Origin of the sequence: Bradyrhizobium sp. CCBAU 53421 (assembly GCF_015291625.1) — a bacterium.
In the GTDB taxonomy this organism is placed as follows: Bacteria; Pseudomonadota; Alphaproteobacteria; order Rhizobiales; family Xanthobacteraceae; genus Bradyrhizobium.
Window position 1 is genome coordinate 3,632,281 of sequence record NZ_CP030047.1, and the last position, 115,343, is coordinate 3,747,623.

At 58.7% G+C, this 115,343-nt stretch carries 95 protein-coding genes and 2 pseudogenes (2 of these 97 only partly in view); 49 read left to right on the top strand and 48 right to left on the bottom strand.

Going from position 1 to position 115,343, the window contains the following annotated elements:
* Positions 1 to 61: the 5' end (the start) of a flagellar biosynthesis repressor FlbT gene (gene flbT / locus XH92_RS17115; protein WP_194460244.1), read on the bottom strand. The gene continues 359 nt to the left of window position 1, outside the view; 61 of the gene's 420 nt are visible here — the first part of the coding sequence; the start codon lies at positions 59 to 61; the stop codon falls past the left edge of the window.
* Positions 62 to 430: 369 nt separating this feature from the next.
* Between flbT and XH92_RS17120 the strand changes: the two genes are divergently transcribed.
* The 3 genes from XH92_RS17120 to XH92_RS17130 all read left to right on the top strand — a co-directional run bounded on the left by XH92_RS17120 (position 431) and on the right by XH92_RS17130 (position 2,564).
* Complete coding sequence (locus tag XH92_RS17120) at positions 431 to 1,600, top strand: flagellin (RefSeq protein ID WP_194460245.1); 1,170 nt, start codon at positions 431 to 433, stop codon at positions 1,598 to 1,600.
* 207 nt (positions 1,601 to 1,807) lie between these two features.
* Positions 1,808 to 2,173: a flagellar biosynthesis regulator FlaF gene (gene flaF, locus XH92_RS17125; RefSeq protein ID WP_050403500.1), complete on the top strand. Its 366-nt coding sequence runs from the start codon at positions 1,808 to 1,810 to the stop codon at positions 2,171 to 2,173.
* A gap of 28 nt (positions 2,174 to 2,201) precedes the next feature.
* Positions 2,202 to 2,564, top strand: a complete 363-nt coding sequence (locus tag XH92_RS17130) for a hypothetical protein (protein WP_194460246.1) — start codon at positions 2,202 to 2,204, stop codon at positions 2,562 to 2,564.
* Between the two features lie 17 nt (positions 2,565 to 2,581).
* Here the strand turns inward: XH92_RS17130 and XH92_RS17135 are convergent, their stop codons facing one another.
* The 4 genes from XH92_RS17135 to XH92_RS17150 all read right to left on the bottom strand — a co-directional run bounded on the left by XH92_RS17135 (position 2,582) and on the right by XH92_RS17150 (position 5,132).
* Positions 2,582 to 2,968: a hypothetical protein gene (locus XH92_RS17135; RefSeq protein ID WP_194460247.1), complete on the bottom strand. Its 387-nt coding sequence runs from the start codon at positions 2,966 to 2,968 to the stop codon at positions 2,582 to 2,584.
* A 163-nt stretch (positions 2,969 to 3,131) separates the two neighbouring features.
* Positions 3,132 to 3,629: a hypothetical protein gene (locus XH92_RS17140; protein WP_194460248.1), complete on the bottom strand. Its 498-nt coding sequence runs from the start codon at positions 3,627 to 3,629 to the stop codon at positions 3,132 to 3,134.
* A gap of 22 nt (positions 3,630 to 3,651) precedes the next feature.
* A complete protein-coding gene (gene flgJ, locus XH92_RS17145) occupies positions 3,652 to 4,008 on the bottom strand; it encodes a flagellar assembly peptidoglycan hydrolase FlgJ (RefSeq protein ID WP_194460249.1) in 357 nt (118 codons plus the stop codon).
* Positions 4,008 to 5,132 (bottom strand): flagellar basal body P-ring protein FlgI, encoded by a 1,125-nt coding sequence (locus XH92_RS17150; RefSeq protein WP_194460250.1) that lies wholly within the window; start codon positions 5,130 to 5,132, stop codon positions 4,008 to 4,010. Before XH92_RS17150 ends, flgJ begins: the two co-directional genes overlap by 1 nt.
* Before the next feature lie 262 nt (positions 5,133 to 5,394).
* Between XH92_RS17150 and XH92_RS17155 the strand changes: the two genes are divergently transcribed.
* Positions 5,395 to 5,808 (top strand): flagellar assembly protein FliX, encoded by a 414-nt coding sequence (locus XH92_RS17155; protein WP_018272569.1) that lies wholly within the window; start codon positions 5,395 to 5,397, stop codon positions 5,806 to 5,808.
* Between the two features lie 30 nt (positions 5,809 to 5,838).
* Here XH92_RS17155 and XH92_RS17160 read toward each other — a convergent pair whose 3' ends face one another.
* On the bottom strand, positions 5,839 to 6,084 hold the full coding sequence (locus tag XH92_RS17160) for a hypothetical protein (RefSeq protein ID WP_194460251.1): 246 nt from the start codon (positions 6,082 to 6,084) through the stop codon (positions 5,839 to 5,841).
* Between the two features lie 62 nt (positions 6,085 to 6,146).
* Entirely contained in the window at positions 6,147 to 6,533 is a 387-nt protein-coding gene (locus tag XH92_RS17165) for a helix-turn-helix domain-containing protein (RefSeq protein WP_038385494.1), read from the bottom strand.
* A 102-nt stretch (positions 6,534 to 6,635) separates the two neighbouring features.
* Between XH92_RS17165 and XH92_RS17170 the strand changes: the two genes are divergently transcribed.
* Both XH92_RS17170 and dksA read left to right on the top strand, forming a co-directional pair.
* Positions 6,636 to 7,247 (top strand): NAD(P)-dependent oxidoreductase, encoded by a 612-nt coding sequence (locus tag XH92_RS17170; protein ID WP_194460252.1) that lies wholly within the window; start codon positions 6,636 to 6,638, stop codon positions 7,245 to 7,247.
* 221 nt (positions 7,248 to 7,468) lie between these two features.
* Positions 7,469 to 7,834, top strand: coding sequence for an RNA polymerase-binding protein DksA (dksA, locus tag XH92_RS17175; RefSeq protein WP_021077973.1), 366 nt, complete (start codon positions 7,469 to 7,471; stop codon positions 7,832 to 7,834).
* Between the two features lie 369 nt (positions 7,835 to 8,203).
* Here the strand turns inward: dksA and XH92_RS17180 are convergent, their stop codons facing one another.
* A complete protein-coding gene (locus XH92_RS17180) occupies positions 8,204 to 9,022 on the bottom strand; it encodes a hypothetical protein (protein WP_194460253.1) in 819 nt (272 codons plus the stop codon).
* Positions 9,023 to 9,261: 239 nt separating this feature from the next.
* Between XH92_RS17180 and XH92_RS17185 the strand changes: the two genes are divergently transcribed.
* Genes XH92_RS17185 through XH92_RS17205 form a run of 5 tightly spaced genes read left to right on the top strand, consistent with a single transcriptional unit; the run spans position 9,262 to position 15,595 of the window.
* Positions 9,262 to 10,590 carry a metallophosphoesterase gene (locus tag XH92_RS17185; protein ID WP_194460254.1) on the top strand — a complete coding sequence of 443 codons (1,329 nt, stop codon included), beginning with the start codon at positions 9,262 to 9,264 and terminating at the stop codon, positions 10,588 to 10,590.
* Positions 10,590 to 11,654 (top strand): GTPase-associated system all-helical protein GASH, encoded by a 1,065-nt coding sequence (locus tag XH92_RS17190; RefSeq protein WP_194460255.1) that lies wholly within the window; start codon positions 10,590 to 10,592, stop codon positions 11,652 to 11,654. Before XH92_RS17185 ends, XH92_RS17190 begins: the two co-directional genes overlap by 1 nt.
* Positions 11,654 to 12,670: a hypothetical protein gene (locus XH92_RS17195; RefSeq protein ID WP_194460256.1), complete on the top strand. Its 1,017-nt coding sequence runs from the start codon at positions 11,654 to 11,656 to the stop codon at positions 12,668 to 12,670. The genes XH92_RS17190 and XH92_RS17195 overlap by 1 nt, the downstream gene beginning before the upstream one ends.
* Positions 12,671 to 12,674: 4 nt before the next feature.
* A complete protein-coding gene (locus tag XH92_RS17200) occupies positions 12,675 to 13,646 on the top strand; it encodes a hypothetical protein (protein ID WP_194460257.1) in 972 nt (323 codons plus the stop codon).
* Positions 13,643 to 15,595 carry a hypothetical protein gene (locus XH92_RS17205; protein ID WP_194460258.1) on the top strand — a complete coding sequence of 651 codons (1,953 nt, stop codon included), beginning with the start codon at positions 13,643 to 13,645 and terminating at the stop codon, positions 15,593 to 15,595. The genes XH92_RS17200 and XH92_RS17205 overlap by 4 nt, the downstream gene beginning before the upstream one ends.
* A gap of 146 nt (positions 15,596 to 15,741) precedes the next feature.
* On the opposite strand, the gene XH92_RS17210 is transcribed toward XH92_RS17205, so the two are convergent.
* The 10 genes from XH92_RS17210 to XH92_RS17255 all read right to left on the bottom strand — a co-directional run bounded on the left by XH92_RS17210 (position 15,742) and on the right by XH92_RS17255 (position 28,200).
* Entirely contained in the window at positions 15,742 to 18,087 is a 2,346-nt protein-coding gene (locus tag XH92_RS17210; protein WP_194460259.1) for a hypothetical protein, read from the bottom strand.
* Between the two features lie 17 nt (positions 18,088 to 18,104).
* A complete protein-coding gene (locus XH92_RS17215) occupies positions 18,105 to 19,157 on the bottom strand; it encodes a TniB family NTP-binding protein (protein WP_194460260.1) in 1,053 nt (350 codons plus the stop codon).
* A 2-nt stretch (positions 19,158 to 19,159) separates the two neighbouring features.
* The gene (locus tag XH92_RS17220) at positions 19,160 to 21,514 is read right to left on the bottom strand and encodes a DDE-type integrase/transposase/recombinase (RefSeq protein WP_194460261.1); all 2,355 of its coding nucleotides are present in this window, start codon (positions 21,512 to 21,514) and stop codon (positions 19,160 to 19,162) included.
* A 23-nt stretch (positions 21,515 to 21,537) separates the two neighbouring features.
* Complete coding sequence (locus XH92_RS17225; protein WP_194460262.1) at positions 21,538 to 22,287, bottom strand: TnsA endonuclease N-terminal domain-containing protein; 750 nt, start codon at positions 22,285 to 22,287, stop codon at positions 21,538 to 21,540.
* A 734-nt stretch (positions 22,288 to 23,021) separates the two neighbouring features.
* Positions 23,022 to 23,537: a hypothetical protein gene (locus tag XH92_RS17230; RefSeq protein ID WP_194460263.1), complete on the bottom strand. Its 516-nt coding sequence runs from the start codon at positions 23,535 to 23,537 to the stop codon at positions 23,022 to 23,024.
* 958 nt (positions 23,538 to 24,495) lie between these two features.
* Positions 24,496 to 24,681, bottom strand: coding sequence for a hypothetical protein (locus tag XH92_RS17235; RefSeq protein ID WP_194460264.1), 186 nt, complete (start codon positions 24,679 to 24,681; stop codon positions 24,496 to 24,498).
* A gap of 316 nt (positions 24,682 to 24,997) precedes the next feature.
* Entirely contained in the window at positions 24,998 to 25,348 is a 351-nt protein-coding gene (locus tag XH92_RS17240) for a DUF6634 family protein (RefSeq protein ID WP_194460265.1), read from the bottom strand.
* Positions 25,349 to 25,371: 23 nt separating this feature from the next.
* Positions 25,372 to 26,763, bottom strand: a complete 1,392-nt coding sequence (locus XH92_RS17245) for an AAA family ATPase (protein ID WP_194460266.1) — start codon at positions 26,761 to 26,763, stop codon at positions 25,372 to 25,374.
* A gap of 507 nt (positions 26,764 to 27,270) precedes the next feature.
* Positions 27,271 to 27,729 (bottom strand): hypothetical protein, encoded by a 459-nt coding sequence (locus tag XH92_RS17250; protein ID WP_194460267.1) that lies wholly within the window; start codon positions 27,727 to 27,729, stop codon positions 27,271 to 27,273.
* A 144-nt stretch (positions 27,730 to 27,873) separates the two neighbouring features.
* Positions 27,874 to 28,200 (bottom strand): DUF6634 family protein, encoded by a 327-nt coding sequence (locus tag XH92_RS17255; RefSeq protein WP_194460268.1) that lies wholly within the window; start codon positions 28,198 to 28,200, stop codon positions 27,874 to 27,876.
* Between the two features lie 484 nt (positions 28,201 to 28,684).
* Here XH92_RS17255 and XH92_RS43885 point away from each other — a divergent pair, with 484 nt between their 5' ends.
* Positions 28,685 to 28,873 carry a helix-turn-helix domain-containing protein gene (locus XH92_RS43885; protein WP_371818081.1) on the top strand — a complete coding sequence of 63 codons (189 nt, stop codon included), beginning with the start codon at positions 28,685 to 28,687 and terminating at the stop codon, positions 28,871 to 28,873.
* 212 nt (positions 28,874 to 29,085) lie between these two features.
* On the opposite strand, the gene XH92_RS17265 is transcribed toward XH92_RS43885, so the two are convergent.
* From XH92_RS17265 to XH92_RS17290, 6 genes are all read right to left on the bottom strand, one after another.
* Entirely contained in the window at positions 29,086 to 29,805 is a 720-nt protein-coding gene (locus XH92_RS17265) for a hypothetical protein (protein ID WP_194460270.1), read from the bottom strand.
* A 370-nt stretch (positions 29,806 to 30,175) separates the two neighbouring features.
* Complete coding sequence (locus XH92_RS17270; RefSeq protein WP_194460271.1) at positions 30,176 to 31,735, bottom strand: ABC transporter permease/substrate-binding protein; 1,560 nt, start codon at positions 31,733 to 31,735, stop codon at positions 30,176 to 30,178.
* On the bottom strand, positions 31,732 to 32,532 hold the full coding sequence (locus XH92_RS17275) for an ATP-binding cassette domain-containing protein (protein ID WP_194460272.1): 801 nt from the start codon (positions 32,530 to 32,532) through the stop codon (positions 31,732 to 31,734). The genes XH92_RS17270 and XH92_RS17275 overlap by 4 nt, the downstream gene beginning before the upstream one ends.
* 373 nt (positions 32,533 to 32,905) lie before the next feature.
* Positions 32,906 to 33,190, bottom strand: a complete 285-nt coding sequence (locus XH92_RS17280) for a DNA -binding domain-containing protein (protein ID WP_194460273.1) — start codon at positions 33,188 to 33,190, stop codon at positions 32,906 to 32,908.
* Positions 33,191 to 33,462: 272 nt separating this feature from the next.
* A complete protein-coding gene (locus XH92_RS17285) occupies positions 33,463 to 34,368 on the bottom strand; it encodes an AEC family transporter (protein ID WP_194460274.1) in 906 nt (301 codons plus the stop codon).
* A 47-nt stretch (positions 34,369 to 34,415) separates the two neighbouring features.
* Positions 34,416 to 35,225 carry a sulfite exporter TauE/SafE family protein gene (locus XH92_RS17290; RefSeq protein ID WP_194460275.1) on the bottom strand — a complete coding sequence of 270 codons (810 nt, stop codon included), beginning with the start codon at positions 35,223 to 35,225 and terminating at the stop codon, positions 34,416 to 34,418.
* Between the two features lie 22 nt (positions 35,226 to 35,247).
* Here XH92_RS17290 and XH92_RS17295 point away from each other — a divergent pair, with 22 nt between their 5' ends.
* The 12 genes from XH92_RS17295 (at position 35,248) to XH92_RS17350 (ending at position 57,571) form a co-directional block, all read left to right on the top strand.
* Complete coding sequence (locus XH92_RS17295; protein WP_194460276.1) at positions 35,248 to 35,466, top strand: hypothetical protein; 219 nt, start codon at positions 35,248 to 35,250, stop codon at positions 35,464 to 35,466.
* Positions 35,467 to 36,887: 1,421 nt separating this feature from the next.
* Positions 36,888 to 37,064: a hypothetical protein gene (locus XH92_RS17300; RefSeq protein ID WP_194460277.1), complete on the top strand. Its 177-nt coding sequence runs from the start codon at positions 36,888 to 36,890 to the stop codon at positions 37,062 to 37,064.
* A 1,068-nt stretch (positions 37,065 to 38,132) separates the two neighbouring features.
* Positions 38,133 to 39,239: a hypothetical protein gene (locus tag XH92_RS17305; RefSeq protein WP_210345560.1), complete on the top strand. Its 1,107-nt coding sequence runs from the start codon at positions 38,133 to 38,135 to the stop codon at positions 39,237 to 39,239.
* An 8-nt stretch (positions 39,240 to 39,247) separates the two neighbouring features.
* Positions 39,248 to 49,381, top strand: coding sequence for a hypothetical protein (locus XH92_RS17310; protein ID WP_194460279.1), 10,134 nt, complete (start codon positions 39,248 to 39,250; stop codon positions 49,379 to 49,381).
* A 283-nt stretch (positions 49,382 to 49,664) separates the two neighbouring features.
* Entirely contained in the window at positions 49,665 to 50,288 is a 624-nt protein-coding gene (locus XH92_RS17315; protein ID WP_194460280.1) for an FkbM family methyltransferase, read from the top strand.
* Between the two features lie 495 nt (positions 50,289 to 50,783).
* Positions 50,784 to 51,545 carry a hypothetical protein gene (locus tag XH92_RS17320; RefSeq protein ID WP_194460281.1) on the top strand — a complete coding sequence of 254 codons (762 nt, stop codon included), beginning with the start codon at positions 50,784 to 50,786 and terminating at the stop codon, positions 51,543 to 51,545.
* A 1,152-nt stretch (positions 51,546 to 52,697) separates the two neighbouring features.
* Positions 52,698 to 53,006 (top strand): transposase, encoded by a 309-nt coding sequence (locus XH92_RS43890; protein ID WP_371818045.1) that lies wholly within the window; start codon positions 52,698 to 52,700, stop codon positions 53,004 to 53,006.
* The gene (gene tnpB / locus XH92_RS17330; protein ID WP_194460283.1) at positions 53,003 to 53,359 is read left to right on the top strand and encodes an IS66 family insertion sequence element accessory protein TnpB; all 357 of its coding nucleotides are present in this window, start codon (positions 53,003 to 53,005) and stop codon (positions 53,357 to 53,359) included. Before XH92_RS43890 ends, tnpB begins: the two co-directional genes overlap by 4 nt.
* A gap of 50 nt (positions 53,360 to 53,409) precedes the next feature.
* The gene (locus tag XH92_RS17335; protein ID WP_194460284.1) at positions 53,410 to 54,960 is read left to right on the top strand and encodes an IS66 family transposase; all 1,551 of its coding nucleotides are present in this window, start codon (positions 53,410 to 53,412) and stop codon (positions 54,958 to 54,960) included.
* Positions 54,957 to 55,607: a UPF0149 family protein gene (locus tag XH92_RS17340; protein WP_246788465.1), complete on the top strand. Its 651-nt coding sequence runs from the start codon at positions 54,957 to 54,959 to the stop codon at positions 55,605 to 55,607. The genes XH92_RS17335 and XH92_RS17340 overlap by 4 nt, the downstream gene beginning before the upstream one ends.
* Before the next feature lie 159 nt (positions 55,608 to 55,766).
* Positions 55,767 to 56,846 (top strand): hypothetical protein, encoded by a 1,080-nt coding sequence (locus XH92_RS17345; protein WP_194460285.1) that lies wholly within the window; start codon positions 55,767 to 55,769, stop codon positions 56,844 to 56,846.
* A gap of 539 nt (positions 56,847 to 57,385) precedes the next feature.
* Positions 57,386 to 57,571: a hypothetical protein gene (locus tag XH92_RS17350; RefSeq protein ID WP_194460286.1), complete on the top strand. Its 186-nt coding sequence runs from the start codon at positions 57,386 to 57,388 to the stop codon at positions 57,569 to 57,571.
* Positions 57,572 to 57,678: 107 nt separating this feature from the next.
* Here XH92_RS17350 and XH92_RS17355 read toward each other — a convergent pair whose 3' ends face one another.
* The 4 genes from XH92_RS17355 to XH92_RS17370 form a co-directional block, all read right to left on the bottom strand.
* Entirely contained in the window at positions 57,679 to 58,002 is a 324-nt protein-coding gene (locus XH92_RS17355; protein ID WP_194460287.1) for a hypothetical protein, read from the bottom strand.
* A gap of 507 nt (positions 58,003 to 58,509) precedes the next feature.
* On the bottom strand, positions 58,510 to 58,932 hold the full coding sequence (locus XH92_RS17360; RefSeq protein WP_194460288.1) for a hypothetical protein: 423 nt from the start codon (positions 58,930 to 58,932) through the stop codon (positions 58,510 to 58,512).
* A 937-nt stretch (positions 58,933 to 59,869) separates the two neighbouring features.
* Positions 59,870 to 60,373 carry a hypothetical protein gene (locus tag XH92_RS17365; protein WP_194460289.1) on the bottom strand — a complete coding sequence of 168 codons (504 nt, stop codon included), beginning with the start codon at positions 60,371 to 60,373 and terminating at the stop codon, positions 59,870 to 59,872.
* Between the two features lie 163 nt (positions 60,374 to 60,536).
* On the bottom strand, positions 60,537 to 61,085 hold the full coding sequence (locus XH92_RS17370; RefSeq protein WP_371818046.1) for a RidA family protein: 549 nt from the start codon (positions 61,083 to 61,085) through the stop codon (positions 60,537 to 60,539).
* Between the two features lie 633 nt (positions 61,086 to 61,718).
* On the opposite strand from XH92_RS17370, the gene XH92_RS17375 reads away from it, so the two are divergent.
* The 3 genes from XH92_RS17375 (at position 61,719) to XH92_RS17385 (ending at position 69,340) form a co-directional block, all read left to right on the top strand.
* Positions 61,719 to 64,367: a PD-(D/E)XK nuclease family protein gene (locus XH92_RS17375; protein WP_194460291.1), complete on the top strand. Its 2,649-nt coding sequence runs from the start codon at positions 61,719 to 61,721 to the stop codon at positions 64,365 to 64,367.
* A complete protein-coding gene (locus XH92_RS17380) occupies positions 64,364 to 67,699 on the top strand; it encodes an exodeoxyribonuclease V subunit beta (RefSeq protein ID WP_194460292.1) in 3,336 nt (1,111 codons plus the stop codon). Before XH92_RS17375 ends, XH92_RS17380 begins: the two co-directional genes overlap by 4 nt.
* A 294-nt stretch (positions 67,700 to 67,993) precedes the next feature.
* On the top strand, positions 67,994 to 69,340 hold the full coding sequence (locus XH92_RS17385) for an IS5 family transposase (RefSeq protein ID WP_028343449.1): 1,347 nt from the start codon (positions 67,994 to 67,996) through the stop codon (positions 69,338 to 69,340).
* Between the two features lie 75 nt (positions 69,341 to 69,415).
* Here XH92_RS17385 and XH92_RS17390 read toward each other — a convergent pair whose 3' ends face one another.
* From XH92_RS17390 to XH92_RS17415, 6 genes are all read right to left on the bottom strand, one after another.
* Positions 69,416 to 70,159, bottom strand: a complete 744-nt coding sequence (locus XH92_RS17390) for a hypothetical protein (RefSeq protein WP_194460293.1) — start codon at positions 70,157 to 70,159, stop codon at positions 69,416 to 69,418.
* Positions 70,160 to 70,619: 460 nt separating this feature from the next.
* Complete coding sequence (locus tag XH92_RS17395) at positions 70,620 to 71,711, bottom strand: hypothetical protein (RefSeq protein WP_194460294.1); 1,092 nt, start codon at positions 71,709 to 71,711, stop codon at positions 70,620 to 70,622.
* A 568-nt stretch (positions 71,712 to 72,279) separates the two neighbouring features.
* Positions 72,280 to 73,002, bottom strand: coding sequence for a winged helix-turn-helix domain-containing protein (locus XH92_RS17400; protein ID WP_194460295.1), 723 nt, complete (start codon positions 73,000 to 73,002; stop codon positions 72,280 to 72,282).
* A 378-nt stretch (positions 73,003 to 73,380) separates the two neighbouring features.
* Positions 73,381 to 74,640, bottom strand: a complete 1,260-nt coding sequence (locus tag XH92_RS17405; protein ID WP_194460296.1) for an acetyl-CoA carboxylase biotin carboxylase subunit family protein — start codon at positions 74,638 to 74,640, stop codon at positions 73,381 to 73,383.
* Between the two features lie 5 nt (positions 74,641 to 74,645).
* Positions 74,646 to 75,128, bottom strand: coding sequence for a hypothetical protein (locus tag XH92_RS17410; RefSeq protein WP_246788468.1), 483 nt, complete (start codon positions 75,126 to 75,128; stop codon positions 74,646 to 74,648).
* A 1,267-nt stretch (positions 75,129 to 76,395) separates the two neighbouring features.
* On the bottom strand, positions 76,396 to 77,952 hold the full coding sequence (locus XH92_RS17415; RefSeq protein WP_194460297.1) for a carbohydrate porin: 1,557 nt from the start codon (positions 77,950 to 77,952) through the stop codon (positions 76,396 to 76,398).
* Between the two features lie 662 nt (positions 77,953 to 78,614).
* Between XH92_RS17415 and XH92_RS43895 the strand changes: the two genes are divergently transcribed.
* Positions 78,615 to 78,800: a hypothetical protein gene (locus tag XH92_RS43895; RefSeq protein WP_194460298.1), complete on the top strand. Its 186-nt coding sequence runs from the start codon at positions 78,615 to 78,617 to the stop codon at positions 78,798 to 78,800.
* Between the two features lie 258 nt (positions 78,801 to 79,058).
* Here the strand turns inward: XH92_RS43895 and XH92_RS17425 are convergent, their stop codons facing one another.
* Positions 79,059 to 79,946 carry a DMT family transporter gene (locus XH92_RS17425; RefSeq protein ID WP_194460299.1) on the bottom strand — a complete coding sequence of 296 codons (888 nt, stop codon included), beginning with the start codon at positions 79,944 to 79,946 and terminating at the stop codon, positions 79,059 to 79,061.
* Between the two features lie 605 nt (positions 79,947 to 80,551).
* On the opposite strand from XH92_RS17425, the gene XH92_RS17430 reads away from it, so the two are divergent.
* The 5 genes from XH92_RS17430 (at position 80,552) to XH92_RS17450 (ending at position 86,168) form a co-directional block, all read left to right on the top strand.
* The gene (locus XH92_RS17430) at positions 80,552 to 81,820 is read left to right on the top strand and encodes an ABC transporter substrate-binding protein (RefSeq protein ID WP_194460300.1); all 1,269 of its coding nucleotides are present in this window, start codon (positions 80,552 to 80,554) and stop codon (positions 81,818 to 81,820) included.
* A gap of 100 nt (positions 81,821 to 81,920) precedes the next feature.
* Positions 81,921 to 83,072 carry an alpha-D-ribose 1-methylphosphonate 5-triphosphate diphosphatase gene (locus XH92_RS17435; RefSeq protein ID WP_194460301.1) on the top strand — a complete coding sequence of 384 codons (1,152 nt, stop codon included), beginning with the start codon at positions 81,921 to 81,923 and terminating at the stop codon, positions 83,070 to 83,072.
* A gap of 56 nt (positions 83,073 to 83,128) precedes the next feature.
* The gene (locus tag XH92_RS17440) at positions 83,129 to 84,313 is read left to right on the top strand and encodes an ABC transporter ATP-binding protein (protein ID WP_194460302.1); all 1,185 of its coding nucleotides are present in this window, start codon (positions 83,129 to 83,131) and stop codon (positions 84,311 to 84,313) included.
* 131 nt (positions 84,314 to 84,444) lie between these two features.
* Positions 84,445 to 85,329: a carbohydrate ABC transporter permease gene (locus XH92_RS17445; protein WP_194461301.1), complete on the top strand. Its 885-nt coding sequence runs from the start codon at positions 84,445 to 84,447 to the stop codon at positions 85,327 to 85,329.
* Positions 85,326 to 86,168 carry a carbohydrate ABC transporter permease gene (locus XH92_RS17450; protein ID WP_246788469.1) on the top strand — a complete coding sequence of 281 codons (843 nt, stop codon included), beginning with the start codon at positions 85,326 to 85,328 and terminating at the stop codon, positions 86,166 to 86,168. The genes XH92_RS17445 and XH92_RS17450 overlap by 4 nt, the downstream gene beginning before the upstream one ends.
* A 39-nt stretch (positions 86,169 to 86,207) precedes the next feature.
* Here XH92_RS17450 and phnF read toward each other — a convergent pair whose 3' ends face one another.
* Entirely contained in the window at positions 86,208 to 86,957 is a 750-nt protein-coding gene (gene phnF / locus XH92_RS17455; protein WP_194460303.1) for a phosphonate metabolism transcriptional regulator PhnF, read from the bottom strand.
* 169 nt (positions 86,958 to 87,126) lie between these two features.
* Between phnF and XH92_RS17460 the strand changes: the two genes are divergently transcribed.
* From XH92_RS17460 to phnN, 9 genes are read left to right on the top strand one after another with little or no spacing between them, the layout of a single operon-like run.
* Positions 87,127 to 87,987, top strand: a complete 861-nt coding sequence (locus XH92_RS17460) for an endonuclease/exonuclease/phosphatase family protein (RefSeq protein WP_194460304.1) — start codon at positions 87,127 to 87,129, stop codon at positions 87,985 to 87,987.
* Positions 87,988 to 88,034: 47 nt separating this feature from the next.
* Complete coding sequence (phnG, locus tag XH92_RS17465) at positions 88,035 to 88,523, top strand: phosphonate C-P lyase system protein PhnG (protein WP_194460305.1); 489 nt, start codon at positions 88,035 to 88,037, stop codon at positions 88,521 to 88,523.
* Positions 88,520 to 89,125: a phosphonate C-P lyase system protein PhnH gene (gene phnH, locus XH92_RS17470; RefSeq protein WP_194460306.1), complete on the top strand. Its 606-nt coding sequence runs from the start codon at positions 88,520 to 88,522 to the stop codon at positions 89,123 to 89,125. The genes phnG and phnH overlap by 4 nt, the downstream gene beginning before the upstream one ends.
* Entirely contained in the window at positions 89,126 to 90,244 is a 1,119-nt protein-coding gene (locus XH92_RS17475) for a carbon-phosphorus lyase complex subunit PhnI (protein WP_194460307.1), read from the top strand.
* Positions 90,231 to 91,136, top strand: coding sequence for an alpha-D-ribose 1-methylphosphonate 5-phosphate C-P-lyase PhnJ (locus XH92_RS17480; RefSeq protein WP_194460308.1), 906 nt, complete (start codon positions 90,231 to 90,233; stop codon positions 91,134 to 91,136). Before XH92_RS17475 ends, XH92_RS17480 begins: the two co-directional genes overlap by 14 nt.
* Positions 91,133 to 91,930 carry a phosphonate C-P lyase system protein PhnK gene (gene phnK / locus XH92_RS17485; protein WP_194460309.1) on the top strand — a complete coding sequence of 266 codons (798 nt, stop codon included), beginning with the start codon at positions 91,133 to 91,135 and terminating at the stop codon, positions 91,928 to 91,930. The genes XH92_RS17480 and phnK overlap by 4 nt, the downstream gene beginning before the upstream one ends.
* 11 nt (positions 91,931 to 91,941) lie before the next feature.
* Complete coding sequence (phnL, locus tag XH92_RS17490) at positions 91,942 to 92,694, top strand: phosphonate C-P lyase system protein PhnL (protein WP_194460310.1); 753 nt, start codon at positions 91,942 to 91,944, stop codon at positions 92,692 to 92,694.
* Positions 92,694 to 93,431, top strand: a complete 738-nt coding sequence (locus XH92_RS17495) for a DUF1045 domain-containing protein (protein WP_194460311.1) — start codon at positions 92,694 to 92,696, stop codon at positions 93,429 to 93,431. Before phnL ends, XH92_RS17495 begins: the two co-directional genes overlap by 1 nt.
* A gap of 25 nt (positions 93,432 to 93,456) precedes the next feature.
* A complete protein-coding gene (gene phnN, locus XH92_RS17500) occupies positions 93,457 to 93,984 on the top strand; it encodes a phosphonate metabolism protein/1,5-bisphosphokinase (PRPP-forming) PhnN (RefSeq protein ID WP_246788470.1) in 528 nt (175 codons plus the stop codon).
* Positions 93,985 to 94,415: 431 nt separating this feature from the next.
* On the opposite strand, the gene XH92_RS17505 is transcribed toward phnN, so the two are convergent.
* From XH92_RS17505 to XH92_RS17540, 8 genes are all read right to left on the bottom strand, one after another.
* Entirely contained in the window at positions 94,416 to 94,784 is a 369-nt protein-coding gene (locus XH92_RS17505; protein WP_194460312.1) for a Rid family hydrolase, read from the bottom strand.
* 267 nt (positions 94,785 to 95,051) lie between these two features.
* Positions 95,052 to 96,257: a PLP-dependent aminotransferase family protein gene (locus XH92_RS17510; RefSeq protein WP_194460313.1), complete on the bottom strand. Its 1,206-nt coding sequence runs from the start codon at positions 96,255 to 96,257 to the stop codon at positions 95,052 to 95,054.
* 53 nt (positions 96,258 to 96,310) lie between these two features.
* Positions 96,311 to 98,584, bottom strand: coding sequence for an FAD-dependent oxidoreductase (locus XH92_RS17515; RefSeq protein ID WP_194460314.1), 2,274 nt, complete (start codon positions 98,582 to 98,584; stop codon positions 96,311 to 96,313).
* 26 nt (positions 98,585 to 98,610) lie between these two features.
* Positions 98,611 to 99,411, bottom strand: coding sequence for an SDR family NAD(P)-dependent oxidoreductase (locus tag XH92_RS17520; RefSeq protein WP_194460315.1), 801 nt, complete (start codon positions 99,409 to 99,411; stop codon positions 98,611 to 98,613).
* Positions 99,392 to 101,005: a hypothetical protein gene (locus XH92_RS17525; RefSeq protein ID WP_194460316.1), complete on the bottom strand. Its 1,614-nt coding sequence runs from the start codon at positions 101,003 to 101,005 to the stop codon at positions 99,392 to 99,394. Before XH92_RS17525 ends, XH92_RS17520 begins: the two co-directional genes overlap by 20 nt.
* Positions 101,002 to 101,607 carry a phosphatidylcholine/phosphatidylserine synthase gene (locus tag XH92_RS17530; RefSeq protein ID WP_194460317.1) on the bottom strand — a complete coding sequence of 202 codons (606 nt, stop codon included), beginning with the start codon at positions 101,605 to 101,607 and terminating at the stop codon, positions 101,002 to 101,004. The genes XH92_RS17525 and XH92_RS17530 overlap by 4 nt, the downstream gene beginning before the upstream one ends.
* Positions 101,608 to 101,618: 11 nt before the next feature.
* Positions 101,619 to 102,428 carry a phosphocholine cytidylyltransferase family protein gene (locus tag XH92_RS17535; RefSeq protein WP_194460318.1) on the bottom strand — a complete coding sequence of 270 codons (810 nt, stop codon included), beginning with the start codon at positions 102,426 to 102,428 and terminating at the stop codon, positions 101,619 to 101,621.
* A 355-nt stretch (positions 102,429 to 102,783) separates the two neighbouring features.
* Positions 102,784 to 103,974 carry a pyridoxal phosphate-dependent aminotransferase gene (locus XH92_RS17540; protein WP_194460319.1) on the bottom strand — a complete coding sequence of 397 codons (1,191 nt, stop codon included), beginning with the start codon at positions 103,972 to 103,974 and terminating at the stop codon, positions 102,784 to 102,786.
* Positions 103,975 to 104,927: 953 nt separating this feature from the next.
* Between XH92_RS17540 and XH92_RS17545 the strand changes: the two genes are divergently transcribed.
* Positions 104,928 to 106,430: an alkaline phosphatase family protein gene (locus tag XH92_RS17545; protein WP_194460320.1), complete on the top strand. Its 1,503-nt coding sequence runs from the start codon at positions 104,928 to 104,930 to the stop codon at positions 106,428 to 106,430.
* 290 nt (positions 106,431 to 106,720) lie between these two features.
* On the opposite strand, the gene aepX is transcribed toward XH92_RS17545, so the two are convergent.
* On the bottom strand, positions 106,721 to 107,581 hold the full coding sequence (gene aepX / locus XH92_RS17550; RefSeq protein WP_194461304.1) for a phosphoenolpyruvate mutase: 861 nt from the start codon (positions 107,579 to 107,581) through the stop codon (positions 106,721 to 106,723).
* A 961-nt stretch (positions 107,582 to 108,542) separates the two neighbouring features.
* Here aepX and XH92_RS17555 point away from each other — a divergent pair.
* Both XH92_RS17555 and XH92_RS43070 read left to right on the top strand, forming a co-directional pair.
* Entirely contained in the window at positions 108,543 to 109,358 is an 816-nt protein-coding gene (locus tag XH92_RS17555) for a hypothetical protein (protein ID WP_194460321.1), read from the top strand.
* 26 nt (positions 109,359 to 109,384) lie between these two features.
* Positions 109,385 to 110,992, top strand: coding sequence for a hypothetical protein (locus XH92_RS43070; RefSeq protein ID WP_371818047.1), 1,608 nt, complete (start codon positions 109,385 to 109,387; stop codon positions 110,990 to 110,992).
* Positions 110,993 to 111,034: 42 nt separating this feature from the next.
* Here XH92_RS43070 and XH92_RS17565 read toward each other — a convergent pair whose 3' ends face one another.
* A complete protein-coding gene (locus tag XH92_RS17565) occupies positions 111,035 to 111,409 on the bottom strand; it encodes a hypothetical protein (protein ID WP_194460322.1) in 375 nt (124 codons plus the stop codon).
* A 507-nt stretch (positions 111,410 to 111,916) separates the two neighbouring features.
* On the bottom strand, positions 111,917 to 112,327 hold the full coding sequence (locus tag XH92_RS17570; RefSeq protein ID WP_194460323.1) for a hypothetical protein: 411 nt from the start codon (positions 112,325 to 112,327) through the stop codon (positions 111,917 to 111,919).
* Positions 112,328 to 112,799: 472 nt separating this feature from the next.
* Between XH92_RS17570 and XH92_RS17575 the strand changes: the two genes are divergently transcribed.
* A complete protein-coding gene (locus tag XH92_RS17575; RefSeq protein WP_194460324.1) occupies positions 112,800 to 113,237 on the top strand; it encodes a hypothetical protein in 438 nt (145 codons plus the stop codon).
* A 156-nt stretch (positions 113,238 to 113,393) separates the two neighbouring features.
* On the top strand, positions 113,394 to 113,669 hold the full coding sequence (locus XH92_RS17580) for a hypothetical protein (RefSeq protein WP_246788471.1): 276 nt from the start codon (positions 113,394 to 113,396) through the stop codon (positions 113,667 to 113,669).
* Positions 113,670 to 113,918: 249 nt separating this feature from the next.
* Here XH92_RS17580 and XH92_RS43075 read toward each other — a convergent pair.
* Positions 113,919 to 114,122 (bottom strand): annotated as a pseudogene (locus XH92_RS43075) (XRE family transcriptional regulator); the annotation flags it as partial.
* 39 nt (positions 114,123 to 114,161) lie between these two features.
* Between XH92_RS43075 and XH92_RS43080 the strand changes: the two are divergent.
* Positions 114,162 to 114,796: pseudogene (locus XH92_RS43080) on the top strand (FAD/NAD(P)-binding protein).
* A 209-nt stretch (positions 114,797 to 115,005) separates the two neighbouring features.
* A protein-coding gene (locus XH92_RS17590; RefSeq protein ID WP_194460325.1) for a dienelactone hydrolase family protein crosses the window boundary here: on the top strand, positions 115,006 to 115,343 show its 5' portion. It continues 640 nt past the right edge of the window; the window shows 338 of its 978 coding nt (coding positions 1-338); the start codon lies at positions 115,006 to 115,008; its stop codon lies off the right edge, out of view.

The window sequence follows — 115,343 nt, forward strand, 5'->3', positions numbered from 1 at the left end:
TGATCACGCAATTGCCGACGATGATGCGCTCGTTCGGTTTGAGTTCGACCTTCAGGGCCATGACCGTTCTCCTTTGCCGGGCAGTCGCGCGATATCGTTGCAGCGAACGAAGTTGAGTTCGGCAACTGCTTAGCAGCCGCCGTTGCGGCCCGGGGCCGATGCGACAGCGATCCTTTCCCATGATGGTTAACGCTTGGTGAACAGCGGCCGGACGTGAGCGCAGGCATTCGGCCGGAATCGGCAATCGCCTCAGTAGTTTTCACGGCGAACTTCGCCCAGTGGCGACAATTTTATTCTTCGGCATTTGAATCAAACGCCGCCCTGGAGATTTCTTTTTCCTTCGCGGGCTCGAACGCAGGATTGGCCATCCGCGCGGTCAGAAAGGACTGGCGCGGTTTTGTCCTCAGTTTCACACCAGAAAGGTATGAAAATGTCCGGTATCATTCTCTCCTCCTCCGTTCGCCAGAACCTCCTCTCCCTCCAGTCCACCGCCGATCTGCTCTCCACTACGCAGAACCGCCTTGCCACCGGCAAGAAGGTCAACACGGCGCTCGACAACCCGACCAACTTCTTCACCGCACAGTCGCTCGACAACCGCGCCAGCGACATCAACAACCTGCTCGATGGCATCGGCAACGGTGTGCAGGTGCTGCAGGCGGCCAACACCGGCATCACCTCGCTGCAGAAGCTGGTCGATACCGCGAAGTCGATCGCCAACCAGGTGCTGCAGAGCCCGACCGGCTACACCACGAGGTCGCAGGTCACCTCCACCGCGGCGCTCGGTGGCACGTCCGCCAACCTCGTCGACGGCACCACGATCAAGAGCGGCGACGTACTGGCCATTGCAGCTTCTGCCGGCCAGCCCGCCTTCAGCTTCACCTTCGGGGCCAGCAGCTCGCTGGCGCAGCTGAACACCGCGCTGTCGGCCAGCAATCTGACGGCGAGCCTCGACAGCTCCAACAAGCTCGTCATCACCACGACCAATGACGCGGCGTCCTCGACGATCGGTGCGGTGACCTTCACCAACACCGGCGGCGGCACCGCGACGTTCAGCGCTGCCGGCACGGCTCCGGTTGCCGATTCGGCCTCGCAGTCGGCGCGTGCGGCGTTGGTGACGCAGTACAACAACACAATCTCGCAGATCACGACCACGGCGCAGGACGCCTCGTTCAACGGCATCAACCTGTTGAGCGGCGACAGCCTGAAGCTGACCTTCAACGAGACCGGCAAGTCGACGCTGAGCATCACCGGCGTCAAGTTCGATGCCGCCGGCCTCGGCCTGAAATCGCTGGCCGCCGGCACCGACTTCCTCGACAACAACTCGGCGAACAGCGTGATCGCGTCGCTGAGCTCGGCGAGCTCCTCGCTCCGCAGCGAAGCCTCGACGCTGGGCTCCAACCTCTCGATCGTGCAGATCCGTCAGGACTTCTCGAAGAACCTGATCAACGTGCTGCAGACCGGTTCGTCCAACCTGACGCTGGCCGACACCAACGAGGAAGCGGCCAACAGCCAGGCGCTGTCGACCCGCCAGTCGATCGCAGTCTCTGCGCTCGCGCTCGCCAACCAGAGCCAGCAGAGCGTGCTGCAGCTGCTCCGCTAAGCGCGCCGAACAGCACTCCAGGAACGGCGGGGGAAACCCCGCCGTTTTTTCTTTGTCTCCGGGATATTACGGTATCTTGCTATGCCGTCAGAACGGCGCATTTCGTAACGTCTGCTAACCATATTTAAAGGCGGCGGATGCATAAATATCGGGCGCTAGAATTGCGTCTTCGCGGCTCCAGAAATCCGCATCCCATCGAGGTCATTAATGTCGAATGCAGCCCAGGCCTACGCCCGTACGTCAACGACGACGGCCTCCCCACGTGAAATCGAAGCGCAGGCGCTGTTGAAGGCCGCGCGGCAGCTGCAGGAAGTCCAGGCGAACTGGAACGGCCTCGACAAGGCGCTCGATCACGCATTGCTGTTCAACCGCCGCCTCTGGTCGATCTTCCTCAGTGCGGCAGAGGGCGCCGACAATCCGCAGCCGCTCGAGGTGCGTCAGAACATCGCCAACATCAGCGTGTTCGTGATGAAGCAGACCATCGACATCCAGATGAATCCGGACCCGGCCAAGCTGAAGTCGCTGATCGACATCAATTGCAACATCGCTGCCGGCCTTTCGGGCCGCGGCTGATCGGCCGGTTCACGACGGAGCCATCGGCATGGCCGACGTATTGAGCATCCTGTCGGCCAACTACAAGGCTGCCGGCCTGACGGTTCCGTCGAAGACGCCCTATGTGGCGGTCGATCCGAAGCTCTATGAGGGCAGCTGGAGCGGCAAGTACGCCAACAACAAGTCGTTCAACATCTCGGTGTCGAACGTCGACGGCTTCCGCGCCAAGGTCCATTATCAGAGCGACGGCACCAATAAGTATCAGGACGTCTTGATCAAGGACGGTGCGTTCCGGGTCGGCGATACCAAGTTCTCGCTGGTCCAGCAGGGCACCGCACTGATCGCCAATGTCGTCACCGATCCGGCCACCGGATCGACCTATCTCGACAAGGCCTACGCGACTCAGAAGTGAGGGCCCGCTCGATTGCGCTAGGCGCGGCGGTCGGTTGCACGCGCCCGCGTCGGCGCGTCCTTGCTGAGATCGAGCGCGTGGAAATAGGCGCGTCGGCGCAATACGGCTTCTTCCGGAAACTGCCTCACCACGAGATTGGTGCGATTGTCGACCACCTGATAGACCACGGCGCGCGCGTCGCGGTCGATGATGACCTGGTCGGTGACCGACGGCGCCTGATTTGAAATCGATGCGTTGACGACGTTGGGGTCGATCGTGACGCGCACGCTCGGCTCCGGAGCGGTGACGCTCTGGCTCGCGGGCAATTCGGTCTTCACCGCCTTCTGCGCCGTATCGCTCACGGGAGTGATCATCGGCGCTGCGACCGGTGCCCCCACCGGCTTGATGTTGAAATCTGTACTCATGGCAGCCTCGTAGTGCACAGGCACTAGTTCGCTTGAGTCAAATCCCAACCCCTCACGATCCGCAACTCTACGGGGAACCTCTCAACAGGCTGTTAGGGAACACGCTGAATGCCGCGCTGCCGGAGCTGCGTCGAATTGAGCTAAATTGTCGGCGTTGCGCGGGTCAGAGCGTGCGGCTGACCGCGATCGGCGTCATGTTGCGCGGGCCCGGCGTCGCGCGCTGTCCGTTCGCGGTATAGGTGTTCGGGATGTTGCGGCGCTGCACCTCGGCATTGACGCCGCGCACGATGCCCTCGGACACGGCATGTGCGGTCGCAAGCACCGTCAGGTTGACCTGCAGCATCGCGCGGAACGTCTCGTGATGACGCCGCAGCGTCGCGAGCAGTTCGGGATCGGTCTGCGTCAGCATCTTCTGCATCGATTTGAGGTGCTCCACCGCGAGCATGTAGCGCCGCGACAGCTCCGACTTCTGCGCCTCCAGCCGCATGCCCTCGCGGATCTTGCCGGCGCGGACGAACTCGGTCTCCTGTTCGACGACGACGAGCAGCGCGCTCATCACTTCAGTCAGCTCGTTGGCGAGACGTGCGACGTCGGGGGGCGTCGACGTCGCGGGCCGTGCGGCGGGGGCGGCTGGCCGATGCTGCTGTGGACGCTGGTTCATCGCACTGCTCCTTGAATCCGAATTAGCTCTTGTTCGCCTGCTGCAGGATCAGCGAGCGGAATACTTCGTTGGAAATGCCGACGCCGCCGGCCTTGGCGAAATTCTTCGAATATTCGTCGGTCAGCATCGAGCGCCACGCGCCGGTGCCGACCGTATCGCCGTAGGGACCTTCGCCCTTCAGGCCGGTGGTCATCTGCGAGAACATCGTATTGAGGAACATCGATTCGAAATCGGTCGCGGTCGCCTTCGCCTTGGTGATCTGCTGCGGCGTGACCTTCTTCATCGCATCCTGCAGCACGGGATCGGGGCGGCCGTTGAACATCGGCATCAGCGCCTTGTTCGGCATGCTGCCGGTGGTGCTGTTGATCAGGCTCGCCATCACATCACCTCGATATCGGCTTCGATCGCGCCGGCGGCCTTGATTGCCTGCAGGATGCTGATCAGGTCGCGCGGTCCGATGCCGAGGCCGTTGAGGCCGTCGACGAGCTGCTGCAGCGAGACACCGTTTCTGACGAGCGCAAATTTCTTGCCGTCCTCGCTGACGCCGACGCTGCTGCGAGGGGTCACGACCGTTCGGCCGCGCGACAGCGGATTGGGCTGGCTGACCTGCGGGGCTTCCGAGATCGTGACGGTGAGATTGCCCTGTGCCACTGCGACGGTCGCGACGCGCACGTCGCGGCCCATCACGATGATGCCGGAGCGCTCGTCGATCACAATCTTCGCGGTGAGGTCGGGATCGACCTGCAACTGCTCGATCTCGGTCAGGAAGGCGACGACGTTGCCCTTGAACTCCGACGGGACCGAGAGCTGCACCGTGGACGGATCGATCGGCTCGGCAGTCTTGACGCCGAGATAGTCGTTGACCGCTGCGGCAATCCGTTTCGCTGTCGTGAAGTCGGCGTTGCGCAGCGCGAGGCGCACGTTGGGCAGGCGGTTGAGCGCGAACTCGATCTCACGCTCGATGATGGCGCCGTTGGCGATCCGGCCGACCGTCGGCACGCCGCGCACGACGCTGGCGGCGGCCCCTTCGGCCGCGAAGCCGGCGACTGCCACGGATCCCTGCGCCACTGCGTAGACGTTGCCGTCGGCGCCGAGCAGGGGGGTGACGAGCAGGGTGCCGCCGCGCAGGTCCTTGGCGTCGCCGAGCGCGGAGACGGTGACGTCCATCCGCGTGCCCTGGGTTCCGAACGCCGGCAAATTGCCGGTCACCATCACGGCCGCGACGTTGCCGGTGCGGATGGTGGCGCCGCGGATGTTGACGCCCATGCGCTCGAGCATCGCCTGCAGCGACTGCTTGGTGAAGGGGATGTTGTTCAGCGTGTCGCCGGTGCCGTTGAGGCCGACCACGAGGCCGTAACCGATCAACTGGTTCTGGCGCACGCCTTCGATGTTGGCGAGATCCTTGATCCGCGACGTCGCGGCCGCGGGCATGGCGGACGCCGCCAGCGCCAGCAGCGCGGCGCAGGCCAACCCGAATAGATTTGCGATGCGGATGCCGGGCATCCCAAACTCCCCTCAGACCTAACGCGGATAGCGCGACACTCCCATGACGGCGATCCGCCATTAACCATGCGAGCCGCGTGCCACTTCGTTTCATTGGGGCAATGTGTTGATATATTTATCGAAATTGTCGGGCTGCCGTTCGGTTCCGGTTCGCCAGGGAGCGCGAAACTGCCGTGCGGCGGCAGAAATTGCCGGGTCGTTTACGCGCCGTTAACCATAAGGCGGCGATGCTCGCTTCATTCAGGCCTGCGGGATCATGACGATGCGCATCTACGGACCGAACGGCACCACGCTTGGCACGTCCACCGGCGCTACCCGGCGCACCTCGTCGAGCGGCTTCTCGCTGCCGGATGCGACCACCGCGCAGGAGGAGGTCCGCTCCACCGCCGCGCCGAAGGCCGCCGCCAGCCTCGATGCGCTACTCGCGCTGCAGGGCGTCGAAGACCCGACCGAACGCCGCAAGCGCTCGGTGGCGCGCGGCAAGGGCGCGCTCGACGTGCTCGACGCGCTCAAGCTCGGACTGCTGTCCGGCAATTTCGATTCCTCCACCGTGAACCGGCTGCGCGACGCTGCCGCAAGCCTGAAGGAATCTTCCGGCGACCCCGGCCTCGATGCCGTGCTGGGCGAGATCGAGCTGCGCGTCGAAGTCGAGCTTGCCAAGGCTGGACAGTATTAGATTAGGTCGTGAACCATACGGATCGTCAGGTTAAGACTGTAACCAGTTGAAGGTGACCGCGGCTTCGTGCGCGGCAAGATCTGGTGTCGCAAATAGGCCCGACTGTCGCTCGGTCGGTATCCATCCCTCGGCTACAATGCTGCCGTTCCATTCATTGCGGTACCAGCGTTCAGGTCGGATTGCGTAGTACCCATCTGCGCGCTTGATGATCAACACGCGCATCGATGGATCGCTGCCGGTAAGAACCCTTATGGTCTCTCCAAGATTGTCGGGCATCGATCTCTCCAGATGCGCCTATTAATTGTGTGGCGATTCAAGCCCTGCTATCCGGCAGTGCCTCAGGCCGCCAGCGCCTTGCGCTGCGCGTCGTAGCGGCGCTGCGCGGCCAGCACTTCCTTCAGATTCTGCTCGGCCCAGTCGCGCAGCGGATCGACCGCTTCGGCGAGCGTCGATCCGAGCGGCGTGATCGAATACTCCACCGTGACCGGAACGGTTGCGATCGCACGGCGGCGCAGCAGCCCGTCGCGCTCCAGGCTCTTCAACACCTGCGACAGCATCTTCTGCGAGATGCCTTCGATGGCGCGGCGGAGCTGGTTGAAGCGCATCGGCTCGCTGCGCAGCAGCAGCAGGATCAGCACCGCCCATTTGTCGCCGACCCGGTCGAGGATCTGGCGCGTCGGGCAATTGGCGGCATAGGCGTCCGGCTTGAGGCTCGTGGCTTTCATCGGGTTACTCCGGCGTAATCAGGTGAGACAAGAGTGCCTTCTTCACACCTACATCCATTTCGCTATCTAGTCACCATTGGAAACTACCAATCGGAGACTTTGATGAAGATCGCCATCGCCGGCGCGTCCGGCCAGGCCGGCTCGCGCCTCACCGCGGAACTCGCCCGCCGCGGCCACACCATCACCGCCGTCGCCCGCAACCCGGAGAAGATCGCAACCCTGCCGAACGTTAATGCCGTGAAGGGGGACGTGAACGACCAGGCCGCCCTGACCGCGCTGTGGGCCGGCCACGACGCCGCAATCAGTTCCGTCCATTTCACGGTCAGCGACCCGGTCAAGCTGATCGGGGCGGCCAAGGGATCCGGGGTCGGGCGCTATCTCGTGGTCGGGGGCGCCGGCAGCCTCGAAGTGGCCCCGGGCGTCCGCCTGGTGACCACGCCGAACTTCCCGGCCCAGTACAAGGCCGAGGCCTCGAAGGGGGCCGAATTCCTCGACCTGCTGCGCCAGGAAAGCGACCTGAACTGGACCTTTTTGTCGCCCTCGGCGCTGTTCGTGGCGGGCGAGCGGACCGGCAAGTTCCGGCTCGGGACCGACCAGCTTCTGACCGCAGCCGACGGGAAAAGTTCGATCTCGTTCGAGGATTTCGCAGTTGCACTCGCCGACGAAATCGAGCGCCCGGCCCATATCCGGCAGCGTTTCACGGTCGGTTATTGAGGGCGAGGCGAGGGGAAAGGCTGGCCCCAGGCAGGGCGGATAAGTTTGCCTGTGCAAGGCCTTGGGGGCAGCCCCGCTTTCGCAGTGGCAGATATTGTCTGTCACATGACGTGGCTATATAAGGCGCCGCGCGGAGGGGTCCTGTTCCCCTCCGCCTGACAGGGACATGGCTGCCTTTGGAAAAGCTGAAGAACTACCGGCCGACTGAAAAAGAGCCTTTCATGAACGAGCGGCAGCGCGACTATTTCCGCGCCAAGCTGCTGGCCTGGAAGGATGAGATCCTCCGCGAATCGAAGGTCACGCTGCAGACGTTGCAGGAAGAGAACGTCAACCACCCCGACCTCGCGGACCGAGCTTCCTCGGAAACCGACCGCGCGATCGAACTCCGTGCCCGCGACCGTCAGCGCAAGTTGATCTCCAAGATCGACGCGGCGCTCCAGCGCATCGAAGACAACACCTACGGCTATTGCGAAGAGACCGGTGATCCGATCTCGCTGAAGCGGCTCGAAGCCCGCCCGATCGCGACGCTGTCGGTGGAGGCGCAGGAACGCCACGAGAAGCGCGAGAAGGTCTATCGCGACGAGTAGTGGCGGCGGACCGCCCCCACTGATTGCTTCCGGCGCTATGCAGACACGCTTAGACCGGGTCGATGACGGTTTAAGAGTGGGGCGGTAGGCCTATTGTACTTTCTGCTACCGGGCGTTGCGGCCGGGTGAGAATCGATTTCTATTGTCGCCCCGGCGGCAGCCGATTGGATTGTGAGAACGAGTCGGAGGCGCAATAAGAACGGGTCGGTTAGCGCTTAGGTGCGTTTGAAAGCGCTGGTCGGCTTTCAATAGAAAAATGATGTCGAGTTAAGTTAGCCTATTTCGGGACGGTCAAGAGAATGATGTCCCATACGACTTAGACGGCGCGCGAGCGACAACTGCTCTGGTTGGGCGCTATTTCCGTTGGACTCATTCCCTCCACGACGAAGTGTCGACTTTTATAGTTGTGTCAGCGAGATCGAAGTCCTCCGGCGCCGTCGCAGGCGCTGAGGTCGTGCATTCGAAGGGAAAGCTTTCCTTGAAATCCACCGGGTCATGTTTGCCGCCGGCCATTAGCGTAGCGCTGATCGATCCGGTGAAGCGGCACCGGATCCTATCCGCCTCCACACTCAATATCTCAGGATCGTCGATCAGGACGCCTCCGGTCTCGTACCTACCCGAGATTTCGTCGAGTTCACCGATGGTTTGATTGATGAACGCGCTGGTCGCGGCGCCGCTCAGCGCCCGCGATAAGGCGGTGGCGACACGATCTTTCATCTCGTCGATCGTCTCGAACAAATCGTCAAGCGCGACCAACGCGTTCTCCGCGAATTCTTCGATTTCTTCCTCTGTCTTCAATTCAGTCTCTGGTCGGACGTGGGTCCGCTTGTTTAGCTCCTGGAAGGCGGGGCCCAGGGCAGAGTGAAGCATTTCGGGTTTGATGCCGAGCTTGCCTTTGAGGAATGCATCAGTCAGCCCTCCACGGCAAGTGTACAGCGCCCGCTGTCTGCGCGTAGGACCTTCAACGTTCTTATCCTGCTTGAACCACTGGCAACGCATCACGTCGGCATCGGGTGCCATTAGTTCGAGCACGTGTGCCGTCAATTCGCGAAACGAACTTGCGGATTGGTTGGCCCGCGCGGGATTGTTTTCCTGAGTGAGCACCGCCAGCGCTCCGTCAAGCTGGCGTCTGGAAAAATCGTCAGGAAGGCGGCTTCTGACCTTGTCGACCAGCTCTTGGCTTGGCAACGCTTCGCTCCATCGTGCTCTAGCTTGAGTTATTCACGCGAACATCGATTCGTGGCAATCGAGGTCAACCCCGCTAGGGCTTTACGCTTCGCCGGCTTTTGCTGCATTGCCGCATGCCCTCGCAGGGGCTGTAACGTCCGCGCTGGCATGATGACTCTGGAACATTTATATCGAATGTGAAGGTGGCGTGTTTCCCCGTGCCGCACCAGAGAGCCTGAGGGTCTTGTAACGACATGCTTATGCTGCACATTTCGGACGTCCACTTCAAACACGGAGAGATAGGGGAGCCGGACGACCCAAACCGCGGGTTGCGGGACGATCTTATACAGGATGTAAAGTACATGCGGGGCCGCCTCGGGCCTCCCGGTATCATCCTCCTGTCTGGCGACATCGCGTATGCGGGGCGGAAGGAAGAATACGATTTCGCCTACACTTGGTTGGAAAAGGAACTGTGCCCGGCTGCGCAATGCGCGATCGAAAATGTGCTCTCCATCCCGGGGAACCACGATGTCGATCTCAAAGCGGAGGCCGGCCCCGGTTTTAAGGCGGCGCGACGGGATCTCCGTGCGACGAAAGCGGGGGCAATCGACGATGAGCTCAGGACGTGGTTGCATGACCCGTCGTCCTCTCAGATCCTCTTTAGCCCGCTGGAAAACTACAATCGGCACTTTGCGGCGAAGCTGCTGTGCGCGGTCGGCCCCTACAACATCAAAGGTCGTGACGGCAAGGTCATCCCCAACGTCTCGAAGCCTTTCGTGACGCGCGACGTCGAACTGAACGACGGGTCGCTTCTGCGGCTCTGGGGCTTCAATTCGGTCCTCGTTTCTGATCTGAGCGATGCGGAGAACACGATGCTGGTTGATCCTGCCGCCGCGCAGATTACGCGCGCCGACAACGTGGCCCATCTCGTCATGTGCCACCATCCATTCAATTGGATCAAGAATAGGGGGCCGTTCGAAGATCGGATGAACGGCGTGGTCCAGTTGCAGCTGTTCGGACACGAACACACGGAGCGTGTCGAGGAGAACAAGTATTTCGTCCGAATTCGTGCTGGCGCACTGCAGCCCGAACGCGATGCACCTGGATGGAAACCCGGCTACAATTGGATCGACGCATCCACTGCCGACGTCAACGGACAGCGCAAACTGGTGGTCAAGGTCTGGGTAAGAGGTCACGAGGTTGATCATTTTATAGCGATACCCGATCGTCACCAGAACGAAGTGCGGGAGAACTTCTTCGACCTGCCGGCATGGCAGCGCCCCAAACAACCGGCGAAGGTCGAAGGGAACGAGGATATAGTCGTGGAAGCCATACCCCAGGCCCTGGAGTTGCCGATGGTCGAGCCCGCAAAGCCGGTGACCGTCAGAACGGTGGCGACCAAGATATTTCGGCTGAAGGAGCCGGAGCAACGGCGTCTGATCGCAAAAATGAAGCTCGACGAAACCGGCGACAACGAACTGAAGGACTACGAAGTCGCAGTCGCTGCGGTCCGTCGCGCCGCTCAGCGCGGACAATTGGGCGCACTGGATCGTGAGATCGATGCTATTTTGGCCGACGGGGGACGGTAATGGCGGAATTCAACTTCATCGAGGCCTACAAACTTCTGCAGCCGGCCGTGGATCGCGGCATCGTAGATGCGAGGAAGGCTGGCTTCGATCAGATTGTGAAAGGTCTTACTTGGAGCCAGATCGTCGATTTAAGTAGACTGGCATTCGGCCTCCCGTACGAAGCGGCCGTCTATACCGAATGGTTCCAAAAGCCCCTGCACGATGCCGACCCTCACTTTTTTGTCGCCCAAGACGCGGCTGAGGCGGGCCGTATCGCGGTGCTGATACTTCGTCACTTTGTGGCGCAAGGTAATACGTCCACGACAGCCGCGCTGCTCGCCCTCGCTTCGTCCTATGCAGGAAAGCGATCAGCGCTCGATAATGGCGAACTGGTGACGCGGTCTCGGGACGTGATCGCCGCGTCATCCAAGAAGGCGGCGATGACCGCACCGTCAACAAAAATAGCTATTCCGAAAGCGGCCGACCATTCGACGAAGAAGACCGAATTGGCGAATGGCTTCGACGCACCTCGGACGGCAGCATTCGCCGAAACTGTGGTGCAGGATTTGCGCGCCGGCTCCGAGGCGGCGATCACCGCTCTCAGCGACGCGTATCTCGCGTTGAGGCAAGATAACTTGCGCCTTGCAGAGGAAATCGACATGCTTTGGTGGCATGTGGGAGACTGGAGCAACGCTCTCGACGTCCCGAGGACCAGTATCTCGAGGGAGAGCGTAGGCCTTGTCTCGGGCGTGGATCTAGGGGCCATGGTCAAGTTCTCGCCGGGACCTTATGGGGCGTACGGTATCCTCAAGCAATCGCTCGGCAAGGAAGGCGAAAAGACAACGTCGTTGGTGGAAGCCGTGGCCGGCCTCGACGCCTCCCAACTCGCTCGACTTAAGTTGGATCGCGCTCCCGACGTGTTTCCAGTGCTTACCGCGCTGCGACTTGCTTCCGCCGACAGAGATTGGGCCGACCAGTTTGCAAAAATGGCTCCGGACGCTGCCGGTGAGAAGCTGACGCATCTCGAACTGGCCACACAGGCATTCCGCGAACGGGTATCCATGACGAACGTCGGATTGGTCTGATGAACGCCGTGCCAGTTCTGTGTCAACGCCCAGGTTGCAAGGTCACAGAAACCGGGGCCTGCGATCTCAAGCACGATCCGGTCGAACTGTGTCCCCATTTTGGGAAATCGGCCCAGCCCTCTCAAGTCGCTTCCGAGGCTCCACCGCCCAAGCCACAACGCGCCGTTCCCGCCGTTGGCATCTCGTCAGGCGAAACGATGGAGATGGAAGATCTGGAGGTCTTTTCCCGCGGACATCGCATCCGAACGGTGAGCGTCATCGGAGAGCCACGCAGCGGCAAGACCACGTTGATCGCCGCCATCTACGCTTCTCTTTGTAAAGGGCCGATCGGTGATCGCGACTTCGTCAGCAGTCGAACGCTGGTAGGGTTCGCGAGACGCCATCATCTGGCACTGCTAAATTCCGAACGCAAATCCCCGAAGACGCCCCGGACCAGCAGGAACGATCCGACAGCCTTCTTTCACTTGGCGCTTCGGCCCAACACCGGGCGAGCGGTGTCTCATCTCATCATCTCTGATAGATCGGGAGAGGCATACCAGGCCGCGAGGCAGGACACCGCACTCGTGAAGGAGCTCGCCGAACTGCGTTTGGCAGATCGGGCGTGCTTCGTGCTCAATGCGGCAAAGCTGACCAATCCGGAGCGGCACGCTGCCTACAGCCGTCAATTCAAACAGATGATCTACGCGCTCCGGGATAACGGTGCGTTCCGCGACGACGTCGCGATCGAAGTGCTGGCGACCAAGATCGACGCGACCAACCGGCCCGAACGGGCGGCGGAGAGCGCGACGATCCTTGCCGACTACGAAGCTCGCCTCGTCGAGGAGTTCAAATCCACCGGCATCGAATTCGGCTTCCATCGCGTATGCGCGCTGCCAAAATCCCATCTCGAAACCGGATATCTGGGTTTAGGTGAGACTTTGGAGCGATGGACGGCTCCCCCATCACTTCCGAGCGTGGTGCAGCCAGCAGTCCACGATGCGTCGAGACAGATAGACCGTCTGCTGGCGAAATGGTGACGGCATGAACGAGCGAGATTCCAAGAACTACTTGGTTTTCGGATTGTCCGAGGCAGGGAAATCGACTTTTGCGGCTGCCCTTTGGCATTTGGTTGACAGCCGCGAGGTCCCAACGGTACTGGCCAAAGGACTTCACTCTGGCAATTTCGCATACTTGGAGAAGATCGCGCAGCGTTGGAGCGATGGCTGGCGGCTAGAACGGACGAAATCCGAGGAGGTGGAGGATGTCAGAATAAATCTTCGCCATGAGGAGAGCGGCGCCGAATTTTCCCTGGAGTTCAGGGATATCGCGGGCGAGAGCCTTCAGACGGCGTTCGCGACACGGTATTGCGATCCGGATTTTGTCGAACTTGTCAAAAAAGCCGATGGCATGCTCCTTTTTGTGAGCGCGAACTATGAAATGGACGATGTCACCATCTTGGACGTGAAGGCTAAGCTGGGCGACGACGACGAGGAATTCGATGAAGACGACGATGACGAAGAGGGGGACGAGGATGAGAATGGAACGCAAGCCGCGGTAGGCGATGCTAAGACGGTTCCGGAGGGGCAGCAGCCTCTAAAGGCGGAAGACCCTCCATTTGAGCCCGCGAAGGCCCCAGTGCAGGTGCGCCTGGTCGATCTGCTCCAATCGCTCCGTTTAGATCCTTTCGCGAGAAGGCCGTTCCGGATCGCCGTCATCGTCTCGGCGTGGGATTTAGCCAAACACAAGTCTGCTGAAGGATGGTTGGCAAAATGCATGCCGCTGTTGGACCAGTTTCTACGGGGTGGTGAGATCGCTGATGAGGTGCGGATGTACGGCGTCTCGGCGCAAGGCGGTATGTATCCCAAGAAGGGAGAGAGGGACGACGAGGAGCGCAAGCGAATCATGGCCATCCGTCCGGCGAGCAAACGAATCCGAGTCGTCGGCCACGGTGCGGGCGAACATGACCTGACCCATCCGGTGAGATGGTTGAGCGGTTTGGAAAGCAACGATTGACGACAGGAATACCCAGAAAGATCGACCACGCGCTCTTCGGTTACGCTGAAGGCCATAGACAGCTTGCGTCTACGGTCCGCTTGCCGTCACAGGACATGTATCATCTGGGCGCGGCGAGCGACCTGGCCAGCGACGTGAAGCTAGACCCGGCAATGAGCTATGTAACCGGTTTGCCTCTCGTCGAGTCGCGGCGTTATGCGCTTATTCGAACTTGGGCCGCACCGGAGATGCCGCGACCGGGTTGCGTTTGGAGCCATGTTCTCTTGCTGGACGAGTCGATTTTGGCCACACAAGCGGACATGTCGGGTTTATTTTCATTCTTCCAGGACCCGCGGCACGTCAGCCGAAGTTTCTATTCGCAACCGCTGACGCCGGATTGGACGATCGAGGCAACTTCCCCGTCGCAGCGTGGATCCCGCACGGAACTGGTTTCGGAGATCATCGGCCAGTACTACTCGCACTTACCCACGTTTCTGACCGCCAGCGCCGGAGCAGAGGCGCTCGAAGCGGCCATCGCCGCCGTATGGTCGCAGCAATGGCCCCACTTGCGGATGGAGTTTTCGTTCCGAACCGCCCAGTTCGGCGCTCGTCCGCGACGCAGTGCAAGGTACGATGTCCAAGTGGCGTTTTCTGAAACTGGCGAGAGGGTTGCTAGATCCGAATGGGTCGACACCGCCACCGACGATGCGAGTGGTGGTGAGGTTACTCCTCTCCGGCGATTCCTGTGGCGCTACGGGCGCGATATGAAGAATCCGCGAGATCGGTTTCGGCTGCTCGTCGAGACCTTCCTGGTTTCGGAGAGGGCGCAGGCGCTTCCGATGGCGGCGGCGGTCAAGGTCTTCGATGAAGTGCCCGAAGAGGACGATGGAGCGATATTGAAGAACGACATCTTGGGGTTCGACACGAACTCCCTGTCGATCTGTCCGCCGCTATCATTCCTAGACGTGCTTCGCTTACTCGATATGAAGGGTGCGGATTCCGCGGTCGACGTCTCCGAAATGGCGCAACGCTTCGGACGGCTTTCGGCTGCCGAAGTGGTGGAGGTCGTCAACTTCGCCACGGCGGATGGCAATCGGCTCGATCGATTGCGCGATCCGATCGTCGAGTGGACCATTTCCCGCGCCGACGATGAGATCGTCAATTCCGTCGCCACAGCGCCTCTTCGGATGAGAATCCTGACCGCGCGTCCAGATCTGGTAACGGCGCGTGCCGTTGCCGATCTTGCTGGGCCAGACCTCTCTCGCTTGTTCGCTGTCAGCGAAACCTCCGAAGTGATGGCAACGATTATTGAGGTCGCCGTGCGCCGCGACCTCGGCGAGGGAGCCGTCGAGATGCTGAAGGTGGCTCCGGCGTTGACTGTACAATTTGTGATCGACGCTGCTCGCAAGGGCGAACTCCATCAGTCGTGGCGTCGACCAGTCGCGAATTCCCGCGACGTGCTTTTGGATATCGACCTGCTCAAAGACGCAACAGGCCTTGCCGACGTGCTGACAATTGTACGATTGATCAATCTCGAGCGGAGCATCTTCGCGCTTGGAAGATCATCGAAAAACTGGGCGACGCGATGGAATTCGCTGCGGCGGGACGTCTCGGAACAGGATGTTCTCGACATCGAATCCGACCTCCTCGTCCACGCGCTAGAGGAGGCGAGCCAGGCGAGTTGGGATCTAGTTGGTTTGATACTTCCCGAACTGCGCTCGACGGTTAACGCTAGGCCACTCGGTGGCAACGCGCGGCAGACTCTCGACAGGTCACTGCCGAGCATCGGCTACGACAACTGGGATCTCAATAGACGGATATTGCTTGCTCTCCACGCGCTTCAAAAGCGGACCATTGTCGACAGGCCGACGTTGTCGCGCGCGGGCCTCGCCGATATCGAAATAGATTTTGTCTTCGTAGGACCCGGGGAACCGAAACGCCGAATAGGCTTCTTCTGGTGGCTCGACTGATGGGAGCTGCCGTTAGTTCGTTACCAAGTTTACTGTCCGATCCAAGAAATCGTGAACATGCCGAATGAACGCGAAGCCGCGGATCGCCGGTGCCCATCACGTGAATGTCGACAGCAGACGCTCCTCGCACCGAACAGGGCATCGCTTCACTGTTTGAGGACGAGACGCCCCGCAGCGTCGCGCTGATATCCGAGATCAGCGACAAACTTGGACATGATGGTGTAGCTGACCTCGACCCGGTCCTTCTTGAAGGCTTGCCAAAAGGCGTGCACGCTTATGGAGGGATTGGCTTCGATCGCCGAACGGATGTAGTCCTCATGGCCTTCGAGCTTGCCGGCAGGCTGCACGTCCCCATACTCGTCGAAGTGCGCGACCCATTTGGTAACGGCTTTCGCGCTGACGCCGAGACGTCTCGAAACGAAGTACGGGCTCAGCCCCGTCTTGATCTGATCGACGGCCTTCCGCTTCACGTCCGTCGACACCCGCTTTAACGTCCTCCCCTGAAGGTTGATCTCTTTGAGCGCGGAAGGCATCGAGGGGAGAACGCGCTCGAAGCTGGCCCTGTCATAGATCGGGAAGACGCTCTTGCTCCACTCGGAGATCGGCTCGATGCCCACCGACCTTAGCCAGCGGCCGACTTCATGCGCGACATTAAAGGGCGAGCGCTCGAGCATTTCCGGAAGGAAGATGTACTTTCGAGCCGTGGTTGCCACATCGGAGCGCTTGTAGACTGTGTTGCGGCTCTCACGCTTGCTCAGCAGGAACCCCGCCCGGGCAACCTTCCAGACCGAACTTTCGGCAATGTTGAGCATCTCAGCTGCCTGGCTTCTGGTCATCCAGGCACTCGGCACGGCAGGACGCTTGGCCTGCTCCAGCCGAACAAGGGTCACGAAATCTTCGACGTCAACCGGCGCGACCCACTTCCGCCATTCGTTTCCGTCATCCCGAAGGAGTTCGACCCTAATGTTTCCAGACAAGATCAGCTCGATAATAGCCGGCCACGGCACCGGCGGACAGAGCCTGCGTGCCGCGTTCCACAAATGGTCCGCGATCGACCGTGACGGATCGGCTGGTAGCGCGCGCTCCTTGATAGCCATGATGATCGCGTTGACGGACGAGGCCCTATAGACGGTCTTGCTGTCCAACATGGACTTCACTGGCTCCTCGATCCTCTCGACGAGCCGACGGTCAGCGAGTTCGTGGAGTTCCGCGATCGACACCCGAAGGACTGCCTTGGCTCTGTTCTCATCCATCGCGTCCTTGTAGAGGGCAGCCAACGGCGCGATCTCGTCACGGTTCATCAGCACTGGTGACAGCTCGATATCCGCCCGTCTGGCTTCGACCATCCCGGTTGCGACCAAGCGCTGGAGCGCGTGCTTGGAAACTCCGAACAGTTCGTGGATTTCCTGTATGTTCAGCCAGGGGCCATGGGACTTCGGCTTGACAGTGCCCAAGCGTTTCCGGACGAGGCCCAGTTCGCTGGTGTCCGTCAAGTCCTTTTGAAGGCCTTCGACCAGGAATGCCCTTATGACCGGCGCTAGGCTTCGGTCGTTCACGGTCCCGGCGAGCGGACCGACTTCCGCAAAAAGCCCGTGAGTCTTCTTTCTTTCCGACATATGTGCCCGGAGCTTGGCCGTGCCGGCCGCGAAGCCGTCTCTGCCGCCAATGATCATTCGACCGGCGACTTCCAACAGGTCCGAAGTAAACCCGTCGAAGTGGCCGGCGCGCAACGGACGGCCGACAAAAACTGTCTTTCCGCTGATTTCCGGACGAAGGCAGCTCGCGATAGAAATGACGGCATCGAAGATGTCGGAATTCGACGCGTTGCCGAGTGCGGCCGGCAGCAGCCTCCGTACAGCTTCGCGCTTCCCGGAATCTGGATCTACGAGACCCACTACGAAGTCGATTGCCTCCTCATCGCCAAATTCCAGAATCGGCTGCGGATAGTCGCGCAAGTCCGTCTTGGGAAATCCACGGTCAGTCACGCAGACTTCGCAGTAGGTGGGGCCTCGGACGAACCACCATCGCAGCTTCTCTCCGCAGACGGGGCAAGTGACCAGCAGGCGTTCCCGCGTGGTGGGATCGAAGCACAACGGCCGCAAGTCCCAGATGGCCCTATGGTACGGCGAGAGAGCAAGCGCGCGCGGGGATACCCTTCTGAAGATAGTCTCCAGGTACTGGGTTCGGAGCTTCGTACCGAAGAAATCGATCGTCTCGGTGCTGTGATGGTCGAAACGCCCTCTGGGGTGAAGTCGTCGAACGATGTCCTCGCGGTCTACCTTGAAAAGTACTGCCAATGCGTCGGCTTGTTTTTCCGATATGCTTACTCCGCTAGGATTGCCGGCCGGCTGCACGCCGGCGAGCGCGAGCCCCCGCTTCAGCCTGTCGATGGCGGTTCTTTCCAGGGCGCGACCGAACAACCCGAGAAGGCTCTCGCCTTCTATCGGCTCAGGCATGTCGGCGGCGAAAGGGCGGATTTTGAGATCGGACATTGTTCGGCCCAGGGCGCCTAGCCGAGTCCCTTGACGGCGTCGAGAGTCTGAGCCTGCGGCCCTTCCGCGAACGGATCGTAGACCTCAACCTGCTGGCCATTATCGTCGACCTGCGAGGTCTTCCAAGCGTAAAACGCGGCCTCAATATCCTTCCATTCGATGCTCCGCCGCTTGTCACGATGGGCGAGACGAAGGGCGATGCGAAGTATTCGGACCACAGTTCCGACAACACCTCCTGACATGTCGTAAACCATGGCCCGGCTGCGGAGATCTTCGATCAGACCGATTCTTCTCTCGACAATGCCATCGCGCTCCATTTGTCGATCGACTTGTCCGACGAACTTGAAGAAGTATCGACGCTCGCTGGGAACGTTGAGGTCGACCGGATCGAGATTGATGTCTGCGATCTTCCGTGAATTGAGCTCTGGGTCTGCCTCGAAGAGACGGTGTGCCTTGGCGGTGCCCATGACGACTACGGAAAACACGCCTTCGTTCACGAGGCTCTTGATCGCCTTGGCCATTGGGCGTGCGGTTGCGATCTCGTCTTGTCCGATCATGTTGTTCGCCTCGTCTAGCACGACGATGAAGGTTCTCTTGGAGCGCGCGATATTCCGGATGGCCCTAATCGCCTGATCCGGCGAGTAGCCATGCGACGATCTACGCACGACGTCGGCCTGAGGATCCTGGAACGCTTCGAGTATTTGGACCTGAAGCTTCTTCTCGTTGCGGGTGGCCGAGCGAAGGGTCACAATGACTACGGGCATCTCGCCCGGGCGAGTCTTGTTCCACTTTTCGACAATCTTCTCGACCGAAGTGGTTTTGGTCGACCCCGTCGGACCAATGACGGAAATCACTTCCATTTCGCTGTACTTGATGGTCTGGCCGTTCTTCTCCGCCTCTACCTCGTTCTGGCGATCGATGGCGACGACCGCCTCCGTCTCCTCCATGAGATCGTTTATCTCGGCCTCGATCTTGTCGAGGCGCATGTTATCGACCTTCATGTCCTTGAACCGCGCACGGATCGAGACAAGAGTCTCGGGTTCGGTCGGCTTGACTTTCGCGTTACTCATTGTCATTTGTCCCCATCAAGAAACGTGTCGAGATCGATGTCCGGATCGTCCTTGGGCCCCGCGGCCTTCTTAGGGGCCGGCTTGTCCTTCGCTTTTCGGGCGCTGTTCGCAGCCTTCTGCGAGGCTGCCTCTCGAGCGCGCTCCTTGGCGTTCTCTGTGGCGGCCGCGGCGTGGGCCTCCGCTTCGGCCTTTTTCTTATCCCGCATGGTGCGGGCCCTCTTCTTTTTCTGCTCCTCGCTGGGCGACTTGCCCTTGGCGCGGCGCTCGTCTTCCTCGCGCTCGAAGGCGGCCACCTGCTGCGGGACGAGAGTCGCCTCGCCGTAGCCGTTGACCGTCGGTTCTGCCGTCGCGAACAGCACCTCGGACGCGGCGATCGGAGCGTCGTCGGAAGCGGTAGATCCGGCAGGTCGGTCGAACATCCCCTGCGACTGAGCAAGGCCGCGGATGGCTTCCTTAGTGTCACGCATGGGCAGGATGCCCGCGATCCGCTCCCATTTCTGACGGAGCTTGTTGCGCGCAACCCACTTCTGTTGGTCGGTCTTGAACGGAATTCCGGCTTCCTTCGCGAAGATGCGGACCTTCTCGGCGTTCCAGAACGAGATCGGTCGCGTGAACTCGCTCTTGGCGTCGCGCTGGCGATGTGCGCCGGGCGGCATCATGACGAACTGGCGGTCCCGGTTCGGCAGCGTGACGAAGCGCGGTGGCTTGACGCCGTCGTTCCAGACCTGGATGCAGCTTGCGTCGATGGGATCCCACTTGATGGTCACCCAGCAGCGCGCGCTGCCGACCGGCGAACTGGACTGATCGCGACGCTTGGCATTCCTGGATAGATCGTCGAGCAGCTTGGAGGTCTTTTGCTGATCGTGGAAATCCATGTGCTTGAACCGGATGCCACGGCGCGTCAGACGTACTCGTGCCATCCGCCCGAGCAGATGGTCGAGCGCGTTGATGTCGGAGATAACGTCTCTGCTCTTCAGCCTCCGCTTCCAAACCTCGGCCGGGATGTCGTCGATTCCTGTGTGGAATTCGTCGTGATAGCCGACGATGGCCTCATGGATGATTTCGTCGAGCGAGCCGAGGCTGATCACGGCGTCCTCGCGCGGCTTGACGTCGATGAGGCGCATCTCGGTCGGACCGGCCGGGACGCCGCCCGGCAGCTTGTGGAAGAGCCGGTCGTTGAGGTTCTTGAAGAAGCGTTCGCCGACCGCCTTGTACTGCGGCGTCCGAACGGGAGACCAGATGATTTCAGTGCCGAGATCGCGCAACGCGTCCTGCAGGCTCCGGCTTTTGAATTCCCACGCCGAGTCGACGAGCAGGGTCTTCGGCAAACCCCAGCCGTCCCACGTTCCTTCGATATCGGGGAACAGCTTCGCCATGTAGTACTTGTTGCGGTTGACGCGCTTGAGCGTCGTCAGAACCGAATGAAGGCTTGCCGGTTCGAACGAGAGGAGGTAGCCGAGGATCATCCGGGTCGCGACGTCGATGGCCACTGTCAGCGTCGGCCGGCCGAGCGGGAGGAGGAACTCGTTGTCGAATACGACGAAGGTATCGATCACTGTATGGTCCATGATGACCAGCTCGAGCGGCTCTTCCGCGGAGAGGCTGTCCTTCACGCCCTCGAACTTGAGCGTGGCCTCGCGCCGCGAATACTTGCGCGCCCAGTTCTCCTGGTTGATCGTGCGGTTGATCCGCCGGCGCAACGTCTCCATGCGGCGCGGAAATTCGCTCTCGGACACGCCCGCCTTCTGCATGAGGTCGCGGAAGAATCCGTACGCGTCGGTGTACGTTCTAGGTCGCAGGCTCCAATAAAAATCGACCGCCTGGTCGAGACCCTCTTCGACGGCCTTGCCGAAACGCTTCCTCTCCGTCTTCCCGCGCAACGACCGGAATACACGGAGCGGTCGATTGCCGGGTACGCCGCAATTGACGATCGCATTGTAAAGTGCAGTCGGATTCACAGCGTGGTTCAGCAGTTTCAAACGATCGTCGTGCTTAAAGCCGCGGATGAAATCCTTGAGGCCCTTGCGACCGAGCGTAGGACACTTCGCATCGTCCCATTGGCGAACGAAGAACTGCAGCGTGCGCGCGCGAATGGCTTCGGGCGAGAATTCCTCGCCCGGCGCGAGTTCACCGAGGTCGTTGACCGACTTGGGTCGACCGTCAGACCGTTTGAAGATGTCAATTTTCTTTGCCTCACCGGAACCCAACAAGTCGACGAGCTGGGTCTCGGAGAGCGGCAGCCGGGCGCCAGTGTTCTTGATGAACCAAAGCGTCTCGTCTTCCCATTCCTCGAGGAAACGGAAGCGCCCCTCCGGAAAATCGAAGATGTCGCCAGGCTTGAGATTGAGAGTGGTCATGAAACCTCCTTTCAGGACGGACCCTAGCGCCGCCCCCTGTGTTGCGGCTTCGTCACAGCGCTGTCGCGCGAAATCTTCCTGGTGATGTCGATACCTGCCGAACGCGTGCAGACCAGCGCGTGCAGCACCTTCCGAGCGCGGTCGTCCGCGAAACCTCCCGCGACCGCGATCGTCTCAATCGCCTCGGCGTATGCGATCGTGCCCTTCGCTTCGAATGTTTCCTCCATGGCCAGCCGCTCGCGCGTGCCGATGTAGGCGAATTTGTCGGCGAAGATCGACTGCGCGTTCGGGAGAAGCGGATTGATGTCCACGTCGTCGTCCGCGACCACGATCCGGAAGGTCCAGCCTACGGCTTCATAGACGCTCGCGGCCTTCGCAATCTTGAAGGCGTAATCGGGATCGGCGTCGATCTCGTCCTTTGACTTCTTGACCTCGATGATCTCGATCGTCCCGTCGGCCATCCTCCGCATCAGGTCGGGGAAGTAGTCCAGTCGACGGCGCGCTCCCTCCAGTCGGATCTCGAGGCGATGCGGCTGCGAGAGGAAACGCTCGACGGCGGTGTCTGCTTCAGAGATCATCATCAAGTGCCGCTCGCCAAAACCTTCCCATGGCATGGCGCGCTTCGACTTCCGCGAAACCAGACGTCCGACCGGCTTATTGTGGGCTCTTTCCACGAACGTCCGAATTGGATGCCAGTCGGGCGCTTCTACGATGGTAGCCTTAGACACGGCGATCATGGTCGCGCGAGTGTGACGATTCTCGGCACTATGCATGGTAGAAATCTCCTCAAGCGACATCCGCGCGTGGATCGGCCATCCATCCGCGGGCGGTCTCGACGGCGATCGACGACGTTCGGCGGGGACGCGGAGCGCTCTTCGTCCAGCGGCTGGCCGGACTGCGGCGCTCCGAAAAAGTGTGGTTGGCAGGTCGAGGTTGGAGGCCGAAGATCCTCGCCTGCACTGTGCGGCGACGGTGCGTGCGGTCCTAAGACCGTTCGACTAGGTTCGGTCTGTTGCCTCTACTTCGGCCCTAGGAAATGAACGCACTCGCCAGAGGCGTGCATTTCTATTTGGCGATCGTGATGGACATCAGAGAAACTCCATTCGGAATGGGCGCGTTAAGACGATCGAGACTGATCGGCTGGTGGAGTTCGACCACAAGTTAGGTGTCGATGGAATCGTGAGGTCAGTGGCGACGTCCAAGATGCCGGCGAAAATCGAGACGAGGACTGTCTCGTTTAGCGACAGGGGAAAGAAGAGATATGTCCTGAACAGGACTGCTGAACTGTCAAAGGCTGCAAGTCCGATTGTGCGGAACTCGCGTGATGAACGGGGCACCGAATGCCACGGTCCTACGTAGGACCGTGGCCTCACCAAACGTTCGCTCTAGGCGAGAGAGCTTAGGGACGTGCCTGTGGCTCCTTCGGGATGAGCGATACGACGACCCTGCTGTTTTCGAACGATTGCAACTCTCCGGAAACAGGGGGACGCTGCCGTTCGGCCGATTGTTATCGCCCGCGGGGAAGGCCGGCTTCGGACATGGCTGCTGAGCTTTCCCCGTTGCAACCATCGTTGTCAGGAGCCTCCGGTTCCGTGAGCTCGTCCTCGTCTTCTGCGGGTTCCTCGTCAGCTTCGGCTGGCAACCCGTTCTTGGCTTCATCCTCGTCACGCCGCCGTGCCTCGCGGAGTTCGATGCGCCGAAACCAATAGGACTCAGGTACTGCTACGAGCGCTCGAAGGAGCCGACGGACGGCCGACACGGTCGGCGGCAGAGGAGGGAAGCCGAAAAGCCTATTTAATGCCCAGTATCCATCGTTTTTGCTGAACGAGAACAGTTCGTCGTGGACGTGATGGAGTGCGGCCTTAAGCTCCGACTCGGACATGTCGAGCCAGAAATGTGCGGAGGCGAAGTCCAGGAGGGTATCCACGAATAGGCTGCAATACGCGTGTTCCAGGTGGGCAGGCAATTCAACCGGGCTTAGGACGAATGCCGTCGAGTCGTTCAATAGCGTTGGTAGTTGCATGGTAGTTGCTCCATTTTGGGGCGAGCGAAACCGTTTCCCCCCGCGAAGGAGGAACCGGAACCGCGGGTTTTCACCGAAATGACAGCAACGGCTGTTGCGCGGCGCATGGGCCCATGGCACCATTGTCGCGGTGACCCCCCAGCCTTTCCTGGTCGTAGGGTGGTTCCATATCGGCGGACTTTTCCGTACGACGCTCTGAGCGCGCCCCCGGTTCCAGCGGGGGTTGCGTCTCAGGGTGACTACCGTGCGGAGTGTCACCTTGATCTTTCCACAACGTGCTGCAAACGGTCAATAAGGGCAGTCCTATCGGCCGGTCGCGATTCCTTGCGCTTGTTCTGGCTGCTTTCCTGCCTCCTATCCTGCACCCAACGATTGCCCGCGCTCGCACCGGTGACTCCCCGCACAACCGCGTAGCAGCTTGTGACTAGATATCTCGAGTCCTTCACCCAGCGAGGCGGGCCTTTGATCGAACAGGCCGCAACGAATCCTTGAAGGCCATTTGCACGTTGCGGCAATGCCGTGTTTTGACTGAACCTCATTATTCAACGCGCCGGGGATCGTGAAACTGACGATCGTGCTTATCTGCCGAAGCGCCGAGCACTCTCCATGCGGACTCCGTTCTCGTGAAACGACGGTGCCGGAGGTCCTAATCCGAGACAGGCCTCCTTAGCGATTTCGCTCATAGCGTTTCCAGTCGTGTGCTCCTTAGAGTCCTGCTTCAAGGACTCGATAAAACACACGTAAGAATAGCATGCGAGCGCGTGCGCTACCTAAGTCGCAATCTTCGACTTCGCGTCGCCTAAAGCAGATTGCTCGGCTGCGAGCCCCTTCTTGGACTCAATCGAGGTGCGGTTCCCACTCGAAAAATTCCAAGGATTGCGAAAAAAATTGCGAACGCAAAGCGAATGCGGCGCGCGCCGTTCAGAATCCAGCGGTTCCTCGACGGCTGCAATCGTTCTCAACCCACAACCTGAAGGGCGCCTACAGAAGCTGCAAGAGCCAATTTGAAGCATTCCTTAATCCTATCGTCGTCGCCTTGCGGGTCTTGAAGCATCATTTGTGTGATCTGCTTGGGAACATAGACCTCGCTGAGCGAGGCAAAGCCAAAGAGGAACTCGATGTCGGCCTCGATTGCAGTGGTCATAGCAAAACGTTGTCGGCCCCGAGGCTGGCGTCTGCCGTCATTTCAGCTAGGCCTAAAATTTCGTCTTCGGCCACATCCGTGATGATGGGAAACGGGAACCATCGCGCCTAATGCCAGACCGAAAGCTTCGGGCTAGACGAACCCGAAGACGTGAATCTGAAAGCACTGGATGGATCCTTGCAAGGACCTGGAACTTTGATGGAAGATGCCAGGAAGGGCGTGATGGGAGGGCGCAAAGAGTATCTGACAGATCCGACCTCCGCCGCGGTTAACGGGTTCGCTCAAACTTTGATAGTCGATAGTTCCGGCTTGACCCTTACTCTTCATTGGCCTCGTCATTGTCGCGCGCACCAAGCCGATAGACCCGATTCCAGGTGCGCGCCCATTTGCGACTACGGTCTAGCCAGATCAGTTGTGAAGTATGGATCCTGGTGCAGTTTCGCAGCTCGGGGTGGCCGATAACGATGCCCTCCAGAACCAGCAACAGATTTCTCGGATCGTTTTCGCGGCCAAAGTACACGATGCCTGTGCACCAGTCCTCAAGCAATGGTGCGCGCTCCAGCTCGAGCGATGAGGGCTCCTCTCCTCTCAGATAACACCCGAAGTCATGCTGTCGTTGAGCCGTTGCATTCTTCTCTTCCATCGACATTTCTGGATTTCCGATCATGCTATGAAACTCGAGCTGTGCGCTCAGTGTCTTGCGGCAAGAGAATCGCGCGCCGCGAGGGTGGCCGTAACGATCTTCTGCAGCTTGCGGATACTGAATCCCGCTTTCTCCCAGGCTCGCCCCATGACCTCGATCTCGTCTTTCGCGAGTGGCCAAACGAATTCAGGTTCGCCATTCTCTGCCGCGAGTTCGCGCATGATGCCCGCCGCCAAGGCCGGGAGGTCCGCGAGTCTCGGTGCCGGTACTCTTATGATACGGTAGCGGTCCTTGAGCGGCGCTGGCAGGTTTTCAATGCTGTTTGCCGTCGCGATATGTGTGATCCAGGAGAGGTCTAACTCAGCATCTAGGGAGACGTCGCGATAGCAGCGCGCTGTTTCGCGCTCTAGGTGGGGAAGCAGGGCGTGCCATAAGCGACCATTTCGCGACGAGGTACCAGCCTTCTCAATTTCGTCGACGAGGACGACAGGATTCGCGACATGCATCTGGCTAATTGCTCGCACGGGTACCGATGGAGTCGTATTGCCCCAAGCCTTGGGGCTCCCGCCGAACATGTTGTCGCTCGCACCACCGCCATCGTAACAGTATACGCCGATGCCGAACAAATCACTGAAAAGTCTGCGGACCAGGCGCGTTTTGCCGGCGCCCGCGGGACCCATCAGCAAAATCGGCGACAGTCGTACTGGCTCACCTTCGCGGAAGTCGCGCAAAAGCAGGTCGATTGCGCCAACTGCGTGAGGGTATTCTGCGATCAATTTCGCGCGCACCATGCTGACGTCGCGAGCAAGTCGCAATGGCAGCTTAGCGCCGACCAGGTCATTGTAATCGGTTTGGTAGTGATTGAGCTTGGTTGCCTTTTCCTTTGGCATAACCACGATACTCAACTTATCTGACTCAGTCCCACCTTCGTTATGTACGCGCGTAGGCGGTAGACTCTCCGTGCGATCAATCAGGTCCAACTTCTGGAGCTCGGTAATCCGAAAGATGTTGTCATCAGTGCCGGCGAAATCCCCACGCGCCGAGCGCCGCCAGGCGCTAAGGCGTTGAAGAATGCAATCCTTGGAGGAGATTTCCGACGACCATCCCCATAGATGATCAATTGCATATACAAGCTGCGGCAAGACGATCTCGAATGTCTGCGGTTCGGTTGGATCGACCGCCAGCATCAACGCACTGAGCGCCTCCTCGCCGCGACCTCCGGCGAATAAGCGGTCCGCAAGTGTTCTACACGCCTTGTGGCTGGGCTCTTTCTTCCCCGACCAGAAATCCGTAGCAACGTCGTTCCGTCGCGCGCCGCTGATTTCCTTGATGCGCAACCAGAAAAAGCCCGCGGCGTACCGCCAATCGCGCTGCAACAAGAGCGATATCGGTAGGGGGATTGATGATAGAGTTTTGGGCGAGCGGTCGCGTGCAGTCATACCAACCTTTCTCAAATCTCAATGGCGGAGCTCGAATCGAAGCTCGGGTTGTCTCAGGTGCGCCGCGACGACAGCAGTGCTCGCAGCTTCTCGCCTTCAAGGTCGTTGCATTCTCGCTGCATGTCACAGAGTCGGCGAGCACATCCGGGTAGCGCGCGCGAGAGCGCGGGCGCGTGACGTTGGTTCATTCGTTAAATCCGTTGCTGTAGGTGCGAAGAAGTTCTGACGGACGGCAAGCCGGGAGCGCGCGTAAGGTCCCGGCTCGCACAGCGTGAGTCCAAAAGCGGCAATCTATCGTGCGCGGCCCCGAAGAGGTGGCCTCCGCAAAAGCTCAGCCAAGACGTGGAAACCTGACGATCGAGTAGAACTGGTGGCGCCCGGTATGTCTCGGCATCACCGGCCATGAGGTTCGGCAGATTGTGCCGTTACGTAATGGGAGATGAACCGGAGCAGTGAAGCGAGCGTCGGGGCCGAGGCCCGCCGGTTGTGAGCCTTGGAAGAGCACTCTCAAAATGGATCGTTGCGCCAGAGTAGCCAAAGGTCGTGGCATTGCGGATCGATTTTCTTGCGACGACGCAACGCGGAAGCGATCAGAGCCGTCGACGCACGATCATCTTCGAGGAAGCAGCACAGCACTGAGGACATCGCAACATCTGTCATAGGATCGACCATTCCATGAAACTTGAGAACACGAATAGCGACGCCTATGGCTGCTGCGGGATCTCCGGTCAGGGCCCGCAACCAATCGCAATCGTTGATTGGTTCTGTCCGCAATAGGACGGCGCGGATTCGCTTCACATCTCGTCGGTCGAGATCTTGAGGAAGCCGAGTTCGCCACCAGACGAGTGGAGAAAGCTCAATTGAGTTTTGGAACGTGCTTGATCGCGGTGAAACTTGCTCTAAGGCATCCAACCGAGAAAGGCTGCTTGGGGCGAGGCTGTGTGCAGGAGTGCTCTTTACAGGCATGCACGATTTTCCCTTGGAACGGGGTTGATCTAACTGAAACATGAATAGATGGGTTAGGCGGGACCGATTCGTTGATCGTGATGGGCGCCAAGATCTGGCACGCCGAGAGGGCCCAAGAGCGTTGCCACAGCTATGCAGTGGCCGTTACGTATTTGCGATTCCGGGGGTCAACTGCTTGCCTAGACGATAGAACCCTGACCACGTACGAGCCCATCGCTTGTCGGGGTCGATCAGCACCAATTCTGACGTATGGACGTTCGAGCAAGAGCCAAGCGTTGGATGTTGATGTACCGATCCCTTCAAGCAAGGTGCGGGCAGGAAGGCGAACGACCATCGGTCGAGCAGCGGAGAAGCCTGCAAATGCGCTTCGGAAGGCAGTGAGCCTTGGCTCGAATTGCGCAGATCGTTGACGAGCTTTTCCAGATCGCGGCAGAGGGGGGCGACGCTGTGAAAGGGAAGGGTTGCGGACATTGCACTCTCCGAGGTTAGAAACGCACATTGGTTCGCTTGCCGTCCAGATCGCGAGCACCCGGACGACAAGAGGTCAGACGACCAGCAGTCAGCCGGTCGAAGATTGGGAGGTTCCTTGGGCCACAGGTTGGAAGCCGCACCCTTGCGTTTCAGCGGCATGTGCGCTGAAGGGGTTCGGTCTGGGCTTTAGGGGAAACTTTCAAGCAATGAGGTCGAACGTTATCTCTCGCCGGGCCGCCGGGTCGTGGAGCCAGCAAACGGCACGATGCGATTGAACTTGGATTTCCTGAGTTCTAGTCTCGTTGCCCAAAGCAAGGATTCTATTGCTTCGGGAACGCTTGGGCGGGGCATCAACTGCTCGCCGGCAGTTCTTCCTCAGCGAGTGGATGTACCGTATATAACATGAAGACACTTATAGGACAATATGTCCGCTCAAATAATGGTTAACGCGGCTCAATTGCGTGCCGCACGGGTCTGGCTCTCGATGAGTCAGGACGAGGTCGCGGCCGCAGCGGGACTGACCAGGCAGACCATCGTCCGGCTGGAGCAAGACACATCTTCGGCCCAAGAGCGCACGCTCCGAGATGTGCGACGAGTTTTCGAGGCGAGGGGCGTCGAGTTCTTGTTTCGCGACGGCGTGGGAGTAGGCATCTGTGCAGAGCGCTCGGGCTGACCCGTCCGTCCATGAAGCGCGTCGCCAGGGCTACCACGCAGCCGCTGCGTTAGCCGCTCCTGTCCGCACATCGCCGAACGACATGGTTGCGGGGGCGATGCTAGCAGCTCACAAGGGCAGAAGCGGAAGTCGGCATCTGCTTTACTCGAAAGAGCCATCCGCGCGACGCTTCGGATCAAGACCAGATGCCGTGGCCGCGCGGTCCGTTCACGTTAACTCCTCGGTCGCAATTCATACTTTTCTTCCAAGTCGCTCGTTACAGCAATCACAAGGTCGGTCTTGATTCGCATTATCCAAATCCATCCCTCTTCGATTATCGTGAAGACGATGAAGAGACCAAGCGGCAGAATGGCTGAGAACTGCCCACTAGAAATTTTTGGATAAAGTTGCGTCAATGTGCTTGCGAGAAACACGCGCGCATTATCGAAGAATACGACCGCATTTAAAACTAAGAGAACTAGACCCATCGCCCCAAAGCGAAGCCATTGCCAATGTCCAGAAATGTACTCAACGAAAGCATCTAGTCTCTCAAGCGAGAAGAAGTCTTGTGGCGCCGTCCGATAGATCTCCTTCGATTCCACAATTGCTGGCCCAATTGCCGCCAGCAACCAGCGCCAAGCAAATACGTTGACTGCAATAAACATGGTCAAGATCGCAGCAAACCGCCGTTCACTTCCGATCGCCCATACTAAGGACAAGCTCACGAGAATGATGAGTACGATTACGCCTTTGTCTGACGGTCGAAGCTTTCCCTCGGCCGGAGCTGTAGCATACACAAGCTCCTGCAGGTCAGTGTCATGGTTGAGGCCCCAGACCCACAAAAAATAGTAGACGATCATCGTGAGTTTGAGGCCCTTCGTCGGATCGATCGCACTGATGACGTCGGGAATTGGAAAAGTGGCGAACGTGAGGAACGCGTAAACCGTTGCCAACGTCATGGCTCCCCACGAAACAGCACTTCTCGCTTGCCGTCGCCATTCAGTCACTCCGAGATGGCCTGACCTTAGCGACCGAGCTTTCTTGCTACGAATTCGGCGAAGCAACGCCCCCTCCCAATCCAACAGCTATAAATCAAACCTATAAACTGAACGTCATTCATGCAACCATACCGAGTGGCGGTTCGAGCGTCGCCTTGTCAAAACGCGACTAGCGTTCTACGTCCGCTTCTTGAGCGGGAGCGGACGTTCGCGGCGAACGGGCGGTGACGCCAGCGCCGCAACGTTAAGGCGGACTCGCTATTGGCTTAAACCGACTCGTTTCTGCTCTTAGGGCACAACCATTTTAAACACTCTGGGCCTGCACCTACTTTCCGCCGATCCTCTGCCACAGCCAACGCGTCACCGCGGCAGGCGAGGATTTCGCATTGCTGCCACTGGCGCGCAAATTGGCTTCGCGCATCGTCGCGATGTCGATCCGGCCAAGCAGCGGCTTTAGCGACTCCTGCAACGCCGCATCATGCGCGCGCCGTGGCGCCAGCAGCAGGACCGCATCATAGGGCGGGATCGCGTGCTTGGGATCGGGCAGCGTCACCAGGTCGTATTCCTTGATCCGCCCCTCGCTGGTATAGCCCGCGATGACGTCGACGTCGCCGCTAGCTACTGCCGCATACATGAAATCCGGCTGCATCTGTCGTTGCGTACGGAATGAGAGGTCGTAAGCCTTTTGCAGGGCGACCCATTCGGGGCGCGAAAAGAACTCGTAGTCGCCCGCAATCGACAGCGTCGGCGCGTGTGCCGCCAGGTCAGTGATCGAATGAATACCCAGTGCATCGGCGCGCTGCCGCGGCATCACCAGCGCATAGGCGTTCTCGAAACCGAGCGCGCCGAGCAGGGTGATGTCCTGCTTTGCCAGGATCTCCTTCAACTCGGCGAGCAATGCTTCGCGCGGCGGCAAATCGGTGCGGTGAAACTGGTTCACCCACAGCGTGCCGGAATAATCCACATAGACGTCGATGTTGTTGGCCGCGAGCGCTTGGAAAATCACGCTGGAGCCGAGGCCTTCGCGCGTCGAGGCCTGCAATCCTGCCGCCTGCATCCGCTGCTCGATCAGCGCGGAGAGCACATATTGCTCGGCAAACGTTTTGGCGCCGACGAGGTAGGTTGACGGTGCTCGTGCCATCGAAGGGATCAGCGTGGCCGCGACCAGTGCAGCGATTCCGACGCTGCCGAGCATGGTGTGGAGGCGCTTGCGCTCACGCAATCCGCGCTCGATGAGCGTTAAAAATTGATCGACCGCGAGCGCCAGCAGCGCCGAGGCGACGCAGCCGAACAGCACGAGCACCCAGTTCTGAGTCTGTAATCCGGCGAAGATATAATTGCCGAGGCTGGTCTGCCCGATCGGCGTCGACAATGTCGCGGTCCCGATCACCCACACCGCCGAGGTGCGGATCCCGGCCATGATTACCGGCAGCGCCAACGGCAATTCCACCGTGAACAGCGATTGCCGTGGCGTCATGCCTACTCCTTGCGCCGCCTCAAGCAACGCGGGATCGACGCCGTTCAGGCCGGTGATGGTGTTGCGCAGCACCGGTAGCATCGAATAGAGCGCGAGCGCCAGCATGGCGGGCAAAAATCCGAACGCGGAAAATTCGAAGCCGAGCCAGCGAAGCGTTAACGAGGCAATGGCGAGCAGAAGCGGGTAGAACAGCGCGAGCAGCGCCAGCCCCGGCACGGTCTGGACGACGCTGGCGAGACCCAGCAGGATGCCGCGGATCATTGCATGATTGCGGGTGAGGATCGCGAGCGGCAGGCTGATCACGAGCCCGAGCGCCAGCGCAGCCAGGCTGACGTGAACATGGCTGCCGAGATAGTCCGGCAGGTGCGCCGCCGCGTCGCGCCAGCGAGGGTCGGACAGGAAACTCATCCTGCGCTTGCTCCCGAGAGCAGGACGTTCAGGCGCTCGGCCTGGCGCCTGGGCGTGCGCAAGAGCTCCGCCACATACGGGTCACTGTTGTTTGACAGCTCAGCTGGCCGGCCTTGCGCCACAACCCGTCCGGCCCGCATCACCGCGATGCGATCGGCAAGCAGCAAGGCCGCCGTCATGTCGTGGGTGACCATTACCGTGGTCAGGTCGAGCCTGCGATGGAGGGCGCGGTACTCTTCACCGAGGGTGTCGCGGGTCAGCGGATCGAGCGCGCCGAAGGGTTCGTCCATCAGCATGATACGGGGACGCGCGGCGAGCGCCCGCGCCACGCCTACACGTTGCTGCTGCCCGCCGGACAGTTCATGCGGAAGGCGATCGCGATGGAGGGAGCGATCGAGCCGCATCAGGTCGAGGAGCTCATCGACCCGCGCGGCGATCTCGGTGGCGGGCCAGCCGAGTAGTCTCGGCGTGGCGGCGATGTTGTCGGCGACGCACATATGCGGAAATAGCCCGCCACTTTGGAACACGTAGCCGATGCGCCGGCGCAAGCGCACCGGATCGAGGTCGCGCACGTCCTCGCCCTCCACCATGACGCGGCCGCTGTCGGGGTCGAGCAGGCGGTTGGCGAGCCGCAGCAAGGTGGATTTTCCGGAGCCGGAGGCCCCGACGATCGCCAGGAATTCCGTCGCGGCAATATCGAGCGAGACATCGTCGACGGCCGTGACGCGTTCGGCGCCATGACCCGTGGCAAAGTTCTTCCCGACATGGGCGTAGGCGATCAGCGGTGCGAGTGCCATGGTTGGATACCAGTGCGCTGGTGGCTAGAATCCGAAGTTCGCTTCATTCTACGGTAGGCACGTTAGCGAACTTCGGATTGGAAGGACACTAGCGAGTCTCTGCGGCTCGCCGCGACGCGCGGCAAGACGGCTGGTGGTTTGAGACAACAAAATTGGCAATGCGTCACAGGCGCGCGCGTACGAAACGTACCGTCGTGACGCGATTAGAATGCTTGCCGAAGGTTCGTGCTTGCTCGTCCGTTCCGTACAAAGCTTGTTTGCGCGGCGATCGCGAACAATGCGACGCGGCAATCACCATAACGCAGCGGCACCACTTGCCCTGCTGTTGTTCGCCGCGGTCTTTCGCACCCAGATTGCCGCGCAATATACTCGCTCAGTTCCAACTTGGCCGGCCGCTCCGCAACAGCTGCTGATAGCCATGGCGAGCCGCCCACTTGGCACGATCGAGATGGCTCTCGTATGCGCCGCGCGCACGCTGCGGTTCATGTTCGGGATCGATGTGCAACACGATCTTCGCGACTTCTCTCCAGTCGGCGCCTGCAGCATCTGCGTCCAGAAGGCGCATATAGGTGACGGCGTGTTCTTGGTCGTAGGGCGTCAGGATCGAACTCGTCGGCGCTGCATCGTTGATATCGGGATCAAGCGGCGTATTTTGCATGGTGATCTTCCCAAGACGAGATCTATTCAGTGACGGGGCTTGGCTGACTGAGGGTGGGGGTGCGCAGGCGTCAGGTCAAGGTCTCATCTGCGCAGCGCATGGTGCTCCTGACCTGCCACTGAATTTTCATACAGCGGCAGTTAGAGTCTCGGGCCTCGTCGCCACCGCTAGCTGGATCACACGTCGTGGATCTTTGCAGGCCAGAGAGAAGCAAAAGTCCGCGCGGTTTGCGGGATTTCCCTGGTGGTCGAATGCGGATGGCCGTTCGTATGTCAAAGTTGGTGCAAAACGTACGACCATAGCGGCAAAGTCAAGAAAGAGAGGGATATGCCGAGACCGACCATCAGAGACACCAAAGGTGGGTTGAGGCCATGCTGCACGGCGACAATCGCGCCGCCAATTTGCGGACCCATTGCCGCCTCGAACAGTGTCACTCGCGTCGTTTCTTCCAGCGTGCCCAGAACGCCCAGATACACCAGCGCAAGGACGGCCGGCGCAAGAATCAGCTTGAAGCCAAGGCCAGTCGCCAATGCGGTCCTAAGTCCGCCAGCTTGGTCGAACCTGAGTTGCAGCCCGACCGAGACCAGCGCCAGCGGCGCGAGCGTGTCACCGAAACGCTTCAATGCGTCGCCAAGCCAGCTGGGAAACTCAAACGGCATAAGAGAAAAAGCGACGGTCAAAGCGATCAGCGGCGGGAAGCAGATAATCCGCTTGACGATCTCAGCCTTTGAATCCGAGCCCGTCGAATAGATCGTTGCGACCGAAATGCCCAGCGTGCTTAGCACCAGATATGTGCCGAGTTGGTCGATCAGAATGCCAGTTGCCATGTCGGAGGCGCCGAAGAACGCTTCGATCATCGGCAAGCCGACGAAAGACGTGTTGGCGAGCCCACCCGAAAGCATCAGCGCCCCTGTCGTCTCCCGCGAGAACTTCAAGCGGGTTGACAGCGCCCGGAAGAACCAAACGCCGAGGCCAAACATCAGCCATGGCATCGCGATGCTGAGCAGCAAAGACGCGTGCAGTCTGACGTTGTGGATCTGCAGAATGATTAGGGCCGGCAACGATATGTGAATGATGAATGCATTGAGAGCCAAATGGCCGTTCTCGGGGACTTTCTTGGCGGCGCGGAGGGCCACCCCGAGCAGCAGGCAAGAAAAGAGCAGAATGATGTTATTCATGCATCCCCCGAACATTTGCCTGTGGCTGTAGCCTCGAGCCGCGGCTCTCACCGCAAGGCCGAGTACAGGAGATGCATCCCGTTGAAGACCAGAAACAGCGCGAACAACGACGCCAGAGCGCGCGAAGGCAGCCAATGCGCAACCGCCACGCCAAGCCGGACTGTCAGCAGCGTTCCCGCAACGAGTGCCGCCAACGCGGGCAGATTGATGTAGCCGAGCATCCAGTGACCCAGCGGCACATTGCGACCCTCCCAGGCGTAGGTGAGGGCGCCGGCAAGACTGACAGGCAGTCCGATCGCAGCCGATGTACCGATCGCGAGTTTTGGCTCCATGCCGGCAGCCTTGAAATACGGGGTGAACAGCGTTCCACCCCCAATCCCCGCGAGAGCCGCAATGCCGCCGAAAGCTAGGCTAAACACCCTCAGTGAGGGCCCGCGCCTCGCCACCGTTTGCAGCGTGCTCAGCTTCGATACATCAGTCACCATCAAGGCCGCCGCAAACAGCTGGAAGCATGCCACGAATGTCAGCAGCGGAATGGCGGGGGCTTCGGCCGCGACGGCACTGCCGAGTGCGACGCCGACCATCACCCAAGGCGCGGCCCGTCGGATGGTATCGATAGAGGTGCTGCCGCGACAATAATGGCTGTACGCGCTTTGCGCCGCCGAAAACACGATCGCTGCCATCGACGTGCCGAGCGCCATTGCAACCGTGTGCTGCGGGCCTGCCCCCGTGGCCTTGAATGCGTACACCAGCACCGGCACCATGATCAGTCCACCGCCGATGCCGAACAATCCCGCAAAAAAACCTGCAGCGATCCCGCATAGCCCGAAGACCGCCAGGATTATCTCAAGTCGCATTTGGCCCTCTCTTGGCGGCGTGATGAGGAGCCCGCTCGGCCTTTGCAAGAAGCAGGCGCTTGATGCTACGCGCGAAGGTGCGGAGCTGAGTCCCGGCGTTGAGATGCCGCCGTGCTTTGAATGCGTTGGTGAACCAGACAGCGGCATCATCGGAGCGGCGGTGTTGCGCGTGCCGCCAGATCTCGGCCAAGTCATCGCCGTGAATATCATTTCGATCGGGCAACACGGCTGGGGTCCTTAAAACCGTCGGAGAGCGTCTAAAAATGCGTAGAAGAAGTACGAGTTGACTGCAAAAACGGCCCCCAGCGAGACTTCCCGAGGCCTTACAAACCGCGTCCCGTATTCTTGAACGCCTCGAAATCGCGATCCGTCGCATCGAACTGAAAATGGATTTGTGGACTGTTGATGTTCAATTCCGGATGAGTGCATCGTCGGCGTCCGTCAGCAGCACTCTGCTGCCAGCCGGGCTTCGTACGGAACGTACTATGGAAACACTGTCATCGTTGCGAGATCGGTAGATATCGTTCCCGGCGACAGAGCGTCAAGGTAAACTATGATCATGAGCATGATCGCGAAGGCCACGTAGCCGAGCACGATTGGTGCATCCTGGCGCGGGCCGTCACGTTGAGTTGTCGGGAACCTAACCTGCTGCGCGAGTGTCATTGCCCAATCTCCAATGTGATCCAGTGCAGTAGTTCAAATATATCCGGAGTCGAACAAGTGGATGTGACGTCGTTCACCCCGACGGAAAAAACGATCGAACTCTTCGTCAGTACTGCTCGATCTTAAGTTTGTTCATTGTTGATTCTGCGCCCGGAAGACCACGGCTGATTTCCGCGCAGCCATGTGAGTAATCATTTGCAACGGCCAGCCGTCACCCCTGGAATGTACACGCGGAGGAGGAAGGGACGGGTGACCTATGATCCCGTATTGAAATTGGGCAGCCCGGACGGGCAAGTGTCCTGAAAACGGGAGACAAATTCCAGGACGCAGCTGACGCAGCTAAAGCCATCCTCCATGCCTTCGTCTCATCTCGACAATTCGGTCAGCCGCTGACTGCCGGACTTCTTGGGTCAAGCCTATGTCGTCTCGCAACCAAGGCCGTAGCGGATAGCTCTCGAATTTGCGACGCCCGGCCAGGGCTCGGCTGTGCAACCAAGCGACAATCGATCCGGCGAGCCCGCGGCTAATTCCTGTGTGAGGCTGATTCACGTGAGCGCCGGTCCTTGCGACCGCTAAACAGTCCTGGGATACCACGCCGTCTTCAGAGTCAGCGGCCCTTCGCGGCCTGCCACCACCTTCCGTCATCAATGTCTCTCAATCATCCTGATGCGCGAACTCGCCATGCGGAATCAGCGTTCACGAGGATGCTGAACTTAACGAACGTTCTGATCTCGTTTTTTGCAATGACGGACGCTTCGACACATGAATCCTGCGTTCGGCCGCTCTTCTCCGGCGGATCTTGCGCACGCCAGGGTACCAGTCCGCAGGATACAACTATCGTTCTTTCGATCCGAAACGTCGCTCTTCTCGAGCTGCTCGATGCATCGGGTGAAGTCGTGGGCCCGGCGAGCTCGACCGGCACCCCCGCCATTCACGTTCTGAAATCGGGTAAGCCATGAGGATCTCCATTGCCGAAGATCATTGGATATCCCTCTCTGCGTGAGTGTGCCGCTGGAAGCGTTGGCAAAGCGTCGCAATGGCTACGAATACGGTTGGTCGCGATATGCGTGTCTTCTTGATCTTCCAGATGAAAACGTCCGCCGCGTCGACCTCAAATCGAATGCCGGCAAGTCGCCAATGTTTTCTTTCGCGAAGGCCCCGGCGGGTCTTGAATAGGGCCGTTCTAGGGCCATCGTCAACGTGAAGACCGTCAATCGCCTCAACGAAGAGGCGGTTGCGCCAATAGACGGAGGCCGCCCTTCGTTCCGCTCCACTCCAAGGCGGTTAACGCGCGCCGGTGCTGTCCCTACTCCGCTGTAGGGCTTGAAATAGAAAGGAATCGCCATGAGCCGCTTGCAACATCAGGAAGCGAGGCCAGAGCGGCTCTCTGGACCAAGATTGGGCGCAGAATGATGCAGCGGAACAACGGTGCCACGAGGCCTTGGCCATCTGGTTCGCTGCCAACTTTGCATGTGGTGTGCGGTCGGCGACATGGAAAAGTTCGTCGGCACCGGAGGGAGCCGCTGCATCAAAGCTCAGGTCGCTCGCGGCGAGTGGATTCATCCGCCAACGATGCAACTCAACTTGTTATGCAGTCGCTTCGCTGGGCTGCGTGTCTATCCGACGCAGAGTGCATGCTCGCTTCGAACGCGGTCCTCGCGCTTCCCGCGATCGTCTGGAATCTGGTTCTTGCGAACGCGCCAAGCCACACGCGATTGTTATCTGACTTACAACTTGTCAGCGTATGCTCTCCGTGACAATATGACGCGGTCAGGAGCAGAGGTTGGGGGAGCTTGGTTCAAATATTGACACTTTTGAAATGATCTGCGCCGGGGCGGGACTTCTCAAGAATATTCATATTCTCTCCTTCACATCGCTGATGTTGATGCGAGTCGCTTGCGGGCCGGTTATCGGCATCGCTGCGGCCAGCAAGCGAGTTTAATATGAAATTCTCGCATGAGCGTTCAATGGCCGCAGCTTCGTGCCGCGAACCATAGGCTGTAGTTGTGACGCTGTTGTAAGGGGCTATGACCCGGCAGCCCACCCCTTCGGCAGGCAATCGAAGGACATTCGTAGAACCCGGTTGTCCGGCGTGGCTGCTCTTCCTGCTCGATCTTTCGTCGCTTCGGAAGAAGTCGCCGCAGCAGCTGGATGGAAAGGTGAGGCGTCTTGATTAGTCTTTTCAAAATCTGCAGCGGTGCTGAGTTCGCAATACAGGCACCTTCTGTGCGATGGATCTTTCGCGTGCTTGTTGCTGTGCTGGCCCCGATACTCTTCGCATCCGCGTCGACGCGTGCGGGTTCGGCCGAGACTGGAGAGGTCCGTGCGACGGCTGTTGCCGCCGGAGGCTGGGTGATACTCCGGAATGACGGATCGGTAATTTCCTTCCGTGACGCCAACAATCTGGACCAGCCCGTGCTGGTGGAAGGGCTTCACGATATCATCGCGATTTCGGGAGCAAATCCTGGTTGGGCCCTACGAAAGGACGGAAGGGTCTTTTCATGGGAATATCGCTGTACTGTTGCAGAACAACCGATCTGCGATATCGCGCCTGCTGTGGAAATTGCCGGAGTCCAGGACGCCATCTCGATTTCGAAAGTAGCCAGTTATGGTCTGATTTTGCTCAGAGATGGATCGGTATGGGGACTAGGCGAAGATCTGGACGGTCAAATTACTGGTCGTCACTCGCCCAATCCCAGCGAACATAAGACCTTCAAGAGCCCGATCAAGCTGCTCCTCCCGGAGCCCATCGCTTCCATTTCAGCCGGACAGTTTCACTCAGTTGCGATTGATCGCAAGGGTCAGGTCTGGAGCTGGGGAGGCGTCAACCATCGATCTGTGTTGGGGGTTGGCGAATCCACGCAGGCTGCGGATGGGTCGAGTTTAACAAGAATCTCCAATATGCCTCCTGCCGTCGCCGTTTGGGCTGGTGTTCAAACTTATGTGTCGGACATCAACGGGGGAATCTGGAGTTGGGGCGAGATCAACCTATCAACCAAAAGCGGGAGAGCGCGCTTTGGAACACAAAATCCCTCTCTTGTTTCCGGTTTGAAAGACATAAGCAAAGCTAGCATCTCGACGTTCTATGACGCTTTTTTGGATACGAAGGGGCGCATCTCGATAATTGGCGTTGCTCCGGGTTCAACAATTTATGCGGCGAGTGATCAAAGAAACGGAACCTATGTTCGAGAGCCAACTCAGATTGAGGGCTTCGGTAGAATGCTGGATGTCTCAGGTGGGCTCGACGGATTAACGGTGATCGATGCGGCGGGCGAGGTGCTCCGCTTCTCTGCAAGCTCGAGAAATGGTCCGGCTTATCAACGCATCAATATCGAGATTAGGAAGCATTGAGGACAACTATGGCCGACGCAAACATATTGAGCGCAGCGCAATCCCAGTTTGGCGGTGGAAATTACGTGTATCTGTCCCCGCACGGGAATGGGACAGTCTATGTCAACGCCGCAAGCGGATATGGCCTTGGTATTGATTGCTCCAATCTGGTTCAGCAATCGCTCCAAGCGGCGGGCTATGACATCAAGTATCTGGCCACGTCTCAAATTATGACATCTCCCGGCACACTAAATCCGCCCGCTGCACCTTACTACTCGACGGTCAATCTCTCGGATCTCCAGACCGGAGATATCTTAATGTTCAAGGGGCACATGGGCATCGTCCAAGACTATGACCCCGACACTGGAGTAGGCCATTTCTTCGGTTCACAGACCTCAACCGGTCCTGCCGTCGCATCATTTTCCACGAATGGTACGACGGTGGACCCCTCAACCGGACGGCCGATTTACTGGGGAAATGGTGTACAAGTTCTCGGAGCAATCGAACCGAAGACTCCGAGCAATAATGTTCAAGGCGGAGATGTAGGAACTCAACCCGGTGGGCCGATCGGGTCGACACCATATTTCTCTCAAACGCTCGCCGCTGATCAGGTGTTGGGCATGCCTGCGTCAAATACCGCGGCTAACGTACTATCATCGGAAGTCGCGAACGGCCTTACTGATTCCAGCGGGCGATGGACTGCACCAGTTCCCTATCTTGATCAGTCGGTCGCGGCACAACAGCTGTCGCTAAATGAACTCCCGCCCTCCCTTTCGCCGACGGCACTCACCGACGACTTCCAGCAAAGCGCCCTGCGCGCGACGGATGTCAGCTTTTTGGAAAGCACGGTGAACCCGCCCTCCGCAAATGGTATCGATGGATCAAGCGCCGGCTCAGTGACGCTAGAGTCTGGCACGTCACCGGTCGCAGCTGACTTCAATGCTCTGGGCCAGAATTGGTCAGCCGATACTTCGGCGATGACTTATGGGATCAATCTTGCTCTGCCAGCTTCTCCAATACTGGCGACGGAGACGAATACGCAGTTGCTCTCCAATATCGGAGCGCGAGGGCTCGACAACCTAAGCACGACCCAGTCTTCAAACGCCACAACGCAAACCGCTGTAACAACAACCACTGCAAACGACTACGTCAGTCAGGATTTTAATGCCCTCCAGGAGTCCGTGAGCGTCACAACTGCGTCCAGCGATACTGGAAGTGTGGGCAGTCAGTCTGGCAGCACCGTCAGCGATGTTATCAATACATACAGCAACGCTTCGTTCAGTTACGGCGGCTTCGGTGATGATTTCAGCTTCGGCCCCGTTGTCCTTGACCTTTCAGGCAAGGGCGTCAACATCACCCAGCTATCGTCGTCGAACATGTTCTTCGACGTAACGGGAAGCGGGATTGAGAACCAGACGGCATGGGCCGGTGCTGGTAGCGGCGTTCTGTTCTACGATCCGACAGGCGCTGGGCAACTCACGCAGGCGAACCAGGTTATCTTTACGGATTGGGATCCGAGTGCCACGAGCGACATGCAGGCGCTGCTCGATGTGTTCGATACCAATCACGACGGCTCGTTGGATTCGGGCGATACGAACTTCGGCAAGTTCTTTGTGACAGTGACGAACGCTGATGGCACGCAGTCCGTGCAATCACTGGCAAGCCTGGGTATCACCTCGATCAACCTGAACGCAGATGCGTCCAGCGTCTCCCTCCCCGACGGTTCCGCTATCACCGGTGAGACCACGTACACGACGAGCAGCGGTACCACGCGGGCGGCTGCGACAGTGTCTCTTGCTGCCGACACCAGCGGCTATGTCGTCACCACGACAACGACCAGCAACGCCGATGGATCGACAACAATCGACAATAGCGCCAGCAATACCGACGGCAGCCTTGATCATCAGCGCATTCTCAATACGTTGATTTCGTCGAGCACGAGCAGCGGGGTCACGACAACGGCCACGGACAAGGTGTTGACAACCGTCAACAACGGCGGCGTGGTGGTAACGCTCCAAGTCGACAATACAGTCGCATCGACCAACGGCGTAACGACTGAAACCGTGACCAACTACTCGGCGGGCACGATTACGTCCACCGGCGAGTTGACCGGCGCCGGCACGTCCGGCTCCGAAAAGCTGAACTCGACCACCACGACGACGACGGTAACCTCGGGCGGCACCACCGTCACGATCTTGCGGGATCAATTGGGCGGCGGCTGGACGACCCAGCAGGAGGTCGATTCCACGACCAGCACTGGGGGACCCGCATCCTACGTCGTGTCCAACCTTAATCCCGACGGTTCGGTGAGCGACGTCACCTCGACGTCCGTCACCAACGGCGGATTCACTCGCACGGTCACCGACCTGATCGACGGCAATAGCGCTCTCTCAACCACCACCGTCGATTCGACTGTTGTCGGCTCCGGCGGCACCCGTACTGAAACCATCGTCGCCTCCGCCGGCACGACCGTCACGAGTTCCGTCCAGATCGTGACGGTCACGACGTCCAACACAGTGACCCGTACCACGGCGAGTGATCTCACTGACGGTGTCACACTCGATCGAACAAGCGTCGCGCAAACCGTGACGAGTTCCAGTGGTTCGACGATAACCCAGAGCGACAGTAGTGCGAATGGCGCTTTGCTCGATCAGACGATTACGACGGAGACGCCACAAAGCAGCGGCGGGCTCGTTACCTCTGCTACTTCGTCGATCCTTGACAATGGCGCCTTCGTGGTCAGTGGCACAGAGATCACGACAATTTCTAACGCCGGTCCGACGCAAACGACGACCGTCGTCAATAAGAGCGCCGATGGCACCCTGCAGTCCGAGAGCATTACGTCGACGGCACTCGGCAGCGCCGCCAAAACGGTCACCACTTATGCCACGGGTGACGGAAAAGTCTCTCAGTATGAAGCGGTAACCGTCAGCGGTGGGACGACCACGGATACTTTGGAGAGTCTGAACGGCGACGGCTCAATGAACACTGAGGCCGTTACGATAACGACCAGTGGTGGATTGGCCAAAACCAGCGAGAGCGACAACACGGGTCTGACCAGCGGCTCCGCTGCATTATTCGACCACATCACGACCGACAACACCGTAACGTCGGGCGGAACGTCCACAGAGACAATTACGGGCTACGGTGCTTCGACCAGCTACAAGATCGACGAGAAGCAGATCGTCGTCACGTCGGGTGGACTCGAGACCATCGTCCTGAGCGCCTTCACCAGCAATTCACTTGCTGGTTCTGGAACATGGGACCGGGTTACGACCGATCTGATCACGATCAACAATGGCGGCAGTGTCACGGAAACGACGACTACCACCGATGGCGCGGGCCACATCCTCCAAACGGTTCAGAAGAATTCTTCTGCAAACCGACAAAACACCACGACCACAACGACGCTCGGTACGACCGGTCTGGTCAAGCAGGTTGAGACCGTCACGATTGAGAGCAACGGCACTGTTCAGGACCAGACCGTCAGCTTTGACCAACAAGGGGATGTGCTCGGAGCGACAGTTACGACCACAACGGCTGATGGGCTCACCAGGACTGTCCAGCACGACGTTCAAGGACAGACGGCGACGGCTTACTCATCGAGTGGCCTGTCATTCGATGTCCAGACCACGGACACAACGGTGATCAACGGCGACGGCAGCCGAGCGGAGACCGTCAACAAGACCTCACGGAACGGGACGCTGCTGGCGACGACCACGACTTCTTCCAGCGCCAATGGTCTTTCGATTACGACCAATGCCAATCCCTACGCGACTGCTCACTACGCAACGAAAACGACGAACACGACGACGCTGAATGCGGATGGGAGCTCGACGGTCACTGCTGCTGAATATAATTACAATCAAGGGTTGATTGAGTCGTCGCAGACTGTCACGAGCGCGGGCGGCTTGGCTACGACGGTCAATCACGACCTGAATGGCGACGGCGTGATCGATCAAGCGACCACAGACGTCAAGACGATCAATGCCGACGGTAGCCGCACCGAGACGGTAACAGATTACACGGGAAGCGCAGGCGGCGTTGTTCGGGACGTAACGACCACCCAGTCCGGAATCATCGTCGCGGGAGCCGGTTTGGAAACGGTGGTTACGCGCCAGTCGAACGGATCAGTGTCGACCTACCAAGTCGAGACGATACTGCCTAACGCCCATGGCGTCATCTCAGATACCACCAATTATTATTCCAGTTTGGGCGGACCACTTCTGCTGAGTACCACGGTGACCTCCAGCGCAAACGGTCTCAGCAAGACCAAGGCAACCGCGGTCAACGGCGATACGACGACGGATTTCCAGACAAACGATACAATCGTCCTCAATGCGGATGGTAGCCAGACCGAGACCGTGATCACTGCCAACAGGAACGGCTTGATTGACGAGAGGGTCACCACCACTTCGGCGAACGGTCTTTCGAAGACGACGCAAGTGGATGCCAACGGTGCTCCGATCAATCTGGTTGGTCCGGCAAGCCCCGTCTTCAATCTCGTGACCACGGACAACACCGTGCTGAATGCGAGCGACGGAAGTCACACCGAAACGGTGACGGATACGAATACGAATGGCACGGTCTTCGAGCAGACCGTTACAACGACCAGCGCCGATCAGCAATCAGTCGTTACCAATCGCTATCTCAACGAGACCGGCGCAATTTCTGGTCTCGACCAAGTCGAGACAACTCAAACCCAGGCCGACGGTTCGACGATCGACGTGACATCAAGTTACGGTCCCACCGCCGCGTTGGTTGGCTCCGTTGTCAAGACGTCCAGCGGCAATGGACTCATTGGAACGACGACTTTCCGGAACGGTGTCGGAGCGACAGTCGACATCCAAAGCAATACGACGACCTACGACGCCAATGGCGACGGCGGCACGCTCAACGATCTTGAAGATGCAGATGCTGTCAATAGCACGACCACTCTGACAAGTTCCGTCGAGACCCAAACCTCTGGCAATGGCCAAGCGAAGACAACCATCATCGCGCTGACGGGCGCACTATCATCCAGCATCTCGTCGAATATAGTGGCTGTCGCGAACGCCAGCACGGCCATTTCTGACGCCGGAGTGACGACGCAAACGACGGCCGATGTCATTGAGGGGGTGACTACCGATACGATAACAACCGTGACATCGGCAAATCGCCTGTCGCAAACGACATCGACTATATTGGCAGGCGATCTCAGTGCCTTCATCGTTCAGCAGAGCACGACGGCGCTTGATGGGTCGCAGTCCCGGATAACTTCCTACTATGATCCGGCAGCGACATCCCTTCTGTTGGAGCAGACGGCCATCAATATCAGCTATGATGGGCGTACGACCACGACGACGCGGCAAACCGCTTATGACCAGCTGAACCAGTCGATCATCAACGACACCAGCAATGATCCTGGCGATACCGGCACCTACACGCCGACCTTCAGCACAGCCTACAACGTCGAGACAGATACTTATGTCGAAAATGCCGACGGCTCGACGACGGAAACCCTGAGCGGGACGGGCTCGTTCGGAGCACCGGCCTTCCAGCAGGTCGAGACCGTTGCGACGAACGCCGATGCGAGCAAAACCACGACAGTTCAGGACTATGACGGGGTGGGCGTGCTCGGCCGACAGGCTGCTGCGGAGATCTCGGCAAACGGATTGGTTCAGGGCTTTGCTTTCAGTACCACGGGGCAAGATTCGGCGGCCAATTTGAAGCTAGCCGCCGCGGAGCTCGTTAATGGCACGGCGGTGCTGCCCGCATTGGTTGGCGGCGACATCATTGGGGTTGATTCCACGACTCTGAACGCAGATGGCAGCAAGACCGAGCTCATCGAGACTGGGTATGGCAATAGCCTGGGCAACTTGCGCTCGAAAACCGTGATCACAACGAGCGCCAACGGCCTCGTCACGACAACGGACGTCGACAATGACGGCAACGGCATTTACGAGCAGATCGATACGACGACCAAGGCGCCCGACGGTTCTTCGGTGTCTGTTTACGACTATTACGGCGACACCTCGGCGACGTCCTCAACCCTGACGGGCTCGAATACTTATACCACGAGTGCAAATGGGCTTATCTCGACGCTAACAACATCGACGGGTATTACGGACACCAAGGTCGAATTCGCCAATTCAAATGGAAGCTATGAGTGGTCTCGAAACGTGACCGCTGGAAGCGCAGCAGCAACTTACGGCTGGGTAAATGGCAGCTCGATCCACAGCGTTGACGCCAACGGCATTGATACCTGGTCATTCCTCGACGGCTACGGCGATCCGCTGACGACGGTCAAGATCGATATCACGACTGAGAAGCAGGATATTGCGATCGCGAACGAACTGTTCCAGACGATTCTCGGTCATCCGATGGACGACTCTGAAACAGAGTTCTTCGGACAGTACATCAAGAACGGCGTCTTCGATCGCGAGCAGCAGGCTTACGATATCGTCGCCGACTCGCAGGAGTACTCAGACAATTACGGAGTAAAGTTCACAGTCAACGGCCAGGCCGGGGTCCTCTATCAGGGCTTCGATATCTCAGCCGCATTCGAGAATGCTCTCGGTCGCTTGCCCACGGCCGAGGAAATGGCGACGTTTGGTGCGTACTTGACTGTGCCGAACTCCGCCGGGAATCCGGAGAATTTCGATGATCTGGCGACGATGGTTGTCGCACTCGCACAGTATGCGACCGATCTCGGTGGCAACGATAATCGAACTCAGTCCGATCCCGACGCGCATCTGGTCTCAACCGCGCCTTCCTGGATTAGCCCCGCTTCCAGTGCCGTGCAGATCGGAACCGCTGGCACCTACAGCTATAGCAGCACGTTTATCATCGACCTGAACGCGACCACGGCGAAGGGCGTGGCAGCAACCATCAACGGCAGCAACGATATTATCATTGCTGGAATGAATAGCAGTCTCACGGTATCAGGATTCAATAACTCGATTGACGATTCCAATGGAACCGCAACGATCGCGACGTCTAACGCTTCGATTCTCATCGAATCCGGAGGCATTGCGACGATCTCCGGCAACAATAATCAGATTGCCCAGGTGGGCCCGACTCAGGTCACGTTAACGTCGGGTACGGGGGACGTCATCTATGTCGGTGCCGGTGACGCAGTACCAAATCCCAACTACGCAGCCTCCTACTCGAGTACGACTGCCTCGAATGCCTCAATCACGTTGGGCTCAGGCATCGGCACTAGTGCGGCTCACGACCAGGTCTCCGGAAGCGGCGACTCCGTCACGTTGACGGGAAGCGATATCATAGACATCTCTGGCAGTGGCGACGCCATCAATGTGCTCGGCAGCGGCGACACGATTTCCGTAAGTGGTGCCACCATTTCCGTGGCTGGCGGTCTCAGCGATGTGGTGATCAACGGCAACAACGATGTGGTCACGATAGCTGCCGGGTCAATTGTACAGCTGACAGGATCGAGTGATTCTGTCACCCTCGGGAATAGCGATACAGTGAGGCTGAGCACAAGCTCAGTGATTACATCGCGCGGGTCAAACGACACCGTTACGGTGTCGAACTCTCCCGCGGTTGGCGGACCTGTGGAGACCGTGGCCAACCTGACGGCAACTCACGGCCAGAGCTTTGCAGGCTCGTCACTGTTCAGCTACAGCGATCCGGTTGGCAGCGCTGCGACGCAATACAGCGTCTGGGATACTGGCGCCGGTGGCGGCTACTTCATGCTGAATGGCGTCGCGCTACCGATCAATCAGGGCAACATCATCACGGCCGCGCAGCTATCCCAGTTGACCTACCAGTCCGGCTCGGGAGCCGATACGTTGTGGGTGCGGGCCAACGACGGATGGGCTTGGGGCGCCTGGTCGAGCAGCTTCACGGTGACGGCGCCGACGGACACAGGGCCCGTGGAGACCGTAGGCAACCTCGGCGCAACGCACGGCCAGAGCTTTGCCGGCTCTTCACTCTTCACCTATAGTGATCCCTTTGGCAGTCCTGCGACGCAATACACCGTCTACAATAATGGCACTGGTGGCGGCTATTTCACTCTGAACGGCGTTGCGCTTCCCGTGGGGCAGGGCAATGTCATCACAGCCGCCCAGCTCTCGCAGCTGACCTACCAGTCCGGATCGGGGACCGATACGTTATGGGTGCGCGCAAATGACGGAACGGTCTTGGGAGCGTGGTCGAACAGCTTCACGGTGACGCCGCCAACGGATACCGGGCCTCAGGTGCTCGTTTCCAGCTACGCAGTAGCTCACGGCCAGATTATGACACCATCTTCGCTATTCACATACAGCGATCCATTTGGCAGCGCGGCTACTCTGTACGACGTGTGGGACACCGGCGGCGGTGGCGCCCATTTCGAGCTGGATGGGGTCGCGCTCCCCGTCAACCAGGAGAACATCATTACGGCCGCGCAACTTTCGCAGCTGACCTATCAAATTGGTTCAGGTGCAGACACCTTGCAGGTGCGGGCCAATGACGGAACGGTTTGGGGAGCGTGGTCGAGTAAAGGTACGATGACAGGACCGACCGACTCGGGGCCCGTGGAGACTGTCGCCAATGTCACCGCAACGCATGGTCAGAGCTTTGCGGGCTCGTCACTGTTCACCTACAGCGATCCATTCGGCAGCGCGGCCACTCAGTACGATGTGTTTGACACCGGCAGCGGTGGCGGTCATTTCGCGTTGAACGGCGTTGCGCTTGCTCTCAATCAAGACAACATCATCACGGCCGCGCAGCTCTCGCAGCTGACCTATCAGTCCGGATCGGGAGCCGACACCTTGTGGGTACGTGCGAACGACGGAACGGTATGGGGAGCCTGGTCAAATAAGATCACGGTAACGGCGCCAACAGACGCCGGGCCGGTGGAGACCGTCGCCAATCTGACGGTAGCCCACGGCCAGGCGTTGTCTCCATCATCGCTGTTCACCTATAGCGATCCACTCGGCAGCGCGGCCACTCAGTACGATGTGTGGGACACCGGCGCCGGTGGGGGTCAGTTCATGTTGAATGGCACGGCGCTACCTACCAATCAGGGCAACATCATCACGGCCGCGCAACTTTCCCAGCTGACCTATCAATCTGGTTCAGGGGCTGACACTCTGTCGGTGCGCGCCAACGACGGGACGGTTTGGGGCGCATGGTCGAACAACTTCACGGTGACAGCCCCGACTGACGCCGGGCCCGTAGAGACGGTCGCCAACGTCACGGCAACCCATGGTCAGAGCTTTGCCGGCTCGTCGTTGTTTACCTACAGCGACCCGTTTGGTAGTCCTGCGACCCAGTACCGTGTTTGGAACACAGGTACCGGTGGAGGACATTTTGTGTTGAACGGCGTGGCGCTCGCCGCCAACCAAACTGCTACCATCACGGCGGCTCAGCTCGCGGAGCTGACCTATCAGTCCGGCTCGGGCGCGGACACCTTGCAGGTACGGGCCTACGATGGCACGGTTTGGGGAGCTTGGTCGAACACCTTCACGGTGACGGCTCCGAACGACGCCGGCCCCGTCGAGACGGTAGCCAACATCAAGACGACGTCGGGGCAAGTCTTCTCCGCTTCATCGCTATTCACCTATAGCGATCCATTTAGCAGTGCAGCGACCCAATACGATGTGTATGACACCGGCAGCGGTGGCGGTCATTTCACGCTGAACGGCGCAACGCTCGGTGCCAATCAGGATAATATCGTGACGGCCGCTCAGCTGTCACAAGTGACCTATGTGGCTGGTCCGGGAACGGATACCCTGTGGGTGCGCGCCAACGACGGAACGGTGTGGGGCGCGTGGTCGAACAGCTTCACGGTAAGCGATCCGACTACAATCGGCGCGGATGAAACCCTCGAACTCGCATCGGCCAGCTCGGCTGCCATCTCCTTCAAGGCTGCGACCGGGACCTTGAAGCTCGATAACTCGGCGAGTTTCAGCGGAACGGTTGCCGGTCTGACCGGACAGGACGGCATCGACTTTTCCGATATTGCATTTGGCTCCATCCAGACACCGAGCTTTCACGGCACCGCTTCTGGTGGTTCACTGTCCGTGACTGACGGCACTCATGCGGCCAGCATCGCGTTACTCGGCAACTACATGGCGTCAACATTCGCAACTTCGAGCGACGGACATGGCGGAACGCTTGTCACCCAGGCGTCAACGATCAATCCGATGCAGATCGCCTCGCCGCAGCACGCATGAGATCTATCGGGCTGTTGAGAAAATTCACAAGCCGGGAGGTGGTAGTGTCCACCTCTGCCAAAATCAACTTGAGGGACAAGGGGTTAGCCGGTTCCTGCGCCGACAACCACATCAAGAACCTCTTCTCCCTGGTCCGCGTTCGGACCCCGCATGGAAACAAGACGAGGGTGAAAGCAGGCAGGCAAGTTACGGCCCTATTGCGGGGCTTGAAGCCCGTCCCGGCGGTGGTCGCGCTACGGCGGGTGGATTGCCAAGACCGATTCAAGGTAATTCAATAGCCAGAATGAAGATCGGTATCCAGTGTCCGCCATCGATGATCCCGCACTTGGAGCTAATCCAGCGCGGTGAGTATGACGTCGCTTACAATCATCCCCGTCCGATCATTCTCGACGTCGGCGCGAATGTCGGCGGCTTCGCTATTTGGGCGGTCAAGCGTTGGCCCGGCTGCGAGATCTATTGCTACGAACCATTGCCGGACAATTTCGCGATGCTGGAACCAAATGTTGGCACTCTTAGAGATTCTCGGGTCTCGAGTGGCATCCATGTTCACAACTTCGCCGTTGGCGACCCAACGCACACTCGAATGTTTCTGGGCAAGAACAATTGCGGCGAGGCGAGTTTCTTCGACCTGGGAGAACAGGCGGGAAGCTCAGTCACAGTGGTCACAAGGCCGCCGGAGGTCATGCCGCCGGCACAGATCCTGAAAATCGACACCGAAGGGTGCGAAATTGAAATTCTGTCGGGGCTGAGATCGATCGACTACGACGTCGTTCTGCTGGAATACCACTCCGAACGGAACCGGCGAGAGGCCGATTTGCTGCTGCGCGACTATGCGCTGGTCGGCGGCTACGCGCGCAACTTTCATAGGGGCATTCTCAAATACATGCATTCGCGGCTGATCGCGTGATCTGAACAGTTGGGCTGGTTGGACCGGTTAACCTATGAACCACGTCGAGACTTCCGCCCTGGTGTCACCAGACTAGCGTCGATTTTGGCATGCATTGCCGCGTCCGGAGTAGTCCTAAGAGCTTGCGGTGCGGAGGACCATCGGACATGGTGTTCGCAGGGGGAAATCCTCTGCGGTCCCGCCCTGTAGACTGGGACGAGTCAGCGCATGGTGGTGGTAGGCGCAATAACCGATCTCCACCTAACTGGTGCCTCATTGCAGGTCTTCCTCATAGTTGCGGCATCGAGATATTTGGAGCTGCAGCAGAGCGTCTTCGACATGCTTAGCCAAAGCGCGCTCACCATCGCGCGATCGCTTTCCTGCTTGCGATCCCGTACGGTAGGCTGATGTAATTGCGGTGGAAGCGAGGTCGAATATCTCTGAAAGGTCGCGTCGTTCGGCGCTCCTTGATTGCGCGTCGATGTCGCGCTTGACTGGTTATTTTTGGGAGGTGACATGGAAGCGCTTGGAGCAACTCGTATCGTTGTGCTGACACCTTGCTTTGGCGGACAGGTAACAAGTCTCTATGCCGGGTCCGTATTCAAATTGCATTTGGCTTGCCAGGCTCGAGGCATCGAGTTTAGATGGAAAATGGTAGGGGGGGATGCGCTGATCACGCGAGCAAGGGCCGAGATGATCAGGACCTTCCTCGACATCCCGGAAGCGACGCATGCACTATTCATTGATGCCGATATCGGCTTTGAACCGGAGCAAGCGTTCCGGCTTTTGGATCTGAATGTTGACGTAGCTGCAGCTGCGTACCCCGCAAAGGTGCTCGACTTCCAAAAACTGCACAGAGCTGTCGCGTCGAATCGATCAAAGCTAGAATCGGCCTCGTTGGAGTATGTCGTTGCTTGGCACGATCGTGGCGCAGTTTCATCTCAACGGAAGGGCTTTGCACGTGTGCGTTTCGCTGGAACAGGGTTTTTGCTCCTGCGCCGCGCAATGATAGAAAAAATGTGCACTGCCTATCCACAGCTGCAATACAAGGTAACGCACAACCTGAGGCCAGATGGCCACGATGTAGAAAAGGCAAATCGGTTCGCGCTGTTCGATCCGATAATCGAGAAGGACACGGGCGAATACCTCTCCGAAGACTTTGCCTTTTGTAAGCGTTGGACGGATATTGGTGGTGAAATCTGGATGGATATGAGCAGCCGTCTTGATCATTTGGGTCAATTCAAGTTTCAGGGGGATTTGTCGACCCAGTTCGCATAGTCAATGCGAACAATATCCAGCACTCGGAGGGCTGCATAAATGAGGATTGCCCAAGTCCCAGCGCAAAACAACACGACAGCACGCCACGTGTTGGCCCTGAATCGATTTCGCCATTTGATGAGCTCGGATGCGCAACCACTGAAGCAGCGACCGCGGACGACACCGATCATCTGGCCGTAGCTGTCGAACCGGAATTGGGAGCGATGTTTTCGGATGTAGTTGATTTGACGTTGCGATGGATGCAGTTGTCATGCCGCCAATAGACACAAGCTCATGCGCGTCGGCCAATCGGCATCATGTACCACGCGGAAAGTGACACCCCGATAGACTGCACCCGCGACACTTTCCAATATCAGCAGAATACCCCGGCCCACGCCGAAAGGAGAGCAGTCGGTCGAGCCCCACATCGCGCCAGCGCGAGCTCTTCGGAGCTGCATTCACGATCGTGGTGACGTCTGCCGCGGCCGGTCGCGCCTTCGATTTCGTGGTGACCGGCGCGACCTATAGTCTCTTCGGTCTGGCATATGCGGACGCGGACTGGCCGAGTCGTCCACCCGTACGCAATTGGGTTCAAGGAACCCATTCTGCCGGCTACGACAATGACCTCGTCCAAGCGTGTCTTTCCACTCTACCACGCTTACCGCTGGCTATGTCGCTATGTCGGGCTGCAAGAAAGCCAAGGTGCAGGATCGATGCGTCAGCGGGAGTCAGAGCGTGCCATTAAAGCCGGAGACAGGTTGCTGGCTGCCGCGGCGAACTGCTCGCACCATACGTCGAAGTTATCCTGCCGGCGAAGGGCGGGCGATCGTGCTGGACAGCACTGTGCTTCTGCCGCCGCCGGCGATCCCGACTGGCTGGAGAACGCCCCTCGCACCCTGACGACAAGGCTCCTCCTTGATCCTTACGCTATCGCATTTGTCGTTCTGCAGGTCCGTTGACCAGATTGAACGATAGCGGTACGACGCCCCCACCTCGTTTAGGTGGACGGGATGAGCGAGACTCGCGCGTGGATTTGACAACGCGAGGGACGCTCATTCCATGCATCAAGACAGACATCAAGACAGGCATGATGCCGCCTCCTATCAGCGGATCGAGGTGATCACGCGGGAGAGGCGACGGCGCAGTTGGAGCGATGCGGAGAAGGCGCGGATCGTGGCCGAGAGCGCCGATCCGGAGACGAGCATTTCCGAGGTGGCTCGACGCAACGGAGTCAACCGGGGACTGCTCAGTGTGTGGCGGCGCCAGGCGCGGCTCGCGTCGAGCGAAGCGCCGCAGTTCGTGCAAGTCAGGCTCGACGCCGCCGTCGAGGCGCAGCCGAACGCGATCGATAAGGCGCATGTTCCGGTGAGTCCGGCGGAGCGGATCGAGGTGATGATCGCCGGTGCGACGGTGCGCGTGCCTGTCGGCGTCGACGCCGCGACGCTGGAGCGCGTGCTGGCGGCGGTGAGGTCGACGCGATGATCTCGTTTGGTCCAATGGTCCGTGTGTTTGTCGCGACGCAGCCGATTGACTTTCGCAAAGGCGTTCATGGTCTGGTCGCGCTGATAGCGGAGGGATTAGGCGGCAAGCCCTACAGCGGCGACGTTTATGGCTTCCGATCGAAGCGATCGGATCGTTTGAAGCTACTGGTTTTTGACGGCTCGGGAATGGTTCTAGCGACGAAGTGGCTCGAGAATGGGGGCTTCGCCTGGCCACCTGTTCGCGAGGGTACGATGCCGGTGACGGGGGCGCAACTGGCGATGCTGATTGAAGGTCTTGCGGAGTGGTCGCGTGTGGTCCCGAAGGTGACGAAGCGGCCGACGAAAGTTGCCTGAATCGTCTTGTTTTGCTGGCGATTGCGAGTGTGTTCGTGTAGCTCTGCGATATGGCGCTTCGCTTTGAAGATCTCCCCTCTGACCCTGCGGCTCTCGCCGAGATGGTGCTGGCTTTCGAAGGCGAGAACGACGATCTGCGCGCAGAGATCGCGACGTTGAAGAGCCTGATCTTCGGCGCGCGGTCGGAGCGCTCGGCAATCGTCTGCGCTGAACAGATCGCGCTCGATCTGGAACGGACCGCGGGCGCGCAGCCTCCGGCCAATGACGACAAACCGGACGCGCCGAGACCGAAGCGGCGCAAAGCGAGGCGCAACATCGGCGCGCTGCCGGCGCATCTGCCCCGGGTCGAGCGGGTGATCGAGCCGGCGTCCACGCTGTGCCCGTGCTGCACGGGTCAGATGCATCGGATCGGCGAGGAGAGCAGCGAAGCGCTCGATCGGGTTCCCGCGTGGCTGCGTGTGCTCCGCACGATCCGTCCAAAATACGCCTGCCGCTCCTGTGAGGGCCCGATTGTCCAGGCCCCGGCACCGGCGCGGCTCGTCGAGGGCGGCATGGCGACGACGGCGCTGATCGCGCATATCGCCGCGGCTAAATATGCCTGGCAATCGACGCTCTACCGCCAGAGGCAGATCCTGGCGGGCCAGGGTGTCGTCGTCGACCGTCAGACGCTGGCGCGCTGGATGGGGAGCGCGGCGTGGCTGGTCAGGGGCCTCTACGATCTGCAACTGAAGACCATGCATGGCTTCGAGCGGCTGTTTTGCGACGAGACGCCAATGCCAGTTCTCGATCCGGGACGCGGCCGCACGAGGATCTGCCAGTTCTGGGCGCACGCGACGGACGATCGGGCGTGGAAGGGGCCGGCGCCGCCGGCGGTCGCCTACGTGTTCGCAGGCGGTCGCGGCAAGAAGGAGATCGTGGCGCGGTTGGCCGGCTTCGAAGGCGTGCTGCAAGTCGACGGCTATGCCGCCTACGCCTCGCTGGCCGGCGATGCAAAGATGTCGGGCCAGATCCAGCTGGCGTATTGTCTCGTTCACGCGCGCCGCAACTTCGTGAGGGTGCACAAGACGACGAACTCACCCTTCGCCGCGGAGGTTATCGAGCGCGTTGCGGCCGTCTACGCGATCGAAGAGAGGATCCGCGGTCTCGACGCCGGGGAACGCCGCGCAACGCGACAGGCCGAGACGAAGCCGCTGATGGAGGCGTTGAGGGCCCGTCTGATCGCGGTGAAGGACGGGATCTCCCGCCGCTCGACGCTCATCAAGGCGATCGACTACATGCTCGAACGCTGGCAGGGCGTGACGGCATTCCTGGATGACGGGCGGCTCGAGCCGGACACCAACACGGTCGAGCGATCAATCAGGCCAATTGCGATCGGAAAAAAGAACTCGTTGTTCAGTGGTGACGAAGGCGGAGGCGAGACCTGGGCGATACTCGCTTCGCTTCTTAACACGGCGAAATTGAATGGCCTCGACCCCGAGGCGTATCTCGTCGACGTTCTCGATCGCATGGTGAGCGGCGCCACGAAGACCAACCAGCTTCACGAACTTCTGGCCTGGAACTGGAAGGCCGCACGCGAAGCCGAAAAGCGAGCCGCGGCATGACGAAGCCGAAGCAACGGCGGGGAACGCGAAAAGCACACAAGACGACGATGGCGGACTATGCCATGTCGTTCGAACGGCTCGGGCGATGGATCAGCGAGCGCGCCAGGTCGGCGACGCTTCGGCATCCGCGGGCGACGTCGCTCTCCATGCTCGACGGCGCGGTGGCCGCGGTCGTCGCCGGGCCGGTCTCGATGGCGTCCGAGGAATGGGTGTGTCCGCTCCTCGGCGTAGATCCCGACGCCTTCAATCACGACACCGAGGAGTTCTCGGCGATCGCCGCCACGCTGATGCGCCACAACGCAATCGGCGAGACGCTGTCGACGAGACCGGAGAGCTTCGAGCCGCTGTTCGTGCGATCACCGGACGGCGAAGTCGACCCGCAGCCCTGGTGCATGGGCTTCTACGCCGTTATGAAGCTTCGGCTTCTCGTCTGGTCGCGGCTTCTCTCCCCGAACGGAACCGAACACCTTATGCTGCGGCCAATCTTGGTCCATTGCATCGACGACGCCGGGCGGCCCTTGCTACCTCCGGCCCGGCACACGCTGGGAACGCAGCCCATGGTCCAAAACGCCTGGCGCGACATTCCAGCAACCGTCGAGGCCTTGCGCCAGTTCTGGATGCCTATACGCTTCAAGCGCGGTGCGTAGGCCGTTCGCACCAAGTCCGTGGCCCTCTCGTACCGTTTACGATTGAACTATCGAGGTGTTCTGACCGGTGGGGATTCTTCGTAGAGAATCATCTTCACGCGCCTGCCTTCGTGCCCGTGGCATGGTATAGTCTCATCCTTTGCAGGACACGGTATTGCCTTGAAAAAAATCATTGGCGGCATAGCTTACGACACCGACACGGCGGAGTGTCTGACCAGGTCAGATCACCAGCACGAAATGTCACAGGCTTGGTGGTCGCTCTATCGGACGCGTCAGGGGGCGTTCTTTGAGGTCGCTGCCGATCATGACGGCGTGGTAGACACGTACCGGCCGGTCTCGAAGGAAGAGGCGCGCCGGTATCTGGAGCGCCACGCTAATCATTTGGTGGAACGCTACTTTGGGCCTGTGCCCGAGGCCGGGCCGAAGCGATTTTCGCGCCGTACAGTGTTCGCTGCCGTTCAAGTTCTGAATCGGCTCACGCACGCCGAATTCACCCGTTTCCTCTTCGAATTAGGACCCGACTGGCCGAAGATGATCTCGCCGGAGCCACTAAGTCTTGCTAAGCGGCTCAACGAGCTTATGGGCGTATACGATCAGAATCCGGATCGCTTGGTTGAAGACGGGGAGAGCCTGGACGACGTTCTGGTCGAAAAGGCAGTGTCGTTGTTGCCCGCGGAGCGCCGACGATTATGGTCGGGTGAAGAAGAAGAACTACGCGAGGATCACCGCGATTTTCTGCACCGACTTGAGATCGATGGCTTCGTTGTAGCCGACGGGAAATTACGTACGGCGCTTCCGCGCTCCATCGCACTGCCCGAGGCCCAAGACGAACTTTCCGCGCTACTTCTGAAGCACCGCTTTACGGTTGCGCAAGGCCACCTCGATCAAGCCTTCAGTGCCCACACAAGCGGAAATTGGGCCGCAGCGAATGCGCAGATACGGAGCTTCCTCGACGGACTTCTGGACGAAATAGCCGAACGGCTAGATCCCTCTGCCGCTGCCTTGGGCTCGGGAAATCAGCGCCGGGCCCGACTTGCGGCCCTCGGATTCCTGAGCCGTGACCTGAACGAATGGAGCGACAATGGCCAAGGTTACCTCAACGGCCTCATAAAACGCTTGCATCCGCACGGCTCGCACCCCGGCCTTTCCGACGCCGATGACTGTACATTCCGGCTGCATACCGTACTTCTCGCAGCGCGCCTGTTTCTTGTCCGATTTGACAAATGGGACTCTGCTTGAGCGCGGAGAAAGAGGCAACAACGGGCGAGCTCCGTGAAGACGAGCATTTCGTCAGGACCTCGATTGCCCACAGCCTTTCTGCAACGTGGCGGCCCGGCGAGAACCCTCCCGATGCCTATCTCACGCTCGATACGGTACTATCGCTGTGGAAATAACGACCTGACCCAGCATGTCACCGATGACAGGGGCTCGCGGCGTACTGCATCATGTGGTTTTGAGGAGCTTTAGGAGGCGATGCTGTCACTAGCGGTGGATCATAGCCCCTTCAGCTCGGCTCAGCGATGTGCAAAGAGAGCAGATGGCGCACGCACCATTGGCCGATCCGCCGCCATCCTGGTCCGCGCGGACGCGCCCAGCAGTTCTCCGGCTTGACCGTTTGCCTCGCTTGGTGGAATTTGCACACGGCGCCCCCGGGGGAGGGTTTGTCGCGTTCGCCCGCGACGCAACCAGTCCGATCTTGGCCACACCAGGAGCGGGCATTTTCATGGGTAGCGAGCGCTTCGCGCTGATGGAACTAGGTCAGGCACGGAGTGACGCGGATGGCCTTCAGCAAATACGAGTTCAGGGTCGCGCTGTGGCGCCTGATTGAGGAGTATCTGGCCAACGCCGAGACGGCCGAAACCTACGTCGAGCTGGACGAGGAGCTGGAAGTCGCGGCAACCCGGCTGCATCGAAGATCTGAAAAAATCCCAGACGAAGACTTCGACAACCTCGATCTCTCGTGAGCGGCCGGCGGGCGAGGGTAGCGATGGCTTCGCACTGATCTGAGAGCTGACCCGGCCGGCGGCGCCTCAGATTGATCACGGCCGGCGAGAGCTTCGCGCTATCCTAATCATAGGGCGGCCGGGGCGGTGCCGAGGGCGCGCTGACTTTCGATACGAGCGGTCCGGCGCTTGATCTCTTCCGCGATGGCGCGGATTTGTGTCAATTCGCTTTGGCTGTAGCCGCGCCGCCAAAGGTTCATCAGCTTGTCGACGTCGGGCGTCCCAAGGATCGGAGGGGCGTGTATTGCCTGCAGATAGACCGCGAGCAGATCGCCGTCAGCCAGTTCCGGCGCCGTGGTCTTGATAACCTTCGTGTGCTCTGGTGCGAAGATATCGACCTGGCCATCAGCATCCATCTTTGGACGGCGCGCGTTGAACAGGCTGATCCACAAGCTGTCGTCGAAACACTGCCGCGATCGCCGGTGAAATTCACCGCCATCTGTTGCAACGGTCCGTCATGCAGGTGTTCGTATGCGAAGGTTCCCAATTCCAGCAGCTTGCACATCTCCGCATCCTCGCGGGCGCGTCTCGCTTCAGACTCCCGGGTCTCCTCCGCTTCTTTGGCCGCGGCGATCGCGCGAACCTTGGCGCGGTCCCGCGACCTGATCAACGCGACTGCCATTATCGCCGCAACGATCCAAAAGAAACCTTCCGAGGCCGGTCATGTCGCTTCTCAAGCCCCTAATCAACCTAGCGAGCGCTTCGCGCTCGGGTACCTCAATCCCATCAGCATCGCTATGCGCCGGCAGATACGGTCTCTGGCATTCGGTGGGATTTCACCCCATGTGAGGACGGTCGCCGACCAGGCAGCGTCGACGAACTCCGCCCGCCGGTGCGCCGGTACTTGATCGGCCAGGTCGTCAATTTCTGTGCGAGCCACCATTCCTCCCTCAGCGAGTTCAATCTTCCAGGTACGGCTTCGCGAGCTTGTACCATTCCTCTTGGCTCTTGCAGCGGGTCTCACCAACGACACAGTCGATGAACGACATGTCGCTAGTGTCCCAATAGCTGGCATACTCCTTGTTTTCGTTGAGGTCGTACAACCTCAACAGGTTCGATACCTTACCCGTCTTGGTGAAGAGGGAGATTTCGAGAAAGAAGCACTTGTTGAGCTTTTCGCTGTAGTGGTTCCGATAGTTGGACGTCTGGCGCTCGCCGTCCTCTGTCATGTGGGACGGCGACGAATACTCCTTCGCAAAGACCTCAGCGGCTCGCTTCCCACAGCGCTCCTGCAGCATGTAGCGCTCGGCATTGCTCTGCCCGTGCGCCAAGGTCGAGACTCCGCAAAACATCCCCACTAGAAAGACGAGATTCATCCGCATCCCAGCACCCTTGCAACCAATAGCAGCATACAGGCGGTGCCTCGAACCTGGCAATGTCCGGGACAACCAACAAGACTGGCTCTCGACGGTTCGCTACTGTAAGGTTATAGGCGTGTCTTTTACCGTTCGAGGGGCCGGCATGAAATTTGTGGTTGGGTGCTTGGTCGCAATCATCATTGGCGGAGTACTTTTGGTCTTTGGCACCGTATCGCCCTGCGGGATGCTTAGGGAAGTCCAGCGCAAGCAAGACTCAGTGGCAGCAGTCTTGCCGGACGCCGTCCTAGATCTGGCTCTAGCTGCGAAGTACGGCTCCCTTACTCCGGGCAAGTGCGTAGCACTGCTGCTCCAGCTATCGAGGACCGCCAAGAATTCGGTACCACAGCAGCCGACCCAGCCGGTAGCAGTCACAAAGCCCGTCCAGCCGACCGATTTTCAGACTGCAATGCAAGCGGCAAGTACCGTCATGGCAGAGTGCCGCGATCGGCGCTTGCGCGGCGAGATCAAAACGCGATTGGATTCCGTCCAATGTTCAAACCCGAGGGTGACGCAAATATTCTCTGCCGCGCACTACCGATATATGGACCTAATCGAAATGATGAATTCGAGGCGGGAGGCAATTGCGAAAAAGCAAGACCAGGGGCAAATGACGGAGGAGCAAGCTGCTACCGAAGCTCAAAGCCTAATGGCGCAGCTCGCAAATATCGAACGAACACGGGACCTACGAAGCAATTTGGCGGCGAGTGCTCCGCGCTGATATAAGCAACACTTCGGAGACCGCGGATGACCTACGCTGCCAATCGCGGAATTGACCGTTCGGCCAATCGCAAGAAGCGGGTGTTGGGGGCCACGGCAACCACCCCTCGCGCAACTCCGATCCCCGGAACTGACGTTCCATTTCGCCGGGATCGGGTATTGCGTGCCCCCGCAACCAAAAACTTCAGCCGAAGCTCCACGAGGCCCAGTCCAGGATCTTGCCTGCCGTGACCCATGGGTCGCTCCGCAATTCGGCCATCGTGAAACGAAGGACTTGGACGTCTCTCGGACCGCGGCCGCGGCCGCCAAAAATGCCGGTAACGATTTCGGGGGCGCCGGGATAAATTTCGACGGACGCACGGCGCCAGCCGACTTTACCTAGTAGCCGTCCGCTATGGTCATAGGCCCAAACGGCGAGGTTGACATGGTCATCTGCGGTGATTGGCTTGGTCAAGTAGAGCGAAGTGCTTTCGGAGATGTCATCCGGGGGACGCTGATCAGGTCCGATCACCACAACACGGTCGTGTTCTCGTAAGCCGAACTTCACGACTAGCGTGAGCCCAACCAGCAGTAGTTTGGCCGCTCCATCTTCCTCCGCGGTCTCGAAGATGTCTACGATTGTCTCCGCCGCCTGCGCCAAAGCAGTGGCCGCGAGGCGCTCAAGTGCGTCGTTTTCATCCTTTGCCATCTGAGAACCATACCGTCGCTGGCGAAAGAATAAAACACTGGGGTCTGTGGGGAATTGGAAAACCCAGACGGCTGTAACCCGTCGCCTATGCAGGTTAGAATCCATGCCAGACCGACCAAATTCGCGGGCAGAAGATTACGGTAGTCGGGAGAGTGCCGCTGAGCTATCCCGGGCAAGTTGCGAGTTTGCACAATTTCGCATACCGAGATTGGCGCGGACGCCGGGAGTCGAGCCCGGGCTGCGAGAGTGCGGCGAGAAGATGATCCCGGCCGATCCCGTCCATGATGGCGCCAAGATGGGTAACATCGTCGTCGCCATCGGCGACGCCAACCTCCACCGCGTTGTTGGACGGAAGGCCCGCCATGCCGACGGCGGGTCGAGCGTGCTTGCCGTTCGCTTCGCCGAAGACCTCCACCATCAAATCGGAGAAGCCGTTGACGACCTTCGGTTGCTTACCAAAACCGTCGGCCGAGTTGACCATGCCGAAGACTTTGACCACGCGCTTCACCCGATCTAGGCTACCGAGCGCGGCGCGCACATTTGCCAGCATGATCAATCCGACCTGTCGCGCCGTGTCATGGCCCTCCTGTACCGTGAGATCTCTGCCAACCTTTCCCTTGTACTTCCGACCGGGGGCCGGAGTATTTCCTGAGAGGAACAAGAGGTTTCCCACGCGGACCGCGTCGACATAGTTGGCGACGGGAGGCGGCACGGCCGGCAGCGTGATGCCAACTCCTTTAGTCGCCCTCGGCGGAGGGCAATCCCTGCGCGAGAGCGGGGGCCAACAGGACAATCCACAACGTCAATCCAAGCGCGCATGCGCCTAGCAGCGAGGTTGGCCTCGTTGCGCTAATGACATCTGTCATGGGCGTCTCCGTGAACACAGGTCGCGCGTCGATGACGACCATGAAGAAATAGGCGAGCCTTTCATGCAGAGATTAGTGGCAAATTGTAACATCTGCGCCGGCTCGCACCGTGCACAGTGAACGAACGATCTCCTCATCAGCTAGCGTGCTGTCTCGGTTACAGATTGGACCGTTTCGTACAGAAGCGCCCTGTCACTTGCCTTGGCTTTTTAGATGGCGAGCGCAGGACGTTCCCTAAGATTGGAATTCACCAGAAGCGGCGGAAACCACCCGCAGAATGATTTTTAGGTTCCGAGCAGCAGCGCCGGCGATCGTACTGTCCAGCCTTTGATAGTCGTGGAAACTTGCTACTTATCGAGCGGTCGCGGTTGCTGAGCGGGTCCGTCCGTGAGACGAGTCCTCGCTTTGAAGTAATGCGGATGCGCCGAAAACGACGGTCAAACGAAGGCGCACCAAAGGCGGGGGCATTTCGTCCGTAAATGCAATTGCGTAGAACGGTGGTCGTCCATACGATCCTCGCCGGTCACATGGTTCGTGTAGACGCCGCCCGCCGCAACGAAGCTGGCGTACAGGTCGTGACCATGGGCCAGCTTGCCGCGAGGCTTGCCGGTGGCCTTCTTCAACCGGTTGATCTCCACGTCCTCACGGAAACCGTCAGTGACACGCTCCCGGACGTCGAGATGGGTGAACTCGAGCCCATCAAAGAGCTGCCCGGAATGCCGGCGGCGGTCACCGCCACCTTCGACAAAGCATGGCGCGCCGGAGTTGATCTATCGGTGGTTGGCCATCCGCGGACCGACGCATTGGCGGCGCTCGAGCAGGCGGTCGTCCAGCGCTTGCCGGCATCGATGAAGCGGCCGGGCGATCTGGTCGAGATGGCGCTGCGGCGGATCGGACATGCGCCGGCCGTGATCGGTCCTCTGGAAATCCAGGGCCACAGCGAGATGTCACCGTGCTGGCGGCCGCTCCTGATCGCGCTCGCTGGAATTATCCCGGTGTCGTGGATTGCCGGCCCAAGGCATGTACCGGATTGGCTTAAGGCCTCGAAAGTCGAGGTGATGGCGTTGCCGCCGGCTGAACCGCCGGTCGAGGTGTTCTCCTGCGCAAATCAGGTCCATGAGGTCGGCGAGGCTTTCCGTTGGATGAGAGCCTTGCTGGTGAAGGGGGTGTCGGCGTCGGACATCGCCATCGCGGCGTCCAGCCCCGGCGACTACGACGACCACATGTTCTCAACGGCGCGAGATGCCAATCTTCAGATCCACTTCGTGCATGGCGTGAAGGCGCTGACCACCCGTGACGGGCAGGCGGTCGCGGCCCTGGCGGAGGTACTGGTCAAGGGACTGTCCCAGGAACGGGTGCGGCGCCTGCTGCCACTGACCCAGGGCGGACCGCTGCGCGACCTGCCGGGAGAGTGGACACGGGTTCTTCCCGTCGACGCTCCGCTGACCTCGGCCGAGCGGTGGGAGAGGGTGCTTACTCAAGCGGATGACGCCGAGTGGCCGGATGGCAAGAACCGAACTGCCGACGTGATGGAAGTGATCCGGTTGCTGGATCGGGGCACCGAGTCGGCGGAGCTGGCGGGCGAAACGCTGTTGAGCGGAGTTCAGCGATCCCTTTGGCGCCGGGCGCTGCGGGAAGGACCGGCGCAGGCCCTGCCGGTCACGTTGGCAAGCTTGCGCATCGAGGACGGCATCGAGCCGGCCACCAACGCGATCTGGACGTCCGCGCTCGCACTGGCATCTTCGCCGCGTTCTCACGTCTGGTTGCTGGGACTGAACGCGGGCCGATGGCCGCGGCGGATCTCGGAGGACCGGCTCATTCCGGATCACGTGCTGCCCATCGAGCAGCTGGACCCGTTGCCGGTCGCGGATGGCGACAAGCGGGATCTCAAGACAATCGTGCGGATGGCGCAAAGCGTCCAGATTTCCTTCAGCCGGCGCGACGCCGAGGGCCGCATGCTCGGACGCTCGCCGCTGATCTCGGATCTCACTGGGACCTATCTCGACCGCGCCGGAACGCCAGAACACGCCTTCAGCGAGGCCGACCGGCTTCTTGCCCGTCCCTCCGAGTTCTCGCACTTGCCGATCGCCGTCTCCGGACTGGCATGCTGGCGCGACTGGCATCGCAACGAAATCACACCGCACGACGGCCTGATCGCGCCGGCGCATGCGCGGCTGAGCAAGTTGCTCGAGCGGCCGCTCTCGGCGACTTCGTTGAAGATACTTCTGCGGGATCCGATCCGCTTCGTCTGGCGCTATGGTCTCGGCTGGAAGGCTCCGGAGGACGCCGACGAGCCCCTGACCCTCGACCCCAACGCGTTCGGGACGTTCGTGCACGCCGTGCTGCGCGATGCCGTCGAGCTATTGGAGGGAGATGGCGGAATCGCCAGCGCCGACCCGGAACGCATCGAAGCCGCTCTGGCGGACGCCCGCGATCGCGCGGTTGCCAAATGGGAGGATGCCCAGCCTGTGCCGCCGGACGTGATCTGGCACAGCACCACAGCGCGCGGGCATGCGCTAGCGGCCGCTGCGCTGGGATACGGCCTGGGGCCGCTGCCGAACCAGAAGACCTGGTGCGAAATACCCTTCGGAAAGGCCGACCCCAAGGACGATGGCCGCGATCTGCCCTGGTCACTCAACGCGCCTGTCGAGATTCCGGGGACCGGCCTGCTGATCGAGGGACAGATCGACCGGCTCGATCTCTCGGGCGACAGGTCGCGCGCCCGCGTCATCGATTACAAGACGGGGAGGCTTGGCAAGAAGATGAACGAGGTGGTCATCAAGGGTGGCGCCGAGTTGCAGCGCTGTCTCTATGCTTTCGCGGTCAAGACGCTGCTCGGCGGCGGCGTGACGATCGAGGCTTCGCTTCTCTATCCGAACGCCGCAGAAGGAGACCGGGCGGTGTTTCCGCTGGCGGACCTCGACGGCGCGCTGGCGAAAGTGTCGTCCGCAGTGGTTGCCTCCCGCGACGCGATGCTGTCCGGCGTAGCGCCACTGGGCGAGGACGCCGCCGGCGACTACAACGATCACGCCTTCGCACTGCCGGCCAATCCAGGATACCTGCAGCGCAAGCTGCCGCTCGCGGTGATCAAGCTGGGCCCGGCCGCAGCGGTGTGGGAAGAGCCATGAAGAAGATCCCGGACTTGGAGGCACGGTTAACCGCGCTGACCGCCGTCGATCGCACCCTGCTAGTCGAAGCCGGCGCCGGATCCGGGAAGACGTCGGTGATGGCCGGCCGGGTCGCCGTGCTGTTCGCGCGGGGCGTTGCCCCAAAGCACATCGCGGCGATCACGTTCACCGAATTCGCCGCCAGCGAACTCCGTCTCCGGATCGAGAAGTTCACGACGGCGCTGTCTATGGGCGAAGTGCCTCGCGACCTGGCCCAGGTCTTCCCGAACGGCGTTCCCGAGGCGGAGAAGGCTAATCTCTATCGCGCCTGCCAATCGTTCGACCAGCTCACGTGCAGCACTATCCACGGCTTCGCGCAGGCGCTGATCAAACCCTATCCGGCAGAGGCAGGCATCGATCCCGGGGCGAACATCGTCGACCCTACCGAAGCAGACCTGGCATTCAAGGAGCGCTACGAGGCTTGGCTGAAGGAGAAACTTTCCGGGGATGCCGGCGACGGCCTGATCGCCCAGATCACCCTCGCGAGCGAGGCTGCCGGACTGACGCTCGTTGCGGATGTGGCGCAGTTCCTGCGCAAGAACCGTGACGCCAAATGCGCGCGGACCGCGTGGTCCTCCCGCGCCATGGCGGATTTCGCACGGGCGGTGGAGCAGTTCGAAGCGACCCTTTGCGGCTATGCCTACCGCGAGGAGAAGACGGCGGCCGCATGTCGGGCGCTGCGCGTTCTCGCCGACTTTCTCGGCTGCCACGGACTGGCCGAGACGGTGCCCGCCAACGCCGCCTTGATCGCCGCGCTCGACTTCGAGCGCGACGACAGTTGCTTCACTCAGGCGGGCGGGCGAAGGGCGCTGCAGACCAAGACGAAATGGCAGGACGCAGCCGCCAAAGCTGGCCAGTCGAAGACCAACGGAGCGGCGGCATTCGACGCGCTCCTCCCGCGATACAAGGCTTGCCACGACGCCTTGGAGGCGTTGCTGGGAGCCATCGCTGGTGAGCTATTGTCGCGGCTGTGCGAGGAAACGCGGAGCCTTCTCGAGGAATGGCGCGACTACAAGCGGGACGCGGCCTTGCTGGACTTCGACGACCTGCTCTACACCGCGCGCGACCTGCTGCGCGACCATGGAGAGGTGAGGCGGGCGCTCTCGCAGCGTTTCCGGCACGTCATGGTCGACGAATTCCAGGACACCGATCCGCTGCAGACGGAGATCCTGTGGCTGATCTGCGGGGATGATTTCGACGGAGGCGACGCGCTCGCCCGTCCTCTGCGCCCCGGTAGCCTATTCATGGTTGGCGACCCTAAACAGGCGATCTACCGGTTCCGCGGTGCCGACGTGAACGCCTACATCGCTGCGCGGTCGGCGGTGGATGCCGGCTCGCAGATCAAGATCACTGCCAACTTCCGGTCCGTTGAGCCGATCGTCGATTTCGTCAACACTCGGTTCGAGCCGGTCCTGTCGGCCGCTGGGCAGCCCGGATTCTCCAAACTGTCGCCGATCCAGCCCGCGCTCGGTGGCAAGTCAGGTGTGCGCGCGCTGGACGTCGTGGTCGAGGGAGAAAAGCCCAGGGCCGCCGCGATCCGCGACGCCGAAGCGATCGCTGTGGCCGACCTGTGCGACAGGCTGGTCGGCAATCTACGGGTCCGAGACCAACACGCCGGCGAGACAAGACCGTGCCGTTTTGGCGACATCGCCCTGTTGGCGCCCGTCGGCACCGAACTCTGGCGCTTCGAGGAGGCGCTGGAGCAGCTCGCAATCCCGGTCTCGACCCAGGCGGGCAAGGGCTTCTTCCGGCGGCAGGAGATCCAGGATCTGATTGGGCTGACCCGCACTCTCGCCGACCCGCGCGACACGCTCGCATTTGGCGCGCTGCTGCGTGGACCGCTGGTCGGCCTCTCCGAAACCGAACTGCTCGACATCTCGGAAGCACTGCCGTCCGATCCGGAGCGGCAAGGGCTGCCGATGCTCACGATCCGGACCGATCCGGCAAGTGTGGGCCATGCCCTCGCCAAAGACGTCCTGATGAAGCTGTCGTCGTTGCGCAAGCGGGCGCGTACCACGACGCCGTACGCGCTCCTCGCCGACGCGGTCGCGGCGCTCCACGTGCGTGCGCAGATCCGGCAGCGGTTCAAGGCCGGTGCCGAACGGGCGGTCGCCAACGTCGATCTCTTCCTCGACATGGCGCGAGCCTACGATGTTCGCGGCCTGCGGGCGTTCGCGAGCGACATGCGTGCGAACTGGGAAGAAGCGGTCCGCCAGGTCGAGGGCCGGCCCGACGCCGAGCAGGAAGCGGTCTCGCTGATCACCGTCCACGCGGCCAAAGGTCTCGAGTGGCCGGTCGTCATTCCGATCAACATGACCGGCACGCCAAACACCGAAGCCGGCCTGGTCCAGGACCGCTCGAAGAACCTGTTCTCGATCCCGATCCTCGGTATCTGTCCGGCGGACCATGCCGACATCGAGGCTCGCGCCGACGAGGAGCAGCGGCGCGAGCGCGTACGCCTCTGGTACGTGGCCGCGACCCGGGCGCGCGATCTGCTGATCCTGCCCAGGCACTCCGTCGAGCTGTCGGACAAGTGTTGGGCGAAGCTCGTCGATTTGGGCGTAGCCGGTCTTCCGGCGATCAACCCAAAGGACGTCGGCGCCGCGAAGGAAAGGGACGTCACACACCGGGAGAACGGCCAGACCCGCGAGACCTTCATCGCCGAGGCGACCGCCATCTTTGACACGCGCAAGACCGTGCTCTGGCGTCGCCCGAGCCGGAGAGAACTCGACCAAGTGGACGAAGCGGAAGCGAAGATCGAACGCGAGGAGGCTCCGGAAGCCGCTGCCCTGGAGCCGGCCGCCGTCCTCGGCAGCTCGACGCGCGGCACCATCCTTCATAAGCTGATCGAGGAGGTGCTGACCGGAGAAACCAGTGACGCCCAGGTCCCCCTCGAAGCGCGGGCCGCCGAACTGGTTCGCCAGATCGGGCAAGAGCCGGCGGCGGACCCGAAGGTCGGCATCAGCGCCATCGAGCTGGCCGCCACGGTGCGGCGGACGCTCGCCCTTCCGGACGTCGCAAAGCTGCGGCCGCGCCTCGTCCCCGAGCTCCCACTGTTCGGAAGCGAGACCGGCAACAACGAGGAGGTGCTGCTCTCCGGACAGGCCGACGCGATCGCGTTCGATGACGCCGGAGCCGTCGAGGCGGTCGTCGATTGGAAGAGCGACGTGGCTCCTGACGCGTCGAGCATCGGCCACTACAAGCAGCAGATCGCCGATTATCGGAAGCAGACCAAGGCCAAGCGAGCACTGCTTGTCTTCATGACCACCGGTCAGGTCGTCGATGTTGATTGATCAAGCCGACGAAATCGAACCGCGGCTGCTGTTCTGCTCGTGAACGGAAGCTTGTTGATGAGTTGATTGACGCTGATCTGCATTTGATAGACGGCGCGCTTGCGTATCAGAGGCTGGCTTTTATTTCGTCGACTGTGAACAAGCCTGTAAGCGGTTGAGCAGGAGTCTGTTTTTGGGATTTGATGGCGTTTGAGATTGCAGGGATTTGAGGCTTGATGGCCGCAAACCCTGCAAATTCGTTTTGTGGATTCCTGTCCACTGTGAACCGTGCTTCTGTGGTGCACCGGAGGGACGATGCGGCCGAAGAAGCACAAGACGACAGGATCGAACGATCTGTTCCGGGCACGGTTGGACCAGATCATCAACATGAAGCACGAGCTGGTTCTGCTTGCCGGCAAGATCGACTGGGACTGGATCGACAGCGAGATCGCCCCGCTCTACAGCGAGAATGGCAGGCCGGGGATCGAGACCCGCTTCATGATCGGGCTGCTGTTGCTCAAGCACATTTACGGGCTGTCCGATGAGGGGGTGTGCGAGCGCTGGGTGCACGATCCGTACTTCCAGTTCTTCACCGGCGAAGAATTTTTCCAGCACGTTTTCCCGCACGAGCGCTCGGACCTGAGCCATTGGCGCAAGCGGCTCGGTGACAAGCTGGAGCGGTTGTTGGCCGAGAGCCTTCGGGTGGCGCACGAGACCGGTGCGTTGCGCAGCCAGGACCTCAAGCGGGTCACGGTCGACACCACAGTGCAACCGAAGGCCATCAGCTTCCCGACCGATGCCAAACTGCTGCATGCAGCGATCCGGGGGCTGAACCGCCTGGCGAGGAAACACGGGGTCAGGCTGCGGCAATCCTATTGTCGCGTGGCCAAAAGCGCGGCGATGATGGCGGGCCGTTACGCTCATGCCAAACAGTTCAACCGGCATCAGCGGCAGCTGCGTATCCTGCGCAGCCGGCTGGGGAGGATCATCCGCGACATCCGCCGCAAGATCGAAGGCCAGGCGACGCTGGAGGAGGCGTTCGCCCTCCCGCTTGGCCGGGCCACGCAGATCCGCTCGCAGCAGCAGCGCCAGCGCGGCTTCAAGCTTTATTCTTTCCATGCCCCGGAGGTGGAGTGCATCGGCAAGGGCAAGGCCGCCGCGCCTTACGAGTTCGGCGTGAAGGCCTCCATCGTTACCAACAATCGCCGCGCCCCCGGTGGCCTGTTCGTGCTGCATGCCAGGTCGCTGCCCGACAACCCTTACGACGGTCACACGTTGCGGGACGTTATGGACCGCACCGAGACACTTACCGGCTGTGCGATCGAGCGGGCCTATGTCGACAAGGGCTACCGCGGCCACGACGCGCAAAATCCCCGTCGCGTCTTCATCTCCGGCCAGAAGCGCGGTGTCTTCGGCGCCATCAAGCGTGAGCTGCGCCGCCGCTCCGCCATTGAGCCCATCATCGGACACCTCAAAGCCGAAGGACACCTCGGCCGGTGCTACCTCAAGGGCCGCGCCGGCGATGCGGCAAACGTCGTCCTCTCCGCCGTCGGACACAACCTCCGTCGCATCCTCGCCTGGTTCAGAGAACTTTTGCGCCTATTGTTGGTCTCGCTCTGGCGCACGCTCAACTCTCCAGCTCAGCTCAATCCGGCTTCTTAACGGTCGACTATTTCCGGCACTTTTTGCAGAGCCTGCGTAACATCAGTTGCCAAATTTGACTGGACAGTACCAAGCTTATTCAACCGTCGAATCCAGTCTTAGTACAAGATCGTCGCCCTGAGTGCACATCTGAAGCTGCATTTTTGAATCGTCGCGCATAATGAATAAATACCAATACAAGGCACTGAATCGTCGCGACAACTGCCATCCAGATATCTTAAGCCCCGCCGCCTCAATCATAGGCTTGAAAGTATCGATATGTGAGCCTTTCAAATTTTCGTTTAAAACTATGAGACCATCTCGCTCAAGATGTTTGCGTATGCCCGAGAAAAACTGGCGACGCAGACGCCACTTGTCGTCTAGATATATACGCGGCTCGAGATTGTGGCTGTACTCCAGCATGTTGCGCTCAGCAAAGTGAGGTCCAGTACCAACGACGAGGTCGAACTTCTCAGATTCTGGCAATGCCAAGAGCCCGTCGCCTTGATAAATTGTCACACGATCTTCGATATCATTCTTGCGCGCGGTATATTGCGCGGCATCAATGGCGGGTTGATAAATATCGGCAAGACACAGGCTCTCGCAAATTTGACTAGCCAACATCGAATATCCGATAAATGCAGGACCGGAGCACCATTCAAACATGCGTCGAAACCGGGGCCTCACTTCAAAGCAACTGAACAGATCGAGAAAATCATCGGCTAGATAAACGCCGCCGCCATTTGCATCTTCAGTATAATAGACGGAAACGCCATTCCAAGATTTGAACTTGTAATCGTGTGCAATCGATTCAGGCGCGGATGTTGTGGGAGGAGGCATGGTCGGTATGTGTCCTGAAGTTATCGCGGCACTCAACGTAAAGTCTGACTTATCCGGTGCCAATCTACAACAATTGATAGTTTTCGAGTCGAAACAAGGATCGATCAGGGGCTCCGAGGTTCTAACCGCTGCAGCATGGAAAATTCAGTGGCGGGGCGGCAGTTGTGCTAAGTAGCCGCCGCCGCCGTCCCAAAGATAGGCGAACGACCCGATACGGCGGTTGCTCCGTCGGCGAGCGTATCGAGGGGAGCATTCGGATCGGGACAGCCGCCGGGTAAGAGAAGACCAACTTCCGTGGCAGAGACCACGGTGGATGGGCTCTTACCCGCGGTGCCGACTGATGCAGACGGCGGCACGTCAGCTAGATTCCTCGATAACTTGGCGCAGCACAACGGAGGAGCGCCAAACGGCGCGCACGAATCGATAAGCTTACGTTTTTCTGGCGTCGGTATTTTCGTGATCACAATGCTCTTTCATACTGACCAGAATACACGGCATCGATTTCGTTGATTAATGACGCTCTTATTAGGAGCAGCAGCAATTCCGGGTATGAAAAGCCTAACGTCAATCCTCCCTTCGCAAAGGTCGCCGCCGAACTTAGACTTGGTAGAGTATTGACTTCCAAGAAGTGAGCGGATTCATCATCCGATACTATAAAGTCGACCCGGCCGTGGACAGTGAGCTGGAGTTGCTCCGCGATCGAGCGTGCATCCTTCATACATTTCTCAGCCGCCAATTTTGAAAGGCGAGCAGGACAATGAAAACGAACAGCAGCGCCCGAGCTTCCACCCTCCAATTTGCTGATCTCGTCATAAAACGCGCGCTCTGTCTCGACTTCGATTGGCTCCGTGCAGAACATCTCTGTGCCGAGCTGTATCAGTGAGACAGTGCAGACGCGCCCTTTCACAAACGATTCGCAGAAATAGGGCGTCTTCGGATCGACAGTTGAAATCCGAGACACGACTTCGTCCACGTTGTTGCACTGTGCCATTCCCACGCTACTGCCGCCAGTGTCACCCTTGAGCATGACGGGGAAAGTCAGGCCGCTGCTTGAGATGAGGTCACCAATAGCTTTTGCCGAACGAGGTAGTAGCGTTGTCGAACTGGGAGTTGAAATACCCAAGGACCGTACCATTGTTTTGCAAGTCGTCTTCGAATTGCAGATGGCACTCGGCAATACAGATGGTCCTAGATAGGGGATACGTAGATAGTCGAGAAGACCTTGCATCTTTCCGTCCTCCCCGTGAGGGCCGTGGATCATGATCAGGGCAAAGTCAATATTCTTGAGCCGATCAATGAAGCCAAACAGATCAGGATTGATGATCTCAATACTGAACCCCTCTTCGGCGAGGGTCGAAGCTACACTTGTGACAGACATTCCTTTCGCTGGGCCAGATAGCAGAGCGCGGCGGTAATATGGATGATCTTCTGGAGATATCGGGCCGTATATAAGACCAATCTTTAGTTGTCTTACGAATTCAAGCACTTTTGGTACGATGGCCTTCTCATTCTCTACACGCTTGTTGTCTGGAAGCATCTGATAACTGAGCATTGTTTCACTCCTCGGAAGTCCTGTTTGGCGAGGTTCATCACCGTGTCGTCAGCGATCGGCATGCCGCCAAAGACGCTGTGCTCATCTTTCTAAAGGATACAGCGCTCTGCTTCTTTCGGAGCCAGCGGATTGTGTCTCCGCTTACCTTGTTCGGACCTAGACGTGTTCAACCGGAGACGTCTGAAAAGCAGAACAAGACGCGATCGAGTGCGGCGCGGCGACGGGAGCGTGCTCGTTGTTGCAGCGGAGTGCCGTAACGATGCGAGGCCGGCGTCCAGTGTCGAGCGACCAGTTCTCCGCACCCATCGGCAATTTTTGGGTTCACCGCTTGCCGCCCACGCGATTCCATTGGCAGTTCGACCAACAATGCACCAGCAAATCAGCGACCGCCTGGAAGTGCCCGGAGGCTTACGTAGCACTTGTAATGGTATCATTACATGAGCACGTCCACTTGCCAAAAGCCTATTGCAAGCAAACTGCAAAGCTATGGTCTGTGGTGACCGCAGCCGTTGCATAACGGCCCCTCACTTTCGTCATCGCGGCGATTGTGGGCCGCGCGGCTTTGGTCTCAGGTCAGCGCGTAACCGACGCCGCGGACAGTCCGGATCAGCTTGCGCCGGGGCATCCCGTTGAGCGCTCGGCGTAGACGCGCTACATGGACATCGACAGTCCGCGAGCCTACGAAAACATTCTTCAGCCACGTGGCGCGAACGAGTTGGTCGCGGGTGAAGACGCGGCTTGGTTCGCTCATTAGATAGCGCAGCAAGCGGAATTCGGTTGGCGCAAGCCGGAGCTCTTGCTTGGCGCGACAGACGCGAAAGCCGATGGGATCGAGCTCGATATCCTCGAAGATCAGAAGCTTTCTGGCGGACGGCCGCGCCAATATCGAGTGCAATATGCCGATGAGGCGTTCCGGCGGCGTGGCCCGCGGCAAGACTTCGAAGCCTTCTTGCTGCAAAGTGAGATTGCCGTGATCTTGCTGGATTGCATCACTTATCAAAATTACGATCGGCCTTTCGAAACTACAAAGCAGATTAAATTCGCGGAGTGTGCCCTGTGTGAAGTCGACTTGGCTGCAGTCGATCAGAATGATATCGGGCAGAGCCTCTTCTAATGCTCGTTTACACTCTTCATCGAAGATGACGACACGAAGCCCGAAGCCGGCTGTCTCGAGAATATATCGCAGCAGGCATACATAATCCCTGTCGGTCCCGTAATATAGGATTATTGGTCGCAACCGACCGGACAGCTCGTCTTGCATACCCGCTAAACTATTAAGCGTGACAGACAACACGGCTTCCTCTTCATCGGCATATCGGTACTCGCGAAGCGCGCTCTTCGCCAGGCGAGCTCTCCCCGTCCGGTCGACCAGTATAGAGAGCGTTTTTACTGAGTAAGCCCTACCCAATGTGATAGGGGGATGCACAGGATGGCCGTAAAGTCGGTGCGGCCATTGAGCTTGGTTCGTGCCGCAAGGGAACGAGTCAAGATAATGACGTCACGAACAAAAGCGACGGCAACGCTGCTGGTTGGCCGGGTGTGAAGATCGTGCGGACCGGGCCTCTGGTCGATGCGGGCCTCGCGGATGGCGAGGTCGCCCGCGCCCTCATTACTTTGACGTTGCTAGTCCTCCAACCGAGGGCTTTGGCGAAACAAGCAAAGCTGCCGCTCAATGAAGCAACGGAACGCCTATGGATGCCTCGAAGCGGCGGAGGACGGTATTGGCTACCATATTCGCCTCCGTAAAGGAGTCCGCTCGCAAATGGTACCAGCCGAGAATCTCTTTCCGTCGGACTTCGATGCTCGGTTCGAGGCGATGTGGATCGAACTCGATCAAATTTTCGCTATATTCCGTCAACCACGACAGATCAATCCGGTCAGCGAGCGCCGCGTCGCGGCCCGGCATGATGTTGCGGGCAGAGACGTAGCCGGAATACTGCGGTGGGACGTCGCGGATTGGAAAGCCAAGATGAATATCCAGCAACCGCTCCTGAATCCATTCACCCGTCAGGTGGTGATATACTGACGGCATAACGCCACCCATAACGCGGGAATTCATCTCAACCAGGACGGGGCCTTGTTCCGTTGCAATCATCTCAACGTGAAAGATCCCCATGTCGAAACCCAGCTCCCGGGCCACTGCTTCCGCATACTGGAAGCAAGACTTGATCTGATCCTGTGTGAGATCGGCGGGCATCGACGCTCCCATCTCGATACATTCGTCTTCGCGTGCGCGTGGGTGATCGGACACCATAAAATGATAGAATTTTTCGTCCCGCACACCAATCTCCGCAGATACCAATGGGCCGATAAGATGCTCCTCGACGAGGATTCCTTTGCGAAATTGGGCTTGCAGGTGTACAGGCAAGGCATCAATGCCGGATAGGAGGTTCTGAGCCGCACGTTCGGCATCGGTTGACGTTGGTGCGACCGCGGCGAGCAGACTATAATAGCCAGTCCGCGGCTTGACCACGACTGGGACACCGATGGCTTCCGCCGCTGCGCGAGCCTGTCGCGGCGTCACCACCTGACGGAATCTGGGGCAGCGCAGGCCAGCGGATTGGATGATTTCGCGCGCGCGAGCCTTGTCGCGTGCCGCCGCTACCGCAGACGCGCTTGTAAACGGAATACTTAGCCGGGCACAGACACGGGCTGCGACGTCAACGCACGCCTCGAATTCGGAGATGACGGCGTCGATCGGTGCGATTGCGGCGATCTGCTGCAAGCTGCGTAACACTGCCGTCTCTACGGTGGTGGCCGAGATCGTGATGACTGTGTCTAGTGTCGAAACTATTCGCTGGACGCGCTCCGTCCGGAAACGATCGTCGCGATAGCCAGACCTGATCAAGGAGACGCGCAATCCCCGTTGCTTGGCGAGGCGCATGGTCTCAACGCCGCCCCAAGTGGTGTCGATGAAGACGATATGCATCTCCTTCATTCCGCACGCATAGCGAGTTCTGGCTGGACGACATTCAGACGGATGACGGCGCCGGCCTGCCGGCTAAGTGCGAGTACGCTTTTCTCGATGACGGCGACGAGGCTCTCGAGAACAGCACATGGCTTTCGTGTCTCCTGGCCGCGTTCAAACTTTCCCAACAGAAGCAACGCACAACTCTTGTCTGGTCGGGCACAGAAGACTAAGGCGCCGCCGCCCTCCAATTCACGAACCAGAAAGGCGTCGTCAGAGGCGATGCCTGAGACTCGCTGATGGGCCCGGCTCAGCCTCGACCGGATCGCGGCGTAGTCCTCCCGAGATTCGACAACGCCGGCTAGGCACAGATACGGCAACTTTGCCGTAGTCCTCAGCCAGACGTCGGTTCCGTCTGCCTTATGAAACACCTCGACCTCCATTCCAATTCTAACAGCCGTGAGGCTTTTGAGCGGCACACCTCCTCCGTTGCCTGAATTGATCTCCAATCCGAACCCTGCAGTTCCCCGCACATAATCTACAGATAGATCCCGCGCGGATTATTCGCGTTGTGCGCAGCCGTGCAGCCGCAAGTGATGCCTACGTTCAAGCATCTTGTTCATAGAGTCGGACGATATTTTTCGTACGCCCATGCGTCAAGAAGAGCACCAGCCATTTACGATAACTTATCCTAGTCTTTACAATCCCGACCGCCGTCTTCGGAAGTGTCCTCGGTGTCGATGGTCGCACACGACAACGCTGGCATCGCAGAGTTGGCGCGGATCAGACTGGTTGTGGCTTTGCGCTCGAATTTATCGGTAGCGGAGTGTCGGCGTTCTTGTACGCTAAATGGCGGGTTTGGCGCGAGGAACGATCGGCGGATCTGCTCGTGTCGCGTAGCTGTCCGCTCGTTGCAGAGGGGGCGGCATAGGTCGTGTGGGATATCTCAGCGACGAGTGAGATCGGCAGATATTGTATTCGACACGGCGGATCGGCGATCTTGGCACGGGCGTCTTCCAGATCGATGAACAGGTCCCTTTGAGCAGTTCATCGCGCGTCCATCATTGACTGGGAAGTAATGCCAATTGGGCGGGGGAGGGGCGCGCACGCCTGGACCAGGCAGGGTGGAAGTGAGGAGAAGAACGAAATGATCGCATCCGTCTAAGCCAAGCTGCAGGCACGTTCTACGTGCTGCCAAGCCTTGCGATCGCTTAGCAGTGGCACACCTCTTTCGTGGCGGACCCACAGTCGCTCCTCAGCACTCAACCCATGGATATCTCGCTCAATTTCGAACAGCAGATCGATCCGACAGGCCGCTTTGGGCTTTGGCGATTGGCAAAATTGCACGTGGGTTGAGTGTCCGCGCCGCGTCGAGCGCTGCCCACCACTTCGAAGTATGCCCTGCGGCAATGCGACCAGCTTGCGTCAGGGCAAGTCCCCTGGATGGAGGGAAGAATGGAATCTGACATCACTCACAGTAACCCAGAGGGTTGGACGTCTAGCCGGCAAAGGCAGAGCCGGCCAGTCGAAGGCGCGTCCTGCATGGGCGAAGGTAACGGTAACGTCACTCGTGAAGCGCCGACCGCGGGTAGGGCGACCCAGTGGCTAACCTCCAAATCATGGCTTCGCATTGTCAGATCCAGAGGCACCGTCGGAATGAATCAGCGGCACCGAGGTGATGCCGCTGATGTCGTCCTCCTCGTTGATCACGACCTACGCTCGAGCACTCGGTGCCGCCCTTTAGTCCAGCCCTTGATTGATTCAGCCCCTGAGAACCTAGAAGAATATGGATGTGGTCACGGAGAAGTTCAGGGCGTGCCCTATTGGTGGAGTGTACGTGATGGCGGTCGGGTTATTGATGTACGAGAGGCCTACGCTCGTATATATTCCAGGCGCTAAGTGCGCGCTATATGTTGCAGAGATCCCTTTACTGTCGCTGTGAACAAGCTTCCCCTGAGCCGCGGCGGCGGCCACCGCAAAGTTGCTCCACACGGTGTCGGTGACGACAAGAGAGATTTGATCATCAGGACGACTTTCAAAAAGTCCTTTTGAATAGAGACGAACTTCATAATACTGACTGACCGTGTTTAGATCGGGCGGAGCGTACATCACGGAGAAACCACCGTAGATGCCGTGAGACGCCGAGCTCCGCACGTTACTCTGCCAGAGCTGCTGATCGAAAGTCAGGTAATAGAATCCGTTCTCATCAGCCCTTGGCTGCTTTGGATATTCTAGGTTCGTGTAGCTGCTGTTGTTAAATCCGGCCCCCGCGCGGAACACCGTCTGGGGGGACCCGGGCGCAGCTTTGCCCTGATAGCCAAACTCATTAAGCACCAGAAGGCCCGCGTTAGGCGTGCGCCAATCCAAGCCCGTCGGATTTTGATTTATGTATGTGGCTACTCCGTCGGGACTGATGGCCCGTTGAAACGAAATCTTATCGTACCAGTTGCCATCAACGTTCAGCTTCAGGTTGATAGCTGGTGTTGGCGCCTGGTTGCTGCTCATGCCTCCTTGATAGAGGATGCTTCCCGAAGGCCCGAAAACGTTTGCCCCCGCATTTGCTGAAGCCAACGAGACTCCGAACTCATTTGAGTTTCTGAGGTAGCCCACCTTGAGTTCAAGTTTCCTATCGAAAAAGGTTTGATAGTAGGCAATCTCATTGATTCCCCATCTATCAGGCAGCACAGGGTTCCATGTCGCCCATTGTCGCTCTGTCCCCACGATAACTTGACCATCGGGAATCCCATATCGGCTGAGATCGTAAGTCACCATCATGTAGTTGGAGGTGTAGAACGTCGGATTTTGTCCGCTGTATAGTTGATTGGCGATCGTGCTTTTGGCGGCATTGGGCAGAACATTGTCCACAAAAGTGTTTTGTGTCCAGGCGACATAGCCGACCCCGACGCTAGCCAACGCGGACCTTACACCGCCTATATCCTGAGTGACGGTATCGGCGGGACCTGGGATGCCGACTTCCATTCCCTTTTCAGTGAGGTTATTGAATTTTGCGAAAGGATCGTCCGCCTTCTGATTTGCTACGACAGTCTTCTGATACTGATTGTCCTTCTTTTTAGCCTTGTCGGCCTTTTGTTGAGTTCTTGTTTTCGCGATCTTATCCGAACTATCACTCTGCGAGTTTGACGCCGCTACAGTCTGCGCTTGGGCTGAAGTGCCGATCAGGCAGGCTGCCAAAGACAGCGTGATAACAGTCCCTCTCTGTCTAGTTCGTCGAACGTTGAGAGCAGGTTGTGCGCAGAAGCATTGTCCCTCTGTCTGATTGCAGTGTGGAACAGGTGCGCTGACTGTCTCGGCGCTCTTTATTTCAGCTCGCATGGTAACCCCCGATTATTTGGACGGATATGATCCATCGCGCGCTATCACGCGACGTGGCCGGCGACGCATTTCGCAGGGTTGTGCAAATGCACCGTGACAGAACAGCCGGGGCGTTTCGACAACGGGAAGACTTGTACAGGTCCTTGGTTGGACGTCGATTGCATGCGTAAAGCGTCCGAGAGACACTCCTATTCCTTGCCTTATCTGAAGGGAGGCCGTTGTACGTGTGGGCCCGGCACTGCACAGCCTTAGCAGCGTGCTCCTCTTCGGCGACCGACAGGCGGCTGGCCTTTGGCTGATCCAATGATCAAGCGGCTAAGCCGGTCGGGATGGTCTGACTGCGGCAGAGTAGCAGAGCAAGCAGGCATTGTAGGTAATAACCACGAGAGATCGACTGACTTCACCGCAGGGACAATGAGTATGATTCATCGTTCATTGGCGGGACTGGTGGTGATGCGTGTGGGGCGAGCGCAAGCGAATCGATGCACTGTTCGATTGAGCGCGGCATCAACGGGCAAATCGCAGAAGAGCGGCTGCGGGAGCGTAGAGGACACAGCGCCCCATCTGACAATCCACACGAAACTTCCGCGGTACATTGCGGACGAAAAGCGACTCCGACCGGCCCGGTCGGGGGCGTTCCGATTGAAGGTCGGGTCACCGGAATGAACAATGAACAGATCAGCGGCAAGAAGCAGCGCAGCGCCGGCAACCCCGACATTGAGTTGGGTACCGCTTTCGATGTGCCAGTGACCTTCTTCTATGACAGCGACAATAAGGCCTCCCCGGCCTGTTTCCGCGATGTCGCTTTTCGGCTTCGCGACGTGGATGCCTACAAATGTTTCCTATAATCTGCCACGGCTCGTGCTCCTGCGGTCAGGATCGGTTCGGTACGCCCGTGTAACCGTCGGACACGCAGTGTAGGGGAGAGCCACCGCACCGGAAGAGAGACGGACATGCGGCCGTACGTTCTAGTCTAGCCGCAATCTCCAGGGCATGAGCGCGACAGCTAAACCATCAAACCATTGGCTGGTCATGCTGCCAACGAAGCGCCGGTGCCGCAGTATTTGCCGCAAGCCTGTTTGGGCGGGCAGGTAAAGGGAAGCTGTCTACCTCTCACAAGGGAGCATCTTGCGAGTAGAGAACTCACTCTCAATTAGGAATACCGCGACAACGCATACCAGAAGTCCTAGAGTTGCGCTGACCGTCGTCGGTTCGCCGAACATCAAGTACGCCCATACAGCGGTGACTGGCGGAGTAAGATAGGTCAGCCTTGCAACGTGACTGGCCGTGCTCTGACGCAGGCAGAGCCAGTAGAGACCATAACCTGCTCCGGTCGTGACGACGACAAACCAAAGCACGATAGTCGCAAATTCAGCTGTCAACTGCGGAGCGATCCCTCCGTTCACAATGGCAAGCGGAAGTATGCAAACTGCAGAGACGGCGCTTTGGATCGCCAAGGCTGAACAGATGGGCATAGAGTCTGTGGTTAGCTTTGAAATAAGCGTCGCCAACACAAAACATATAGTGGCGACCAGCGCCAATCCGTAACCCCAAACCGGAGCATGACCGACCGCTCCTCCGGTGGCCAGTGCTATGCCTGCGAGAGCAATCATTAGCCCTAGCCACTGCCTGATAGAGACCTTCTCGCCCAATATAGGCCCCGCAAAGATAGCCGTCGCCAATGGCTGCAACGCAGTGATCAACGCGGCCGTCGATGCGGGAACGCCTGTGGCGACGGCCTTTACTGCCAAGGTGATGAAGCAGAACATCGCTAGGAAGCCAATGAAAGCTTGATTGGCAATCTCGCGGAGCGCTAGTCCTCGAAGTATTGCCACGGCTAGCCACGGGGACAACAACAGTGCGGCGAGAGCAAACCGCCAAAAGAGAATCAGATAAACGGACTCGTGGGCATCAATCATTCTGGCGCCGATGAAGCCTGAGCTGGATGCTAGGACCAAGCCAGCTTCTGCGAGAACTTTCTTGCCGCTTAGCATTCCTTGAACTCCTCGAGGTGATGGGTTGGGCTCCAATCGAATTATCAAGATCGGTGCTCCATCCGTCGATCATCGAGGGGTTACAGTTTAGTGTCGAAGTGACCAAGAAGAAGGGATAACGGGCCATCTTGTATAGCGACGGAGCATGGTTCGTCCTGATTAGGCAAGTTGCAGATTGGCCGACTCAAATAGCAATCTAGCTGCGTCTGCGGCCCGCGTTCTGAACTTGGCAAAACGGCCACCTTGAGACACCGCGCTAGTCGGGCAATCGGCGGCTGTTCCCAACTTGCGGGTTTGTGGCAGAGTGGGCAATGTTTGTGGCTTTTCACCGTGGTGGTGTCGGGTACGGCGCCGAATTACCCGAGTCGGGGCCGCTATCAATCAATATAGATTGCCCAATCTTGTATGCTCGTTCCCTTGACGATTGTACAACTACTCGCCTTGTCCAGAGACCCCATAGTGCCTCGTCACATCACCGTTGCATAGCAAGGGCATGGATGCACCCCTAGCGCAAAACGGTGCCTCGTTGGCCACCTCGCGGTGGGGCTGTCCACGTGCGGTCGGGCAGGTCGGAGCACATTCAGATAGGTATCGGAGATTAACGCATGCGACGAATGAAGTCGTCGTCAATAAAGGGCTGCGTACTGCTTACGTTGGCGGTAGCCGCGAATCATTCGCAGGCGGCTCCTACTGAAATCAAGGTTGATACCGCCTTCGCCGCTTATGGCGAAATGCACAGAGCAATCGCTGCAACGTTCATGCAGGCGCATCCCGACATCAAGGTAGTGTTCAACGCTCCTGCCTCAAGCTACGACGAACTGTTCCAGCGAACAATCCGAGGAGCAATCACAGGCTCGATCGCTGACGTTAGCTTTCAATCCTACAATTTCGTAAGGCCGCTGGTGGATCGTGGAGTACCGCTCGCCTTGGACAGTCTCGTTGCAGGTGAGGCCAACTGGGCGGACCTCGGCTATCTCCCTAATATCACACGGATGGCCAATGTCGGCGGGAAGGTCTACGGGCTTCCCTTCAACACTTCGATTCCATTCATTTATTACAACAAGACGCAGGTCCGAGAATCTGGAAGTTCGCCTGATGCATTCCCTCGCTCGTGGGACGACATTGCCAGTCTTGCGAAAAGTATCAGCGATCATGCGGGTCCGGGAACAGGCATCTATGTAGATTACTACTACATCGTCGCAAACCTCACGTTCGACGCGTTGATCGAAACGAGGGGCGGGAGGATGATGTCAGACGATCTCAAGGAGGTCGCGTTTGACGACCCCGAAGGGATTTCCGCGCTCGAGACGCTGCACAAGCTCGGTGCATCAGGAATGATTGATGCGACTCGCGATCAAGCACAGCAATCGTTCAAGGCCGGTGCGATGGGCATCTATGTCGGCACGTCGTCGGACATAAGCGCGCTAAAGAGTGCCGCTGACGCCGCCGGCTGGCAACTGGGTTGCGCAGCCTTTCCGCTTTCAAATGGCGGGCGGTACCCTGCGGGAGGTAACGCCGGCATGATCACGACGAAAGATCCAGCTAAGCAGAGGGCAGCGTGGCAATATATCAAGTTCGCGACTGGTGAGATCGGGCAATCTATCGTAGCCAAATATAGTGGCTACATGCCGAGCAACAGCAAGACGATCGAAAATCCTAGTTTCCGAAGTACGTTCGATGCTCATCCTTGCTACAAAATTGCTGTGGATCAGTTGCCGCACGTGACACAACCATTCACCTTTCCTGGGCCGAATGCGCAGCGGATCTCTGACGCGATACGAGAGCGTCTCCGTGACGTAGTTTCGCAGAAGAGGAAGCCAAGCCAAGTCATGCCTGAAATGGTGAGCGACGTGAAGGCGCTCCTTCCGAAGTAAATCAGGCCTTCCGAAATTTGTTGAGTCATTGGGTTCTGTTCCTTGCCAGCGAGTGGCTCGTTCCAAAATAGGCTAACAAGGTTGTCGAAAGCAGGTACGTATGAATGAAATTATCCGAAACGCTCGCATTGTTCTCGACGATGAGGTTATCGTCGGCAACATTACGGTTACAAATGGTGTAATTTCGAACATCGCGAATGGAGAACTTCGGACCAAGAGTGGCGTGGATTTCGACGGCGACTACCTTCTTCCGGGTCTCGTCGACATCCACAGCGACAATATAGAGAAGCACATATCCCCACGCCCTAACGTCACTTGGCCAAGCACGTTCGCTGCGATGGCGCACGATGCCGATGTCGTGGGGGTAGGAATTACAACAATTCTGGATGCCATTTCCCTAAGCAACGCGATATCGCTCGGCGGAGCGGACGGAAGCCGAACCAAGCTCGCCCGGGAAATCATCGATGGTATTCGGGTTTGCCAGAAAGCTGACGCTCTAAAAGCAGAGCATCTCTTTCACATACGCTGCGAGCTTACAGATGTGGACATGGTGGATCGTATCCGTCAGCTTGGCGATGATCTCCCGATCAGCATGTTCACGCTCGTCGATCACACACCCGGTCAACGCGTGTTCCGAGATATAGGGACGTGGCGAAACTATCGGAAGAAGGGTCGGGGGTTGAGCGACAGCGAGCTCGATCGGTTACTTGATGCCGAGCTCGATGCTCAACGTCGATACGCCGGACCGAATAGGCTGGCAATTGCCGCCATTGCGCGAGAGCGGAAGATCGCGCTCGCTGGTCATGATGATTCAAGCGTCGAAGACATTAATGAGGCGGCCGCACTCGGCAGCTCCGCTTCCGAGTTCCCAACCACGATTGAAGCTGCCAGGTTAGCCCACTCGCTCGGTATGAAGACCATCATGGGCGCGCCGAATCTAGTTCGTGGCAAGTCCCACCTCGGAAATGTGTCGGCGCAAGAATGTGCAGAAAAAGGCGTTCTTGACATCTTAGCCTCTGACTATGTGCCAGTCAGTCTGCTTCAGGCTGCGTTCATGCTCACGTCTGAACCGCTGGGGTATGCACTGCCCCAGGCAATCGCTACGGTTACGTCAAATCCGGCAAGTGCGTGTGGTCTGACAGATCGCGGCAGGATCTCAATCGGATCCAAGGCCGATCTTATCCGAGTTCGGTATACTGACGGTCTGCCTGTGTTGCGCTGTGTGTGGCGATCTGGGGTGCGAGTGCACTGACCGCACAGCGGTCGCCGTACCCGCTTTTTAGCTCCAACAAACAAAGAGATGCAGAAATGGCGGACCTAACGATTCGCGGGCTGAGCAAGGCATTTGGTCATACCACTATCCTTCAAAATGTAACGTTGCATGTTGCTGATGGCGAGTTTCTGACGCTGCTTGGTCCCAGCGGCTGTGGTAAGTCAACATTGCTACGGATTCTGGCGGGACTGGAGGCTCAAGGCAGCGGGTCGGTGGCAATCGGTGGACGTATTGTGGATGGGATTCGTCCGAAGCATCGGGATGTCGCAATGGTCTTCCAATCCTACGCACTCTATCCCCACATGACGGTGGCGCAGAACATGGCGCTGCCGCTCAGGATGCGCAGGCTGACTGCCTGGCAGCGGTTGCCTGTACTGGGCGCACTGCTGCCAGGAGCGAGTCGGATCGGCGCTGAGATCGCTGCGGAGGTAGCGCAGACAGCGTGTGCTCTTGGGATTGGGCGCTTGCTGGATCGCAAGCCGAGCCAGCTATCAGGCGGACAGCGGCAGCGCGTCGCCGTGGGGCGAGCGATGGTGCGGCATCCGGCGGTGTTCCTGATGGATGAGCCGCTATCGAACCTCGATGCTAAGCTCCGGGTGCAGATGCGAGCCGAGATCAAGGAATTGCACAAGCGCCTGGGGGGCACCTTTATCTATGTCACTCACGATCAGGCTGAGGCCATGACGCTATCGGACCGTGTCGCGGTGATGCTGGAGGGCGAGTTGCTGCAGGTCGCGCCGCCGCAGCAAATCTATGCCGATCCCACCGAGCGGCGCGTTGCGGAGTTCATCGGCTCGCCCAAGATTAACATGCTGGAGGGCGTAGTACGCGAACAGGGGCTTGTCGACGTGGCGGGCTCCACGCTCGCTATGGATGTCCAGCGCGAGCCAGGTGCGGTCGTGACGCTAGGCATCCGCCCGGAGGCACTGCATCTTGCCGATCGGACGGGACCGGATACGCTGACGGGTTCCGTGACGCTGGTCGAGCACATGGGTTCGGACCTCTATGTCCATCTCAAGATGCCGGGCATGGCCGAAGCGGTGATCGCAAGACTGCTGGCGGAGCGTGCCCCATACATTGCGACCGGCCAGACGCTCAATCTCGGCGTGCGACCTGACCGGGTACTGCTATTTACCCCCCAAGGCAAACGCATCCTGCAACGACCGACGCAATTGCCGGTAACAGCTAGCGTGACGCCGATCCGCGAGTACGTGCGATGAGAACTGGGACCGAGCCCCTGTCATCCAGAGCGGGTTGGACGGATGCCGCCGGCCAACGACGCGCAGAAGAGCGGACAGGAAGACAGGGTGAGGCGCTTGCTGACCCGCAAGGACGCCATTTATCGAAGGCGATGCGTGGACAAAGGTTGAAGGGGTCCTTGGTGGGATGGACACTAGCGGGTCCAGCCTTCCTTTTCCTGATGATGCTGTTCTTCCTACCGGTGGTCGCTATCTTCGTCATTGCGCTCACTGACTGGCAGTTCGGTGCGCTGTCACTCAATTTCGTCGGGCTGGCAAACTTCCGCGAAGTCTTCGCCGACGAAGGGTTCCGTATCTCGTTGCTCAACACCATTATTTACGTGCTGATCGTGGTGCCAAGCACGGTTTTCTTGGGGCTCTTAGTCGCTTTAGTGATCGAAAGCGAGCAATCCCTGCGCGCATTCTACCGAGCTGTCCACTTCCTGCCCTACATGGCCACGCTTGCCGCCATGGCGATTGCATGGGAGGCGATGCTGCACCCCACTATTGGGCTCGTAAATCAGTCATTCGCCGCCCTGGGATTGCCGAAAGTGAACTGGCTGCGCGACGAAACGGCAGTTCTGCCGGTGCTGGGCATAATCGGAATCTGGCAGAATCTCGGCTTTGCCATGGTGCTCTTCCTCGCCGGGCTGAAGTCAATCCCACAGGATCTCTATGATGCAGCGGACATCGATGGCGCCGACCAATGGCTCGACCGTCTCCGCACCATCACATTGCCGATGCTCGGGCCGGTCTCCATGTTCGTCGTCATCGTCGTGGCGCTGCGGGCTTTCGAGACCTTCGACACCGTCCAGATCCTTACCCAAGGCGGGCCTGGACATTCCTCCGAAATGCTCCTTTTCACGCTCTATCGTGAAAGCTTCCAATATTTGAGAACGGGCTACGGTGCATCCGTTACAATCGTCTTCCTAGGCATCGTAGTAGCTCTCACCCTGATCCAGGCCCGTATCATGGATACAAGGGTACACTACAAATGAGCGCTATGTTCCGCTTTCCTCGCCCCCAGGCGATCGTCCGCCATGCGGTGTTGCTTTTGACTGTTGCCTTCATCTTGGTTCCGTTCGTGTGGATGGTGTCACTCTCCCTTAAGCCGCCTGGCGAAATTTTCCGCGCATCATTCTCTCTACTGCCGGAGCAATGGTATGCCATCGAGAACTACAGAAGGGCACTTACCGCGGCACCACTGCTGCGATACATGTTCAACGGTGTCATCGTCTGTGCTGCCATCCTCATACTTCAAATTCTGATTTGCGCACCTTGCGCGTACGCGCTTGCGAAACTTGAGTTCGGAGGGCGGAACACGCTGTTTGCCCTCGTTCTGCTGGGTCTCCTGCTGCCCCAACAGGTACTGGCCCTGCCGCTTTTCGTGCTCGGCTACAGCGTGGGCGTCCTTAACACCTATACTGCGTTGGTTTTCCCCTTCATCGTTTCTCCCTTCGGGATATTCTTGTTCCGTCAGTTCTTCCGATCGATTCCTGATGATATCGTTCACGCGGCCCGCCTTGATGGCCTTTCCGAGCTGGCGATCATCTGGAAGGTCATGATGCCGATGGCCATGCCGGCGGTTATCGCATTTTCAATCTTCTCAATTGTATCGCACTGGAACGATCTCTTCTGGCCACTCATTGCCGTCAATGATCAAAGACTTATGCCGCCGCCACTTGGCATTATGGCTTTCAAGAACGAGGACACCGGCTCCGACTATGGCCCCCTAATGGCTGCCTCGATCGTCGTGGTCCTACCGCTCATCGTTACCTTTCTCGTTGCGCAACGATGGTTCGTCGAAGGGATAGCCAAAGGAAGTATTAAGGGGTAGGGCGCTGATAGCTCGCGGTGAGGGTACAAACTTTCAAGGTCAGAAATCGAAAAGGATATCGAAGTATCTGCCATCGTATGTGGAGACCGTGAACTCGATCGGAATGTTCTTTTCGTCGATTGCAAGATGGGTAAGTTCGAGCATCGGAGTGGAGCGTTCGATCCCGAGAACCTTCGCTTCTTGAGCGGTGGGGTTGGTAGCACGAATTCTTAGACTCTTTCGACTAATCTCTTCGACACCATAACGCTTCATTGCAGCGCTGACAGATCCAGTGCTCGCAATCCACTGAGCAATGCCATTGAACCTCGGAAGCGGAAAATAGCACCACATAAGGGCGATATCACGTCCATCAAGCACGCGCGCCATCCGTATGCGGATGAGGGGATGGCCTTTCGGGAGCGCTAGGGGAGTTCCAAACCGTATTGCGCGGACCTGATCCACTGAGATCAAACGATATCGTAGTGATCGACCGAGCATCCTCGCAGCGCTTGAAAGCTTCGTCGTACGGCCAATTCGATATGACAGGCTTGGCTCGCAAACAAACATCCCTTTCCCTTGCTCAACGCGAACCAACTCGTTCTGTTTTAGCTGCTGCACAGCGCGACGGATCGTATGTCGGTGCACAGCAAAGTGTTGCGCGAGTTCTTCCTCGGTCGGAAGCTTGCTGCCCGGAGCAAATCGCCCGTTGGCAAGCCACGCTTCAAGCTCTCCCTGAATTTGTCTCCAGCGCGACAGCGAAGAAGAGCGACGATCAGCATTGGACCGATGCACTGTTTGACGTGGTCCCATTGAGTTTCTCGATCAGTTGGAGTGCGGGCCCTCAGGGCAGCTTCCCATTCATTATACAACACGCGCTGTCGTCGGAGCATGATGGCTCTGAGTGTCACCGAAGTATCACAAACAAGGAAGAAGGTCGCAGCAAGCAATCCGGCCCATCTAATTATGGATATTAACGAAAGTGCTCGTCGCAACATACAACATCCACTACGGAGTTGGTCGTGATAACAGGCTTGATCTCAAGCGATCCATCGACGCCATTGCCAACGCAGATGTCATTGCCTTGCAGGAGGTCGATGTCAATTGGGATCGCTCTCAGAACCAAGATCAGGTCGACCTCATCCGCCGGATGTTGCCCGAGCACGAGGTAGCGTGGGGACCGACGATCGACGTGTGCAAGTCTGGCGAAAGCGGCGTCAGACGACAATTCGGCAACATGATTTTGTCGCGTTATCCGATTGTGTCGATCAGGAACTACCTTCTGACCAAGTATGGCGCAGCCGTCTACCTGGACATGCAAAAGGGCGCGTTGGAGGCGGTGATCGATACTCCAATGGGCCTCCTCCGGTTCTATTCGACCCACCTCTGCAGCACGTCAGTCAAACAGCGTCATCGCCAACTCGAATGGCTCATTGAGCACCATAAGAGAGTGGCAGATGAAGGTCCCGTTCTCGCGGGGCAGCATCCCGATGATACTTGGACTTCCGAGCCAGCGCTTCCTTCAATGCCCAGCGAGGCCATTCTACTGGGCGACTTCAATTTCGAGGATACCACAGAGTCATATACTGCTCTGGTCGGTGAACACTCGGAACGGTTCGGCCATCTCACCAATCGGGGTGGATTCGTGGATGCCTGGTCGGTTTGTCACGGCTTTTCGGAAGCAGCCCGCGAGGCTGGCTCGACGATCTTGCCACCACACGCTCATCGCGTCGATTACTGCTTCGTGAGCGAGAGCTTAATCGGACGGATAACATCAGCAACTGTCGATAGAGCGGCAGACGGCTCCGATCACCAACCCTTGCTTGTCAAGTTTAATGGATAGTCTCCGTCGTCGCGTCTAGCGGACCCCAAAATACGATGCCAACGAGCATGCAAGCAACGAGAGAAAGCGACGGTTTGACGTTGTCATCCCAAGAACTCAGCAGAGGCGTCTGGATCGGGATCCTGGCGCGCTCGGCGCCGGCCGACCTCAATCGGCTCGCCTCGAGCTTTGTGCTGCAACTATCCTGGACATGGTTGAAGTCGCCCGAAACGGGTCTCGTTTTGGTCCGCGGCCGCATTGGCGGTACGGGCGATCCGTTCAACGTTGGCGAGATGACTGTTACTCGGTGCGCCTTGCGCCTCGCGGACGGAATCGTCGGTCACGGCTATGTGCAGGGCACCGATTCCCATCATGCAAAGCTAGCGGCTTTAGTCGACGCCGCGCTCCAGCGGGATGACGAAAACAGGACCCGGCTTTGCCGGGTTATTCAAGAGTTGCGTGAGATTCAGGTGCGGCGTCGGAAAGAACGTTGCGCGAAGGCAGCCTCGACGAAAGTCGAGTTCTTCACGATGGTCAGAGGCGAAAATTCAGAATGACAATAGCTGCAGCCAAGTCCGTTATCCATTCGGGTTTCAAAGACCCGGTGTTCGACAGCCAAGCCGTCTTTCGTACAATTCTGTCCTGCCAGGGCTATCCTGGACGGACGTTTTCTCTTGATCGAACGGTTGATGGTCCGCGACCGTTCTCTGTTGCCACGGCCGCTGTCTGCCTCACGCTCTTAGATTTCGAAACAACGCTCTGGCTCGACAAGCAAGGGCGAGGGGATGATATCATCGACTGGCTCAGCTTTCATTGCTGTGCGCCTCTCACAAAAGACCATCGAAAGACGCAGTACGCAATCGTCGTAGACCCGTCTACCATGCCTAGCATCTGTGAATTTTCGCCGGGCGAGGTCGAGTCACCGGAGTTTGGGGCAACGCTAATCGTGCAGGTGCCGTCATTCGCGGATGGCCCGCGAACTCAATGGTCAGGACCAGGTATTCGGGAGACAGTTCAGCCGCGCATTGCCGGTCTTCCGGGTCAATTCTGGGCGGATTGGGAGAAGAACCGAGAGATTTACCCTCGGGGTGTTGACGTCTTTTTCACCTCTGGATCCTCAATCGTCGGGTTGCCACGCTCGGTTCACGTGGAGGTTTAGATGGCCTACGTTGCTGTGAAGGGTGGCGAGCACGCGATACTAAACGCACATAAACTACTCGCGGAGGAGCGCCGCGGAGATACTACAGTTCCTGAGCTGACGCTCGATCAGATCAGCGGCCAGCTTGGGCTTGCGATAGACAGAGTGATGAACGAGGGATCGATGTATGACCGACGTCTCGCAGCGCTTGCATTGAAGCAGGCACAAGGAGACCTCGCCGAGGCGATCTTTCTCTTGAGAGCGTATCGCACTACTCTGCCTCGGATTGCAGCTTCCGAGCCGATCGACACAAAGCGGATGTTCGTTCGACGCCGGGTCTCTGGAACATTCAAAGATCTTCCCGGAGGTCAGCTGTTAGGGCCGACTTATGACTATACTCACCGCCTTCTGGATTTCAGCTTAGCGGAATCGGTAGATGAGGGACTGGCGGGAGTGCCGGCTTCCGGCAGCCCAATTGACTTCAATGTGCCAAGTGTATTGGACGTCCTCGACGGGGACGGCCTTATTGAGTCAGCTGAGCGCCGCGCGGGAAGAGAGCCGTTCGATCTTACTCGCTCACCCATGAGATTGCCTGCTGGGCGTGACCAACGTTTGCAGAACCTCGTACGCGGCGATGAAGGCTTCATTGTCGGGCTCGCCTACTCCAGCGCCAGAGGGTACGGCGGATCGCATCCCTATGTAGCTGAGATGCGACTCGGTGAGGTAGACGTCGAGATTGTTCCGGAAGAGCTCGGGTTCCCGATCGTAATCGGGGAAATCACGGTGACAGAATGCCAAATGATCAGCCAGTTCGATGGCTCTGCGGCCACGCTTCCTCATTTCACGCGCGGTTATGGACTCACACTTGGGCATTGTGAGCGGAAGGCGATGTCCATGGCGCTTGTTGATCGAACGTTGCGGGCACGCGAGTTGGGTGAAGAGGTACGCTATCCCGCACAAGACGAGGAGTTTGTTCTGTCCCATAGCGATAGCGTAGAGGCGACGGGACTAATCTCTCACTATAAACTACCGCACTACGTCGACTTTCAAGCCGATCTGCAACTGATCCGCAACATGCGTGCAGAACGACTTGCAGCTGAAACTAAGGCGAGAGATGAATCAAGTCATGAGATCGGATAGCGGTAACAAAGGCTACAACTTCGCATATTTGGACGAGCAGACGAAGCGCATGATCCGCCGTGCGGTGCTCAAGGCACTATCAATCCCTGGCTATCAGGTCCCGTTCGGAGGCCGCGAGATGCCGCTTCCGTATGGCTGGGGTACCGGCGGGATTCAAATCACGGCAAGCGTGCTGGGCCCGAACGACCGCCTGAAGGTCATCGACCAAGGCGCAGATGACACGACCAATGCGATATCAATTCGACGTTTCTTCAAGACAGTTGCTCAGATCGCGACGACTGAAAGAACCGACGAGGCAACAGTCATCCAGACACGGCATAGGGTGCCCGAGTCGATCCTCAAGGAAGGGCAAATACTCGTGTACCAAGTGCCACAACCAGAACCTTTGCGCCGAATCGCACCTCGCGAGACTGAGACGCGCAAGATGCATGCCTATGCAGAGTACGGCGCCATGCAGGTGACCCTGTATGAAGATGTTGCTCGCTTTGGACATATTGCACGCACCTACGAATATCCGGTGATAGTCAACAGGCGACATTTGATGTCGCCTTCTCCGATTCCGAAGTTCGATAATCCGAAGATGCAAGACAACGCGGCGATCCAGCTCTTTGGTTGCGGTCGAGAAAAGCGCATCTATGCGGTGCCGCCCTATACCAGCGTACGGAGCTTGGACTTCGACGATCATCCGTTCGAGGTCCAGAAGTGGAAGCAATCCTGTGCCTTTTGTGGGTCTGGAACGTCCTATCTCGACGAGGTGATTACCGATGACCGTGGCGGACGCTTGTTCGTGTGCTCCGACACGGACTATTGCACCAAACGCCGCGGAGCACAGCCGGAAACGAGCGAGCCGGCCGCCACTCCGGCCCGTGCGACCGCAGGGAGTTCATCATGACGGCAGCAGCCAAGGTTACGACACGACGGACACTTCTAGATGTCCGCGGCGTCTCAAAATCCTATGGCGGCCATGTGGGCTGTTTGGATGTGTCCTTTAGGCTTTATCCCGGCGAAGTTCTCGGAGTTGTCGGGGAGAGCGGATCGGGCAAGTCGACATTGCTGGCCTGTCTGGCTGGACGGCTGGCTCCCGATACGGGCTCGATTGCTTACGACACGAAGGAGCGTGGTCTGGTCGATATCTTGTCGCTGTCCGAACCGGAACGCCGACGATTGGCGCGCACCGACTGGGGTGTCGTGCACCAGAACCCGCGCGACGGGATCAGGATGGATGTCAGCGCTGGTGGCAATATTGGCGAGCGGCCAATGTCAATCGGCGCCCGCCACTACGGCAATATTCGCGCCGAGGCGCAAGAATGGCTAACCAAAGTCGAAATCGATCTTTCTCGCACAGACGACAAGCCGAGGACCTTCTCCGGCGGCATGCAGCAGCGGCTGCAGATTGCGCGTAATCTTGTGACACGACCACGACTTGTGTTCATGGACGAACCGACAGGAGGATTGGATGTTTCTGTCCAGGCGAAGCTGCTTGACGTACTTCGCGGGCTGGTCCACGAGCTCGGCATCGCGGCTATCATCGTCACTCACGATCTCGCCGTCGTGCGCTTGCTTGCCGACCGCCTGATGGTCATGCACCGCGGTCGGGTTATTGAGGCGGGGCTGACGGACCAGGTGCTCGATGATCCGCACCAACCCTACACCCAGTTGCTCGTCTCGTCCGTACTGCAAGTCTGAGGCGTGAAGAAATGCCAGCCAGAATAAACACCAGCGATATCGCCCTTCAAGCTCACGGCCTGACAAAGAGATTCATCCTCCACACGCAGGGCGGGACGGAGATTCCCGTTTTTGATGGTATCGATCTCAGGGTAGTCCCCGGAGAATGCGTCTGCCTGCATGGACCATCTGGTGCCGGCAAGTCGACGCTGTTGCGTTCCCTATATGCCAACTACAAGCCCGATGCTGGGAAGATCCTGGTTCAACACGACGGCAGTACCGTCGATCTGCTGGCGGTCGAGCCCTGGGAAGTGATCGAGATCCGGCGACGAACCATTGGCTATGTCAGCCAATTCCTGCACGTGATTCCAAGAGTGCCGGCGCTGCATATTGTCGCCGAGCCCGCGATCGTGAACGGCGTTGACCCGGACACGGCGTACGGCGCCGCTCGCACCCTTCTTTCCCGTCTCCGCGTCCCGAAGCGGCTGTGGTCTCTAGCGCCGGCCACGTTTTCTGGCGGTGAGCAGCAGCGCGTCAACGTCGCCCGCGGGTTTATCGTAGAATACCCGGTCCTGCTTCTCGACGAACCGACGGCCTCCCTTGACGCCGCCAATCGCCAGACCGTGGTTGAGCTAATCGACGAGGCCAAGGCGCGCGGGGCGGCTATTGTTGGCATCTTCCACGATGAGGAGGTGCGCGAGGCTGTCGCCGACCGCCTGTTCGAGGTGGGCCAGCCATTGCTTCGGAAGCGACTGCCCAATACGGCGGGGGAGGCCGCCGCATAATGGCCGGACCTTTCTCGCCCCGCTACGCGATTTACTACACGCCGGCTCGAGAACATCCGCTGACCGTGGCGGCGAGAGCTTGGCTCGGGCGCGACGCGTTCTTTGGAATCTCGCCTGCGGCTCCAGTTCAACCCGGTCCTGCGGGCCAGGCCCACGTTGTTCGTGACGCCTTGACCTCCGCGCCTAGACGCTACGGGTTCCACGCGACTCTCAAGGCGCCGTTCCAGCTCAGGGAGCGCTGTTCGATCGAGGAATTGGAGCACGCGCTCCGCAAACTCGCAGCGGCGCGGACTCCGTGCCCGATCGGCCCACTAAAGATCGATCTCGTGGGCAGCTTCTTCGCACTGGTTCCTGTGACTCCGATCCCTTCTTTGCGTGGCCTGGCCTCGCACATCGTAGAAGAGCTTGATCGCTTCCGGGCGCCAATGAGCGAGGGCGAGTTTCAACGACGTTTACGCACCCCACTCGATGAGACCGAGACAACCTATCTCGTGCAATGGGGCTATCCCTACGTCTTCGATCGGTTCCGTTTCCACATGACCCTGACCGATCGCGTTCCCGCCGAAAGCAGGCCTGACCTGCGGCGAGAATTGTATGAGGCGTTTGCACCGCTGCTCTTCGAAGACTATCGAGTCGATGCTCTTTCTCTCTTTGTTCAGAAAGATCCTCACGCTGACTTTGTCGTGCGGTCGCAGTTTGCCTTGAGGAGCAATACCCTCCTCAAGGAGGCGGTATGAGTTGATGGCACCTAGGCGTGGGCACATGGTTCTCGTTGTTGGTCCCAGCGGAGCGGGCAAGGACACCCTGATTGACCATGCCCGCGTGCGGTTGCAGTCAGATACTGACTTCTATTTCGTCCGCCGGGTCATCACCAGGTCTCCCTCCATCGGCGAGAATCACGAATCTGTCACTCTTGCAGAATTCCAACGCCGAGCCAGCGCCGAAGGATTCGCGTTGCATTGGCAGGCCCATGGGTTCCTCTACGGTATTCCATCGGCCGTCGAACACCAGCTCGGTCGCGGCGCTGTCGTGGTCGCGAATGCATCCCGAGCCATCGTTCCATTGGCCCGTCAGCGCTACCCGCAGCTTTTAATCATCAATGTCACCGTACCGGTTGAGCTCTTGGCCAAGCGCCTGGCGGGGCGCGGACGCGAGGACGATACATCACAGAAGCGGCGGCTTGCCCGAAGTGACCTTGATCTGATCGAGGGAAGGGATGTGCTGTGCATAGACAATGCCGGCTCCTTGAGCGTCGCAGGTGAGCAGTTCATGCGTGCGCTTCGCGCTTGACGCCCAAAACCCCGTCGTGAGCACTCCTCACTAGCGGAATGACCCCCGGCAGGCGCCATACCGAGAGGGAGGAAGGATACAGGCCTTTGACCGATACCACCATCGTGAGCTTCCTCGCTTCGTAACGGGGAATGAGGTTGGAGCATTTTCGAATTGCGCCATCTCGGATATCTCCTCAATGCGCGCTCGCGCGACCGTTGACGCTTGCCTTGCGGGTATTCTCGCATACCGCAATTATCAACACCTTCCACGACCGTAAAATTGCGCGAGCTGTGGCAGATAACGTATTCCGATGAAAGCAAATCCAGCTCAAACGAACGTTCGCGCTCGACCGTGTCGAGCTGGTTGCGCACTCGGTTTCGTGGTGAGACTGCTTCTCATCCCTGAACTGTGCGAGACTCTCAAGCTGGTTGTCCAATTCAGATCAGCGCTCAGCTCGGTCGCGCCGCGACAACCATGATCTCGACGAGTGTGCCGGACGAAAGAGTTCCTCCCGTGCAGGACCGTTGTGGCCAATGCTGACTGTCAGCCCCCACCCATTTCTTCCATTCGAGATCAAAACCCTCCTTATCATTGAGATCGGCAAGAATAATTGTCGCCGACAGGAGGTATTTCTTGTTAGTTTCGAGAGCGGCTAACGTCCGCTCGATCTTTGCAAAGGCCGCAACAGTCTGTTCTCTTAGGCCGAGGCTTTTGTCGTCTGACGTAGCCACCGCCCAGGCGAGATTGCCAAAGGCAGAACCAGAACTCCTGCCTGGTGCGACGCCTGCCACACGCTGAATTGAGATGTTGCCGTCCATCGCGCACTCCAATTATCCTGCCGCATCGTTTTGAAAGTCAGCACGTGAGGGCCGGTCTGAAACACGTGTTGCCGAAACTGCGAGGCCTCACACCCCAGCCGCCCCTTATCTCGGCTGTACAGAGCGGCAATGAGCCGCCCGAGATAACGCCGCAGAGTCCAATACCGTCCGAATATTTTGATCCACCTTGCTGGGCCTAACGGTACGTCGTCGAGCGGAACCAGTTCAATCGAGCATCGCCGTTGATCAAGCGACGGAGCTGTGAGATCAGCGGTGCGTGGCCGCGCGCGCATCGGAGCTCCCACGAAGCAAGTTAGATATTCGGGTAAGTGCGAGCCGGACTTCCTCGCGTTGGGGTGCTCCGATGCAGACGCGAACCGCCTCCGGCGGCGTCGCCGAGCCGACCTGATAGGCGTCGCTCGTGTTAAGGAGAACGCCGTTCTCTCGCGCGGTCTTTGCGAATGTTCGTCGATCCCATGGCGCAGGAACCGTCAGCCACAAATGTGGGGAAAACGGCCGCGATCTGTAGTCCAAGCCGTTGAAGATGTCCGAGACCAGCGCTTGTCGCTTGGCTGTTTCCTCCTTGACACCTGCGACAAGGCGATCGATCTCACCGGCTTCAATAAGTCTGGTCAGCAAGACTGCCGATAGCGGCGTTGCCATCCAGAAGGTCATACGCCTTGTCGAGCTAAACACTCTGTCGACGCTGCCTTCTGTGGGCGCAACTAGCAAACAGATTCGAAGTTGTAAGGACAGAGCTTTCGCTACCGTAAACATATACCAAGTGCTGTCAGGCGCGAGCTCTGAAAAGGTTGGGATCTCGTCTGTCGAAAAGAGACCATAAGCATCATCCTCAATGAGGGTTACGTTGTTGTTGCGACATATCTCGAGAATGGCCAATCGTCGCTCTAACGACATTGTCCTCGTCGTTGGATTGTGGACGGTTGGCATGCAGTAGAGCGCCATTTGACAAGGATTTGCTTCGCAGACTTGACGCAGTGCGTCCGGTCTCACGCCCTCATCGTCCATTGCGACCGCCGCCGTTTGGACTCCAAGAAGCTCGGATATGACCTTTACCGACGGGTACGTAAGTTCCTCCAACAGGAGGAGGCCTTGACGGCCAACAATGGTCGACAGAAGCATAATCAATGCATCCTGCGATCCGTGTGTCAGAACCACTCTGCTAGGATCCGGTGCGGATCCAAGCCGCTTGGCCATCCACGAAGCTGCGGCCTTGCGGTCGGAGTCGGTTCCTTGGTAGCGGTGAAATCGGAACGCTTGATCAATCCCAGCTATCTTGTCCGAACCTATGAGCATCTGCTGGATAATAGACGCACGTTCTGTCGAGGCGGGTGGAATATCCTGATACAGGTCGATATGAGTTCCTTTCAGGACATCTAAGCGGTATTCATCGTCGGCCCGTACAAACGATTGTCCGGCACTGAGAGAGAATCCGATCTGAGCTTCCGACATCGTTGCCTCCTAAATGACTTGTGAAGAGTTGCCGATTGGCCCAAGGCACCGATTCAATGAAGAATCGAGCCGATGACCTCAAGCGCACTTCTGACCTCGCGAGCGGAGTCCGGACTACCTAAGACAACTCTAATTCGATCGATCTGTTTGGGTGGAGACACCCAGAACATTGAGCCCGGACGAAGGATCACCCCCCTAGAGCGAGCCGAGGCGACGAACTTCTCCTCTGTTGTGTCGCTTGGTAGCCTCAGCCAAATGAATATCGACTCGCTGTGGCTAAGGTAGTCCGCTCCCTTTAGCGTGGCGGCGGCAATTGCCTGACGCGTTCGAACTTCGGCTCTGATGGCGTCCCGGATAGCCCCCATGGTGCCATCCCTGATCCACTGCTGTGCGATTTCAGCAACAAGTGGAGATACGTGCCAAGTTGTGACGGTTGATACCGGTGCGAATGCAGCTGCGGCAGCTTGCGCCGTAGGCGCCACCAAATAGCCAATCCTTAGGCCAGGCGCGACGCACTTCGCGGGTCCAGTTGCGTACCACGCCAACTCAGGAGCAAGAGCAGAAATCGCAATGGGGGAGTTCTCCGGCAGAAGTCCGTACACGTCGTCTTCCAAGATCTGAACGTTATTGCGTCGCGCCACCGCAGCCAACTCTTGTCTGCGCTCCACTGACATCACGTAAGCAGTCGGATTGTGCACCGTGGGCTGCAGATAAACAGCTGCTACGTTCCCGTCATTGCATGCCTTGTCAAAAGCATCAGGGAGCATACCATCATGGTCCATTGCCACAGCACGTGGCGTGACCCCCAACAGTGCCGCTATATTTCGGAAGGCATAGTAGCCAATTTCTTCGACAGCGATGACTTTCTTCTCGCGAGTGGTTGCAAGGGTCGCAAGAAAGAGCGCGTTCTGAGTGCCGTTCGTCGTGATCATTCGGTCGATCGCCGGCGCCGTGCCGAGGCGTCCAGCTATCCAGCCAGCCCCAGCCTCTCTGTCGGGCTCAGTTCCCCTAAAACGATGCGCCCGAAAGATCTCACCGATGTTTGCCTGTTCCGCGACATGCGCAAGGGATTGGCGGATAGTATCACCGAGCCAAACAGGAGCAGGAGGCGTACTTCGAATGAGGCTGATCTCACCTTTCAGCAATGAAATATCGCGCTGCACTTCCACGCTCGCGTTAGGCCCCATAGGCGCTACTCTACGATCTTCAGACGAGCTTACTGTAGCCGGCGCGCAGGTCGCGTTGTTGCCGAACCGCGAGGGGCGATATCGTGCTAACAGGTCGCTAGCTTGTTCGTTCACGACTTCGTTCGCAACAAGCCGCCCCACCAACGGTCCAAGCGTAATCCCGCCATGCATAACCGCGATGTAGATGTGATTGGCATCCTCAAGCCTGCCGAGGATGGGAAGCTCGTCTGCTGTCACAGACCGGATGCCGAGGACCGGCGTTCCCGGCATTTCTGCAAACCGATCAATCCACTCCGCTCCTGTATCTAGGATGGCCTTACTCTCCTTTTCGAACCGGTCGCTTGATTGCAAATCGTCGACGAGCGGGGATATGCCAGCCAGGAGGCCGCCGCGGTCACTGGGCCGAACATGGAAGCTATCCGCATATACTACGTGCCCAAGGCCTCTCGACTCGTTATGGCATGGCACTTCCCGCAAAGCACCTGGATCTGCTTTTATCGGGAAGGGAGTAAGATTTGACGCCTGCAGGATTGGATTGGTATCGCTCCCGGCGGCCAGGACAACGCAATCAAACAAGTCAGTCCCGAGATCATAGTTGACCCACGGCTTTAAACCGTCATTCCCAATGCGTAGTACTCTTAACCGCCGAAATCGTACATCAAAGTTTCGCGTGGCGACATGCACGAGGCGTCGAGACAAACCTTTTGCATCGACCCAGCCCTCCTCCGGCACGCTCACGCCTTCAATCGGCCGATGGGCCTGGACGAGCGGTTCTAGCTCGTTAATCGTTGATCCAGTTAGGCTGTTCGCGTCACCACCAAACTCGCGCATCATCTTTGCGTTTGCAGTGATCTTTGCAGCCTCTCCCTCGACCGTACCGAGGCGCAGAGTGCCGGTGATGTGCAGGTATCGCTCGCTTCCGAGTTCGCGAGCGATTGTGCTGTGATACCTGATGGCTTCGAGTCGGAACGGCAGGTCAGCCGCCGGTTGGCCGAAAGCATTGAGGCAAGCAAACGATTTGGAAGAGACGCCATCGCCAGGGCCTCCGATATCGAAGATCGTGACCTGCGCGCCAGCCTTACCTAGGTGATAGGCGATGGAGGTTCCAATAATGCCAGCTCCGACTACTCCAATTTTCATTGTCAGCTCCTTCCGAGAGAGGCCCCTCACGTGCTGGCTGTGAGCCCGCCGTCCACATACAGAATCTGACCGGTCACGAACCGAGCTAGGGACGACGCGAAGAAATGCACCGCTCCAGCGACGTCGGATGGCGTTGCCAGACATCTGAGGGGGATGTCGGTTATGGCCTCCTGAAACGTCGCGGTGTCCTCAAGAGCTTTGTCATTCTTGTGAGTTCGTACAACGCCGGGAGCGACACCGTTGACCGTGATCCCGTAAGGGGCGAGCTCAGTCGCATGCTGCTTCAAGAGAATGGCCAGTCCTCCCTTTGCCGCACAGAAGGCGCTGTAACCTCGGTCTCGAAAACCAAGTGACGACCGAAGTGAGAGAATGTGAATATGGCTGCCTCTCTTTTCGGCTGCCACCTGATGGGCAGCGACCGCTTGGCCGAGAAACATTCCCGCACGCAATGTCCCGTGATACACCTGATCGAATGCATCTTCTGTCACCTCGAGAAGGGGCTGCTCTTTGTTGATCCCGACGCAGTTCACTAGAATGTCGATCGAGCCATATTGATGCTTGAGGGAAGAGGGGAGACGACGTACTGCGGCGACATCGCATGCATCGAGCTCGACACCTTGAACAGACAAACCTTTGTCATTCAGTTCAGCGGCAAAAGCTCGTGCCCGGTCCCCACTTCGTCCAGCAACAATGCTCATCGCACCTGCAGTGGCCAATGTTTCGGAAATCGCTGCGCCAATCGCTCCGTAGCCGCCGACGACTAACGCGACCTTGCCATGCAAGCTGAACGAATGCTGGTGGTGGCTCTCAACGTTCTGAATGCTCATTCGAGCCTCCCCCGGGCTGCTGCGACTGCCTGCGAACTTCAGGCGAGCCATCGGGTGTTGTGTTGACGATCGTCGCTCGCCAATCGGCGGAGCCGAATTGACCCTTGAAAACTGGTCCGAGATGTTCGTTAGCGGTGCCACCCAGTCGGACTGTTCCACTGATCGAGCCATCTTCTGCCAATTCGCCATCGAAACCGTAGAACAGCCAAATTGGCACGCGCTCATGCGCCGCCTCGAAGTGGATATGGCGCCCATGAACTACACCCGACACGCCTCCTGAGGAGGATCCCGTGTGGTGGAGGCCACGTATCGTCACGCCATTCTGCTGGATGCTGACATGATGTGTCGCTGAACCGTGAAGGAATTGTATTTCAAGCCGCCAACTGCCTGAGACGTCGACTTCGGCACGGAGGTCCGCGGTCGGTTGAGCTATGGACTCGGGATTACGCAATGCGTGGGCCAAAGTGCGGCCAACAATGTCAGCTTCGTCATCGGAGAGGTTCACGGGATCCAGTATGATCGAGGTCGGCGTAGACCAAAAATCGTGTATTAGGATGCGCGGTCGTTGCTGCAAAAGGGCTAGCCTTAGGTCTTCCGCATTGAGCGAAATAGCACCGGTGTCCCAGCTGACCTTCAGCCGAATTGCTGTCACGGAACCCGCCCAGGACAGCAGTTCTGTTTTGACGCCTGGCAGCGAGCTGAGGTAAGCGTCGACCCGCTTTAATCGAGGAAGCCACCTTTCGCGTTCGTCTTTTGCCGATTGAAAATTGATCCACCGATCGAGCGCGACCAGGGCGCCGAGTACCTCCTCCTTGCCCACCTTCATTGATCGGCCGAATGCTTGATGAGGGGCTCCATTCCACCAGATCGCTTTGCAAAGGCGCTCGTTCCCAAGCACTATTGCGGTGGATTGTGGTGCGCGGATGTATTTGCCCCCTGCGTATACAACCAGGTCGGCTCCGTTCTTGATCCAGCGATCCGGGTTCTCCGGCGAAAGGCCGGCGGCGTCGACGAGAATGGGAATGCTGTGCGCGCGAGCGAAGGGAAGTAGCGAACTTAACGGTAAGGCTGACGCTGCGTCCATCCGACCAAGCAGGCAGAGCATCGCAACGGTTCCGTCCAATGCCTCAGCCAACTCCTCAGTCGTGGCGATACCGACAATCTCCGCCCCCGCGAGCCGGATCGCCTGTTCGTAGGCGAAACGTTGATCGGAGGGGATTAACACCTTGTTGCGCAGCCCCGATGTATCCGGTAACCGCAACATTAGCTCTGGATTGTTTCCGGCAATGCAGGCCGCAGTGGCCAACGCTAGCGCGGCTGCAGTTCCGGCGGTGATAACCCCCCATTCGGTGCCGGTGAGTTCGGCCATTCGTTGGCCTACCGCTTCGGCGAGCTCATCCATGTCGACGAACGCCTCAGCGGCCGCCGTCATTGCGGCGATGACCTCGTCGCTCGGATTGCTTGCTCCATAAATCGTGCGGACACCAGCGCATTGGATGAACGGCTCGACGCCGAGTTCTCGATATATCCAGCCGCGCGTGTGGTCTCGTGTGGACGGACCGCTTGGCCGGACGAATTTAGGCTGCGTATTCATGCGAGCCCCCTTGTCGCGAGTACGATGGAAGCCCCAACACAAAATGCCGTGATGACGAGGTACATGATGCCGGTAGTCTTCGGAACTCGAAGCGACGAAACGTGCAGAACGGCAAGTACGAAGAGGATAAACGCGAACAGGTTCGGAAAGATCGCATCAGGGATCACCGGACGGAGCAAGAACACGATTGCCGTTGCTGGTATCACATAGGTGGTCGGCACGCCGATAAACCGGCCGCCCGGAGATCCGAATACGTTGAAGTAACTCAGCCGCAAGGCGCTGGCCACCACGAGAACAGTACCTGCAACAACTGGGACCAGTGAACCATGGGCCATAATTATCGAGGTGACGGCCGGAAAGACGCCGGCACTAACCAAATCAGCCAGCGAGTCTAGATTCTTGCCGACCTGTCCTGTCTCCGCAGCGCGGCCTTGCGTTCGCTGGGCCACCACGCCGTCGAGGTGATCGGCAAGCAACGCCCAGAGCACAATGGCGACTCCGACCTCCAGGCGGCCTGCGATCGCAAGGTTGATACCGATGACCGAGAGCACAAGACCTGCGGCAGTTATAGCGTTGGCTGGATCGATGAGCTGGCGGAACATTGGAGAAGTCCTCAACCACCAATCCGATGTTCGAGGGACCCCGGTGACGGCCGGAGCGACGCTGTTGCGAAAAGTCGTTCAGCGATTCGCAAGTCGTCCGTGCTGTCGATCTCATACCAACGAAGCGCGTCACAACGTGCAGCCGCAAGCTTCAGCCCGCGCCTTTCGACGAGTTGGGCAAGCAGTTCCTCGGTGTATGTTTGTGTGGCGCCTGACCTGACTAAGTCGTCCAGGGAAGGAACAATCGTCTTACTGAGCGTACCAAAACTAAACCGCAGTAGATTCATGGTTTTGAACAGCGCTGGGCCATCGCCGTTGAGGTCCGCTGCCGTCTGCTTCAGCCGAAACCCAGAGATAAGTCCGTTCTCGGACAGCGTCACGGCCGACCCTTGCATGCACGGCTCGAATGGTGCAACCGCAGCAATGTCGTGAGCAGCGGCAACGTTTAGATAGCGGAGCGCGTCCTCCTCAAAGTAGACGTCACCTTCCAAAATGTAGCAATCTCCAGAAAGAAGCACGCCACGCGCCAGCCACAGCGAATAAGCGCTGCCAGTGCTGTTGAAGACGGTTGACTCCACGTAGTTGATGTTAAGGCCGCTGAAGCGGCTGCCGCAGGCATACTGAATCGCGTCCTTGCGGTAGCCGACAACGATTGTCACGTCCTCGACGCCAACTGCCTCGAGGTTTCGTAGGGCATTGTGAAGGATCGGTGTACCGTTGATCTTGACGAGGGGCTTCGGGCACAAATCCGTTAATGGTCGCAGACGAGTGCCAGAGCCGGCGGCGAGAATGACGGCCTTCTTGGGAGCATTGGTGGTCATCTTAAAGTGCCTTCATTGGTTCGATCGTCGCGCGATATTCCGTCGTCGTTGCAAAGAGTTGAGAAATCGTCGCAAGTCGGTTAGGCCAGCCTCGAGTGTTTCAGTCTGAACGTGTCGCCGAGGACATCATTAGCTTGGCCTCCGGGGTAGTAGGGGCGCCGCCGTGCGCGGCGCGATTATCGAGTGTGTCGTCCAACATCCGTGTCCCATGTCCGTCGATTGGGGGCTTTCGCTGTGTTTCGATCACAAGACGTTAAGCGGGCGTCGCGGCCCGATCTGGCGATGAAGGCTGGTGCGGCTTTGTCGGCCATGATGCCAAGCCACTTGTCCAGGCGCCTCTGCGGGAGCCAATAATTCATTTCCATGTGTCTAGAGTTGCGGTCAGACGCCGCAAGCCATGTTCGAGTAGTTTGAGATCGATGCCGTAGGAGAGGCGGACTCCGGCGGGGTCGCCAAACGCTGTGCCTGACACTGTTGCAACGCCAGCGTCCATCAGCAGCGTGCTAACGACGTCATCGGCGTTTAGCTCGTGACCACGTGCCTTGGCGGATCGCTGAAGGCCGCTGAGATCGAGATAGAAGTAGAATCCACCTTGGGCGATTGGCTGGGGTACCGATCTCAGTGCGGAAAGGATCGACAGGCCGAGTGCCCGCGCGTCGCTGACCTGTCGTTGCAATTGCATTTGAAAGGTTGCATCGCCGGACTCCAGATGATGGAGTAGCGCATGCTGGGCGATGACATTGGGATTGGACGTTGTATGGCTTTGTAGCGCCTTGACTGCGCTGATGACCGCCTTGGGGCCGGCGAGATAGCCAATCCGCCAACCGGTCAAGGCCAACGACTTGGAGAACGAATTGACGATCAAAGTACGACCGCGTGCGCGAGGCGCCAGCGTGACGATCGGATGATGGACATGCGGCGCGTGGGCGAAAGTCCCGTAGCATTCATCGAAGATGATCCAAAGCTCACGGTCGATGGCGAGCTGGGCCATGCTAGCGAGAATGTCGCGATCATAGACAGCGCCAGTCGGATTGTTCGGTGTGTTGATTACGATCGCCTTAGTGTTTCGAGTGATGGCCGCCGCGAGGTCTGCAGGCCTCGGCACAAAGTGATTGTGCTTTGTCTCGATGAAGACGGGCCTGCCGCCGGCAACGATGATCTGAGCTGGAAAAGTGGTCCAGTAAGGGGCGGGGATGAGCACTTCGTCCCCCGGATTCACAAGGACCATGGCTGCATTGAAGAGCGCCTGTTTGGCGCCGGTCGTCACCGCGATTTCATCTGCCGACCAGGGTTGGGCGGTTTCGGCTGAAATCTTGCGAGCGAGCGCATGACGCAACTCCATTAGGCCGAGCGTGTCAGTATAGCGGTTGATGTTCGAGTTAATTGCGGCGATCGCGCCCTCGCGCACGGATGGCGCCGTGTGGCTCCAGATCTCTCCAGAAGTCAGATCGATGACATCCTTGCCGCCCACGGCAACTGCTTTGGCGGCATCACTCGCCGCAGCGGTGCCAGATGATTTAAACAAGGTTGTCCGTTGCGCTAACATGAGCGCTCTCCGTCGATCCAAGATGTCGGTTTGGTTGTCGCTGCGGGGCAGAGTGTACGAGGATATTGAAAGCAGATCCTCACATCTCAAGAAAGACAAGTCATAATTGGATTCGGCACTTCTTCTGCACGCAATGAGCTCGCAGCGCGTTTGCCAGTGACTGGACGGTCAGTGAGATGTGCGAGGAGATTGGATCGAGTAGCAATGTGCATATCGATTGCGCAAGGGCCGCTACGCCATTCGACAGCGGGTCTAATTGCAGGAAGGAAGATCTGTGCTTCGGTGAAAAGTGCGGTCGAGCGCGACGGTAAGGCGGGCTGATGCATGGCGGTAGTTCCTTCGAATTCGAGCGTGTGCGGTATGAATAAGAGAGTTGTTGGCGTAGGTTGCCGGGAAGAGGATATTGCGTTTGCGGGCGTGCGAGTTCGTCGTCGTTCAACAGTTCAAAGACGTCGTCGTGTGTCGTCAGAGTGGCCTCAATTTTCGAAGTATTCGTTGAACTGCGTTCGCAGATCTGCCGCGTCTCTGTTATGGCGGCTCGCATGAATTAGTCCTCTCAGATCATGTCGTGGCTGACGATTCATGTTGAACACCTGCAAGTAACGTTGTGATCCACTCGACTCGACTAGCAGTGACATGTATTCGTCATCTAGCTCAACTACCAACGTTGGTGGCTGTACGGAGGGCAACTGTTTGCGTAACTCACCATAGCGCGGCCAGGCTCCTATCAATTGAATGACCTCCGGCGCAAAGGAGGCGCGCTCTAAGCAAGAGTCAGCTTCTTGAGCGCCGATCCTTTCGGGAGGAGCCGGAATAGAGGAAAGCCGCCCTGCAGGGGTCAACAAGAGCTGCTGGGGCACAACAGCAGGCTCAATGGTACGACGGCGGCGCGCTGATCACCAGACCATCGCACAAAACACAAAAGGGGCAGGGGCCCTGATGAAGTTTCGACTATGTCCGTCTGCTCAATCTCGACGCGCATTGTCATCGTGCTGTTCGACGGGCTTAGGCCCGATCTCATCAGTCCATCGGTGACTCCGAACTTGGACAGGCTCCAGCGCCGCGGTGCAGTGCTGGCGCGGCAGCGTACGGTCTATCCCAGCGATACCCGGACCGCCCTGACGAGCCTCGTCACGGGCACGACGCCGGATCGGCACGGCATTGTCGGAAACCAGTACCTCGACCGTCTGTCCGCGATACCCATCTTCGTCGATACGAGTGACGACCGCCTGATCGAATGCCTCGACAAAGCATGCGGCGGCCGCTTCCTTGGCGCGCCGTCGCTCGGCGAGATCCTTGTGGAGAATGGCAGAACCTTCTCGGTTCTTGCTTCCAATTCGGCGGGAGCGACCCGCCTACTGAACCACAAGGCTGAAACGCTTGGCCTGGTGAGGCTGTCCGGCCACTTCCCTCAAGTCGCGACCCCGGCCGCTATGCTCGAACGGGTTGTGGGCTTGCTGGGGCCGACACCCGCGCCGGCTCCCCAGGGCATGCCCGATCTCGCGGCTCAATCGTTTCTGACCTCGGCGTTCCTTGATGTGATCTGGCCTGAAGTTCGACCTGATGTCGCTATTCTCTCTTTCGGAGAGCCCGACACCTCGTCCCACTATTCCGGAATCGGCGCGCCAAAGACCCTGGAGGCGATCGGCTTTGTCGACGGGCAGTTTGGCCGTGTGCTCGATTGGTGGGAAGCCGAGGGCATTTCTCAGGACGTTCATCTGATCCTCGCGTCCGACCATGGGCACGTCACGGTGCATGCGCAGGCAGATCCCTTCGAGACGCTCCAGGCGGCCGGGCTGCACTGTGGGCCTGCGCCGGGGCCCGGGATTGACGCCATTGTCATACCGGGGCAGGTCGGCGCGATCTACCTGGCTGAGCCATCCGACGTTGCTATCCGCCACGCGGCAGGGACAATAATGGAACGGCCTTGGTGCGGTCCCGTATTTACCGCCGGGCGGGGCGAGGTCGAGGGCGTCGCGCCGGGCAGCTTCGCCCGCCAACTGGCGTTCGCCGACCATGCCCGTTCGGCAGATATCTTATTTTCTTACCGGGCTGATGATGCGGTCGATCCGTTCGGCCTCGTCGGCCGCAGCTGGAGCCCGAACTGGCCCGTCGGCTTTGGTGTGCATGGCGGGTTGCATGCCAAGGAGATGTCGTCGGTCGGCATCCTGGCGGGTCCGCGGATCAAGAGCGGGCTCGTCTCACAAGTTCCCTCAAGTATCTGCGACTTTGCGCCGACCGTGCTCCGGCTGATTGGCATCGCGCCGCCGTCAACCATGACCGGCCGTGTCCTTTGCGAGGTTCTGTCAGAGGATGCAGAGAACGAGCCTCGGGTGATTGAGACGGTCCACGAGACGAGAGACGGCGGATACTCACAGTATCTCCGTCGTATCCAGATCGGCGCAGCGGTCTATCTTGATTCCGCTGATGCCCTGTCTTGCCGCGTCCGTACCTGATCCAAGAGCGGGTGTCGGTCGCTAACCGCCTACGAATTGCTGCTGACCATCCGGTCAAAAGTACGGCGCAGAAGATAGGCCCATACGGAAACCATCAAACCTGTTTCATCGAACGTGAGGCCGAATCTATCGCGGCTTTCTTGGGCCATTGGTGACCATTTCGTTCCCCTCGTGTCCATCAATATCACGGCCGCATTTCCGAGCACTGAGGACTCAGGCAAGCCGGTCCGAACCGACCCAGGTGTTGGAGTAGTTCGAGATCGACGCCCGCCGGAGATACGTTGTGGTGCTCAATCAGGAGGGGGAAGATATCGCGCTTCCGCACGGGCGAGCTCGTCGTACTTCAATAGTTCGAAGACGTCGTCGAGCGTAGCAATATTCGGCTCAATGCTCGCGGTGTTTTCCTCTGCGACGATGCGACGGCAGACCTGTCGCATCGCTGCTGCTGCAGCCCGCATGGAGTGATTCGCCCAAATCGCTGCAGAGATGCGGGCTTTGCGATATACAGCGACAGGTGTTCGATAGTACTTCGTAGGAACGATCACGACCGGCAACCTGTTCTGCCAAGCTCTCACAAACGCGAGGATTTCGTCCGCGGCGCTCCTGCGAGAGTGAATGAGAATCGCATCGGCTCCCGCGTTGGCGTAAGCGTGAGCGCGCGAAATGGCTTCCTCCATACCGCGCCCGGCGATCAACGCCTCAATCCGGGCCACAAGGACTAATTCGTCGGTGACTGCATCCTTCACGGCACGCAAGCGGCCGGAGAATTCATCGACATCGGCGAGCACATGTCCTTCACCAACAAACGAGTTCATCTTCGGAAAACAGCTGTCCTCGAGCGCGACGCCTGCAGCACCCCGCTGGCGAAGCATGCGGGCGAGGAGGCGCGCGTTATTGAAATTACCGAAGCCGCCATCCCCATCAACCAGGACAGGCAGTTTTGACGAGTCGACGATCCGATCGACTACATCAACGAGTTGGCTCCATGACAGTTCACTAGCATCGCGGTAGCCCAGAGAGCAGGCAATCGAAAGGCCGGACGCCCATAGACCTTTAAAGCCCGCGCGCTCGGCGATCGCAGCGGAGAGGCCGTCGTGCGCCTCCATGAGAAACGATAGTTCTCTGCTAGAGCAGATCTCGGCGCGGAGCATTTCAGCGTACGAGGGAGCAGCGCTTCGATAGGGGACGTTGGCAAGAACAGGGTTTGAGTGATCTTGCATGCGTATTCCGTGGACGAGGAGGAGCCTAGGCTCATTACTCGCAGGTGACATGCTTCTGTCATTTAGATCAATTGCGTGGGCTGGTAGTTGACTTTGTTGCGACGGCTGCATTGAGCGTGCCCATCATGTCGCCGCTTACGCAGTTGGTCGCGGGTCTGGAATAGTCCAAACGCACTGATCTGTCCCTAAATGTCCGTCCGCCATCGGTCAGAGTCTCGAAGTACATGTCGCCGTGGAAGGCGAGTATCATCTGATTGTGGCGCACGAAGTTACGGATAGCGACTCAGATCTGGCACAACTCGCCAATATGGTCAGGGGCGGCCCGGCCGTTCGAAAGCGCGAAACCGGTACACTGGCTTCACGGTTAGATTATCGGATTAAATGTACGCAGGAGCCTCGGGCTTTCACGAAAGATGGTGACGGCAACCTCGCAGCGGATGTTCGCACCGCTGGCGGTAGACGGACGATAGATGCTGTTATCGTACGGACTCGGCGACAGATGGCGATTAGCTGCTTTAGGTGATCCGCGCGGTGCTGCGGGCGTCACGACGATTGCGCCCGGCGCCGAGTTGAAGGTTACATCGCAATGCGGCCCTGTCCACTGCTACTGCGGCCACGATGGGTTTGCTAAAGGGGGAGGGGGGCTCGGTCTTGACCCGCTCAGCGGTACGGACTTCGTGCTCCGTCCGAAACGGACAGAGCGGACCAAGATTCCGGTTGGGATCGTCCGGGCCTGCGCGGATAGATCCCATGACCAGGCTGCTATCGTTGCTATTTCCCGGGCGGCCGTCGCCGCTTCATGCCGGAGGTGTATGGTTTTGTGCTTGCAATAGAAAGTTGCAAATGGCGGAGTTTCGCTTCTATAATTCAGTCATTGGCTGGAGGCATTTTCATGAGCAAAAAGCTTTTGTTTTTGGCTGTTGCGGCTTTTCTGCATGCGCTGATTACGCCGACGAGGGCCCAAGCTGAGGGGCTCAGCGAAGCTCAGCTTATCATGATCGCAAGCACAGCAGAACGCATTTGCGGGGTGGTCAAAGACCAGGGCAGCGCCTCGACCGCAGCGGCAAAAGGTGCCCTCAGCGTCGAGTTAAGAGGACTGGCTTCGCAAATTCTGACAACCGGTGGGCAGATCAGCGGAAGCATTACCACCGAGGATTATGTGGGGGTCGTGCGCGACCAGGTTGCCCCTCTAATGGTGAACCTCAGCGAGTGCAGATTCAAGGTTTTCCAAATACTGGTCTTTAAAATCGCACCCGGCGGAACAAGTCCGGCGCCACCTCCGACGTACACACCGCCTCCGCCCGAACCGGTATCCCGGACAAGGCTATCGTGCCAGGCAGACCGGATCATCGATTGGCTCGACCAGCACGGCATTTATGGCAACCGGCCCTTCGACAGTTCGGTCTACGATGATCAGGTCACCTGGACCGTCAATGGAAAGCGGGCCGCGAAAACCAAAACCGATGTCATCAAGGAAGAAGACGACTTCAGAAAAGTATATCCGATGCAGAGGTATACGCCGACATCATCGTCGGCGGGCCAGGTCGGAGACCAATGCGTGCTCACCCAGCAGGTCGACGGCTATAAGCAAAAGGCAAACGGAAGCGCGCAGTTCAACAGTTACAGACTTGAGTTCGGTATAAAGAGCGGCGCCAACGGTCCACGTATTGTCGAGCGCCAGACAGACGTGTTAACGGGCCGCCACTAGGAAATGCCTCCTCAGGAGACATGGACATGAGTGGCGACTTTGGCGGCGACCGGCGCCCGGTCGGCAGCAACAGGACGGCGCTGCGGAAAAAGCCGCAGCGATTCCCCTGGTGGATGGTTTACTGCGCATTGCTGATGTGTGTCGCCGCGGTCGTATGGATGCGCCGCACAGCGCCGGCTGTAAGCGCAGCGCCAGTGACAGCGGATGTCGCCGACAATCAAGCAAAGCTGAGAGAACGCGGCGCAGCGATGCTGGCCGCAGCGCAAAAAGGAAAGTCAGAGGTCGCGGCACCGCTACCCGCGCCGCAAATGGCAGAATCGGAAATGGCAGTCAGGCGGCAGACTGGAGCGCCGGACCCGGGACCGAACACCGTTGCGACGTCGACCGCGCAGCGAGAGTCTGAACCGGACACGATCGCCTTAACACCTGAGGCGCAGATATCGACGCCGGCCTCAGCCGCGCCGCCACCTGAGGTTCAGCAGTCAAAATCGGAACAAGAAACAACCCTGCGACAACGCGAGGCCCAAGCCAATGCTCGGACCCCGGCATCGAACGCCATTGCGCCGTCAACGGCGGATCAGGCAACGCAAGCGGACAAGGTCGGCACGCTTCCTCATACACAGAGATCAAATCCAGAGACGGTTGTGTCATCGCCCTACGCGCAGACATCAAAGCCGGAAATCGAGGTAGGCACGCAACAGCGACCGGACGCGGAAAAGCCGGGGAACGTGGCCGCGCCGTCTTCCGATGCGCAGAGGCCGGGCCGCAAAGGCAAGGACAAAGACACCAATCCAGACGGGCTCGTCGCCGTGCCGCAACTCGCTCTGCCCGACAATGTGGCTCAAAAGGTCGGTCATAAGATTTGGTTGAACGAAACGGACGGCAACCGTGATGCGATCACGTCATGGAATGCAGGCGAGGAATTTGCCTCACTCGGCATCGGCCATTTTCTCTGGTTTCCAGCGGGCAAGCCGGCTCCTTTCGAGGAGAGTTTTCCACCGTTGCTCGAGTTCTTGCGCGAACGAAATGCGCATTTGCCCTCGTGGGTCGATAGGATGCCGATTCCCCCTTGTCCTTGGACAAGTCGAGCGGATTTCCAGAAGAAATTCAACTCGCCTCAGATGAAGGAGCTGCGACAATTCCTGCTTGACACCATCGCTGGTCAGGCCCAGTTCTTGGTGGCACGCGCACAGGGCGCAATGGACAAGATCCTCCAAACCGCGCCTGACGGCGCGGAGCGCGCGCATATCATCATCCAGTTTTCACGCATCGTGCGGGCTTCGAAGGATCTCTACCCGCTTATCGATTACATTAACTTCAAGGGTGAGGGCATCAATCCTAAAGAGACGGCAGTCGACAAGCAGACCGGCAACCGGCAGGGCTGGGGTCTGAAGCAAGTACTTCTCAAGATGAACGGCACCACGACCGAGCCGAAGGCGGTGCTTTCTGAATATGCCGATGCAGCTCAGGCTGTTTTGCAGCAGCGGGTTCGCAATATTCCAGCCAACCACATGTGGGAAGCAGGCTGGCTGCATCGCGTCGACACCTATCGTCGCCCCCTCGTTGAGGTAGCCTCGAATCCCAAACCAGCGCACGGCGAGCCGTCACGCACAAAGACCGGAAAGCGCAAATAATCTTCATTAGTTATTCGAAGGTGCGCGACCACCAGAACAATTTCAATCACTCTTGATCATTTTCGCCTGAAGCTTGTCAAAGACGTTGAACTTGCATTGGGCGTTGTCCTTGATGGCCGTGGCAAGATCGGTCCGAATAACGCCCACGTACTGATCTGAATTGAAATCTGCAGCCCCGTTGATACCTAGCTCGGCGAGCTGCCTGATCAAACCGCTCAGCTGCGCCTTGACTTCACCTTTGACATTCAAGCTCTCTGAGCTTCCAGCCTGGTTGACAATGCTGCAGATGCGATCTGCGGCATTGGTGATGAGATCGAGTGCTTTGGCCTGAGCGTCTATGGCCTGAGACTGAGCACTGGCCTCGGATGCAGAAAAAATCGCGAAGATAGATCCAACAATGCGAATACCGCTCAGCATGACGGTCCTCCTGCGCAAACCTGAGGCTACCATGGGTTGAAATCATGTACAACGCGCGACACGATCGTCGTTGAGCACAATTACCAGGTCCGCGTCCGGACACGATATTAGCGGTAGATCGGTGAGTAGTTCCTGCATTGCCATATCCTGCGGGCACAAGGACGCTGGCATGATGGGCGCCCATCGTAGCAGTTGGGCCCATCCTTAACCCCAGGCTGCGGGCTGGGAACGCCGGGCATGCATCATGCCACGCCGGCGATGCGGTAATGCGTCGGCATCGCGAAGAGCCGCCCCGAGCAGCAGGCAGACAGAAGAATGATATTATTCATTGAATCTTCTCCGAGCTCTTGCCGACGGCAGGAAGCGGAGGAGATAGAGAAAGAGTGGAGGGCCCAAGGGACCGAATAGCAATAATGATGCGAACGCGGCGAGTATCTTTAGGAATACCATATGCCTCCACGCTACCACCAAAACGGCGTGTGGCGAGCAAGCGGGTGCGCGCAACGCCTACCGTAGCATTCGGAAGCCCCCTTCAACGGCTTCCAACATGAGCCCGCGCTGTGGAACGTCTCGAAGCGTTCCAAGTACAATGCCGTGTCCGATACCGATCGTGGAGCAGCTCGTTGGGTACACAAGAATCGTCAGCGACTTGGTATCGATTGAGCCCTTTATGACTCTGTCGACCCGAGCATTCATTATCCACATGATGACACCAGCATCGTTCACGAACGATTTGTCATAGATCGTCGCCTCAATTATTTCCGGTGCGTCGATGTCGTCCGGTACATGATCGAATATGATGCCATTGAGCCGTGCCCCCTGACACGCATTCGCGCTGTTGTAAGGAGTGCAACAAGCGAGCAGACAAAGGACGCCTGTGCGGAGGACACGCAACGCCTTGTCGAAGGCTTTCCTCATCCAAATCCCCTTCGGTGCGGCTTAGTAGCTGCTAACGGTGTTGGTGAGCACCACTTTTGCCATAAGAGTATCCGAGTCTCTGTAGACCGCCGCCTTGCACTCGATCGTTTGGTAGACGAGATCTTTGACTTTAAACGGTCCGCTTACCGCTTGAATAACCCATTTTGGCATGTCGAGGTAGAGTTCCGGGTTCGTCGCGGAGCCTATCCGTTACATCGGTGTTCTTGATGTCGAGGCGGATGGCCTGGGTAGAGCCAGCCAAGAACGGCGTTTTGAAGTCACTTGCGTTCTGCCGATATCCTACCGAAGCTTCAGCTCGGGATTAAGCAACCGGGGCGGTGCGTCAAGACAATCAACCGGCATATCTAAGAGGAGGGAATAGGCGGCGGCCGAAGGGGCTTTTTGGGGCCTCCGATGCTAGGGCCAAAGACTTTTCTGAATCGATCTGAAGGCTTTTGAAGGGGTGTAAATAATGCGCGCGATTGCATTCGCTATTTTATTCATCGTTTACTCGTGCACTGCGATGGCTCAAGTGCCGTACGCCGCTGAAGATGATGCATATTACTCTAGGATTGTGGGTGGCATAAGTATCGACCGTCACTCGGGGGGAGTTCCGTTCCTACGAAAAGGATATACGAATAGTGCGCACGTCTCGATTCTTGTCAAACTTGAAGCGGTCGACAGAAGTATTTTGTTGGATAAGAAAGCGACGCGAAGGCTACTAAACCAAATATCGCTCTGGGTCGATGAGCAGTTGGTCATGCAAGGTGTAATGCGGCCGTCGCTCACGGAAATACATGTCGCCGATAAGGGGCGCAATATTTTGCTCATTGCGCACCGTGACGGGCTGAGTGAGCCGTGGTGGATTAGACGGTTTGGTAAGTTGAGTCTTGAGCATGCTGCCAGATGATGAAAAATGACCCGACTTAGGGATTGCCGCGGCGTCACGTCCACCCCGCCTCAAGCAACGCGGGATCGACGCCGTCCAACCCGGTGATCGTGTTGCGCGCGCCCGGTCCTCACGCCGTTCCTCCGCCCTCGCGATGAAGGCGCTGAGGAGCACGAGATGCACGTTGCGGGATTCGTCGAGGCATCGCGGCATCAGACATTCGGGGTTTGGTGCAACTCCGACGGCCGCATCCAATCGGAGCCCGGTAGCTACAGGCTATTTGAATACCTTCTCGAGAAAGGTCAATTGAAGGAAACGCCTCTCGACGAACTGGTTGTCGAGGCCATCGAAGAGGGCAGGAATGAACCCAATGATGATATTCTCGACATGTTTGGGGCCCTGCATGACCGGCTTTTACGCGCTGCGAGCGCAGTCGCTGACGAGATTACCTAGCGCAAGCAATGACATCCCGGCAAGCGTGCGCGGATGACCAACTCGAGGGTGCCACCAACGCCGCCTGCCTACCGACATCGAGTCTATGCGTACGTTCAGGCGTCACGCCAATGTGCGGTGATCGTTAGACCTCCGAAGGCGAGGCCAGCGCCGCCAAATGCCTTGGCCGGAGCATGGCGCGGACGCCGCGACCTTGCAGTGTGCGCTCGCCCGTCACACTGTCACGAAACCTCGCAACAGTGCGTCTGCTTAGTCCCCATTGGCAGCGATCGATTCCATCAGCGATACCAGCTGACGTTGCACGCTCTGATCCTTGATCTTGCTATACGCGCGCAGCAGCCGCAGGCTGAAGGCACTGTCCAAGAACAGGAGACGGTCAACCTCGCGCGCCTTGTTGTCGCCGTCGTAGAAGAAGGTGACCGGCACATCCAGCGCGGTCGAGATCTGCTCGAGTTTGGACTTCGTGTAACGCTGATCGAGCGACGGCATGAGATCGGTCGTGGTCCAGCCTATCACACCAACAATCCCGAACATGTCCTGAATGTTCGCGCCGCGAACATGAGGGCGCTGCCGGACGACCCGAGCATTTCTGGCGCTGGCTTTCGAACCGCTCAGAGGAGGCGCTGTGTCCCGATCCATATTGCTTCGTGCCGCGGCGGACCTACGGCGATTATCTTGCATGGCTTTCGTCCGCAGTTACGGTGCAGCGGCCCATCGAGCTCTTCGAGCCGCGCAAATGCATTAAGATGATTCACACTTCCCTGATCATCTTTGTCGTCCGTTCGGTTCGGTTCGGTTCGTACAAAGAATCGACTTGCACTGTTATTGTTCTCTTTGCTCCCTTCGCATGGAGTCGGTTCCGGCCCCATTGCCTTCAGCCGCATACGCGATCCTTCGTTAAGTCAACTCTGAGTGATTTCGGCGGTTGTTGTATGAAAAAGAGCGATGTTTCGTGCCCGAAGTGCGGCGCCGGCTTCCGACGTATAGAGCTTTCGTCTCGGCCTGGGACCAAGGGTGATTACCGCTGCCCTGTTTGCAACACCGTGCTGGAGGTTTTCGACGGCAACAGTTTGGTGGCGGTTCGTCTCACTGTTCAGCCGGTGACAACGAGAAGCGACGGTTCCTAACTAGCTCTTCCGCCCGAAGGGCAAGGGGCTTGCGGCCATAGGGGCGCGGCGGGCCGCCTTAGGTCCGCTGCGAATGACCCATATGAGACATGCGCGGGATGTGCCCCCCGCACAAAGCCACTGGAAAAAACGCGCAGACATCGTTGGCGACGATATCGTTCCGTGCAATGCTCTTGCTCTGCACTGATGACGTCAGCGGGGGGGGGGGCATGATCAGGCAATTTGTGACTGCAGGTGCCATTTTTGCGACAATCATCGGGTCCGCCACGGCTCAGGTTGCGCGGTTAGAAGTCCACGCTATCTCGACGGTGACCCTCAGCGATTCAGATTTCTTGGCGGGTCGGAGCGGCGGCCAACCGGTGACCATAGCTGGTGAGCTGCGTATTCCGAAGGCTGGCACCGACAAATTGCCTGCCGTCGTTCTACTCCATGGTTCGGGTGGTATCGGCGGCATCGGAAGCATGATTGACGAGTGGTCGAGAGAGTTGAACCAACTCGGCATCGCGACATTGGCCGTCGACAGCTTCGCCAGTAGAGGGATCACTTC

Bases quoted from the DNA above. Each gene is read 5' to 3' on its own strand.
- XH92_RS17120 (WP_194460245.1), top strand. From the start codon at position 431: ATGTCCGGTATCATTCTCTCCTCCTCCGTTCGCCAGAACCTCCTCTCC.
- flaF (WP_050403500.1), top strand. From the start codon at position 1,808: ATGTCGAATGCAGCCCAGGCCTACGCCCGTACGTCAACGACGACGGCC.
- XH92_RS17130 (WP_194460246.1), top strand. From the start codon at position 2,202: ATGGCCGACGTATTGAGCATCCTGTCGGCCAACTACAAGGCTGCCGGC.
- XH92_RS17135 (WP_194460247.1), bottom strand. From the start codon at position 2,968: ATGAGTACAGATTTCAACATCAAGCCGGTGGGGGCACCGGTCGCAGCG.
- XH92_RS17140 (WP_194460248.1), bottom strand. From the start codon at position 3,629: ATGAACCAGCGTCCACAGCAGCATCGGCCAGCCGCCCCCGCCGCACGG.
- flgJ (WP_194460249.1), bottom strand. From the start codon at position 4,008: ATGGCGAGCCTGATCAACAGCACCACCGGCAGCATGCCGAACAAGGCG.
- XH92_RS17150 (WP_194460250.1), bottom strand. From the start codon at position 5,132: ATGCCCGGCATCCGCATCGCAAATCTATTCGGGTTGGCCTGCGCCGCG.
- XH92_RS17155 (WP_018272569.1), top strand. From the start codon at position 5,395: ATGCGCATCTACGGACCGAACGGCACCACGCTTGGCACGTCCACCGGC.
- XH92_RS17160 (WP_194460251.1), bottom strand. From the start codon at position 6,084: ATGCCCGACAATCTTGGAGAGACCATAAGGGTTCTTACCGGCAGCGAT.
- XH92_RS17165 (WP_038385494.1), bottom strand. From the start codon at position 6,533: ATGAAAGCCACGAGCCTCAAGCCGGACGCCTATGCCGCCAATTGCCCG.
- XH92_RS17170 (WP_194460252.1), top strand. From the start codon at position 6,636: ATGAAGATCGCCATCGCCGGCGCGTCCGGCCAGGCCGGCTCGCGCCTC.
- dksA (WP_021077973.1), top strand. From the start codon at position 7,469: ATGAACGAGCGGCAGCGCGACTATTTCCGCGCCAAGCTGCTGGCCTGG.
- XH92_RS17185 (WP_194460254.1), top strand. From the start codon at position 9,262: ATGCTGCACATTTCGGACGTCCACTTCAAACACGGAGAGATAGGGGAG.
- XH92_RS17190 (WP_194460255.1), top strand. From the start codon at position 10,590: ATGGCGGAATTCAACTTCATCGAGGCCTACAAACTTCTGCAGCCGGCC.
- XH92_RS17195 (WP_194460256.1), top strand. From the start codon at position 11,654: ATGAACGCCGTGCCAGTTCTGTGTCAACGCCCAGGTTGCAAGGTCACA.
- XH92_RS17200 (WP_194460257.1), top strand. From the start codon at position 12,675: ATGAACGAGCGAGATTCCAAGAACTACTTGGTTTTCGGATTGTCCGAG.
- XH92_RS17210 (WP_194460259.1), bottom strand. From the start codon at position 18,087: ATGTCCGATCTCAAAATCCGCCCTTTCGCCGCCGACATGCCTGAGCCG.
- XH92_RS17215 (WP_194460260.1), bottom strand. From the start codon at position 19,157: ATGAGTAACGCGAAAGTCAAGCCGACCGAACCCGAGACTCTTGTCTCG.
- XH92_RS17220 (WP_194460261.1), bottom strand. From the start codon at position 21,514: ATGACCACTCTCAATCTCAAGCCTGGCGACATCTTCGATTTTCCGGAG.
- XH92_RS17225 (WP_194460262.1), bottom strand. From the start codon at position 22,287: ATGCATAGTGCCGAGAATCGTCACACTCGCGCGACCATGATCGCCGTG.
- XH92_RS17230 (WP_194460263.1), bottom strand. From the start codon at position 23,537: ATGCAACTACCAACGCTATTGAACGACTCGACGGCATTCGTCCTAAGC.
- XH92_RS17235 (WP_194460264.1), bottom strand. From the start codon at position 24,681: ATGACCACTGCAATCGAGGCCGACATCGAGTTCCTCTTTGGCTTTGCC.
- XH92_RS17240 (WP_194460265.1), bottom strand. From the start codon at position 25,348: ATGATCGGAAATCCAGAAATGTCGATGGAAGAGAAGAATGCAACGGCT.
- XH92_RS17245 (WP_194460266.1), bottom strand. From the start codon at position 26,763: ATGACTGCACGCGACCGCTCGCCCAAAACTCTATCATCAATCCCCCTA.
- XH92_RS17250 (WP_194460267.1), bottom strand. From the start codon at position 27,729: ATGCCTGTAAAGAGCACTCCTGCACACAGCCTCGCCCCAAGCAGCCTT.
- XH92_RS17255 (WP_194460268.1), bottom strand. From the start codon at position 28,200: ATGTCCGCAACCCTTCCCTTTCACAGCGTCGCCCCCCTCTGCCGCGAT.
- XH92_RS43885 (WP_371818081.1), top strand. From the start codon at position 28,685: ATGAGTCAGGACGAGGTCGCGGCCGCAGCGGGACTGACCAGGCAGACC.
- XH92_RS17270 (WP_194460271.1), bottom strand. From the start codon at position 31,735: ATGAGTTTCCTGTCCGACCCTCGCTGGCGCGACGCGGCGGCGCACCTG.
- XH92_RS17275 (WP_194460272.1), bottom strand. From the start codon at position 32,532: ATGGCACTCGCACCGCTGATCGCCTACGCCCATGTCGGGAAGAACTTT.
- XH92_RS17280 (WP_194460273.1), bottom strand. From the start codon at position 33,190: ATGCAAAATACGCCGCTTGATCCCGATATCAACGATGCAGCGCCGACG.
- XH92_RS17285 (WP_194460274.1), bottom strand. From the start codon at position 34,368: ATGAATAACATCATTCTGCTCTTTTCTTGCCTGCTGCTCGGGGTGGCC.
- XH92_RS17290 (WP_194460275.1), bottom strand. From the start codon at position 35,225: ATGCGACTTGAGATAATCCTGGCGGTCTTCGGGCTATGCGGGATCGCT.
- XH92_RS17295 (WP_194460276.1), top strand. From the start codon at position 35,248: ATGAGGAGCCCGCTCGGCCTTTGCAAGAAGCAGGCGCTTGATGCTACG.
- XH92_RS17310 (WP_194460279.1), top strand. From the start codon at position 39,248: ATGGCCGACGCAAACATATTGAGCGCAGCGCAATCCCAGTTTGGCGGT.
- XH92_RS17315 (WP_194460280.1), top strand. From the start codon at position 49,665: ATGAAGATCGGTATCCAGTGTCCGCCATCGATGATCCCGCACTTGGAG.
- XH92_RS17320 (WP_194460281.1), top strand. From the start codon at position 50,784: ATGGAAGCGCTTGGAGCAACTCGTATCGTTGTGCTGACACCTTGCTTT.
- tnpB (WP_194460283.1), top strand. From the start codon at position 53,003: ATGATCTCGTTTGGTCCAATGGTCCGTGTGTTTGTCGCGACGCAGCCG.
- XH92_RS17335 (WP_194460284.1), top strand. From the start codon at position 53,410: ATGGCGCTTCGCTTTGAAGATCTCCCCTCTGACCCTGCGGCTCTCGCC.
- XH92_RS17340 (WP_246788465.1), top strand. From the start codon at position 54,957: ATGACGAAGCCGAAGCAACGGCGGGGAACGCGAAAAGCACACAAGACG.
- XH92_RS17350 (WP_194460286.1), top strand. From the start codon at position 57,386: ATGGCCTTCAGCAAATACGAGTTCAGGGTCGCGCTGTGGCGCCTGATT.
- XH92_RS17360 (WP_194460288.1), bottom strand. From the start codon at position 58,932: ATGCGGATGAATCTCGTCTTTCTAGTGGGGATGTTTTGCGGAGTCTCG.
- XH92_RS17365 (WP_194460289.1), bottom strand. From the start codon at position 60,373: ATGGCAAAGGATGAAAACGACGCACTTGAGCGCCTCGCGGCCACTGCT.
- XH92_RS17375 (WP_194460291.1), top strand. From the start codon at position 61,719: ATGCAATTGCGTAGAACGGTGGTCGTCCATACGATCCTCGCCGGTCAC.
- XH92_RS17380 (WP_194460292.1), top strand. From the start codon at position 64,364: ATGAAGAAGATCCCGGACTTGGAGGCACGGTTAACCGCGCTGACCGCC.
- XH92_RS17385 (WP_028343449.1), top strand. From the start codon at position 67,994: ATGCGGCCGAAGAAGCACAAGACGACAGGATCGAACGATCTGTTCCGG.
- XH92_RS17390 (WP_194460293.1), bottom strand. From the start codon at position 70,159: ATGCCTCCTCCCACAACATCCGCGCCTGAATCGATTGCACACGATTAC.
- XH92_RS17395 (WP_194460294.1), bottom strand. From the start codon at position 71,711: ATGCTCAGTTATCAGATGCTTCCAGACAACAAGCGTGTAGAGAATGAG.
- XH92_RS17405 (WP_194460296.1), bottom strand. From the start codon at position 74,640: ATGCATATCGTCTTCATCGACACCACTTGGGGCGGCGTTGAGACCATG.
- XH92_RS17415 (WP_194460297.1), bottom strand. From the start codon at position 77,952: ATGCGAGCTGAAATAAAGAGCGCCGAGACAGTCAGCGCACCTGTTCCA.
- XH92_RS43895 (WP_194460298.1), top strand. From the start codon at position 78,615: ATGAACAATGAACAGATCAGCGGCAAGAAGCAGCGCAGCGCCGGCAAC.
- XH92_RS17425 (WP_194460299.1), bottom strand. From the start codon at position 79,946: ATGCTAAGCGGCAAGAAAGTTCTCGCAGAAGCTGGCTTGGTCCTAGCA.
- XH92_RS17430 (WP_194460300.1), top strand. From the start codon at position 80,552: ATGCGACGAATGAAGTCGTCGTCAATAAAGGGCTGCGTACTGCTTACG.
- XH92_RS17435 (WP_194460301.1), top strand. From the start codon at position 81,921: ATGAATGAAATTATCCGAAACGCTCGCATTGTTCTCGACGATGAGGTT.
- XH92_RS17440 (WP_194460302.1), top strand. From the start codon at position 83,129: ATGGCGGACCTAACGATTCGCGGGCTGAGCAAGGCATTTGGTCATACC.
- XH92_RS17445 (WP_194461301.1), top strand. From the start codon at position 84,445: ATGCGTGGACAAAGGTTGAAGGGGTCCTTGGTGGGATGGACACTAGCG.
- XH92_RS17450 (WP_246788469.1), top strand. From the start codon at position 85,326: ATGAGCGCTATGTTCCGCTTTCCTCGCCCCCAGGCGATCGTCCGCCAT.
- phnF (WP_194460303.1), bottom strand. From the start codon at position 86,957: ATGGGACCACGTCAAACAGTGCATCGGTCCAATGCTGATCGTCGCTCT.
- phnG (WP_194460305.1), top strand. From the start codon at position 88,035: ATGCAAGCAACGAGAGAAAGCGACGGTTTGACGTTGTCATCCCAAGAA.
- phnH (WP_194460306.1), top strand. From the start codon at position 88,520: ATGACAATAGCTGCAGCCAAGTCCGTTATCCATTCGGGTTTCAAAGAC.
- XH92_RS17475 (WP_194460307.1), top strand. From the start codon at position 89,126: ATGGCCTACGTTGCTGTGAAGGGTGGCGAGCACGCGATACTAAACGCA.
- XH92_RS17480 (WP_194460308.1), top strand. From the start codon at position 90,231: ATGAGATCGGATAGCGGTAACAAAGGCTACAACTTCGCATATTTGGAC.
- phnK (WP_194460309.1), top strand. From the start codon at position 91,133: ATGACGGCAGCAGCCAAGGTTACGACACGACGGACACTTCTAGATGTC.
- phnL (WP_194460310.1), top strand. From the start codon at position 91,942: ATGCCAGCCAGAATAAACACCAGCGATATCGCCCTTCAAGCTCACGGC.
- XH92_RS17495 (WP_194460311.1), top strand. From the start codon at position 92,694: ATGGCCGGACCTTTCTCGCCCCGCTACGCGATTTACTACACGCCGGCT.
- phnN (WP_246788470.1), top strand. From the start codon at position 93,457: ATGGTTCTCGTTGTTGGTCCCAGCGGAGCGGGCAAGGACACCCTGATT.
- XH92_RS17505 (WP_194460312.1), bottom strand. From the start codon at position 94,784: ATGGACGGCAACATCTCAATTCAGCGTGTGGCAGGCGTCGCACCAGGC.
- XH92_RS17510 (WP_194460313.1), bottom strand. From the start codon at position 96,257: ATGTCGGAAGCTCAGATCGGATTCTCTCTCAGTGCCGGACAATCGTTT.
- XH92_RS17515 (WP_194460314.1), bottom strand. From the start codon at position 98,584: ATGAAAATTGGAGTAGTCGGAGCTGGCATTATTGGAACCTCCATCGCC.
- XH92_RS17520 (WP_194460315.1), bottom strand. From the start codon at position 99,411: ATGAGCATTCAGAACGTTGAGAGCCACCACCAGCATTCGTTCAGCTTG.
- XH92_RS17525 (WP_194460316.1), bottom strand. From the start codon at position 101,005: ATGAATACGCAGCCTAAATTCGTCCGGCCAAGCGGTCCGTCCACACGA.
- XH92_RS17530 (WP_194460317.1), bottom strand. From the start codon at position 101,607: ATGTTCCGCCAGCTCATCGATCCAGCCAACGCTATAACTGCCGCAGGT.
- XH92_RS17535 (WP_194460318.1), bottom strand. From the start codon at position 102,428: ATGACCACCAATGCTCCCAAGAAGGCCGTCATTCTCGCCGCCGGCTCT.
- XH92_RS17540 (WP_194460319.1), bottom strand. From the start codon at position 103,974: ATGTTAGCGCAACGGACAACCTTGTTTAAATCATCTGGCACCGCTGCG.
- XH92_RS17545 (WP_194460320.1), top strand. From the start codon at position 104,928: ATGTCCGTCTGCTCAATCTCGACGCGCATTGTCATCGTGCTGTTCGAC.
- aepX (WP_194461304.1), bottom strand. From the start codon at position 107,581: ATGCTCCGCGCCGAGATCTGCTCTAGCAGAGAACTATCGTTTCTCATG.
- XH92_RS17555 (WP_194460321.1), top strand. From the start codon at position 108,543: ATGAGCAAAAAGCTTTTGTTTTTGGCTGTTGCGGCTTTTCTGCATGCG.
- XH92_RS43070 (WP_371818047.1), top strand. From the start codon at position 109,385: ATGAGTGGCGACTTTGGCGGCGACCGGCGCCCGGTCGGCAGCAACAGG.
- XH92_RS17565 (WP_194460322.1), bottom strand. From the start codon at position 111,409: ATGCTGAGCGGTATTCGCATTGTTGGATCTATCTTCGCGATTTTTTCT.
- XH92_RS17570 (WP_194460323.1), bottom strand. From the start codon at position 112,327: ATGAGGAAAGCCTTCGACAAGGCGTTGCGTGTCCTCCGCACAGGCGTC.
- XH92_RS17575 (WP_194460324.1), top strand. From the start codon at position 112,800: ATGCGCGCGATTGCATTCGCTATTTTATTCATCGTTTACTCGTGCACT.
- XH92_RS17580 (WP_246788471.1), top strand. From the start codon at position 113,394: ATGCACGTTGCGGGATTCGTCGAGGCATCGCGGCATCAGACATTCGGG.